The following is a 115,343-nucleotide window of genomic DNA, read 5'->3' on the forward strand; positions in this document are numbered from 1 at the left end:
CCATGAGGCAGAAAACTCTTCTTCAAAGGATTGGAAATTCAGCCAGTCCACATAAAATTGATGCGGTCCTAACATCAGCAAAGGATCTCTCATAGACGCCCTCTCCTTGATTGTATCATTACTCTGTCCCGCCATGCAGCGCATTAGCGCGTGCCCGTTGCAAAGCATGGGCAACCGCACGACCAGTGGCCATGGGTTCACGCGCCCCATTAACATGCACTGTGACATTTTGATTGTGTGTGATGGGGGAACGGTCTTTGTCTCTTTGTTCTCTCACAGAGTAATTGGCATGCCCCGCCCCCGCAAATTGTGCAATCGGTTGAATGGCTGTTTTGCCACCAATATAAGAAACAGCGAATATAGTGGATCCGCTAGCTTTAATATCGCCTTGTAAAAGGTCTTTCCCTCTACTCTTTTTGCTATCAAATCCTGATTTTACAATTCCTTGCTCTCTTTTTTATACTCAAAATTGCCTCTAAAACAGGATAGATTAATCGTAAAAAATATATAAAAGAAGCAAATTATAACATTTTTTCTTATCCTTCTTAATACAAAATAACTGTTAAGCTACAATACGCTAACATTTATCAGTCATAAGTCCAAAACATCATATAATGACGAAACAAATTCATAGAGTGAAGATTTTTCACTATCAACCGTTGTATTAATCTTTCCATAATGCATAAAAATGATGAAGCGGCCCTCGCCCTTTCCCTACTTTTAAAGCATCTGAGGCAGTTAAAGCGCCATGCAAATAATCTTTTGCTTGTTTAACAGCGCAATCCAAAGGTTGGGTAGGTAACAGAGCTGCAATGGCAGCAGAAATGGTACACCCTGTCCCATGATCATGAGTAGTTGAAAGACGAGAGGCTTCAAGTATAACAAGGTTTTCACAATCACAATAAAGATCTGGACTAGAACAATCGTAATTTTCTGTACTATTTTTGGTCAGCGTATTCAAATGTCCCCCTTTTAACAAAACTGCATGACACCCTAGCGCCAAGAGTCGTGGAGCATATTGATACATAGTCTCTAAAGACCATTGCACTTCACGCCCCAATAACAGTGCAGCTTCAGGCAAATTTGGCGTGATCAAAGTTGACATCGGCACAAGAACATCACGCATAATTTCAATTGCATCAGACTTTAAAAGAACATCACCACTTTTTGCAACCATAACCGGATCAAAAACAATGAAACGCGCTTTATGATAAGCAAGACGTTCTGCAATAACCTGTGCAATCTGAGCATTTGCAACCATACCAATTTTAACGGCATCAACATGGATATCCTCAAAAACAGAATCAATTTGATCTGCAACAAAAGAAGCATCTAATGCCTGAAAAGAACGCACACCCTGAGTATTTTGTGCAACAACAGCTGTAACCACACTCATACCATAAGTTTTCATAGCTGAAAAAACCTTCAAATCCGCCTGCATTCCAGCGCCACCAGAAGGATCTGTTCCCGCAATAGATAAAATCCGTGGAATAAAAAGTTTATCTTTTTGTAATTCCATTAACCTCTTTCCTTCTGTTTTTAAATATCGGAAAATGAGTTACCGAAAAAATAGATGCTTGAAAAAACATAAAGAAGATGTTTTCTCATGTGAATTATATTATATATGAAGTCTTCTTATAGATATAAAATGGAAAATGTAGTGCTTATCCTTCGTTCTATTCTTTTTACGTTCGCTTTTTATACAACAACTTTCATACAAATGATTCTTTACGCTCCCGTTTATTTTTTAATGCCCCGCAAAAAGGCATGGATTGTCCCTAAAACATGGGCGCGCGTTACACTCTTTTTGCAAAAATACATCGCAGGCACAAGTTATGAGATTGAAGGTTTAGAAAATCTTCCCAAAGGACCCTATATCATTGCTCCAAAGCATCAATCGGCTTGGGAAACTTTCAGTCTTGTTCCTTATTTTGATGATCCCACTCTCATTTTAAAACGTGAATTGATGTGGATTCCATTGTTTGGCTGGTATATGGCAAAAACGCAAATTATCCCCATTAACCGCACAACACCCATCAAAGCCTTAAAAATGATTATACAAAAAGCAAAAGAGAAAGTAAAACAAGGGCGCCAAATCTTGATTTTTCCCGAAGGAACACGCCGACAACCCGGTCAAGAACCAGATTATAAGTCGGGAATTGTCGCGCTCTATAATGAATTAGGACTTCAAGTTGTTCCTATTGCACATAATGCGGGTTTATATTGGCCACGCAATAATTTTCGCCGCTATCCCGGAACAATTCGTGTCCGTATTCTTCCCCCGATAGAGGCTGGTTTAAGCAAACGTGATTTTCTAGATCAACTTGTCCAAAAAACTGAAAAAGCGTGTGATGAACTGCTTCTCTTAGCAGCTCAAGATCCCACCCCTCCTCCTATGCCACCATACGCTGTTCAGAAACTTCAAAAACTAAATCATCATGAAACAATGCACTGATTGATAAGAATAATGCATAACTTTGTATATTGAGCGGAGTATAGGGAACAAAAATATAAGAAAGATACTTCAAACTTTCTAATTTAAAATTGTAAAACACTTGTACATGATAAGAAATGATCAATGTGTAAATTTTTTTGAAAAAGAATTCTTCCTCTCTTTAAAATCATTTAAATAACATACATCTCATTGATTTATAAGGATATTTTAGCGTTATTCAACTTGAATGAGAACCCTGAATACCGTAAGATTTTCTCATTTCAAATCTACTCTAGGTTGAATCAATTAGAATTATTTTCTTGCACATTACAAGTGGGGATACCTCGTGTGAATAAAACGATACAAGAAAAGATTAAAATACTTTTTACGAACCGTCTCAAGTGCCAAGGGCTATCCTAACAGGAGAGCAAGAAAAATGCATGATTATGCAGATTCATTCCTTTCTGAGAAATTCAATCCCTCCAAGAGCCTGAAATCTTGTACAATCTTCATTATTTAAAAAGTATTTCTTGAGATACTTAAGTCATCAAACCAAATTCAAGGGGAAAATAAAAATGAGAATTGGTTTTTATCCCACAGACACAACGGATACAGCAATTAACCATCTTTCCTTCCTATCCTAGACTTAAATGCTTTGTGTGCTACATTAAAACAATTCTAAATAACGAATAAGAGGGAACTAGATTTAAATTAATGCGACGTCTCTTCTATAATTTATTTTTTTCTGTGATTTTGAGTTTATCCAGCGCTGTTGCTCTAGCGCAGCCTTTTATTTCTGTTGATGTTACAACGAGGCGTATCTTAAAACATAATCAAGCTTTTGAGCGTTGGTATCCTGCTTCCTTGACAAAATTAATGACCGCTTATGTTATTTTTCGTGCCATGAGCCGAGGGGAAGTTTCACCAAACAAACATATCACCATCAGCGAATACGCCGCAAAAGCTCCCTCATATCGTTCAGGCTATAAAGCTGGTTCTGTACTCACACTTGATACAGCCTTAAGTATCACCATGGTTAAATCTACCAATGATTTAGCCATTGCCATGAGTGAAGCTGTTGCGGGTTCACAGAAAGATTTTGTACGTAAAATGAATAGCGAAGCTAAACGTTTAGGCATGTTTGGCACCCATTTTGCGAACGCAAGTGGTTTACCAGATCCTCAAAACTACTCCACGGCACGCGATATTGCTCTTTTAGCCGTTCAAATACGTCGAGAATTTCCACAATATGCTCATTATTTTTCTATTCCAGCCATTGATTTTGGTAATAATCGAAAAATCCAACATAACTCAAACAACCTCATTGGCCGTTTTTATGGGATAGACGGTATGAAAACAGGCTTTATTTGTGCCTCTGGTTTTAATCTTGTTGCCTCAGCCACCCGCAATAAACGTACAATTATTGCTGTCATTCTAGGTGCTAACAACATAAGTGAAAGAGAAGAAAAAGCTGCACAACTTCTTGAAATAGGATTTTTGCACCAAGGAAGCCCCCAATTAACACTAGCAACATTAAAACCTTATGGGAGCAACATAACACAAGCCAACAATATGAGACAACAAACATGCACACCTGAAGCCATAAAAATGCATGCAAATTCATATGATGATCAAGGAAATATTATTCTCACCTCACCTTTTATCACTGCTCCACCTTCTTTTTCTCATCCTTTATCAGTACACCTCATTCGTACGCCACAAACACCTAAAATGACAGTAAAACCACTAAGAAAACCCTATATTCCGTATAAAAGGCACGCAAACCATTCTATAAAAAGCCATAAATCATAATCTACAATTAATTATAATACTTTGATTTATAATCATAATTAATTATTTTGTACCTTATGTCAAAACCACAAGTATTGTAAGATTCTCTCATTTCAAATCTGTATTTGTTGAATCAATAAAACCAGTCTCTTGCGCGCCACAAGGTGGATGAACATGTAGATAAAATAATTAAAACAAGGAATAAAAATCCTTCCTATAAGTCCTTTCAAGAACCAAGAATTATCATAACATTGACGCTAAAAGTGTATAATATACCCACGTGCACCTACCTTTATAAGCGTAAAGATAGTGGTACAATGGATTTCATGGGGGATTAACCATTATATCCCTCACGGACATCATTATAAATTGCTTAGACATACTGAGATATATTTTTTAAAAACAAAACTATGATTGATGATTAACATGAAAATAAAGCGCATCCCTCTCACGCTTATTACGGGTTTTTTAGGCTCTGGCAAAACAACTTTGCTCAACCGTATGCTACAAGACCCTCTTCTAACAGAATGTGCTGTTATCATCAATGAATTCGGCGAAATCAGTATTGACCACCTTCTGGTTGAAAAAACGACAGAAGGAATTATTGAGCTTGCCAATGGTTGCTTATGCTGTAATTTACGCAGTGATCTCATCGACACATTAATTGATTTAATAAATCGCGTTCAGACAGGACAGATCAAACAACTCCATCATATTATCATTGAAACCACAGGGATGGCTGATCCCGCCCCTATTTTACAAATACTTTTAAGCCACCCATTGTTTATTCAAACATTGTCCATAAATGCTGTTCTTGCAACATTTGATACATTAAGTCCACTTTCCATATGTAAGCGCTATCCTGAAATATATAAACAATTAATATTTGCTGATAAAATCATTCTCACCAAAACAGATCTTAGAGACCCACAAACGCTTTCAGATGCACTCCTTAGCACACTTAAAACAATGAATCCTACAGCACAAATCATTGACGGCCATTCTAAAGATTTCTGTTCAAATCTATTAATAAATAACACATTATGGGATGAAAAAGTAGAAAATACAAAACTTAAACAAAATCTTACGACTACCCCACATGATCATACCCCCCATAAAACCATTCGTACCTTTTCACTAAACTGTGAGGGTCCTGTTGATTACGCCACAATTGAAGCTTTTTTAGATCTCCTACAAGAGCGTTATGGTACAAAATTATTACGTATTAAAGCAATTATCGCATTGCGTGATGACCCTTATCGCCCACTTGTATTACATGGCGTACAAACATTTTTTCATCCTCCCATAAGATTGCCGGCATGGCCAAAAGGAATAAAACAAACACGTTTTGTCATCATTGCCAATGGTGTTGAAAAAGACGCAATACAAAAGCTCCTCAATGCTTTTTTTAATAAACCAGCAATAGATACTGCAGACAAAACAGCTCTCTTAGAAAATCCTCTGGTCATTCCAGGAATAAAATTTTAATTTTTTCTCCCCTTCAATGATATAACATTAAATTCATTAGCACCACCATCTTTATGCTTTTAAAGGAGCAAACCGGCACCATTACACACTTTGCTAATTCCCAATGTTGAAACCAAGCCCTTGGTACTTGAGACGGTTTGTAAAAAGCATTTTAGTCTTTCTTGCACAGTTTCACCCACGCGGTTATCCCCGCTTGTAACGTGCAAGAAAATGGTTTTAATTTATTCAACATGGAACGGCTTTGAAATGAGAGAATCTTACGGTATTCAGGGTTCTAATTTAACTTGAATAACACTAAATTATCATTATAAATCAAATTGTTATGATAAAAAATTTAATACCCATCAATCTGCAAACAGATTGTTTTCTCTCTAAATGCGCTTCATCTGCAAACCACTTCATGTGATTCATTTCACAGACCGATTGGCCAAATTCTTGGTTCTAAAATATTCTGCTCAACTCTATATTTATTCAAGCTAATTGAAATCAAAATCCCTGTTAAGAAAAAAAACAAAATCAGACAGAGGCAATATCGCATTTTAAAATATGTGAATGTATCTTATATAACAGCACGACAAGACAATATTTCACAGCATAAAAGAATAAAACTCTTTGAAAGAAATAAAAAGAGAGGTACATTTCATGTTAACTTACTCTTCACTAAAAACGAAGATTGATACCAGTAACAATGTGCAAACAATCCAACTTCTTTGAGAAAATTCCTCTTGGCTTCCCACTTCATATGATTTACTTACATAAAGCTCTATGAAAAAACTCTGCGCTTTAAAATATTGACTACTCACTTAAACACCTTATGTGCAAAGTTTTTGCGTATCCTGTATCACCATTATTAAGTGATAGTGTTTACGGTGCAGTAGGATACAATAACACTCACTGCATTAGAGAAACTGAATTTTTATCAATATCGCGATTAAAAACGTAACGTTTTCCATAAACCTCAACAGTTGGAGGTTGACGATTTTTTTCAAAAAAATCATAACCTTTCTTAAGCATAACCCAGAATTGATAATGAGGATTCTTGCTATGACGTGACATATTATCCTCGGTCATGCGGAAAGGAAAAGCCTGCAACTGAAACTCTCTTTGTCCTCCTTTAAAAGCATCCCGTGCAAACGCATAAATCTGAGCCATGTTCTTATCACTCATAGAATAACACCCTGCGGAAAAGCAAGAACCATGCACCATAAGATTGCTTCCTGTGCGACCATTTTCCTGATCATAAAGGTTAGGAAATCCTATATTAAAAGAGAGATAATATTTTGAATAAGGATTCATTTGGTTTGCGCTAATAGTATAAAAACCCTCTGGTGTCTGAAGATCCCCTTCTTTATATTTAGGTCCAAGCTTACCAGACCATTTGCAAATGCCATAGCGAGCAACCAAGATAAAAGGTCCTGAACGAGATTGCTTCCAAACTTCAGCAAGATTTTCTTCCTTAAAAAACCGCATCATAATCGGTGCATAGGGATCTATATCATACAGAACCATTCTATTTTTGATTTCTTGCGGCAACGGCTGCTCAACTTTAGCGCGAATAGAGGCTGGTAATCTTCCTTCACATGCTGTCAATAGTCCCATTACAAACAACACACACACAGCAAGGAATCTGCTAAATGTCATCGAATAAAACTCCAATCCAACACCCCTCACAAAAAATAACCTATGTTAGAGATCGACCAATTTGAAGGTATTTTTCCCTTCGCTCTTGTTTAAGCACTTGACCATCTTTTCCAGCCATAGCTTTTAAAGCTTCTGAAATAACATCACCCGTTGCATCAATGACAATCTCTTTGCCACGATGCGCTCCCCCTAAAGGTTCCGAAATAATGCCATCAATAATCTTTAAGCGATACAAATCTTGAGCGGTAATACGCATATTCATTGCAGCATCTTTTGCACGAGCTGGATCACGCCATAAGATAGAAGCTGCTCCTTCTGGTGAAATAACAGAGTAAATTGCGTGCTCCAACATATAAACTTTGTTGGCAGCCGCGATTGCTATCGCCCCTCCAGAACCGCCTTCTCCAATAACAACGGAAACCACAGGAACTTTCAAACGCAAAGTTGTAGCTGTTGATTGAGCAATTGCTTCCGCTTGCCCACGTTCTTCAGCGCTTACCCCAGGATAAGCACCTGCTGTATCAATAAAAGTAAGGAGGGGCAAACCAAAGCGGTCAGCCATTTCCATAATACGTACAGCTTTACGATAGCCTTCTGGACGCGCAGAACCAAAATTATAGCGCAAACGTGTTTGCGTATCATGACCTTTCTCTTGACCAATATAAGCAACGGCCTCACCTTTAAAGCGTGCAAACCCCGCTTGAATAGCCTCATCTTCAGCAAACTTGCGATCTCCGGCCAAAGGCGTAACGTCACTCAATAGGCGTTTAGAATAGTCCATAAAATGGGGACGATCCGGATGACGAGCAACTTGTGTTTTTTGCCACGGCGATAATTTTTTATAAATATCGCGCAACGCTGTTTGGGAACGCGTTTCAAGACGAGCAATCTCGTCACTCATATCAAGACTGCCTTTTTCCTGAGAAATTTTTTTTAATTCAAGAATTTTCCCATCAAGATCAGCAACTGGTTTTTCAAAATCAAGATAATTATACATTTGTGTCAACTCATTCAGTGTCACTTATACACTTATAATTTGCTTTATAAAGTCTTTTTCAAAAACATCACCTTTTCTTTAACGAGCCTTTTGCTCATCGGCAAGTGGATGATGCTCATTGACTAAACGATAAAGTCCCTCTTCCAACACATGGGTATAAATCTGAGTGGTAGCAATATCAGAATGACCTAACAAATGTTGAACGGCACGCAAATCAGCACCATTTTGCAAAAGATGACTAGCAAAAGCATGACGCAACACATGGGGAGAAAAGCTATCACTTCCTATCCCTGCTCTTCTAGCGAGATTTTTCAACTCTCGTGCAACGACTTGACGAGCAATATATCCTGTCTCGGAATGCGCAGGAAAAAGATAAGAACTCGTAGCGTCCTTTCCCTGATCACGCAAATTTAACCACTGTGAAAGAACTTGGCATGCTTTTTTTGATAACAGCACCATTCGTTCTTTTTTGCCCTTACCACGAACCAAAACGCTGTATTCCTTCCTTCGAACAGACTGAACCGGCAGACTCACCAACTCACTAATACGTAACCCTGTTGCATAAAGCATTTCAATCAATAGCTGAAGACGCAGTGCACGGAAATAACCTTTGGACCCATAGTCTGCTTGATTGACTTCTAACTCCGCAAAATCAAGCAATTTTATCACTGCATCTTCACTCATGATTTTGGGTAAAGGACGCCCCTGACGAGGTGCATCAATATCATGAGAGGGATCATCTGCTCTCAACCCTTCAGCATAAAGGAATTGATAAAACTGACGCAAAGTCGATAAACGGCGCGCTTGCGACGATGCCGCAAAACCAAAAGTATGCATAAGTGACAAAAGAGTAATTAAATCTTCTTTTTGTGCTGAAAAAAGCGAAACAGAGTGTGAAGACAATTCGTCTTGTGCCCACTGCAAATCATGCTGATAAGCCGCAAGCGTATGAGACGAAGCCCCTCTCTCCGCACTCATCATCTCAAGAAAATGATCTATCACAGCACCACTTTTCATTTCATTGATTCGCTTCCGTAGAAAGATTCCATGAATCCAAGGGAACATCAATGTACATATCCACAGTTACTGGTTCAACCCAAACCACAAGAGCACCCATTATAATGAAAAGAACAGAAAGCAAAATGAAAAGAATCATCAAAAATCTAGTCAATGTTGGCATAAGACAATAACCTACCCAAAAATATTCTATCTCGTATTATGCCTCACAAAGATTAACAGGAATTGACTTTAAGATGGATAAATGCCGAAATAAAGTTATGAAAAGCAATCGACAAAAACGCGTCCCCATAACACAAATAAAGAATCAGCTCTTATCGTCCCTTGATAAAAGAGCACTTGTCCTTGTTGGTCTTATGGGGGCAGGCAAATCAGTGATCGGAAAACGCGTCGCCACCATGCTTCGTTTACCTTTTTATGATTCTGACCAAGAAATTGAAAAAGCTGCACAAATGACAATCACGGAACTCTTTGAAATTTATGGTGAATCCGAATTTCGTGCTCTTGAACAGCGTGTTATTCTAAACCTCATGAAAAAAAGTCCCCTTGTTTTAGCAACAGGTGGTGGTGCCTACATAAATGAAAATATCCGAAAAGCCATTCACCAAAATGGTATATCCATATGGCTAAAAGTCGATCTTGATATCCTCATGCAACGTGTCTCAAAGCACCCAACACGTCCCCTGCTTCAAACAGCCAATCCTAAAGAAACCATGCAAAAACTCATGGAACAGCGTTATCCTATCTATGCAAAGGCAAACTTAACAATTAACAGTCATAAAGAAAGCCGTCATACCGTAGCACAAAATGTTATACGATCCGTACAGCACTACCTATACACAGAAATTAACAATAGGGATAACCAGCATGCAAACCAAAACCGTCACTGTTAAACTTGACAAACACTGTTACGATATCATCATTGGTCCGGGTCTGATTACACAAGCTGCTTCACAGATTAAACATGCTCTTAATAAAAAAGATCCTCATCAAACGCGCTTGGCACTTGTTACAGATACAAATGTTGCTTCCCTTCATTTGGAGATATTGCAAGCAGAATTAACAAAAAATAAAATTCATACTGTCCCTATTATTGTAGAAGCAGGAGAACAATCAAAATCATTTTCAACCCTGCAAGTTGTCATCGATCAAATTCTTGCTGCGCGTTTAGAAAGAGGCGACTGTGTTATTGCTTTTGGCGGTGGTGTCATTGGTGATCTAGCAGGATTTGCGGCAAGTATAATCCGCCGTGGCATGAACTTCATTCAAATGCCCACAACGCTTCTTGCACAAATTGATTCTTCTGTTGGTGGAAAAACGGGAATCAATAGCCAATATGGCAAAAATCTTATTGGTGCCTTTTATCAACCACAATGCGTTATTGCTGACACGTGTCTTCTTGATACCCTGCCACCGCGCGAATTTCGCGCTGGCTACGCAGAAATAGTAAAATACGGTCTCATTAACCAACCTGACTTTTTTGAGTGGCTTGAAAAAAATGGGCAGAAAATTTTCTCTAATGGCCCTATGCGAACAGAGGCCATTGTTCGCTCATGCCAATTTAAAGCTGCCATTGTAGCACGCGATGAGTACGAAACGGGAGAGCGCGCACTCTTAAATCTTGGCCATACATTTGGACACATGCTTGAAACAGCAACCGCTTATGACTCCAACCGTTTAATCCATGGCGAAAGCGTAGCAATTGGGATGATTCTAGCTCATCAATTCTCTGCTCAATTAAATTTAATAAGCCCCACGCTTATACAACGCATTGAAGCGCACTTCAAATTTATAGGATTGCCTACACAATTAAAGGATATCCCAGGGTGTCTACCAGATGCTGAAACTTTAATGACTCTCATTGCCCAAGATAAAAAAGTTTCGCAAAACAATTTGACTTTCATCTTAACACGCGGACTTGGCCAATCATTTATTGCAAAAAATGTTTCACCAGATGCCGTTTTATCCTTTTTGGAACAAAAATTAACAGAAATTCGTTAATTCATATTGAATATAATTGATTCGTTTTTATACTTCTATTAAAGATTAACATGATGATGTCTGCGTAGCTCAGTAGGATAGAGCACAGGATTCCTAAAGAAATTGGGCACTTTGAGGAGAAATCCTCAAAGTGAATCTGCTCAAATTCGGGGAAAGCTTCATGGGCGACTGTATGCCAATCCCGAGCCAAGTCTCTCTTCAAATGAGAGAAAGGTGTAGAGACTGAACGGGCAGCACCTAAAGAGCAAAAGCTTCAAGGTGAAGAGACAGTCCAGACCACAAACAGCCGATAAGGCTGGCGGTGAAAATCGAAGTGGTATGAATCCTGGGGTCGCAGGTTCGAATCCTGCCGTAGACACCATCGTATCAGTCAAATTATTCTTTGTGCACAATATTAGGAATATAGGGAAGCATCATGAAAAAAACTTTGCACATTTTAGGATTTTTCACCGCTTTAAGTTTATCACTCTTCAGCTCAAACAATAGCTTAGCTGGTTCTTTAATCATTGAAGTACCAGACAATCCAGAGCCCAAAACAGAGACCATTACCTATCAGTGTGAAACTGGAGCAGGTAAAGAGCGCATTGAGGCAGTCTATCTTAATGCTGATAATATTTCGTTGGTTGATTTCAAATGGAACGGTGATCGTGTCATTGCTGCTAATGTCATCGCGGCAACAGGAGCAAAATTTGCAGGAGCTCAGTACATCTGGTGGGAAAAGAACAAAGAAGTCACGCTTTATGACCTTGCTCAGGATCCAGAAGAAAAAAAACCTATCCTCTGTAAAGATGAGTCAACATTATTATTTTAAATAACACGGGAAATATTATGAAAAAAATTTCTTTTACTAAACAATTTTTCATTACTTTAAGTGTGCTCCTCCTCGGTTCAATTAATGCATTAGCAAGTTCTTTAGTCATTGAAGTACCAGATGATCCAGAACCAACAACAGAGACCGTCTCCTATCAATGCGATATGGGAACAAGCAAAGAGTATGTTGAAGCAACTTATTATAATGCTGGCAATATTGCGCTTGTTGATTTAAAATGGAACGGTAAGCGCATCGTTGGTTCTAATGTAATTGCCGCTTCTGGAGGAAAATATGTGGGTGGACAATACATTTGGTGGATAACTAAAAATGAAGCCATATTTTACGATCTTATTAATGATCCAAAAGAAGAAAAGCCCATCCACTGTGTAGAAGAAAAAAGCACAGAATAAGGAAGATTCTTACATTTCAAGAACCGCGCTGGCTCTCATCTCGTGATGTTCCTTCTGATGTGGGTAGCTTTTCCTCCGTTTGGTGTAATAAAAGAGCCAGCGGTTTTTCTGATTGTTTTTCTGAATGATGTCGATAAGCTGCCGTATGTGAAAGCAACATAGAAGCTACCGGTGCTGTTAAAAACAAAAAAAACATCAGCAACACTTCATGAAAAACAAAATAATGGTCCACAAATATTGAATAAAGAAATGAAGAAATAAGAATACTACCAACGCCCCAACTCGTACATACTGAAAGCATATGCAAACGCTTATAAAAATTGGAAAAACGCACCAAACCTATCGTTGCGATCAATGTCAATCCAGACCCTAATATTAAGAAAACTGTGATAGCAATAGCAACCACAAGCGATATATCATCTTTCATTCAATAATCTCCCCCCGCATAAGAAATTTCGCCAAAGCGATGCTTGAGACAGATCCCAACAATCCAATAATGAGAGCTGCGACAAAATAAGTGGTTGTTCCTGAACGAATATCGAATGTAAGAAACAAAAGAATAGTGGTTATATAAAGGGCATCTAAACCAACAATTCTATCCTGCGCCCGTGGACCACGAATCAACCGAAACAGCGCGAAAGTCACCGCTAAACTTAAAAAAAACTGTGAAAAGAAAAGCCCCCAATAAAGAATCACCATACTCATAAAAAAATCTCCAAAAGCAATTGCTCATACCGTTGTTTGATCAACTGTTTGTAATCATATCCATTTTTTAAATTTAAGACATGAAGCAAAAGTTCACCCTTTTTACTATTATAGGCAACCCAAGCAGTTCCAGGGGTTGCCGAAAGGATGCATGCTAAAATAGCCAAAGCAGTGCGATTATGAAGCAGAAGAGGTACTACAATAAAACCAGATTTCTGCACTCGAGACCTTTTTGTTAAAACAAACCAAGCCACCGAAACATTTGAGAATATAGAATCTATAAATACTCGAAAAACGAGACGAAAAACCGCACTCCAGCTTTTAATAACAACCTTCTCCGGCTCCAGAAGCCGTATCATCCAACCACAAAACAAAGCGGTTAAAATCCCTAAAAGCAATTGCCCTAAACTAAAACCATTTAAAATAAGCCACATAAGGACAATGACACCACTGAAAAAAGGGGAAGGACAAAAACGATTCATTTACTTATCTCCCTATTTTCGAGAGAAAAATCCGTTAAAACGCTCCCAATATAGTTTTGAGGTTCATACAAAGTCTTAGCAGTTTCAGACATATAATGACTAACAGGACTGGCTACAATTGTTATAAGAAAACACAAAGCAAGGAGAACGGCAATAGGCGCAAATTCTATCACTTGCACACGAGGAATACGCCCTTCAAGAGAAACCCAAAAAGTTCGGATACCCGTTCGTGTCAATGCAATCAAAGCCGCAAAACCAGAGAGAGTGACAAAAACTACAAAAAGCCAATCTTGGTAAACCGGAAGAGAAGTAGAAAAATCCTCTCTACTGTGGTTTAAAATTGCCATGAACATCATAAATTTAGCAACAAAACCAGAAAAAGGCGGCAATCCAATAATCAAAATGGCACAGATACCAAAACAAGCTCCAAGAATTGCCAAGGTTACTGGAAAATAGATGCCAACTTCATCTTCTTCCTCCTCTTCATCGTCACCATACACCTCCATTGTGACAGCAAGAACATTAGCAGCCACATCTTGACAGCGTTCTACCAACTCTACCAAAAGAAAAAAAGCTCCCAGTGCTAAAGTTGAAGAAACAATATAAAAAAGTGCGCCTGCTGTCAGTGCTGCATTGCCTATCCCGATCGCAGCCAACAATGTGCCAGAAGAGACAAGAACGCTATAAGCTGCCAAACGCACCAAAACTTGGCTCGCCAATACTCCAATAAAACCAATAATCATAGTGGCAAGCCCACCATAAAACAAAACCGTATGACCAAAATGGTTAAAATATTCACTTTCAGAACCAAACCATAGCAACGTTAAACGTAAAATAATATAAATACCAACCTTGCTCAAAAGTGCAAAAGAAGCTCCAACAGGCGCTGCTGCTGCACTGTAAGTTGGCACCAACCAAAAATTAAGCGGCCACATACCCGCTTTAAGCAAAAAAGCAATACCTAAAAGTGCAACACCTATTTCGAACAAAACAATATCTGTAGAAGATATATATTTTATTTTAACAGCCAAATCGGCCATATTAAGAGTACCAACGACTCCATAAATGAGCGCTATACCAACTAAAAAAAATAATGAAGCAACAAGATTAACCACAACATAATGCAACCCTGCACGCACGCGTGTCTGACCAGAACCATGCAAAGCAAGCCCATAGGAAGCCGTTAACATAACTTCAAAAAACACAAATAAATTAAATAAATCGCCAGTCAAAAAAGCACCATTTATCCCCACCATAAAAAATTGCATTAGTGACTGAAAATGAGAACCAGCTTTGTACCAATGAGCCCGCGCAAAAACCAATACGCTAGTCACCAACAAGCTGGAAAGTAAAAGCATCATAGCGCTTAAGCGATCAAGGACTAAAACAATTCCAAAAGAAGACGGCCAATTACCAAGTCGATAAACATCGCAAGCCGGTGCTATTTCAAGAGTACGTATAATCAATAAAATGGCAGTAACGACCAACAGTCCCGCAGAAGAAAGACTGATGAATGATTTAAGTCTTGCACGACGTTCATCATAAAAAAGAAGAAGTGCTCCAGTGATTAACGGCAAAAGAATAGGCAAAATAAGGAGATGATGCACTCCTATTTCCATTATTGCACCTCACGTCCATCAACGTGATCAGAACCCGTTAAACCACGTGAAACCAACAAGATAACTAAAAATAAAGCTGTTGTTGCAAAACCAATCACAATCGCAGTTAAAACCAAGGCTTGTGGAAGAGGATCGACATAATTAGCTGGATTAATAACAGTGGTAGGATCAACAATTGGAGCAGCATTACTACGCGGTCTACTCATTGAAAATATAAAAAGATTAACACCATAGGAGATCAAGGACAAACCAAGAATGACTTGAAAAGTACGTGGACGCAAAACAAGCCAAATACCTGATCCGACAAAAACACCGATACCCAAAGAAAGAACAATTTCCATTAATTTTCCTTCTCTTTTAAAATAGGTTTCTTACCGATTCGGTAACTCCGAATTGACTGGTGTGCAAGTGCAATTAAAATGAGAACAGTTGCTCCTAACACAAGAGAAAGCACACCAAAATCAAACAAAAAAGCAGATGCCATGGGAACTTTCCCAATTAACGGAAGATGAATATATCGAAAAAAGGATGTTAAAAAAGGATATCCAAAAAACCAAGAGCCCATCCCCGTTACGACTGACAATAATAAACCAAAGCCTATCCAACGCAAAGGTAAAACTCTCAAATGCGTTTCCACCCACCGAATATCGCGTGCAAGATATTGTAAAATAAATCCTATAGCCAAAGTAATACCACCGACAAATCCACCTCCTGGCAGATCATGCCCTCGCATTAATAAATAAATAGCAAAAGCGATAATAATTGGAAAGAGCCAACCCATAATAACAGCAGGAACAGCTAAATAATTCAATACTGTATCTCCCACATTTCGATTAGGCTGTGCTATATCAAAGGCTTTCTGGATACGTTGTTGAAAAGGCGCATCAATACTCTCAGGCGCAGGACGAAAACGTCGTAAGAGTGCAAAAACAGTAAGGGAAACAACACCCAAAACCACAATTTCTCCCATGGTATCAAAACCACGGAAATCAACCAATAACACATTCACAACATTGCGACCACCAGCATCTGAGTAAGCATGCGTTAGAAAAAAATCAGAAATCGTTGTACCTTGGGGACGTGTCATCACTGCAAAAGAAAGCCATGCTACACCAGCACCTCCTACAAAGGATATGATGAAATCACGGAAACGACGCAAGCGAACCCAAAAATGAACAGCAGCTGGCCCAGGGTCATGCAAACGTTTAGGCAACCACCGTAAACCAAGCAATAATAAAACGACTGTAACAACCTCAACAACCAATTGTGTTATTGCTAAATCAGGAGCAGAAAGCCATAAAAAGGTTGCACAAGTCATCAAACCAGCTCCCCCTAAAAGCATAAGTGAAGCAAGACGATGAAACTTTGCTCGCCAAGCAACTAAAAGCGCACATAATCCGCCAACCAGCCAAAGAGCGAGAAAAGGAATATCAAGTGGAAAAAGCGGTAATGTCCCCACTGGAATGAAACCATCGCACCAAAGTAAAAGACCAACAAAGGCAAAACAGACCCAAAAAATCCAATGCAATTGGATCTGCAAACGGCGTGTTGACAAAGCAGACTCCACCGCACGGGCCCATTTCCAAGAAATAATTACGAGAATGCGTTCAAAAATACGCGGTCCTTTTAAGTGACGGAAAAAAGGAGCCCCATCATCACAGGATAAAAAATAACGATGCCCAACAGCATAGAGCAATCCGCCCCCTAATAATGCAACAAAGCTCATCACTAATGGAGTGTTAAACCCATGCCAAACAGCCAAACTATAAGGAATTGTCATTGGTCCTAAAACAGACACGACCGCATTATCTAAAATAGGTCCTATTGTTAAATTAGGAAAAATACCAACCGCTAAACAAATAAACACCAAAAGCTCCATTGGTAAACGCATGAAATGCGGTGGTTCATGGGGAGTCTTGGGTAAATTGTCAGGCTTTGGTCCTAAAAAAACGCCATGAATAAAGCGTATAGAATAGGTCACACTAAACAGACTAGCTAGCGTTGCCACATAAGGCGCAATCCAATCGAGCCATGATTCCATATGCGTTTCAACAGCTTCAGCAAAAAACATCTCTTTCGATAAAAAACCATTCAACAAAGGAACCCCAGCCATCGCTGCACTCGCAACTAAAGCAAGAGTTGCTGTGATAGGCATAGAACGATAAAGCCCTGACAGTTTACGCATATCACGTGTTCCCGTCTCGTGATCAATAATGCCAGCAGCCATAAATAAAGAAGCTTTAAAAGTAGCATGATTGGCCATATGAAAGATCGCCGCAACACAAGCAAGTGGACTACCAAGACTTAAAAGTGTTGTAATTAATCCAAGATGACTAATAGTCGAGTAAGCAAGCAGTCCTTTCAAGTCTTGCTGAAACATGGAAAAATAGGCACCTAGAAGAAGAGTTGAGAGTCCTGAAAAGCCAACCAGCCAAAACCAAGATTCTGTTCCAGAGAGCACAGGCCATAAACGAACAAGCAAAAACAATCCCGCTTTTACCATTGTTGCCGAATGCAAATAAGCCGATACGGGAGTTGGAGCAGCCATCGCGTTAGGTAGCCAAAAATGAAAGGGAAATTGCGCGCTTTTTGTTAACCCTCCCAATAAAATACAAATAAGGATAGGACTATAAAGAGAACTTGACCGGATCATATCTCCAGACTGTAGCACCTTATCCAAATCAAAACTGCCAACAGTATACCCAATCAATAAAACTCCAATAAAAAGAGCAAAGCCGCCAAAACCTGTGATCGTTAGAGCCATACGCGCACCCTCACGCGCACTTGCATTATGGTACCAATAGCCGATCAGCAAAAAAGAAAAAATACTGGTGAGTTCCCAGAAAACAACCAAAAAGACGAGATTACCTGATAAAACTATTCCTATCATTGATCCCATAAAGGCCAAAAAAAAGGAAAAAAAACGCGGTACAGAATCCGCTGGATCTATGTAATAACGTGAATAAATGACAACAAGCAGCCCAATCCCTGTAATAAGCAAGCAAAAAAGCCATGACAAACCATCTATGCGGAGAATCAAATCGCTTCCCCATTCTGGAAGCCAAGAAATATCTAAACGCACTATGTGGTTTCCGCGAACTTCCGGATAAAGCATTATTGTAAAAATAAGACAGAAAAGTGCGACGACCCCAGCAAACCACGCTTCATTATTTTTTGCTGTCGAACGAAAAAAGCCAATGACAGCACTTCCACCAAAGGGAAGCAAAACGAGCAATACCAACATTGCTTCCCGTGTTGTCATTCTTTAAACTCCATTTTACCTTAATATTTTGTCATCGACAAAACAAAAACTTATATTCTCACCCCCCATTCCACACTTAATGATAATAAGATTTAATAAAACTTAAAAGCATTTAAATTTTTAAAAAAAACAATGCTTGCATGAAAATACTGCGCACCACACAAGTCTTCTCTTTATTGTAAGAACAATAACGCTCACGACAAGAAGCAATTAAAATTTTATTTAATTTCTATCCTTTAAAAAAGCGTGATAAACACTGCCTACGCCCCCCATGAAAAGGCTGAAAACTATTATCATTTTTATTATAAGAGCGATAACGCGCACGGCAAAATTCAATATGTTGTTTAAGCATCCATGGCTCTTTTTTTTCTAATTTTTCCGAAGAAGACGTTAAAAACACTTTTTTAGCATCTGGTACAACTTTTAATGATGCGCCTTTTGTGCTTAAGTGCGGTGATGTAACAAATGCCACTTCAGGATACCACCAATTATCACTGTATTTACGATAACCACGCCGATAATGACGATAACCTTTGAAACCATTAAGTTCTCTACGCCCCGTAAAAATCAGAGGCACCGAACTATCTTGGACAGAAGTCTGAGTAACCAGTTTGGCTTTAGCGTCACTTCTATTTTGCCCCCAATTAACAAGAGTGGTTGTTATGATGAAAAAACTGCTAACAAATACAAAAGCTAAAGCATAATATAATTTTTTTTTCATACTCATAACAAAAAACTCAACATAATAAACAACAGTAATTACAGAAAGCCTTTCTCTTGCTGGACAGAAACAGATTCTTTTCTTAAGATTCTTTTTTCTTGAGACATTCTGTTACTCTTTGTACTAAACGTTGATCTTGGCAATAAGATCCTACAAAAAAGAATGAATAAATGATGATAAAAACCCCCTACTATCTTATAGACAAATCGAAACTCATCAAAAACATGCAAACAATTTCTCGTTTACGGGAAATGTCCGGAGCTAAAATTTTACTTGCTTTGAAATGTTTTGCCACATGGAGTGTTTTTGATTTAATGTCTGAATTCATGGATGGAACCACATCATCATCCCTGTATGAACTACGTTTAGGAAGAGAAAAATTTGGCAAAGAAACCCATGCTTATTCAGTGGCTTGGGCAGATGATGAAATTGATGAAGCCTGTGGTTATGCAGATAAAATCATCTTTAATTCCATTCAACAGCTTCAACGCTTTTCTGATGCAACAAAAACCATTCAAAGAGGTTTAAGGTTAAACCCAGGAATGAGCGCATCAAATTTTGATCTTGCCAACCCCTCACGCCCTTTTAGCCGCTTAGGAGAAACAAACCAAAGCGCTATCAAAGAAATTCTGCCACTTATCAACGGATTGATGATCCATAACAATTGTGAAAATGCTGACTTTAATCTTTTTAACCAAATGCTTGGGTATATGGAAGAAAAATTTGCAGAACTTTTTTCTGCTGTTGACTGGATAAGCCTTGGCGGTGGAATCCATTTTACGGCTGAAAATTATCCTCTAGAAGCTTTCGCAAAACGCTTAAAACAATTTTCTAAAACTCATGGTGTCACTCTTTTTCTAGAACCAGGAGAAGCTGCTATTACCAAAAGCACCACATTAGAAGTCAGTGTTCTTGACACATTGTATAATGAAAAGAATCTAGCCATCGTTGATAGCTCAATTGAAGCACATATGCTTGATCTTCTCATTTATCGTGAAAATGCTAAATTAGAACCTAATCAAGGACCACACGAAATTATGATTTGTGGAAAATCTTGTCTTGCCGGCGATATTTTTGGAACATTTCAATTTCAAAAACCTCTTAAAATAGGCGATAGACTGTCTTTTCAAGATGCAGCAGGTTATACAATGGTCAAGAAAAACTGGTTTAATGGCGTTACAATGCCTGCTATTGTTCTCAAAGAGTGCGATGGTACATTAACACTTCAACGCCAATTCAGCTATAACGACTATCAGGAAAGCCTTTCATAAAGATAAACCATAAAAAACGTCATACAACAGTATTAAAAAGGAGATGGACCTACAATGAAAAAAAATGTTCTCATTATTGGTGCTGGAGGTGTTGCACAAGTTGTTGCACACAAATGTGCTCAAAACAATGATATTCTTGGTGAAATTCATATTGCGTCACGAACACTCAAAAAATGTGAAGCCATCATTGCTTCTATTAAAGAAAAAAACACAATGAAAGAGCAAAGTGTTCTCAAAAGCCATTCGCTCAATGCCATGAATGTAGAAGAAACTATAAAGCTCATCCAAAAGACCAAATGCGAAATTGTCATTAATGTTGGTTCTGCCTTTCTTAATATGTCTGTTCTTTCAGCTTGTATTGAAACCAAATGCGCTTATATCGATACCGCAATTCATGAAGACCCATTGAAAATTTGTGAAACACCTCCTTGGTATGGCAATTATGAATGGCCTCGACGTCAAGAATGTGAAAAAGCTGGTATAACCGCTATTTTAGGAGCAGGTTTTGACCCAGGTGTAGTGAATGCTTATGCAGCATTAGCGCGCGATGATTATTTTGATAAAATCACAGATATTGATATTATTGATATTAATGCCGGAAATCATGGACGTTGGTTTGCTACAAATTTTGATCCAGAAATTAACTTCCGTGAATTTACAGGACAAGTATGGTCATGGCAAAATAAAAAATGGACTTCCAATAAAATGTTTGAAATCAGCCATGAATGGGATCTTCCCGTTGTGGGAAAACAAAAAGCCTATATGACAGGACATGATGAAATTCATTCACTTTCCAAAAATCTTGATGTAGAGAATGTCCGTTTCTGGATGGGATTTGGTGATCGTTATATCACTGTTTTTACGGTTCTAAAAAATCTTGGTCTCTTATCTGAACAGCCCATTAAGACAGCAGAAGGACAAGAAGTCGTGCCCTTGAAAGTCGTAAAGGCCGTCTTACCCGACCCTTCCTCTCTCGCCCCAGACTACACAGGAAAAACCTGTATTGGAGATCTTATTAAAGGCGAAAAAGATGGAAAACCGAGAGAAATTTTTATCTATAATATAGCCGATCACAAACAAGCTTTTCATGAAACTGGGGCACAAGGCATTTCCTATACGGCTGGCGTACCAGCAGCGGCAACAGCTCTTCTTATTGCCACAGGTGAATGGGATGTTAAAACTATGGTCAATGTGGAAGAATTACCACCCCACCCTTTCCTTAAATATCTTGATCATATGGGGCTTCCCACTTTTATAAGAGAACAACAAGAGGATAAAAAATTACAATTTTAATACCTATAGAAAGCATATGCTTGATTTTTTAAGTTATCACAAAACTGCCCAATGAAAACAAACTTAATATTCTCGTGTAATTATGGTTTTCAAAAAAATTTTAGCTATTCGTTATATTTTGGCAACATTGCGATTTCTTAACAACCCTAAAGAAGAGACATAGCATCTTTTTAAGACATAGCGAGCAATGATCAAGAAAAACAGAGAAGAAAAAACTAATTTAATCACACTGTATAACTTGTCATTATCATCAAAAAGATAGTGTCATAAACAAAAGATATAAAAATACCGCTCTTTTAAAGAAGAGCGGTATTTTGTAGAATATTCAATTCCTCGCCTCTTCATCTTAAATGACAAAGATCCTTAACCTACACCAATCATTAAACAATTCAATTTCTTTGAGTGAATTCCTTTTGACTTCCCTCTTCATATATAACGCTTTGATTTATAACAATAAATCATCATTTTCAACTTGATTCATAACGCTGAATACTGTAAAATTCTCTTAATCACAAACTCTCTCACATTGAAGTAATTAAAATCTTTTGTCTGCACATCACAAACAAAACGAGCGTGTGAGGTAAAATGATAAAAGCACAGAATAAAAATTCTCTTATGAAAACTCTCAAATAATAAAGAGCTTTAGCAATATTGAGAACTGAAAAAGTGTATTATAATGCCAGCGTGTACTTTTACTAAACATAAAGATGATGGTGCACAATAGGTCTTATAACAGTTTGAATGAATTTCATATATTTCAAGAGGAACTTTTACAGCTATACCATTCACGAACACCCTCGCGAAGTAGATTTGGGCACTTTGAGAGATGTTTTCTTAACACAAAGCACGCAGATAGGCTCAGAATCCTATCTTAAATATTTTATAACAGTATAAAAACTACCCCATATATAAAACTTTACATAGACTAAACACCACCGCTCTAAACGATAGTGCACAACAGAATAATCAATCAAAACTGCACAACAGATATCTAAAACAGTAATTATCGAAAAGCATACAACAAATGGAACATTTCAATACAATTGGTTATATTTTTTTAAAGTTTTAAAATGTTGTTGCATGCTTCACTAATATTTTCTGCCTCATGTGCCTTTTAAAATGTACTTTTTAAAAGCTTTTTAAATATGAAGTGGTTTAGCAAATGTTGCCAAAGCTGCCTCACGCACGGCTTCTGATAAGGTAGGATGTGCATGGCAACAACGTCCCAGATCTTCTGATGAACCACCAAATTCCATTAAAACTGCAATTTCATGGATCATTTCACCAGCACCAAATCCAAGAATATGCCCGCCTAATACCCGATCTGTTTTTTTATCAGAAAGGATTTTAACGAACCCATCACTCTTTTGCATTGCACGTGCACGACCATTGGCCATAAAAGGAAATTTGCCAACATTATATTCAATACCAGCAGTTTTTAGCTCTTCTTCTGTCCTTCCTACACTCGCAATTTCCGGCTGTGTATAAACAACACTAGGAATAACATCAAAATTAACATGCCCTTTTTGACCTGCCAAAATTTCTGCCACAGCAACGCCTTCTTCCTCTGCTTTATGTGCTAGCATTGGTCCTTTTACGACATCACCAATCGCATAAATTCCTGGAACATTCGTCTGCCAATGAGCATCAATTGCAATAAATCCGCGTTCATCTAACTGAACACCAGCCTCTTGTAATCCAAGCCCCTCTGTATAAGGAGAACGTCCAGTAGCAATAAGCACAACATCAGCCTCTAAAGTTTCAGATTCACCACCTTTGACAGATTCAAAGCTCACCTGAGCAGTTGAGCCAGATTGTGTAACAGCTGTTACCTTTGCACCCGTTTTATATTCAATCCCCTGTTTTTCCATTAATTTCTGAAATTGCCGTGAAACTTCACCATCCATTGAGCCCAAAACTTTATTAAGATACTCAATAATGGTCACCTTAGCACCTAAACGGCTCCAAACTGATCCAAGTTCTGAGCCAATGACACCAGCACCTACTACAATCATATGCGTTGGTACTTTTTCAAGTGAAAGAGCTCCCGTAGAAGAAACAATAGTCTTTTCATCAATTTCAACATTCACCCCTGGAATGCCTGAACTCTCTGAACCGGTAGCAATAATAATATTTTTTGTTTCAATTGTTTGTTTATTACCATCTCTGGCAACAACTTCCACATGACCCGCATTCAAAATTTTGGCTGTCCCAAAAAAAGTATCAACTTTATTTTTTTTCATCAAAAAAGAAACACCACTCGTATTGGCTGTCACCACAGCTTTCTTATGAACCATCATTTGTTCAAGATTAAGCTTAGATTTACCAATAGAAATACCAAGCGTTTCAAAACCATGCTGGGTTTCAGAAAACACTTCTGAAGCATGCAACAACGCTTTAGAAGGAATACAACCAACGTTGAGACATGTTCCTCCTAATGTTGTACGCTTTTCAATAATTGCTACTTTAAGTCCCAGTTGCGCCGCTTTTATTGCTGCTACATAACCACCTGGACCCGCTCCGATCACAGCCACATCATAAGACATCCGTTTCTCCTTTCATCCTGAAAACTGTATTTTACAAATCAAGAACAAGGCGTTCCGGATCTTCTAAGCTTTCCTTAACACGCACAAGGAAAGTCACAGCTTCTTGCCCATCCACAATACGGTGATCATAAGAAAGCGCTAAATACATCATGGGGCGGATCACAACTTGACCCTCAACAACCATTGCTCGCTCTTTAATCGCATGCATTCCCAAAATACCAGATTGTGGTGCATTCAAAATCGGTGTTGACATCAACGATCCATACACACCACCATTGGTAATGGTAAAAGTTCCGCCCTGCATATCAGAAACGGCTAATTTTCCATCACGCGCAAGACGCCCCAAACGACCAATCTCTTTTTCAATCTCTGCCAATGACATTTGATCTGCATCTCGCACCACTGGAACAACAAGCCCTTTATCCGTTCCAACAGCAATTCCAACATTGACATAGTTTTTGTAAACAATATCTGTCCCATCAATCTCTGCATTAACAGCAGGAAGTTCTTTTAATGCATGACAAACAGCCTTGGTAAAAAAACCCATAAAACCAAGCTTAACACCATGTTTCTTTTCAAAAAGATCCTTATAACGCTTGCGCAAATCCATCACCGCTGACATATCAACCTCATTAAATGTGGTTAACATTGCTGCTACATTTTGTGCATCTTTAAGACGGCGAGCAATTGTTTGACGCAATTTCGTCATACGAACCCGCTCTTCACGTGTTTCTTGGACAGGAGGTGCCGAAGAACTCGTCGCAGAAGAAGAGGGTGTAGGAGCATTTGTACTTTGTTTTAATCCATCAAGAACATCTTCTTTAAGAATTTGTCCACGTTTTCCAGAACCTGAAATATCGCTTTTTGCAACATTATTTTCAGCCATCAATTTTGCTGCTGAAGGAGAAGGAGGCATTGCACTGCTCAAAGCAGGCTTCTCCGATTCAGATGAAGCCGCTGGAACAAGTGTAGCAGAAGGTGAAAGTGATTGGGAAATACCAGCTTCTCCAGCTTTCACCACTCCTAAAAGAGCATTTACTTCAACCGTATCGCCTTCTTTTGCAATGATTTCAGATAATTTCCCAGCAACAGGAGAAGGAACTTCAACGGTTACCTTATCAGTTTCTAATTCAACCAAAGGCTCATCCATAGCGACAGCTTCGCCAAGTTTTTTAAACCATTTGCCAACCGTTGCTTCGGTAACCGATTCGCCCAAAGTAGGAACACGAATTTCAGTAGTCATAATATTTTTCCATACATCAGAGTAGTAATAAATTAAGAACCTAACGCGTCTTTAAGAAACGCAGCCAGTTGTTCAAGGTGTTTCACCATTAACCCAGAGGCCGGTGACGCACTCGCAGGACGTCCTGCATAACGAGCACGTGAATATTGCGCATTAATATGCGTCAAAACCCATTCCAAATAAGGCTCAATAAATGACCAAGCCCCCATGTTTTTTGGTTCCTCTTGGCACCAAAAAACTTCCGCCTGCAAAAAGCGCGATAATACATTCACCAAAACTTTTGCAGGGAAAGGATAAAGCTGTTCAACACGAAGGAGGTAAACATCATCAATACCCCTTTTTTCACGTTCTTCATAAAGGTCGTAATAAACCTTACCAGTACAAAGAACGACACGGCGAATCTTATTATCTTTTTGCAACTTAATGACAGAATCTTTGAGACATTCTGCATCATCAAGCAACACACGACAAAAACTTGTTTCTGGCCCCATTTCATTGAGAAAAGAAACAGCTCGCTTATGACGTAAAAGTGATTTCGGTGTCATCAAAATCAATGGCTTCCGGAAATCACGCTTAATTTGTCGACGCAAAATATGAAAATAATTTGCAGGGGTTGTACAATTAGCAACCTGCATATTATCTTCCGCACAAAGTTGAAGAAACCGTTCTAAACGTGCAGAAGAATGCTCCGGCCCTTGCCCTTCAAAACCATGAGGCAATAAACACACAAGACCAGACATACGAAGCCACTTACGCTCTGCGGATGAAATAAATTGATCAAAAATGACCTGTGCACCATTAGAGAAATCACCAAATTGTGCTTCCCAAAGTGTTAATCCTCGTGGTTCAGCAAGAGAATATCCATATTCAAAACCAAGAACAGCTTCTTCAGAAAGCATAGAATTAACAACGTCATAAAGCGCTTGCCCCTTTTGTAAATGATTCAAAGGAATATAACGCGCCTCATTTTCTTGGTCATAAAGAACGGAATGACGTTGTGAAAAAGTTCCCCGCTCAACATCTTCACCGGAAAGACGAACCGGTGCACCTTCCAAACAAAGTGAACCAAAAGCTAAAGCTTCAGCGGTTGCCCAGTCAACACCCTCACCGGTTTCAAAAATTTTAGCACGATTATTTAAAAAACGTTGAATGGTTTTGTGAACGTGAAAATTCGCCGGAATTTCAACAATTTTCTGACCAATTTCCTTTAAAGTTTTTAATTCAACACCGGTTGCTCTAGAATGCTGCTCATCAGAACTACTAAAAGCTTTGAGTCCCGTCCAGCTTCCATCAAGCCAATCAGCCTTATTAGGTTTATAAGAAGCACTTGCTTCAAGTTCACCTTCAAGCTTATCGCGCCATAATTTTTTTTGTTGCTCAATTTCTTCTGAAGTAACCATTCCTTCTGCTACCAATCGGTCACTATAAAGTTGAAGTGTTGTTTTATGATTACGTATTGCTTTATACATAAGCGGCTGCGTAAAGGAAGGTTCATCACCTTCATTATGCCCATAACGGCGATAACAAAACATATCAATAACCACTGGTTTATGGAAAATTTGGCGAAACTCTGTTGCTATTTTGGCAACAAAAACAACTGCCTCAGGATCATCACCATTCACATGGAAAATTGGTGCGTCAATCATTTTTGCGACATCTGATGGATAAGGCGAAGAACGTGAAAAACGTGGAGATGTTGTAAAACCAATCTGGTTATTGATAATAACATGAAGTGAGCCTGCAACACGATAACCTTTAAGACCTGAAAGACCAAAAGTTTCTTGGATAACGCCTTGTCCTGCAAAAGCGGCATCACCATGAATAAGCAATGGCATCACTTTTGAACGCTCACTTAATGGGAGTAAATCAGTATGCGCAGGTCCCATAAGTTGATCTTGTTTAGCACGTGCTTTTCCCATAACAACCGGATCAACAATCTCAAGATGAGATGGATTCGCCAACAGTGATAAATGAACTTTTTTACCATCAAAGTCCAGATCAGCGGTAGTTCCCAAATGATATTTGACATCACCGGATCCCTCCACATCATCAGGCTTGTAAGATCCCCCTTTGAATTCATGAAAAATAGCCCTATGCGGTTTGGCAAGAACTTGTGAAAGAACATTTAAACGACCACGATGTGCCATTCCTAAAATAACTTCCCTAACCCCCAAAGCACTACCACATTTGATAATCTGTTCAAGAGCGGGAATCAGCGCCTCACCACCATCGAGTCCAAAACGCTTTGTACCTTTATATTTAGTGTCTAAAAACTGTTCGAATCCCTCTGCCTGAATAAGCTTATTCAGAATAGCTTTCTTGTCTTGTTGTGTGAAAGAATTTTTTTTATCTCGCCCTTCAATGCGTTCTTGAAGCCATACTTTCTGAACCGGATCAGAAACATGCATATACTCCACACCGATTGTTGAACAATAGGTACGATTGAGAATCTCAAGCATTTGCGGAATAGTTGCATATTCCAACCCTAAAACATTATCAATAAAAATGGGACGCTCGTAATCAGCTGGAGTAAAACCATAAGCTTCTGGAGAAAGTTCCTTGTAATCTTCTTGTTTTTCGGCCAATTGAAGAGGGTCAAGTTGCGCATGAAGATGTCCCCGTTCTCGAAACGCACGAATCATCATAATTGCATGAACGGAATCACGTGTTGCACGAATAATATCTTGTTCACTGGAAGTTTTTCCCTTTTGTGCAGCACCTGTTATTGCTTTTTCCTTTAATTTATCGCCAAAATATTTTTCAAGAGAAGACCAATCACCATCAAGAGCAGAAATCAATTCACCCTCTGCTTTTAATGGCCAATGATCACGCTGCCATGTTGCTCCTTCAGCATTTTTAAGAACATCTTCTTTATTATCATGAAGTCCTTCAAAAAAAGCACGCCACTGTGAATCAACACTGGTAGGATCTTTTTCATATTGAGCATAAAGTTGATCTATATAATCCGCATTCCCACCATAAAGAAATGATGTCTGTGCAAAAAGGCTATTTATTTCGTCCTGCCTTGCCATATACTTCTCCGGAACATTTATTCCGTCTCCTTATATCTCTTTTTGACCTTTAAATGCTTACAAACAAGCAGTGATTCGAACATTCAAAAAAGTTTTACCTTTTTATACTCAAGCTTTTTCACCTGAATCTAAGAACCTTTTCTTATTCAGGTGAAACTTTCTTTTAGCCTTTCAAAACTGACATCAAAGTCTTACCTATCTGTGATGGCGAAGAAGATACACGAATCCCTGCTGATTCCATTGCCGCAATTTTATCTTCTGCTCCACCTTTACCACCAGAAATAACAGCACCAGCATGTCCCATTGTACGTCCTGGAGGAGCCGTACGGCCAGCAATAAAGCCAACAACTGGCTTTTTACGACCTTTTCTTGCTTCATCTTGCAAAAACTGTGCTGCTTCTTCTTCAGCAGAACCACCAATCTCACCAATCATAACAATAGACTCGGTTTCATCATCCGCTAAAAACATTTCCAACACATCAATAAATTCAGTGCCCTTAACAGGATCGCCACCAATCCCTATAGCAGTTGTTTGTCCGAGACCTTCCTGACTCGTTTGAAAAACGGCTTCATAAGTTAAAGTTCCCGACCTCGAGACAACCCCAACAGAACCTTTTCTAAAAATAGAACCAGGCATAATACCAATTTTACATTCATTTGGTGTAAGAATACCGGGACAATTAGGACCAATAAGACGAGACTTTGAGTTTTCTAATCGCGCCTTCACTTTAACCATATCCATAACGGGAATACCTTCCGTAATACAGATAATTAAACGAACTTCAGCTTCTATAGCCTCTATAATAGCTGCCGCAGCCCCTGCAGGAGGAACATAAATAACGGAAGCATCTGCACCTGTTTTTTCTTTTGCTTCTGCAACATTAGCGAAAATAGGAAGAGTTTCGCCTTTTGAACCTTCCCATGTTTCTCCACCCTTTTTAGGATTAACGCCACCAACCATTTGCGTACCATGATAAGCAAGCGCCTGCTCTGTATGAAATGTTCCTGTTTTTCCTGTAAGCCCTTGAACGAGAACTTTTGTCTCTTTATTCACAAGAATTGACATAGCTTAAGCTCCCTTCACGGCTGCAACAATTTTTTGGGCAGCATCATCTAAATCATCAGCAGGAATAACATTCAAACCACTCTCATTGATAATTGCTTTACCTTGCTCAACATTAGTACCTTCAAGACGAACAACCAAGGGAACCTTTAAACCAACCTCACGAACAGCAGCAACCACACCCTCAGCAATGACATCACAACGCATAATACCACCAAAAATGTTAACTAAAATGCCCTTAACATTTGGATCGGCCGTAATAATTTTAAAAGCAGCTGTCACCTTTTCTTTTGATGCTCCACCACCAACATCCAAAAAATTCGCTGGCTCTGCTCCATAAAGCTTAATGATATCCATTGTTGCCATAGCAAGCCCAGCACCATTAACCATGCAACCAATCGTACCCTCAAGAGCAACATAAGCAAGATCATGCTTTGATGCTTCTATTTCCTTTGGATCTTCTTCTGAAAGATCGCGCAATTCTAAAATATCTGGATGACGAAACAGAGCATTATTATCAAAAGAAACTTTCGCATCAAGAACACGCAAGTGACCATCTTTCATCACAATAAGCGGATTGATTTCTAAAAGGCTCATATCTTTTTCACAAAATGCCTTATAGAGAATCGGAAAAAGCTTTTCACCATCTTCTCGCGCACTGCTTTGTAGTTTCAACGCATCACAAAGTCTTGCACAATCAGCAGAAGTAACACCCTCTACAGCATCAATGGGAAGCGTGAATATTTTTTCTGGTGTCTCTTCAGCAACCGTTTCAATATCCATTCCACCTTCTGTTGAAACAACAAAAGCAATTCGACCAACGCTACGATCAACCAAAAGTGAAAGATAAAGCTCCCGTTCAATATCGGCACCATCTTCAATATAAAGGCGGTTGACCTGCTTACCCTCTGGACCAGTTTGTTTGGTTACCAAAGTTTTTCCAAGCATTTCTTGAACATTTGCAACAACTTCTTCAACAGATTGTGCAAGCCGAACACCACCCTTTGCATCAGGACCAAGTTCTTTAAACTTACCCTTACCACGACCACCAGCGTGTATCTGACTTTTAACCACATAGAGAGGTCCGGGCAATTTTTCCGCCCATTTTTCAGCTTGCTCTACAGAATAAACAGCGACACCATTTGCAATTGGTGCTCCATATTCATGAAGCAGACGTTTGGCCTGATACTCATGGATATTCATGCATTTGTCCTTTTCTTTTATGGATCTTATTAATCCTAAAGTTTTAACATTCTAAATACTTATTTTAATGAATTAAATCTTGTTCAATTTACTTGAGACTAGGTACAAGAGCAATACAAGCTTCACAAAGCTTTTTAACCGCATTTACTGAATGATCAAAAGCACCTCTTTCTTCTTTATCAAGATCAATTTCAATGACTCGTTCAACACCACCTGCACCAAGTACAACAGGTACCCCAACATAGGTATCATTAACCCCATATTCTCCTGAAAGATAAGCTGCAACAGGCACAACACGCTTAGTATCCTTTAGGTAGGCCTCAGCCATAGAAACAGCAGAAGCTGCTGGTGCATAATAAGCAGAACCTGTTTTTAACAAACCAACAATTTCTGCACCGCCATCACGGGTACGCTGGATAATTTGATCAATTCTTCCCTGTGTTGTCCAGCCCATCTTTATAAGATCAGGCAAAGAAATACCACCAACCGTTGAATAACGCACGAGAGGAACCATTGTATCACCGTGGCCCCCTAAAACAAACGCTGTCACATCTTTAATAGAGACCTTAAATTCCTCAGATAAGAAATGACGAAAACGCGCTGAATCAAGAACACCAGCCATACCAACCACTTTATGTGTAGGGAGACCTGAAAATTTCTGCAATGCCCACACCATCGCATCAAGGGGATTGGTAATACAAATAACAAACGCTGAAGAAGCGTATTTTTTAATTCCAGCTCCAACTTGTTCCATAACCTTTAAATTAATGCCCAAAAGTTCATCACGACTCATACCAGGTTTTCGCGCAACGCCTGCTGTTACAATAACAACATCAGCACCTTCAATTGCTTCATAAGCATTAGCACCTTTTAGACTGATATCAAAACCATCAACAGGAGAAGATTCGGCTATATCTAGAGCCTTACCTTGTGGCACACCTTCTGTAATATCAAATAAGACCACATCAGCAAGCTCTTTAAGCCCAATAATATGTGCTAAAGTACCACCAATCATACCTGAACCAATGAGAGCTATTTTTTTCCGTGCCATTTTATTTTTCCTAACTTTTAGATAATTCAGCGCACACCCAATCAACGTCCGTATACTGAATATTTTTGACTTCAACCATATTCAAACAATATCATAAAAAGGAGTAAAGAAATGAAATTTACAAATTTATCTCCTTACAGAAACAACAACCCTCCGCTGAAACAACTATTAGAAAATTATCACGATGTATCGATAAAGTGAATTTTAAAAAAATACAACAGAATTATTATATTTCTTTAATTTCAAAAAGTTATTGTTTTGACAGTTTACGTAAAGGTAAAAGTATAATCAATGCTTCTTCTTCAAAAGAAAACGTTCTTCCCAAAGTTTTAAATAATCGTAGCTTTGCATTTCGAAAAGACGTGATTGTGTTCTTTTAAATTCAAATGTTTCCGTAATCTGCGCATGCCCTTTATACAAATCCCCTATCCCTGCGGCTGCCGACATAAACAACCGTATATGCCGCTCATAAAGAATATCAATAAGCAAAATAAACCGTTTTGTTTCATTGCGACATGTATCATCCATGACCGGTACATTATCAATAAAAATCGTATGATAACGCTCCCCTAATAACAAATATTCAGCCGCGGCCAAAGGCTTTTCACATAAATCCCCATAATCAAAACGAGCACATCCTGCACCAAAGCGCGGAATAGGAATAATGCGCCCTTTTATAGAAAGCTCATCAGATGTCTCCTTATGTCCTTGCAATACAAGTGTCCATGCTTGATCCATATATTCATTTGCCGGGACCCCCAACGGCGACACATACACCTGTTGTAGATTTGATTTTTCAAGGCGATAATCTGTTTTTGCATCAAGATTAACAACACGAACATATGCTTTCAAAACTTGAATAAAAGGCAAAAAGAGCTCACGATTCAAACCGTTACAATAAAGGTTATCCGGCGCCACATTTGAGGTTGCAATAAAGAAAATTCCTTTATCAAACAGAGCAGAAATAAGCCGCCCCAATACCATAGCATCAGCAATATCCGTTACACTAAACTCATCAAAACAAAGTACTTTTGCTTCTCGTACAAGATCCTCAGCAACAGCTAAAATAGGATTATCTTGTTTAAATTTTGCACACCCAGATGCTTGACGATAAAAATTAATACGCTCATGCACATCAGCCATAAAATCATTAAAATGGGCACGCTTTTTATGACCTTTAGGCAAACAAGAAAAGAACAAATCCATCAGCATGGTTTTGCCCCGTCCTACTTCACCATAAATATACAGTCCCTGAAAAAAAACTGTTTCATCTCCTTGTTTTACAACACAAGAAATATTTTGTTTTTTCCTTTTAAATATTCTGTTAAAGAAAGAGCAAAATATCCAAGGCAAAGGATGAGAGATATTTTGTTCCGCAATTTTTTTTAATAAATGATCAAAATATTCTGTTATAGCTAATTGAGCGGGATCAAAACAAATCTCTCCTTTAGCGACAAGCTCCTTATAACGTGTTGAAACGAGAATCATCCAAAAAACCTTTTTCAAACCGATCTCAATGAAAAATACAAATACTTTTCAAGAATCTGTCCGTCTAGTTTAGTTTGTCATAAACGATCAAAAATGATTTAACGACTTAAAATAACGGGATGATCATCAAGTGTACGTCCCTCAAAACGATCAACATTTGAAGAATAAAGAACGAGGATAACACGTCCAGAGTTATTATAAAAATATAATCTTTTTCCTTTAACAGCCCACGATCTCACTTGGGAAGCAATTCCTGGACAGTGTAAAGGACCAGCACGGTACCCTTGTCCAAACTTTGTTTGTGGAGTTGCAATCCGGCAAACTTTTCCTCCCATAGAAAGATTCCACACCCCAGCAACACTTGCAGGAAATAAATCAGTGGCATTACTTGGCAATTCGAGACTAGCCATTCGTCCATCGCTCTGAGAATCTCCTTTTTCATACATCGGAGCGTTTGCATCTTCAGATATCGACGAAGAAGTAGACGACAGATCAGACGCTTCTAATATTGTCATTTGTTGAGATGGATAAAAAACTTCTAATGCGTTACCATCGTCATTACCATCAAACCGTGTTGTTGAACATCCCCCTAAAAACATTACAGTTGATAGTGCAACGAAAAACGAAACTTTTGAAAACGCCATGTCTGTACTCTCTCCCACGACAATAAATAAGTTCACAAAAAAATTAAGCGAATATTTGTTATAGTTACAAAGATAAATTAACAAATTAAAAAAAACAGGTTAAAATCACTTATTTTAAAAGAAATAATTTATGTGCCCAATTTTATATTTATTAAACACTAGAAATTTATAATATTTTCAGTCATATATCTTTTTATAAGTAATCATTAGAAATAGAGAAGTTTCATGAAAACGCCATTTAGCAAAATGGACGGTCTTGGAAATCAAATTATTGTTGTTGATATGCGTGAAAGCACATACGCTCTTACACCACAAGCAATCCTTGCTTTGTCGGCAGATCCTGAAATGCATTTTGATCAAATCATGGCTATCCACACACCAACCCAGAAAAAAACCGACTTCCGCATAGAAATATGGAATGCCGACGGATCAATGGCTAAAGCTTGTGGCAATGGTACCCGCTGTGTCATCGCATGGCTTAAAGATCACAATTTTGGTGAAAAATTTCATTTAGAAACTCCCGCTGGAATTATTGAAGGAAAATACCAAACCGATAATCTCATTTCTGTTGATATGGGATGCCCAAATTTCAATGCAAAAGAGATGCCTGTTTCACGTGAAATAGTTGATACCAATCACGTAGAAATTATCGCTGGTCCCCTAAAAGACGCTTGTCTCATATCCATTGGCAATCTCCATGCTATCTTTTTTGTTGAAAATGATATTCAACATATTCCATTAGAAAAATATGGGCCAAAACTTGAACATGATCCCCTGTTTCCCGAACGGTGCAATATTTCCATTGCTTGCATAACGTCAAAGAAAAGTCTAAATTTACGTACATGGGAGCGAGGGGCAGGATTAACACAAGCATGTGGGAGTGCTGCTTGTGCAAGTGCAGTGGCTGCTTATCGTCGTGGACTTACAGAGCGCCACGTTGATGTAAATTTACCAAAGGGAAAACTTAATATTTTTTACCGAGAAGACGATCATATTATCATGACAGGACCAATTAAATATCACTTTAGTGGTTTTTTAAGCCCTTTAACAGGGTGTTACAAAAAGGATCACTCCTGATGGCAATAGAAATTGTAACTTTTGGTTGTCGACTTAATAGCTACGAATCGGAAATCATTCGCAAAGAAAGTACTTCTTCAGGGCTAGATCAACTTAAAGATGGTGCTATTATCTTTAATACCTGTGCTGTCACTGCCGAAGCCGTACGACAAGCAAAACAAGCTATCCGCAAAGCAAGACGTGAAAATCCTCATGCGCGTATCATTGTAACAGGGTGTGCAGCCCAAACAGAAGCACAAAATTTTGCCTCAATGACAGAAGTAGATCTTGTTTTAGGAAACGAAGATAAACTTCACGCTCATTCTTATCGTCAACTTCCTGATTTTGGTATTAATCATTCTGAAAAGGTGCATATCAATGACATTATGGAAGTACAAAAAATTGCTCCACATATGGTCAGTGCAATGCAAGAGCGCACCCGCGCTTTTGTACAGGTACAAAACGGATGCGATCACCGCTGTACATTTTGCATTATTCCTTATGGACGAGGACCATCTCGTTCAGTTCCCATGGGTGCTGTCATAGAACAAATTAAAAAGCTGATAGGTGGGGGTATCCAAGAAGTGGTCCTTACAGGTGTTGACCTTACAAGTTATGGCCACGATCTTCCTGGAAAAGCTACTCTAGGAAAATTAACTTCAGCTATTTTGCATCATGTCCCTGACTTAGCCCGATTACGCCTCTCATCTATTGACTCTATTGAAGCAGACGAAGAACTCATAAATCTTTTAGCTTATGAAACAAGAATCATGCCCCATTTGCATTTATCTTTGCAAGCAGGTGATAATATGATTTTAAAACGGATGAAACGGCGTCATCTGCGCGAACATGCCATTCAATTTTGCCAAGAATTGCGTGCCAAACGTTCTACAATGGTTTATGGTGCCGACTTAATTGCTGGTTTTCCTACAGAAACAGAAGAGATGTTTCAAAATAGTCTTGCCTTAATCAAAGATTGTAATTTAACCCATCTCCATGTCTTCCCCTTTAGTCCAAGAGAAGGAACACCTGCCGCACGTATGCCACAAATCAACCGTAAAATAGTTAAGCTGCGTGCTGAAAAATTGCGTAAAGCAGGTGATATGGCTTACCAAAAGCATCTTGCTCATTTACAAAACAGTCTACAAACAATTCTCGTTGAAAAAGATGAAATCGGACGAACAGAAGATTATACTCTTGTACAAGTTAAAGGTGCAAAAGCAGGAACAATTGTTCAAGCCCTTATCGTTGATCATGATGGCGATAAATTGATTGCTGTCCCTCCAAAATTAAACGCTGCTTGAGCAGGAGAATTCTTATGACTAAATCTTTTATAAAAAAAATATTCTCTTTTAACAAATCTCAAGAGCAAGAAATTGAACAACAGATTTCTATTCCTGATAAAAGCGATATAATAGAAGAAAATAAAGACAAAAATGAAAAGACAAAAAATAATCAAATCTCTATAAACACAGAAAAAGAAGAACAAACAAAAAATCCAGAGTCAATACTTACAAAATATGATGAAAAATCTCCATTTCTAGAATCCCATTCTGATAAAATTCCCTTTTCTGGTAAAATTATTGTCACAGACAACATCCGTGAAAAAAAGAATGAAGAAATTTTATCTGAACCTTCTGTTGAACAAAAAAAGACAGCGTGGTTTGGGCGCCTTAAAAAAGGCCTATCCCTTTCTTCACAACGCCTAAGCGGATCAATTGGCGATCTCTTTGTTAAAAGAAAACTTGATGAAGATACACTGCAAGAGCTCGAAGATATTCTTATCCAAGCTGACATAGGTGTAGAGACAGCAACACGCATCACAAATACTTTAGCTTCCAGTCGTTACGGAAAAAACCTCTCCCCAGATGATATTCATACTATTGTAGCTGATGAGGTCAAAAAAGTTCTGGAACCTGTTGCAATACCATTAGAACTTGATCTCAGCCATAAACCTCATGTTATTTTGCTGGTAGGTGTAAATGGCACTGGAAAAACGACAACTATTGGAAAACTTTCAGCCAAATTAACAGAAGGGGGATTAAAAGTTATGCTGGCAGCAGGTGATACTTTCCGAGCCGCTGCTATTGAGCAACTACACATTTGGGGTGAACGTACCAATTCTCCTGTTATTTCGACAAAATTGGGTGCAGATGCCGCCAGCTTAGCATTTGATGCTTATGAAAAAGCAAAAAAAACAAACAGTGATGTATTAATTATTGATACAGCAGGGCGTTTACAAAATAAATCTGAATTAATGGATGAGTTGGCAAAAATTATTCGTGTTTTAAAAAAACACACCCCCCAAGCACCCCACACAATCCTTCAAACTCTTGATGCAACAACCGGACAAAATGCACTCAACCAAGTGGACATTTTCCGTGATATTGCTGGTGTTAATGGTTTAGTTATGACAAAGCTAGATGGGACTGCACGAGGAGGAATTCTTGTCGCTATCGCAGCAAAATATAAATTACCCGTTTATTTTATCGGTATAGGAGAAGATATTGAAGACCTTCAACCCTTTTCTGCTTCTGACTTTGCCGAAACTATTGCAGGAAAACACGCATGAAACAGCCTTTATCTAATCTTAATTTACACAATAATTCTGAAAAAAAGATGAATAACAATAAAAAAATTTCTCTCTCACCAACACTTAAGTTTCTTTTGGAAATGGGTCCATTGGTTGCCTTCTTTTTTGCCAATTATAAGGGAGAATGGCTGATAAAAAACATTGGATTTTTTCAAAATTTTAGTAAGCCTATTTTCCCTGCAACAGCTATTTTTATGGTGGCTATTATTATTTCCCTAAGCTTATCATGGATCCTTGCAAAACAAATTCCTATTATGCCTCTTATTTCAGGAATATTTGTTTTAGTTTTTGGCTTTCTAACTCTCTGGCTTCATAATGAAACTTTCATAAAAATGAAACCAACAATCATTAATAGCTTATTTGCTTTTATACTTTTTGGAGGGATGTTTTTTAAAAAACCACTTTTACGTTATGCTCTTGATTCTACCTTAAAACTTGATGATTTAGGTTGGCAAAAACTTACCTATCGTTGGGCGTTTTTTTTCATTTTTCTTGCCATTTTGAATGAAATAATTTGGCGTAATTTTAGCGATAATTTCTGGACAAGTTTCAAAGTATTTGGCGTCATGCCTATAACAGTCCTTTTCATGCTTACCCAAATGCCTATAATTATAAAACATTCAAAAGGACTTTTTACAGAAGAGGACAAATCTGATTCTTAAAAAAATCATCACTACCGATTATTTTATAGATTCATCGCCAAACACTGTTCGGGAGAAAAAATATGTTGATTGAACAGTTTATTTGTCGAGAAGACAATTTCGGTGTACTCCTTCATGATGAAAAAAGTGGTATGACAGCTGCAATAGATGCTCCTGAAGGCAAAGCGATTCACAATGCCTTAAAGCGCCACAATTGGACACTTAACACTATTTTTGTAACTCATCATCATCACGACCATGTAGAAGCCCTATCAGAATTAAAACAAGTTTACAACGCTACGGTTATCGGACCAGAAGCAGAAAAAGAAAAGATCAATCATCTTGATAAAACACTTCAACCTGATGAAAGTTTTTCTTTTGGCTCACACCTTCTTTTAGCTCTTTCAACACCTGGTCATACTCTAGGCGCATTATCTTACTATTTTCCTGAAAAGAATTTACTCTTTGCTGGAGATACACTTTTTTCATTGGGCTGTGGACGTCTTTTCGAAGGAAAACCAGCACAAATGCTGAATTCTTTAAAAAAACTTCGTAAACTTCCTGATGAAACACTTCTCTATTGTGGACACGAATATACAAAAAATAACGCTCTTTTCGCACTAACAATTGACCCACATAATAAAAAACTCCACCAAAGAATAGAGGAAGTTTTTTTGCTACGTGCAAAAAACGCTATGACTTTACCAGTAACCTTAGGGCAAGAAAAAGCCACCAATCCCTTTCTCCGCTGGGATGATAGTGTATTGCGAAAGAACCTTGTAATGGAAGAAAAAACAGATGAAGAAGTTTTTGCTGAAGTTCGAAGAAGAAAGGACAATTTTTAACCATGCGTAAGTTCGTATTACGTTTGTTCCTGCTTTTTCTTTTCGTGATACATATTCAACAAACAATGGCAGAGGAAAAGGAAACAGATAATTCTTCTCTTATAGCACCTCTCATTGCAAATTATCCCTTAACAGAAGATTTTCTTTTAAAGCTGGAAAAAATTGAAAAAGAATGTAAAAACTTACTTCCAGAAACAAAAAATAATCTTATAACTTATGATTCTAGTATCCACTCTAGTATTGAAAACTACACTACCTATATTTCTAGTAAACAAAAACTTGTGAATATTTTAAAAGAAAATAATATAACACCGAAAGATTTTGCTGCGGGAACCTTAGCACTTAAAGAAATATCAGCGCTTCTCATATTTGTACCTGAAAAGGAATATTCTACTGAGAAAAATACTATATTTCTAAACAATCTTGAATTTGTTAAAAAACATTTTTACAAAGCAACAATTCTTTTAAATAGCTGTGAAAAACTCATTTTGAGCAACTAATCAGCTATGAGACATTAAAAAATATCATCCCATTAATCTAATAAAAAAGTATGTGCATTAAAAAAACACCGTGTTTTTACCATTCCTAATAATTGTTTTTATTTCGATTATATTTACAAATGTTTTTCTAAAAATAAAGAATAACAGACGGAAAAATATTTATTGAAATTCAAAAAAGAAAGGATAATTTTTCGTCATGTTTAAACTTCTATTGTGTTTTTTCTTCATTTTTCCTTTTGTATCATACGCTCAAGAAAAAAAACAAGAAATAGATGATCCTTCTTTTATACCGCCTTTCATTGCAAATTATCCCTTAACAGAAGATATTCTTTTAAAGCTGGAAAAAATCAAAGCAGAATGTAGAAATTTATCTTCAGAACCAGAACAAACAAATACAAAAAGTGATCTCAGTACTTATGATGATAATATTGAAAAAGACGCTTCCTATATTTTTAATAATCCAAAACTTGTAAATATTTTAAAAGAAAATAATATAACACCGAAAGATTTTGTTGTTGCTCACCTAGCACTTCAAGCGACATTGTATGTACTTACTGATGAAGAAAATTCTACTTATGAAAAAAACTCTTTACCTGCAAGAAATATAGAATTTGCTAAAGAGCATATGTATAGAATAATAAAAATTTTAAAAGATACCTGTTAAAAAAATCTTTTTAGAACAATTGATTAACTTTGTAAACGCCGACAAATTTCATCTAATTGTTCTAATGAAGAGTAATGTATTTTTAAATCTCCACCTTTTTTACCATGTCGAATAATAACTTTCATTCCTATCACATCTGCAAGTAATTTTTCTAAAGATTTTGTTTCAGCATCTTTCTCCGTATTGGTACGCTTTTTAGTTTTAGGATTAGCTTGCTCATATGCAAGTATTTCTGTTTGACGTACTGAAAGCCCTTCACGAATAATTTTCTCAGCTAAATTTTGTGGATCATCAACGGTTATAAGACAACGTGCATGACCTGCAGAAAGTTGTCCATCAGTTAAGAATTGTTGTACTTTTTCTGGAAGTTTTAACAAACGAAGCGTATTTGCAACATGACTACGACTTTTTCCTATAACTTGCGCTAAATCTACTTGCGTATAATCATGTTCATTTAGAAGCATCTCATATCCCTTTGCTTCTTCGATAGGATTAAGATCTGCACGTTGAACATTTTCAATAATTGCCAATTCCAAAGCCGTTTTATCGTCCACATCACGAATAATAACGGGTAATTGACTTAAATTTGCACGTTGTGCTGCACGCCAGCGCCGTTCACCCGCAATCAATTCAAACCGATGAGGATGATCTCTTAAAGGCCTCACAATAACCGGTTGAACCACACCGTGTTGACGAATTGATTGTGTCAAATTATCAAGCTCTGTTTCAGTAAAATGACGCCGAGGATTGTGAGGATTACATGAAATAGATTCAATAGAAATAAATCGCTCAGAAAGACTACCGGATTCATTTAATTTATCAAAGCTTGATGAACGTGCAATATTGTTGTTTAAATTGATATCTCCAATCAATGCCGCTAATCCACGTCCTAGTCTTTTTTTTGATAGATCATCGTTCATAATTTTTCTCTTTGAGTTTTCTTACAAAAAATTTTACATTTTTAAGCAGCAGCACGTGCTTGTTTTTCACGTTGAATCATTTCTGATGCTAGACGCAAATAAGCTTGGCTCCCAGCACATTTAAGATCATAAAGCAATACAGGTTTGCCAAAAGAAGGCGCTTCTGATACTCTTACATTTCGTGGAATAACAGTACGATAAACTTTATCTCCCATAAAAGAGCGTACATCTTCAACAACTTGATTTGAAAGGTTATTACGTCCATCATACATTGTTAAAACAATACCTTGGATCTCTAAAGATGGATTAAGTACGGATCGCACTTGTTTTACTGTTTCAAGTAATTGACTTAAACCTTCAAGTGCTAAAAATTCACACTGCATAGGCACTAAAACAGAATCCGCAGCCCCCATAGCATTAAGTGTTAAAAGATTAAGGGAGGGAGGACAATCAATTAAAATATAATTGAATTTTTTTTCCATTTCCGGATCATCATAGAGAGCTTTACGTAAGCGTTGTATGCGATCTTTTGATGAAGAAATTTCCATTTCCACACCTAAGAGATCAAGTGTAGAGGGAACTATATAAAGATTGGGTACGGCTGTTTTTAAAGCCGCCTGTGTAATTGAAACGCCCGAAACCAAAACATCATAAGAAGATAAAGGACGGCTATTACGATCAATCCCTAAACCTGTACTAGCATTACCTTGTGGATCAACATCCATAATAAGGACATTTTCACCAATAGCCGCTAAAGCTGTAGCAAGATTAATTGCTGTGGTTGTTTTTCCGACTCCACCCTTTTGGTTTGCAATAGCGATAATTCGTGTTTCGCTCATTTTGCTCTACCCTCTATATGATCGAATATGAGAAATTTCCAAAATAACAGAATTTTCATCAACTTTACTTTTATGTTTTAACAGATCAAAGTGCCAATTGGCAGAGGCATTTTTTATTTCTGTAGCGTAATCCCGACCTTTTTGCAAAAGAGCTATTGTTTTTTCTGTTAATAAAGGAAAAATGAGTTGTAAAAGAGTATCAAGCGGCGCTAATCCCCGTGCCGTTATAATATCAGATATGGGAATTTTTTGATATATATCTTCAATTCTCGCGTGATAAACCGTTGCTGGAAGATTAAGTTGAGCAATAACTGTTCGCAAAAAAGCAACTTTTTTCCCATTACTTTCAACAAGATTAATATGTCCTGCTTTTTTTTCTTTCAAAAAGATAGCAATAACAATTGCAGGAAAACCTCCTCCTGATCCTAAATCACACCAATGTAAAGAATGAGCATACAAAGGAAAAATTTGTGCTGAATCTAGAATATGTCGTGTCCATAGATCTGGTATAGTTGTAGCAGATATCAAATTAATATGTGCATTCCACTGAAGTATTAAAGACTCAAACTGAATTAAATTTTCCATCGTTTCACGTGAAACAGAAGGAACAATATTTAATAATTGTTGATATTTTTTTTCTGTAGAAAAATTCATTAAGCTGTTTTAGCCTTTTCACGTCGTTGACGTTGAATATGTGTAATAATAAGCGATAACGCGGCAGGTGTCATGCCATCAATTTTTTGTGCATCAGCAATTGAACGCGGCGACACTTCTTGAATTTTTGATTTAAGTTCATTTGAAAGACCTGAAATTGCCTGAACATCGAGAGAAGAAGGAATTTCTAAACGCTCATCTCTCTGAAGAGAGGCAATATCTTGTGCTTGTTTATCTAAATAAACCGCATATTGTGCTTCAATTTCTAAAGATTCTGCTGTTTTAGAATCAATTGTTTTTAATTGTGGCCAAAAATCTGAAAGACGCTCTAAGGTCATATGAGGATAAGCAAGAAAATCATAAGCCGAACGCCGAATTCCATCATGATTAACATGTAATCCATGAGCAGAAGCTTCATTGGGTGTTAAAAAAAGATTTTGACATATTGATCGTGCTTGATCAAGCCGTTGTTGTTTTTTCTGATAACATTCCCAACGTATTTTACTCACAATACCCCATTTTTGTGCCAAAGGTGTTAAACGCGTATCAGCATTATCAGATCGTAAAGATAAACGAAATTCAGCACGTGATGTAAACATCCTATAAGGTTCACAAACACCACGTGAAACCAAATCATCAATCATAACACCAATATAAGCAGTAGAACGACTTATAAGTATTTCATCTAATTTACCTACTTTACGTGCAGCATTTAATCCAGCTAAAAGTCCTTGTGCTGCTGCTTCTTCATATCCTGTTGTACCATTAATTTGGCCTGCTAAGAACAAACCCGGTAAAGAACGTAATTCTAAGTTTCTCGTTAATTGTTGTGGATTAACAAAATCATATTCAATAGCATAACCAGGTTGCAAAACTATAGCATTTTCCAATCCTTCAATGGTCTTCAATAGAGAAATTTGTACATCTTCAGGAAGAGAAGTAGAAAGACCATTTGGATAAACAGTATCATCATTTAATCCTTCTGGTTCCAGAAAGATCTGATGTCCATCACGTTCTCCAAATTTAACAATTTTATCTTCAACAGAAGGACAATAACGTGGTCCTAACCCTTCAATATTTCCAGAATATAAAGCAGAGCGATAAATATTCTCGCGAATAATTTGATGTGTTTTCTCATTTGTACGTGTTATTGCACATTCAATTTGTGGTTGTTCAATTTTCTCTGTTAAAAGAGAAAAGGGTATGGGATTTTCATCTGCTTGTTGTTTTTGGAGAGCTTCCCAAGCAATTGTTTTTTTACTCAAACGAGCAGGGGTTCCTGTTTTTAATCGTCCAAGTTTTATATGATATTTTTTCAAATGTTCAGCAAGTTTTACACTTGACTGATCTCCCATACGACCAGCAGCCCATGTTTTATTACCAATATGAATAAAGCCATTTAAAAACGTACCTGTTGTTAAAACAACAGCACCAGAAAAAATTGTTCCTTGTTTTTTTAAAATAACACCTGATACACAATTATCTTTAACAACCAGATCAATAACTTCATCCTCAATAAGAGTAAGATTTTCTTGTTCTTTTAATAATTTTTGAATTGCTTTTTTATAAAGTTGTCTATCTGCCTGTGTCCGTGGTCCTCTTACTGCCGGTCCTTTACGTCTATTAAGTAGTCTAAACTGAATTCCAGCAGCATCTGCTGCTCTTCCCATAAGACCATCTAACGCATCTATTTCACGAACTAGATGCCCTTTTCCAAGTCCACCAATAGCAGGATTACACGACATTGTTCCCAGTGCTGATATTTTATGTGTAACAAGCGCTGTTTTGGCTCCTACACGTGCTGAAGCTGAAGCCGCTTCACAGCCAGCATGACCACCACCAACAATAACAACATCATATGATTGCATTTAATTCATTCCGTAGAAAATATTCTAAGGTTTCACGTGAAACAGGATATAAATTACATAATCTTTATAATCTGTCTATGAAATAATCAATGTTTCACGTGAATCATTATTTACCAACACAAAATTCTGAAAAAATAATATCAAGCAAATCTTCAACATCAATATCTCCTGTAATTTTCCCAAGAAAATCACTTGCACAACGGAGATGTTCTGCACGTAAACTGAGATCAAGAGAATGATAATTAAGAGAAAATTCAATCTCTTTAACAGCCTGCTTTAATAATTGAAGTTGCCTTTTACGTGCTGGAACAATATTTCCAATTTCAGAAGCACGATGATGACAAAATAATTCAAGTTCTTTTATAAAATAATCAAAATTTAAACCAGTTAATGCGGAAAATTGTATAGACCAACGCTGATCATTTTTTTCATAAAGATCAAGTTTATTGCCAACACACCATATTTCAGCCGATGTTTCTGGTAAATCAACTTGCTTAGGATTTCCTATATCATAAACCAAAATAACCAAATCAGCTTCCCTAACATGCTGTTTAGCAATTTCTATTCCCATCTGTTCTATTTTATTTTCTGTTTTTCTAAAACCAGCAGTATCGGTTAAAAAAATAGGTAAACCACCAAGAATAATTCTCATTTCTAAAGCATCACGGGTTGTTCCTGCTTCTTCCGTTACAATAGCAACAGATCTTCCTGAAAGACGATTCATAATGCTTGATTTTCCAGAATTTGGAGCACCAGCAATAACAATTTTTAATCCATCACGTAAAATACTCGCACGTTCTCCTTCAGTAATATATTCCCGAATAGAAGTACAAAGATCCTCAACATCTTTCCAAACTTTATCAGATATTGCGTTGGGAATATCTGCTTCATCAACAAAATCAAGTTCTGCCTCAATAAAAGCACGCGCCTTCATAAGCTTATGACGCCAATCACGATAAAGCGTCGTTAAATGTCCACTTGTACCCATAACAGCTAAACGCCTTTGGCTTTCCGTTTCTGCTTCTATTAAATCAGCAAGACCTTCTGCTTGAACAAGATCTAATTTTCCTTCCATAAAAGCACGACGTGAAAATTCACCTGCTTCTGCAATACGGCATCCAGAAAATGTCGACAATTCATCGAGAAAACGATTAACGACTGCTTTTCCTCCATGTAAATGGAATTCTGCACAATCTTCCCCCGTAAAACTATGAGGAGCAGGAAAAAAAACAGTTAAACCAGAATCTAAAAAACTACCATCACGAGCAGTAAGATTTCCATAATGCATAAAACGTGCTTTAGGTAAACGACCACAAAGCGTTTTAACTATATCCACAACATGAGGACCAGAAAGCCGAATGACTGCAACCCCTGAAGGTAACAATCCACTCGAAACAGCAAAGATTGTATCCACAGGTTTTATCCTAATAAAAACTTTAATGGCTCTACGTATTCATTGAATCAAAAAATTCACTATTGTTTTTTGTTTGCTTTAATTTATCAATCAAAAATTCAATTGCATCTGTTACATTCATAGATGCTAAAATACGACGAAGAACAAAAATTTTGTGTAAATCTTGTCGTTCTACCAGAAGTTCTTCCTTACGCGTTCCTGACTTTAAAATATCCATAGCAGGGAAAATACGCTTATCAGCAACTTTTCGATCAAGAACAATTTCCGAATTACCTGTTCCTTTAAATTCTTCAAAAATAACCTCATCCATACGACTTCCTGTATCAATCAAAGCCGTTGCAATAATGGTTAAAGATCCGCCTTCTTCAATATTACGTGCTGCACCAAAAAAACGTTTTGGACGCTGGAGAGCATTTGCATCCACACCACCTGTTAAAACTTTACCCGAAGAAGGAACAACTGTATTATATGCACGCCCAAGACGTGTAATAGAATCGAGAAGAATAACAACATCACGCCCATATTCAACGAGACGTTTGGCTTTTTCAATGACCATTTCTGCCACTTGTACGTGACGTATTGCTGGTTCATCAAAAGTAGAAGAAACCACTTCTCCTTTCACTGAACGCTGCATATCAGTAACTTCTTCTGGTCGTTCATCTATTAAAAGAACAATGAGATAACATTCAGGATGATTAGTGGTAATAGAATGAGCAATATTTTGAAGTAAAACTGTTTTTCCCGTCCGAGGAGGAGCTACAATTAACCCTCTTTGTCCTTTTCCCAATGGAGATATCAAATCAATCACGCGTGATGACATATCTTTCTCTGTAGGATCTTGTATTTCCATTTGGAAACGTTCATTTGAATAAAGAGGAGTAAGATTATCAAAGTGGATTTTATAACGAATCTTTTCAGGTTTTTCGAAATTAATTGTATTAATTTTAAGGAGAGCAAAATAACGTTCTCCCTCTTTTGGACTGCGTATGGGACCTTCAATTGTATCGCCTGTTTTTAAAGAAAACGACTGTATTTGTGCAGGTGAAAGATAAATATCATCAGGACCAGGAAGATAATTAGCATCAGCAGATCTCAAAAATCCAAATCCGTCTTGTAAAACTTCAACAACACCTTCTCCTATAATTTCAACGTCTTGTAGAGCAAGTTTTTTCAAGATAGCAAACATTAATTCTTGTTTGCGCATAAGGGAGGCATTTTCAACTTCTAATGTTTCAGCAAAAGAAACAAGCTCAACGGGATTTTTGCTTTTAAGTTCTTGTAGTTTCATTTTTTGCATGAAATATGCTCTTTGTAATTAAGGAGAAGATTGTTCTAAATAATTTATGGAAATTTATGAGTGAAATATTATTAAGAAAAAATATCCTACACTCAATTTTTTTAATCTGCAAGTACCATTTATATGAAATTTGTTCCTGTAATATTAAGTAATTATATGAAAAACTTGAAAAAATATAAAATCCAAATAGTATTTAATTATTTTAATAACAAAAATGTGAGTTAGGATTATAGCATTAATGAAATGCTATTCAAAAGTATTTTTTACAGAAATTTATATTAATAAATTTATATTAAAGAAAGGATTATTCTTATTTATAACTGTGTTTAGTGTGGATTATTATTTATCCTCAATTTTATCCACAAAAGGAACTGAAAAAAGAATAAAAATATCACTATCTTAAAGATATTATCCCCTCTTTTTTTATAAGAGGGATTAAATTATCACAAGCATTTAATTTGTGCATAAAAAAGGAGAATTTTTCATAAATTTTAGTTTTATAAAAAACGGTGAGTATATATACACATGTCTTAACAAGGAGTTAAAATTTTTGTGACAAAAGAAAAAAAATTCTTTCATTTACACATGCTTTCTGATGCAACAGGAGAAACATTAATTTCTGTTGGAAGAGCTGTAGCATCGCAATATGCAATGATTCAGGCAACAGAGCATATCTATCCTATGATTCGTAATAGAATACAGTTACAGAAAGCTCTTGATGAAATACAACAAGAGCCAGGTATTGTTCTTTACACAATGATTGATGAAGAACTTAAACTACTCCTTCAAAAAAAATGCAAAAAAATAGAAGTTCCCTGTATTGATATATTGCATCCTGTTTTAAATGCTTTTCAGTCTTACCTTGGAATGCCAACACATTTACGTGCGAGCGCACAACATGATCTTAATGCAGATTATTTTCGCCGTATTGAGGCACTGGATTTTACAATAGAGCATGATGATGGACAGTCTTCCAGTAGCTTATCCGAAGCAGATGTGATCCTTGTGGGAATTTCAAGAACCTCTAAAACACCAACAAGCATCTATTTAGCAAATCGCGGAATCAAAACGGCTAATGTTCCTCTTATTCCAGGAATTGATTTGCCAGAATCTCTTTTAGAGGTAAAAAATTCTTTAATTATTGGTTTAATTGCTTCAGCTGAAAGAATCTCACATATTCGTCAAAATAGAGATTTAGGAGAAGGTTTTGCTCTTGATAATTATACTAATCGTATCAACATAGCTGAAGAATTAATCCATGCAAAACGCATTTGCGAACGTTTTGGTTGGCCTATTATTGATGTCACAAGACGTTCTATTGAAGAAACTGCTGCTGCAATATTTGAACTGTTATCACGATTTCGTGAAGGAAATGAGAGAAAATTCTCATGAACGCAGATACTTTAATATTAGCATCTCTTAGTTTTTATCGTGCAAAATTATTAAAAAAAGCAGGCTTAAATTTTTCCATTGAAGGAGCTTCTTTTGATGAAAGAGAAGTAGAAAAAAAAGCAAAAGAAAAAACACCTAAAGAACTCAGCTGTTTTCTTGCGAGCGCAAAAGCAAAAAATGTTTCAGATCGTTTTCCTGATGCTTTCGTTATTGGTTGTGATCAAGTTCTTGATTTTGAAGGTCAAGTTTTTCACAAAGCAACAAATATTAAAGAAGCACATCAACGTTTATGTGAATTATCAGGAAAAACCCATTCTCTTCATAGTGCGGTAGCTTTATTTAAAAATGGTCAAAAAATTTGGGTTGAAGCTTTTAGTGCACATATGTCCGTCCGTTTACTCTCATCAGAATTTATTGAACGTTATTTAGCACGCGTAGGAAAAGATGTTTTAAACAGCGTGGGAGTATATCAAATTGAAGGAGAAGGAATTCATCTCTTTGAAAAAATTGAAGGAGATTTTTTTACCATTGTTGGTTTACCTTTGCTGCCTCTACTCATAAAACTGCGCCACTTAGGAATTATTGATGGTTGACTTAACAATAAAAAAAACAAATTATCCGCGTGCTTTTGTTGTTGGTTCTCCAATTCATCATTCAAAATCGCCAAGAATTCACAATTTTTGGCTTAAACAATATGGTTTACAAGGAGAATATCTTGCACAAGAAGTAACATCTGAAGAGTTCAGTCATTTTATTGCGTCTTTACAAAAAATAGGCTTTTGTGGAGGAAATGTTACTTTGCCTTATAAACAGGAAGCTTTTCGTTTAGCAGATTATAAAGATGAGAGAGCAACAATGATTGGTGCTGTTAATACACTTTGGTATGAAGGAGATAAGCTTTGTGCCACGAATAGTGATGCCTATGGTTTTAGCGCTAATCTTGATGATTTTGTATCTGATTGGGGAGGGGAAACAGCTCTTGTTTTTGGAGCAGGTGGTGCCGCACGCGCTATCATATATGCCTTAAAAAGACGCGGATTTGAACAGATTTATTTAATTAACCGTACAAAACAACGTGCTGATAATTTAGCTCAGCATTTTGGAAAAATCATTAAAGTTTACGATTGGCATAAAATCCATGAAATACTTCATCAAGCTGATTTGATTGTTAATACAACCTCTATTGGCATAAAAAGTCCAGAAGAAAAAAGTGATTCTTTTTTTTGCGATTTTCATAAAGCAAAAAAAACGGCATTAGTAACAGATATTATTTATACACCATTGATAACTCCTTTTTTACAACAGGCAAAGGCTTGTGATCTCAAGACGGTTGATGGACTTGGGATGCTTCTACATCAGGCTGTTATAGGGTTTGAACAGTGGTTCGGAATAAGACCACAGGTAACAAAAGCGTTACGGACAGCTATTTTAGAGGATATGAGTGAAAAAAGAGAATGAAGATCATAGGATTAACGGGATCAATTGCTATGGGAAAATCAACAGTTGCTGATTTTTTCAAGCAAGCGGGTATTTCTGTTTTTAGTGCTGATGAAGCAGTACAACAGCTTTATAAAAGTGAGCCAGCTTTGTCATTCATAGAGCGTATTTTTCCAGGTGTTGTTGAAAACGGAGAAGTTAACCGTTTGAAACTTTCTGAAATTTTGATTGATGATAAAGAAAAATTACAAACATTAGAAAAAATAATTCATCCTTTGGTGCAAGAAAAAGAAAGGGAATTTATTGATATAGCGCGTGAACAAGGGAAAAAATTAGTTATTCTTGATATTCCACTTCTGTTTGAAAAAAATGGTGAAAGTCGTGTGGATAGCGTTATTGTTGTTTCTGCTCCACCAGAAATACAAAAAGAACGTGTAATGATTCGCCAAGGTATGAATGAGAAAAAATTTGCCTTTATCAACGCTCAACAAATGCCAGATGAAAAAAAACGAGAACGCGCTGATTTTATTATTGATACAGGGAAAGATTTAGAGAATACACGTCAACAGGTTTTTGATGTGATAAAAAAATTGCTAAAGAATTAAAATTATGCGTGAAATTATTTTTGATACAGAAACAACAGGTTTAGATAAAGAGAAAGATCGCATAATCGAAATTGGTTGTGTAGAAATGGTTGATCGTTATCTCACAGGACGCCAATTTCATGTTTATTTAAACCCTGAAGGCGTTATTATTCCTGATGAAGTTGTAGCAATTCACGGATTAACCAATGAACGCTTGAAAAACGAGAAAAGTTTTAGTGATATTGTTGATGAATTTTTGGAATTTATCAAAGACGCGACAATGATTGCGCATAATGCGAGTTTTGATATTGGTTTTATTAATGCAGAATTAAAACGCGTCAACAAACCGCTTATCAGTGTTGATAATATTCTTGATACATTGGCTATGGCGCGGCGTAAATTTCCTATGGGTCCTAATTCTCTTGATATTTTATGCAAACGTTTTGGAATTGATAACAGCCATCGTGTTCTTCATGGTGCTTTGCTTGATGCAGAGATTCTAGCCGATGTTTATATTGAGCTCATCGGTGGAAAGCAAGGTGTATTGGGTTTTGATAACAGAAGGGGTATTGATGAACATATCCAGAACGATAAAGATACATCTTATGCCGTTAAAATTCGCCCGCAGGCTTTACCTTCAAGATTGAGTATGCAAGAAAAAAAGTTACACGCTGATTTTATCTACAAAATGGGTGAAAAAGCTCTGTGGAATAACTTCAAAATTCATGAATAACATCATCTTTTATCTAAAAGAGTCACGATTGAAATTAAAGAATATCGATGTCAAAAAAAAACGGTCGTTGTGGGGAGGGGAACACCACAACGACCCTGTCGCTACATCGTACCTCAGCTATCATAGGAGGAGCAAAATGAAAGCTATTAATCCTGTAACAGCAAAGAAAAGCTCTAGGTACTTAATATAAAGTGCAACGACTTCACGTCTTATGAAGAGAAAAAATGGCTTTTTAGAGGCAAAGTGAAAAAATATATAAGGGTAATTTGTTTTTTTAGCTGAAATGGAGAAAAAATTGTCATGAAAGCAACAGATCATCTTTTTTTGGTTGACGGATCAGGCTATATTTTTCGTGCTTATTATGCTTTGCCGCCTTTAAAACGTAAAAAGGATGGACTTCCTGTAGGAGCAGTAGCTGGTTTTTGCAATATGTTATGGAAATTACTTTGTGATGCTCGTAATACAGCTACGGGTGTTGTTCCAACACATTTTGCTGTTATTTTTGATTATTCATCTGATACTTTTCGGAAACAAATTTATCCTGAATATAAAGCGAATCGCGTTGAACCTCCTGAAGATCTAATTCCTCAATTCGCGCTAATACGCCAAGCAACGAAGGCTTTTAATTTGCCTTGTATTGAAAAGGAAGGCTTTGAAGCGGATGATTTAATTGCTACCTATGCAAAGTTGGCAACAAAGGTTGGGGCAAAAACAACCATTATTTCTTCTGATAAGGATCTTATGCAACTCGTAAATACGCATGTATCTTTGTATGATGGAATGAAAGATAAGCATATAGGTATCTCAGAAGTTATAGAAAAATGGGGTGTTGCGCCTGAAAAAATGATTGATTTACAAGCATTAATTGGAGATTCAACGGATAATGTACCGGGTATTCCAGGCATTGGTCCAAAAACTGCAGCTCAGTTGTTAAATGAATTTGGTTCTCTTGATCTTTTATTGCAAAACGTAACAGAAATTAAACAAACAAAACGACGTGAAAACATTCAAGCTTATAGAGAACAAGTTAAAATATCTCGTGAACTTGTCAGGCTTAAAACAGATGTTCCTATAGATAATGATTTAGATGATTTTATTTTGGAGCCACAAGATGGTCCACGTTTAATTGCTTTTTTGAAAGCGATGGAGTTTTCAACATTAACGCGTCGCGTGGCAGAGGCAACAACATGCGATGCAGCTGTTATTGACGCACTTGATATAAATGTTGAATGGGAAAAACTAAGCCCCAGGAATGATTCTGATATCAGGCATGATTCTGATATCAAGAATACTGAGCGCGCATCCCTTCATAATTTTTCTGAAAATTCTCCACAAGTTTTTGCACAAGAACGTAAAGATCAAGCGCTGACTCAAAAAATTACAAGAGATGCTTATACAACAATTCTTGATGAGGAAATTTTAAAAGACTGGTTATCACAAGCACAAGAGCAGGGTTTTTTCGCTTTTGATACTAAAACAACATCTCTTGATCCGATGCAAGCAAAGCTTGTTGGTTTTTCACTCGCATTACAGCCGGAAAAAGCAGCTTATATACCTCTTGAACATTTTGATGAAGGAGAAGAGGACCTTTTGAGGGGCGGGCGCATTGCTTCACAGATTGGGGCTCGAAAAGCTTTAGCACTTTTAAAACCGATATTAGAAGATTCAGCGGTGTTAAAAATTGGTCATAATATAAAATATGATTGGTTGGTGATGAAGCAATACGACATTATGATAAGCTCTTTTGACGACACCATGCTTTTATCATATGCTTTTGATGCTGGAATGTTAACCCATAATATGGATGATTTGTCTGAACGTTGGCTTGAGCATAAACCAATTGCCTATAAAGATTTAACGCATAACGGGAAAAAAATTACTTCTTTTGCACAAGTAGATTTAAAACAAGCAACCCTTTATGCGGCGGAAGATGCTGATATAAAGCTACGTCTTTGGCAAGTATTGAAACCGCAACTTGTTGCTCGTGGAATGACAAAAATTTATGAGCGTCTTGATCTACCTCTTGTAGAAGTTCTTGCAAGAATGGAAGAACGGGGGATTCTTATTGATAGGCAGATTTTATTGCGTCTTTCAGGAGAGTTGGCACAAGCTGCTTTGATTCTAGAAGAGGAAATTTACAAACAAGCTGATGAAAAGTTTAATCTTGCTTCGCCAAAGCAATTAGGGGATATCCTTTTTGGCAAAATGGGATTGCCTGGAGGCGCTAAAACAAAGGGTGGACAATGGTCAACTTCTGCACAGACCTTAGAAGAGTTGGCTGCTGAAGGTCATATTTTACCGCGTAAAATTATTGAGTGGCGTCAACTTTCAAAGCTAAAATCTACCTATACAGATGCCTTGCCTTCTTATATTTTTTCAAAAACAGGGCGAGTTCACACGAATTATTCTTTGGCAATAACATCAACAGGTCGGTTATCATCATCAGAGCCAAATTTGCAAAATATTCCAGTGCGAACTGCTGAAGGACGTAAAATTCGAACAGCTTTTATTGCTCCCAAAGGACATGTGTTACTTTCTGCTGATTATAGTCAGATTGAGTTGCGCATTCTTGCACATATTGCGGATATAAAAGCATTAAAAGAAGCTTTTGCTAAAGGGCATGATATTCACGCTATAACGGCATCACAAATGTTTGGTGTTGCGATAGAAGGAATGCATTCAGATATACGACGGCGTGCAAAAGCGATTAATTTTGGTATTATTTATGGTATTTCAGCTTTTGGATTAGCCAATCAATTGGGAATTTCACGCCAAGAAGCGGGTCGTTATATTCAACTGTATTTTGAAAGATTTCCAGGAATTAAAGATTATATGGAGAAGACCAAAATCTTTGCACGTGAAAATGGTTATGTAGAAACAATTTTTGGACGTCGTATCCATTATCCAGAAATAAAAGCAAAGAATGTAAAAATTCGTTCTCTTAATGAGCGGGCAGCTATCAATGCTCCAATTCAAGGTTCTGCGGCCGATATTATTCGCCGCGCTATGATACATATGGAAGATGCTTTAAAAGCAGAAAAACTATCAGCAAAAATGTTGCTGCAAGTTCATGATGAACTGATTTTTGAAGTACCAGAAGAAGAAAGTAAAAAAACCATGACTGTTGTTAAAAATGTTATGGAAAATGCTACAATACCGGTTCTATCTTTATCTGTACCGCTTGAAGTAAAAGTTATGACGGCTCAAAATTGGGATGAGGCACATTAATTTTTTTATTTATTTTTAAGAATATTGATTGCGTTGGAAAGATTAAGATAGGCTTTGATAGGCAAATGATCTGAAGCAATGCGTGCAAGTGGTGAATAATGATTTTCAATACTTGTTACCAATTGGTGGGGAAAAGAAAAAACTCTATCAAGGGCTAACAAAGGAAAACGAGAGGGAAAGCTTGGTACAACTTCAAAAGTGCTATCAAAATAGGGAGAAAAATGATTTAAAGATGAGCCTTTTCCCATTCGCCATTCATTAAAATCTCCTATGAGGAGTGTAGGCATAAGGGGGCGTTTTTGGAAAATTTCAAGGAGCATTTTTGTTTGTTGTTTACGAGAGTAACGTAATAAGCCAAAATGAGCCGCAATAATACGAATAGGGCCTGCTGCCATTTCCAACTCTACAATTACAGCCCCACGTGGTTCAATACTAGGAAGAGTGACTTGTAAAGTATCACGTACATATCCCTTTCGCAAAAAAAGAGCATTCCCATGCCAACCATGGCCATGAGGTGACATAGTATTAAGAGGTACAGGAATCAAACCGGTTTCAGCTTTTAATAGCTGAAGATTAATCAAACCGATGCGTTCCCCAAAACGTTTATCTGCTTCTTGAAGAGCAAGGATATCAACTTGTAATTCAGTAATAACACGGACAATTCTTGTAGGATTAAAAACTTTATCAACACCTACACATTTATGCACATTATAGGAAGCAACGGTCAGATCATAATTACTATTTTGATTGACGATGTTTGATTGATGATGAGAGCGGCTGTGAATTGTATTTAAAAAGGAGCTATGGAGTTTTTGTTGGATAAAACCGGTAAACCAAGGGAATTTTTGCTTATAAGGGATTTTTGTCATTTTGCGAAAAGAATAGTTTCTAAGAAGCAGAGGGTAAAGATTTACACTAAAAACAAAAGAACCTTGTTTCTTTTAGAAACAAGGTTCTTTAATTAAGTAATGATTTTTGCAATCAATCACGGTTTGAGCCAAGAAACTGTAGCAAGAAGACAAACATATTGATGAAATCAAGATAAAGATTCAGCGCGCCCATAATAACTTTACGTCCTCTGGTATCGCTTTCATCTCCTTCATAATACATCAACTTAATGCTCTGGGTATCGTAGGCTGTTAAACCAGCAAAGATAAAAACACCAATCACAGAAATAGCAAACTGCAAAGCGCTTGATCCAAGAAAAATGTTCACAATCATGGAAAGCAACAAGCCGATCAATCCAATGAATAAGAATGAACCGATTGCTGTGAGATCACGCTTTGTTGTGTATCCATAAAGTGAAAGAGCTCCAAAAGTTGCGGCGGAAATGACAAAGGTTTGCACAACACTTTCTGTCGTATAGCGCAAAACGATTGAAGACAGTGAAAGACCAACCAGAGCAGCATAACCAAAAAAGAGACTACGAGCAGCATTTGTGCTCAATGTATTAATTTTAAAACTGAGAAATAAGACTGCTATGAGTGGTGCAAACATAACAATATAAGAGAATGGCGATGTATAAAATGTTACTCCAAATGGTGTTAGATAAACACTGCTATTGATTTGAGCTGCTGCTTGGCTCATATCTGTTGTCGTTGCTAATGATACAATTGCATAAGCGGCAGCAGCTGTAATAAGCAAACCAATGGCCATTGCATTGTAGACACCCAACATATAGTCGCGTAATCCCTGATCAATTGATGCATCGGCATGAGAAGCAGGTGCCGAACGTAAATCTTTAAAATTAGCCATAATATAAAATCCTTTAGCATATGTTCTGTCAGGTATAGGGCTTTAAAGGTGTCTCTGTCATTACACAGATAAGCTTGGTATAAGCCTTAATTGGGCAAATACAAAAACCCTTAAGAATCACTGACAGAATTCCAGCATATATGCTCTTATTATGGAGATTTATTTAAAAATTACAAGAGATTTATATGAAGAAGGAACCTTACAAATTGGTAAGGAAATAGTTCATTTTAATAAAAAATATTTCCATTTTTTGCCATATTTTTGCAAGATAAAAAGACTATACTTAAAAACTTTTCTATTTTCACAGAAACTATGTAATACAATCCCTTATAAATATTCACTATTTTTGCGTTTATGAGAAGAGCGGCAAGTATCATCACACTATTTTCAACCTCCAATATTGCATCTGTTTTGCACGGTTATAAGAGCTATTGAATTGGATTTTTATATAATATATTGATGTATAATGATAAATTGTCTTTTTGAATGCTAAATGATACTCCGAATATCGCAAGATTCTCTGGTTGAAAATCTGTTCATATTAAATCAATCAAGATTATTGACTTGTGTCTTGCAAGAGATATTGTTTTAATGGATTCAACATGAACAGATTCCAAATAAAAGAGATTTAGGATAGTAAGGGCTTTTATTCAATATGAAAAACGGTAATTTATATTTATAATCAATATGTTGCTTTAACAAGACACCATTGAAAATAGTTGAAAAAATGTTTTTTATTAAACAATATATAAAATAAAAAAGGAGAGTTTTTAAACGAAGCACTTAAGAAAGGCTCTGTAAAATCGATATCTGTAAAAACTAAAAAACGTACGAAAATCAATTGTTCAAATCAAATAAACAGAACTTCAAATGCTGTGAAATGTCTCCTCAAAAATTGTGATGTAGGACACATGGATAAAAAATATTGATTCTATTTGAGTTCATTTCTTTTGCACTAACTAAGTGTAGAAATGTAAAGTTGAAAAGAAAGTAAGATCTTATAGTCCCATGAAGAGAAACACGTGAAATGACGAGCAACAAGAATTGATTAAGAGAAATCAATGCGTAATCAGACTTGTGACGGTCAATAATCTCTGTTTTCTAAGGCACTGAACATATCAATGAGAAGATGTACTATTGGAATGACGCCTTGCTTTCATCCAAGTACGCAATTCTTCAATAAGGATGGCAATAACACCGAGAGTGATAAAACTATCTGCAAGGTTGAAAATAGCAAAATAAAAAATATCATCAATATGAAAAAGTATATAATCAGTGACATGATGAAAGCGAATACGATCAATGAGATTGCCGATGGCTCCCCCAATAATAAGAATAAGGCCAAAGCACATTAAAGACTTATTATATTCAGTATTTTTCCATAACCATAGAAGAAAGATAATCACAATGATCGTGATGGCGATGATTCCCCACTGAGAAAAGGAAGAAAAAAACGAAAATGCAATGCCAGAATTGCGCACATGATAAAGGGAAAGAAAAGGAATAAGCGAAATTTCTGTTCCTAAAGGCATATTGTGCATAACCCAGTATTTGACAGCTTGATCAAGTACTACTGTAAAAGCCAAGCCCAAGAGAAGAAAAGGGAGTGATTTACGAATCATGTTTTTCCTCACATGGTTCCAGTATTAAATAGGGGCGACGGATTTCATAAAGCATAACAGCTGTTGCTACAGCTAGATTAAGCGAGTCTGCTCGTCCGCTTTGTGGAATACGCGTAAGTTTATCACACCGATTCGTAAGAAGATCTGATAATCCCTGTTTTTCATTCCCCATTAAAAGGATAATAGGGCCATTTTTGAAGTCAAGTGTGCGATAATCCAGAGAACCTTTGAGGTGTGTTCCAACAATCATACCTTTAAAGTGAGAAGACCAGTTTAAAAAGCCGTTTTCATCAAAACGATAAAGTGGTACAGAGAAAATAGATCCCATGGTTGCGCGGACTGTTTCAGGCGAGAAAGGGTCTGTTGTCTCGCCAATTAAAATAACACCTTTAGCACCTACAGCATCAGCGGTTCGAATAATGGTACCAAGGTTTCCAGGATCACGTACACGATCAAGCGCGATGTAAACATCTTTAATCTGCCCTTTTATCATTTCAAAAGAGTGCCATTTTTGCTTGAAAATACCAATAACTGTTTGTGGATTATCGCGTCGGGTAAGTGATTCCATAACCTTTTGTGAGGCTTTAATAACAAAACCACCGTTGGCTACAGCACGTGCGGCAGTATTTTCGATAGTAGCATTACCGATTTCACTTTTAGAAAAAATAAGCGTCTGTATTGTCCAGCCAAGATTGAGAGCATCAATGACCAATTTCAATCCTTCTGCCATGAAAAGACCTTCTCTATTACGGTTTTTCTTTTGGCTAAGTGCTTTAAGATTTTTTATGATGGGGTTGCTAAGAGAGGTAATTTCTTTCACTCTACCAGTTTTGGGTCTACACATATTCAAGCAATCCAACGGCTAAAAAGAGAAGTAGAAAGAGCACGTCCTGCAACTTCTTCACGCAAAATGAGTTCTCCTGATTCGACCGTACCACCAAGATTTACAAATGCATCACGCATTAAAGCATGAAGTGCAAAGAAGGAAGCACGAATAGAATAAGCCGTAAGGACAACAGAGAGCGGTTTATCAGAGAGAAGTTTACGACAATTTGTGATCATAGCGGGTAAATGATCAAACAGTTGCCAAATTTCACCATGGGGTCCACGCCCATAAGCAGGGGGATCAAGAAGAATCATATCATAGCTTTTCTTACGACGCAGTTCACGCTCGACAAATTTCATAGCATCATCGCAAATCCAGCGAATAGAATGATCTGGTAATCCTGCTCTTTCTTGATTAGCTTTTGCCCACGCAATGGCTTTTTTAGAAGCATCAACATGGGTAACATTCGCACCCGCTCGTGCTCCAATCAAAGAGGCAATACCTGTATAGCCAAAAAGATTCAACAATTTTATAGGGCGTTCGGCTTTAACAATTTGTTCTTCCATAGAGCGCCAATGGGCATCTTGTTCAGGAAAAACCCCCACATGACGAAAGGAAGTAAAACGGCCTAGAAAAGACAATCCATTCCAAGCAAGAGCCCATGTTTCATCAAGTGGCTTTTTAGGAAAATGCCAACGCCCAACCCCTTCTTCATCAAGGTTTCCTGTGAAAATAGCATCAACATCAGCCCATTGTTTTTGTGGTAAAGCGGGTTTCCATAGTGCTTGACCTTCTGGTCGAATAATGCGGTAAGCTCCATAACGTTCTAATTTTTGTCCATGACCAGAATCAATGAGAGCATAGTTTTCGCTTATACCCGTTTCTAAAATAAGGGGCAGCTTTTCCTGCGGATATCTATTGTTATGGGAGAATTGAAAGCATTGTGCGGGCATGTTTTGTATCACGGTATATGAGGTATAAAAATATATTATAAAGCTCTTAAATGTTTCGTAAAAGTGCAAAAAAGCTAAAGTCAATTAAAACATGTATAAAAAAGAAAAAGAGCACTTTTAACTCTGTACTGAATATAAAATACTAAAGAGAAAAGATTTCATTTAAATACCATTACACCAGATTTGTAATAGATGTTTTCAATTTTTCAATCTCGGCTTTACTTTTTTTGAGAGCTTTTTTGTATTTGTGATAGGAAAACCAACTGATCAGATTTCCTAATAAAATACCAAAACCAAAGAAAATAAAGAGCCATATAAAGAGGGGAGCATGATAAGTAAAACTTTCAGGATTTGCTCGAAAAGGATCAAGGGTTAACGGAACCATTTGACGATTAGCCACGATAAAAACAATCAAAACCGCTGCGAGAATCACACCGATACTTGTTAGAAGAATACGTTTAATTATCATAAGTTTCTCACTGATTAAGACGGTCACGTAAATCCTTGCCAGTTTTAAAAAAAGGAATCCACTTTTCTTCAACAGAAACGGCTTCACCTGTTCGTGGATTACGTCCATTACGGGCTGAACGGCTTTTTACAGAAAAAGCTCCAAATCCACGAAGTTCAACGCGATTGCCATTTGCAAGTGCTGTTGCAATTTCCTCAAAAATAGCGTTTACAATATTCTCCACATCCCGTTGAAAAAGATGCGGGTTATGACGAGCGATAATTTGTACAAGCTCTGATTTTACCACAATAGCCTCACTTTCACACAAAAAAATTTTGTAATTGTGCACTTCATGCATATTACAATATATAAACGGATAAAAGCAAAATAAAATCAAGAAAAAACAAATTGCAAGAAACAAAATTTGAAAATACCTTCTATAAAGGGTATACAGATTAAAAATGCGGAGGATTTAAGAGATCAGGAGAGTATGTCCGTACACAATCATTATAAAGCCTTTTCAACGCAATCATCTTTTGGAGATGTTTTAAAAAAAGCATCCCGTCATTCGCGTCGCATTAGCATATTAAAAATTTTTTTACCTCTCGTAGCGTTGATTTCAGCGCTGGTTTTTTGCTGGTTTACGTTTTTCTTGGTTCCTGTTACTTCTGATTCTATGCCTTTGAATAATGGAGAAAGTGGCGTGATGAATTTGACGATGCTCAATCCAAAATTAGAAGGGTATACGCGTGCTCATGAACCTTATTGGCTTAAAGCAGAAAAGGCATTTCAAGACCATACACACGCTGGAATGATTGGGTTGCAAAACATTACAGCTAGAGCATTTATGGGCCAACAACGACAGGTTTTTCTCGTCGCACAAGGGGGGGTTTACGATAACATTAATGGTTTTTTACAGTTGGATAAGCCATTCACGATTACGACGAATGATGGGATGATGGTACGATTTATGTCAGCTAGTATTAACTTATCCGAGGGACAGTTAAAAACAGATCAACGTGTTAATATTCAGCAAGCCGGTTTGAATCTTGCCGCAAACGCCTTACAAATTCGAGAAAAAGGAAAAAACATATATTTCCATGGTGGTGTGCATTTAGTGCTTCAAAAGCAATAACGCAATATCAATACAAATCTTTAAAGGATATTTATAAAGAGAAGTATGTGTATATACAAACAGAAGAATTGAAATAATGAAATCGTACAAAAGATGGATAGGTGTGATGTTAGCTTTTAGCATGGGAATGTTAGGAGAAGGAGCAGTTTTAGGATATGCTGAAGTGGCTCATTTTGGAATAAGTCTATCAAGCGATAAAGAACCGGTAGAACTTCATGCAGATTCTTTGGAAATACGTGATAAAGAAGGGATAGCGCTTTTTAAGGGTGATGTTTCAGTGGTACAAGGTGAACGTCTTTTAAAAACGGCAGAATTAGTTGTTTACTACGATAAAGCATATAAAGAAATTGATAAAAACAAGGAAGATACAAAGGCATCATCTGTTTCTTTATTTGGTTCGTCGAGTATACAAAAAATGGAAGCTTTAGGAAAAGTTTATATAAAAATTGCTACGCAAGTTGCTACGGGTGATAAAGGTGTTTTTGATGGAAAGTCAAAAATGATGAGTTTGACAGGGAATCATGTTGTGTTAACTGATGGTGACAATGTGGCAACGGGGTGCAAACTAACGGCAAATATGGAAAGCGGAAAGGCTTTTTTAGAAGGTTGTGAGACGCCTAAGAAAAAAGGTCGTGTTTCTATTATTTTAAAACAAAATCAAAAGAATGGCCATTAAGATTTCATGTTTGGAATCAAAAGAAAAAAACAGACCGATAGGTATAATCTTGAAAGTGAAGCTTCAAAAAATCCCTTAAAAGGGACCTTGATTGCCAGTAATTTGATTAAAGTTTATCGAGGAAGACGAACTGTTAATGGTGTTTCTTTTGGCATTCGTACGGGAGAAGCCGTTGGCATTTTAGGGCCCAATGGGGCAGGTAAAACAACTTGTTTTTATATGGTGACAGGGCTTATAAAATCTGATGGAGGATCCATTAAAATTGATGGATTTGATATTACGCATCTTCCGATGTATCGACGTGCGCGTTTAGGTATTGGATATCTTCCACAGGAAGCGTCTATTTTTCGTGGTCTTTCAGTAGAAAATAACATTAAAGCTGTTTTAGAGGTCGTTGAAAAAGATCGCCTTAAACAACGTGAAGAGTTAGATAGCCTTTTACATGAATTTAAAATTGATCATTTACGTAAAATGTCTGCACTTTCGTTATCTGGAGGTGAACGTCGGCGACTTGAAATTGCGCGCGCTTTAGCTTCTCGTCCCCATTTTATGTTACTTGATGAACCATTTGCAGGAATTGATCCTATCGCTATTTTCGATATTCAACAACTTATTCGTCATTTAACGAGGCGTGGCATTGGTGTTTTAATAACGGATCATAATGTGCGTGAGACATTAGGGCTTGTCGATCGCGCTTATATTATTCATACAGGGCGGGTGTTAGTTCACGGTTGTCCTAACGATATTATCAACAACGTTGATGTACGCAGAATTTATTTGGGAAATCAGTTTTCTCTTTGATTTTACAGCTTTCACGAGTTTCCATTTAAGTTTAACCAAACATTATTACTGAAAATTTCCTTATTTATGCCAAAACTTCTTTTATGACTATAACCTTAATGTTGTTATTGAGTGGTGAAAAAGGCTTCATCATTAGAGGTTAGTTTGTTGTTTTATAAGTTTAGCTTACTCATAATTGTATCATAGAAAAGATATCACTAGATTAACGTGATAATGAGTGATAAACGAAGCTCTCAATAAATGCGTGTGTTATTGAAAGGTAAGAGATATTTATCATATTTTTCTCTGTCGAATCAAAAAATATATCGATGATGCTGTTTTAGGTATTTTGATGGGAGCACCGGTTTATATATTGCGGTTATTCAATAGGAGTTGTCGTATTTTATTGGTTTATATCGCCTATTTGAAAATAGGAACTTGGCTACAGATATCAGGCTAAATCTATAAATCTTTTAAAATAATCATTAAATTTCTAAAAATCTTTATATTCTTGTTATAAGTCGATGTTCAAGCTATACAGTAATTTTCAAAGTAAAGGTCCATTTTGCTCAGTATGCTTTTCATCTTAATTTAAGGGCTCATTGTTTAAAGAAAGAAAAACTCTGATGGCGGATTATACATCAACTCTTATGACAAGTTTAATAAGTTTATGAATAATGGCCTTTTCTAGAGTCGTAAGGAAATTAACTTTATGAACAACTTCATTTGTTTGGTTTCTCATGCCGTTAATGATGATCCGAATACTATTTATTATTGTTTTAGAAGTGATATGAGATGTATTGAGCCATCACCCATTATAAATTGAAAAGTAAAAACACATGCGATGTTGCGAAAAGTGAAAGAACATTAAGTATCTATAGCGTTTATAGGTTTATTGATGAGCATTTTAGCGTGTAAGAGGAAAATTAAAGTATGAATTTGAGTGAGTTAATAGCACCGGAAGCGATCATTCCGGCTCTTAAGGCTAATTCGAAAAAACAGGTTCTGCAAATTTTAGCCGAAAAAGCTTCCAAGCTAACAGGTCTTAGTGAACATGTGATTTTTGATGTTGTTTTACAACGCGAGAAGCTTGGTTCAACGGGTTTGGGTGGAGGTATTGCGATTCCTCATGGAAAATTACCTGATATTAATCGGATCATTGGTATATTTGCACGTCTTGAAAGTCCTGTTGATTTTGAAGCTCTTGACGACGAACCTATAGATCTCGTTTTTCTCCTTTTAGCACCTGAAAATGCTGGTGCAGATCACTTAAAAGCTTTATCACAGATCGCACGTGTTTTGCGTCACACTGATGTTGTACAAAAGTTGCGCAGTACGCATAATGCCAATGCGCTTTATGCTTTATTGATTCAAACTTCAGAATCAAATGCAGCTTAAAAGTTATTATGAGCGTATAAATTGCGAGGTATGCACTACAGAGCGTAGGAAATAATATAATTTGCATCTTAAGACTAATAACAAAAGGTTATGTCATGAGATTTAAGAAAATTACTTCTAATTGAACCTTCTTTTTAAAGAGTAACCAACAAAAACGAAGGGCTTTTCCTTTCTTGTTCTCGTATATTAAAGCATCTAATTATTATGTTCGTGGATTCTTTTATCCTGTTATACTGTAAAAACACTATCATTTGAGATATGGTGAGATAAATTCTGTAAGTCTTCTTAATATATTAAGTGCTTTTAGAGTGCGTGGTAAATATTTTTAAACAGGACTTGTCTGTAGAGCCTTTAGTTAAGTGAATCACATGAGTGGGAAGAAAAGAGGAGATCGCTCGACAAGAATCCAAACTTTTTCAGTCCAGATTGGATTAAGAATCTTCGTCCTTTGAAAGCGGGAAAGAAATCAACAGAAAAGTTTATTTGTGCATTGAATTTTTTTGTAAGTTGAGTTTGAGTGTTTAGGGATAATATTTTAATGCTCAAGAAGAAATAAGAGATATATTGTATCTTCAGTATAGCAAGATATTGATTTTAAATATAATTCACTATTTCGCATGTTAGATGAGAGATCCGAATATTGTAAAATTCTCTCATTCCAAACTTGTTTATGTTGAATCAATCAAAACCATTTCCTTGCACGTTGTAAACGGAATTAGCGTGTGGATAAAAACTGTACAAGAAAGGGGTAAAAATGCTTCTTATGAATCGTCTCAAGTATTGAGGGTTGCAGCAAAACATTGGGGGCTGGAAAATAGTGTTATGATGCCAGCTTTCTTCTTCACAAGTGGAGAGATCAACTATTTTATAGATATGATTTAGATGTCTGCTGTTGTATAGAGCTCATGCTAAAGAACAATTTTGTACGGTAAGAATGAAAATTATACCTTTAGGTTGGGTGAAAGAGTTTTTATGCATAGGAAGATTTATTTAAGTGTCTTTAATTGATTAAAATATTGTTTAAAAAATGGTAATGTTAGAACTGCTATAGAAAAAAGTTTTATATTTCTTTTTATAAATTACTTAGAAATAAGATAAGGAGACTTTCCCAAAGAATTCTTAAGAAGTTTTTTATAACAGAAAGAAAAATATCGTCTAATACATTAAAATAATACGATTAAGCTATTATAAGTTACTAAAATCATTTTAGAAATTAATAATTGGAGATGAAATATATAGGGAAATAAGATCAAAAGAAACAAAATTGTATGTGATTATTGAGATAGAATCTAAATTCTTTATGTTTTATTATTAATATCTTGATAATATTTTATTATTTTTACAAGGTCTTTTGAAGATTGAGAAAAAGTGTTATCGGGACGATATTGAATACGAAATATGAATGCACTATAATGAGTAAAAGATGGAGTATTCTGCGAACATAAATGTATTGAATGCATAAAGTCGAGAAGTGATATTCGTAAGGCGATTAAGCTTTTTTGCGGGGAGTCTGGGGTGTATTTTCAAAATTTTGCATCAGATTGCTTGTGATATAAAGAGTAAGGTTTATTTCTTAACAGAGTGGTGGTATATTTTCATCTCGTTTTGAAGTTCTATAGCTTAAAGAAATCGTTTTTTATACAAAAACGAAATAAGTAGCGTAAAATGAAGATATTATTTTTTAATGTGGTTATTGAATAAGAAGTTTATGTTTTGGTAACGATTAAAAGGTCACAATGAAACGTAGAAATCTATTTTGATTAGTGTGAAAATATTTCGCTTATTGAAGGAATTAGGACAATAACACATGAATATCGAGGAGTTTTTGTTAAATTTTTCCAATGAAGAAAATCTTGTTAGAGACTAAAGAAGTGAGCTAAATGAAGATGTTTGAAAAGACTGTTATTGCTGCATCTGTAATGGTTCTTGTTACAGCGGGAGTGGCATATGCACAAACGCCAAGCCGTTTAAATCAATTTGAAGCGTGGGGAGCCTATTCTTATAAATCGCCCAAAAATACGATTTGCTATGTGTTATCGGTACCTTTGAAGGCTCTTCCAACGACAGTTAATCATGGCGATAATTTTTTCTTGGTTACCAAGCGTTCTCATTCACCTATTTCGTTTGAACCGCAGTTTATGGCTGGTTATACCCTTCAAGAAGGGTCGAGAGTGACAGTGACCATTGGAGGTAAGGACTTTGATTTTTTCACGAAAGATTCCTCAGCTTGGCTGGCGTCATCAGAGCTAGAAAAGCAGCTTGTTTCTGCTATGCGTGCTGGAAGCAATATGACAGTGCAAGCGATATCAAAACGAGGAACGCATACCACTTATACTTATTCCTTAAAAGGGGTCACTGCTGCATTAAATGCAGCTCAAAAGTGCCATTAAGGTTTCGATAACTCTAAAATAGTGATGTGAATTGGAAAGCAATGGCCATTTCTTATGACCTTAGACCAGTTGGTTCATGTTTTGCACGAAAAACAGATAATGTGGTCGTGAAGGAGAGTTCTAAGCTCTCTTTAATTGGTTTGTCGCAAGATGAAATGATGCAAGCTTTAAAGACAGTTGGTGTACCAGAGCATCAAACGCGTATGCGTGTGCGTCAGCTTTGGCATTGGCTTTATGTGCGTGGTGTTTCAAATTTTGATGAGATGCTGAATATTTCTAAAGCAATGCAAGAAACACTTAAGTGTCATTTCTCCATTGCGCGCCCAGAAATTGTTGGAGAACAAATATCAAAAGATGGTACGCGTAAATGGCTCTTACGTTTTCCTGCACGTGGAGCTGGAAGGCCTGTTGAAATTGAAACGGTTTATATCCCTGAAGAAGGACGTGGTACTTTATGTCTTTCATCGCAAGTAGGGTGTACGTTAACCTGCTCTTTTTGCCATACGGGAACGCAGATGCTTGTTCGTAATCTGACCGCAGAAGAAATTTTGGCACAATTATTGGTTGCACGTGATTGTTTGGGTGATTTTCCTGATAAGAATACCCCTGATGGAGCAATTGTTCCCATTGAAGGACGAAAAATTACCAATATTGTTATGATGGGAATGGGAGAACCTCTTTATAATTTTGAAGCTGTTAAAAAAGCTTTATTGATTGCCTCTGATGGCGATGGACTTTCTTTATCAAAACGTCGAATTACGCTTTCAACTAGTGGAGTTGTTCCTGGAATTATCCGAACTGGAGAAGAAATTGGTGTTATGTTAGCAATTTCACTCCACGCAGTACACGATACACTAAGGGATATGCTTGTTCCCATTAATAAAAAATATCCGCTTGCTTTACTAATGGAGGCTTGCCGTAATTATCCTGGTCTTTCCAATGCAAAACGAATCACATTTGAATATGTTATGCTGAAAGATATCAATGATAGTTTAGATGATGCTAAGCGATTGATTCAGTTATTGAAAGGGATTCCTGCTAAGATTAATTTAATCCCTTTTAATCCGTGGCCAGGGAGTAATTATCAATGTTCTGATTGGGAGCAAATCGAGCGTTTTGCTGATGTCGTTAATCAAGCGGGCTATGCTTCTCCTATTCGGATACCGCGTGGACGCGATATTTTAGCTGCATGTGGACAGCTTAAATCAGCTTCAGAGCGCTTACGTAAATCTGAACGTTTACGACTTGAAAATGCCATTGGTCATTAGGTAACGCAATTTTCAGCGATATCGAGGCCTATACTTTTTTGTTTGTAAATTAATATCCAAACCTCATGCGATGGCATATGTGAGACAGAGATTAAGATGGATAAGTGCTAGACGAACAGTTTCAGCGTTTATATGCTAAATGGGGTAAGATATTGTCTATAGTCTTGTTTGCATAATCTCTGAAATTAAGAAGGAAGCCTAATTTAGAGGGAATATGAGGTCTTAAGGATTATAACTAATTTCTACCTTATTATCGTACTCATTAATTAGGTTTTGTGTCTTTTAAAAGCATCTACGGTAATATCTTTTAAAAAGTGGAGATTGTGCACTGCCTCATGCTTTTGTTTATTATTTTCTTAAATAAGATCACGCATCACAAGCAAAACAGAGGATCTAAAATATAAATACCATTAAGTTATCCATTGATATGTTTTTTAAGTATCTCTTAGTACACTCTTCATATCACGATAATGCTTGTGAGGAGTGTAACAAAAAGCTTCTGTGAATGTATTGTACTCCTACACCTTTATGTTTAATAAAGGTGTAAATTGGTACCACCATTCTATTTTTCAGCTCCCAATGTTGTAACAGCTTTTAGTACTTGAGATGGTTTATAAGAGGTGTTTTTATTCTTTTCTTAGATAGTTTTTATCCATACGAAAACTCCAGCTTCTCTTGTGATGTACAAAGGAAAGGTATTGTTTTATTCAAAACAAACAGGTTTGAAATGAAAAAATCTTATAATATTTGTTTTTTTATTTAAATTAAAAGCGATACATTACACGTATAAATCAATGTTTTGTAACCACAAGGAGATGGAGGGCAAAGCTGGTAAAAGTACCAGCAATAAGCCAGTCGAGAAAGCGAATATAAAGAGGGTTCTTTTTGAGAGTTTTGGTAAGTTTATGCGCTGTAAAAACGATTGCAATTGTAATGGGGAAAGAAATAGGAATATAAGAGAGTCCTAAAAAGAGCAATTTTTGTGTTGCCATAGGATCATTCGCATTGATAAATTGTGGTAAGAATGTCGCGTTAAAGAGTATAACTTTAGGATTGAGAAGATTAATTCCAATACCAGCAAGATAGTTACGTTTAGCGCTTTGAGATTTAGAAGATGTCTGTTCAAAGGAAAAAGTGGGGTTTCTCCGTAAAGCTTGAAAGGAAAACCATAAAAGATAAAAGGCGCCAACAATTTTCAGAAGAACAAAAGTATGTGGTGCAGCAAAAATAAGCGCTGATAAGCCAAGTGCTACAGCGGTAACCTGAATGGCAAACCCTGTTGCACTACCCAAGGCGCACATAATTCCAGCTTTTTTGCTTTGTGTAATGGTTCGTCCTACAGAAAGCATCATATCTGGTCCTGGAATAAGTGCTAAAATCAACGATGCTAAAGCAAATTGTACAACAATAGACCACTCCGGTAGAAATGACACGTAAATCTCCTTTTATTTTTAAGCAGTGTTCACTATTTATACTTTGAGGCACCTTTATTTACGCTTTTTGCGTCTTTTTAATGTTGCTTAAAAAGAATTTATTTTTATATTTCTTGCATCGTTTTGATTTTTGGGTAGAAATAAAAAAGTAGCTCATATAGAACTTTAAAATGAAAAAGTGGCAAAATATTAGAAAAGTTGTTTTGGCTTATTCAGGTGGATTGGATACGTCAATTATTCTTAAATGGTTGCAAAGTGCGCTAGGTGTTGAAGTTGTAACTTTTACAGCAGATTTGGGGCAGGGGGAAGAGCTAGAACTTGCTCGTCGTAAAGCTGAAATGCTAGGTGTTAAAGAGATCTACATTGAAGATTTGCGCGAAGAATTTGTGCGTGATTTTGTGTTTCCGATGTTTCGAGCCAATACCGTTTATGAGGGGACTTATCTTTTAGGAACATCAATTGCACGTCCACTTATTTCAAAACGCCTTATTGAAATTGCTGAGGAAACAGGGGCAGATGCCATTGCTCATGGAGCAACAGGAAAAGGCAATGATCAGGTACGCTTTGAGCTTTCCGCTTATGCGCTTAATCCTGATATAAAGATTATTGCTCCATGGCGTGATTGGGATTTTAAGAGTCGGACAGATCTCTTTGAATTTGCTCGTATTCATCAAATTCCTGTAGAAAAGGATAAGCAAGGTGAAGCGCCTTTTTCAGTGGATGTAAATTTATTGCATTCTTCATCAGAAGGAAAGATTTTAGAAGATCCAGCACTTCCTGCTCCTGAATATGTCCATATGCGTACTCTTTCGCCGGAAGATGCTCCAGATCAAGCAACCAGAATTACTCTTGGCTTTAAAAAAGGCGATGCTGTTTCAATCAATGGAAAAAATTTATCTCCTGCAACTTTACTTGCAGAATTAAATCATTATGGGCGCGATAATGGTATTGGTCGGTTAGATTTGGTAGAAAATCGCTTTGTGGGTATGAAATCGCGGGGTATTTATGAAACACCAGGTGGAACCATTCTTTTGACGGCTCACAGAGCTATAGAATCTTTAACGTTAGATCGTGGCGCAGCTCATTTAAAAGATGAATTGATGCCACGTTATGCAGAACTCATTTATTATGGATTTTGGTTTTCGCCGGAACGTAAGATGTTGCAGGCAGCTATTGATTTATCTCAAGAACATGTTGAAGGTGAAGTCACGTTAAAGCTTTATAAGGGGAATGTAATTATTGAAGGGCGCCAAAGTAAGAAATCACTTTATTCCAGTGAGTTAGTAACTTTCGAGGATGATCAAGGTGTTTATGATCAAAGAGATGCAACTGGTTTTATTAAATTAAATGCTCTACGTTTGCGTACATTAGCAATGCGTCATCAAGGTGATAAAGAAAAGAAATAGAAAATTACGGTGACAAGTGTAATATGGATTAGTGCTTTTGTATGAAATGCCTAGTTTAAGCATTTTTCTGTTGGTTTTTACCGTTCTTTCGTTCAATACTAGAAGCTTATCTTCTGCGCTAATAAATATAATAAGCAAAACCCATGATAATAATAGCAATGAAGGCTTCGATAATCAAAACAGGTCAATTTTGCTTTATAATATTGAATGTTTTTGATTTTTATCAGAACAAAATATGTTTATAACGAGGGCGGTTTTTGTATAGTGACTTAAGAGTATAAAGAAATTTTCATCTTTTTGCTTGCTATTATTGACGAATAAATTCAAGAACCATACACCCTATTTTGAAAGAGTGTAATTTTTAGGATAAATAATGATGCGTGATCAGTGTGATACCCTCAACCTTACGCCTGAATTAAAAGATGCAGCTTCTCAATCGAGAACTTGGCCATTTGAAGAAGCACGTAAGATTATCAAACGGTATGAAAAAACGGGTTATCCAGACAGTGTGATATTTGAAACAGGTTATGGCCCTTCTGGTTTACCGCATATTGGAACTTTTGGGGAAGTTGCACGTACAACCATGGTGCGTCATGCATTTCATATTCTCACGGAGAATAAAGTAAAAACAAAATTACTTTGTTTTTCTGATGATATGGATGGTTTGCGCAAGGTTCCTGAGAATGTGCCTGATCGCGAGAGGATGGAACATTATCTTGGTCAACCGTTGAGCCGTGTACCCGACCCTTTTGGAGATGATTATCCTTCTTTTGGAGCGGCAAATAATGCGCGGTTACGGGCTTTCCTTGATCGTTTTGGTTTTGATTATGAATTTGCAAGTGCTACGGATTATTACAATTCCGGTCGTTTTGATGAAACACTTTTGAAAATCCTTGCCTGTTATGACAAGGTTATGGCAATTATTTTACCAACATTAGGTGAAGAACGGCAAGCGACCTATTCACTCTTTCTACCGATTTCTCCCTTTTCTGGAAAAGTATTACAGGTACCGATGATTGCGCGTAATGTTGAAAAAGGGACTGTCACTTATATTGAACCTGAAACAGGAGAAACCATAGAAACAGAGGTTACGGGGGGCAAAGTTAAGTGTCAGTGGAAGGTAGATTGGGCAATGCGTTGGACAGCACTTAGCATTGATTATGAAATGGCCGGAAAAGACCTTATCGATTCCACAAATCTTTCTTCTAAAATTTGTAAAGTATTAGGTGGAAAGCCCCCAGAAGGATTCAACTATGAGCTCTTTTTAGATGAGAAAGGGCAGAAAATTTCCAAATCCAAGGGAAATGGCTTAACCATTGATGAATGGCTTACATATGCCCCAACAGAGAGTTTAGGGCTTTATATGTTTTCAAAACCTAAAACAGCAAAAAGGCTTTATTTTGATGTTATTCCTAAAGCTGTAGATGAATATTATGCTCATCTTTCTGCTTATGGTCGTCAAAGTTGGCAAGAACGGCTTAGTAATCCTGTATGGCATATTCATAATGGTTGTCCACCGCAGGTTGATTTGCCTGTATCCTTTGCGATGCTTTTAAATTTGGTAAGTGCTTCAAATGCGGAGAATGCAGAAGTTCTTTGGGGTTTTATTTCTCGTTACGCTAAAGAAGCAAATGCACAAACTTATCCAGAACTTGATCAATTGGTGAAGTTTGCCATTAAATATTTTGATGTTTTTGTTAAACCAAACAAGAAATTTCGTATACCAGATGATAGCGAACGAGCAACATTAGCACAAATTGATGAAAAATTAGCTCATTTACCTGAAACTGTTGATGGCAACATATTACAAAATATGCTTCTTGATGTTGCAAGGTTAACGGAACGCTATCAAGATCATAGCAAAAAAAGCCCTGAAGGTGGGCCTGGTGTTTCTAATGTTTTTTTTCAAATGTTGTATGAAGTCCTTCTTGGACAAGAGCGAGGTCCACGATGGGGATCATTTATAGCGCTTTATGGGATTAATGAAATGCGTGCACTGATTGCTGAAACACTTGCACGTCCTGTGGAGGAATAATGGAACGAAGAGTGCAGGAAGTAAAGCGACGCCGTACATTTGCAATTATTGCTCACCCAGATGCGGGGAAAACAACATTAACAGAAAAGCTTTTATTGTTTGGTGGTGCTATTCAACTTGCAGGAGAAGTAAAAGCCAAAAAAGATCGTATTCAAACCCGTTCTGATTGGATGAATATTGAGCGTGATCGTGGTATTTCCGTTGTGACTTCGGTGATGACGTTTGAATATGAAAATCATATTTTTAATCTCCTAGATACTCCAGGACATGAGGACTTTGCGGATGATACGTATCGCACTCTCACAGCTGTTGATAGTGCTATCATGGTATTGGATGGGGCACGCGGAATTGAGCCAAGAACACTGAAATTGTTTGAAGTATGTCGGATGCGGGATATTCCTATTGTTACGTTTATCAATAAAATGGATCGTGAGGCACGTGATCCTATAGAGCTTTTAGATGAAATTGAAGAAAAGCTTGCTCTTGATACCGCGCCTATAACATGGCCAATTGGTACGGGTAAAGATTTTGTTGGTACCTATGACCTTCATCATAATCGTTTTCGTCAAAAAGATGATGAGATAACACAGCAAATAGTTTCAAATCCCAGAGAGGTTGTCCATTTACTCCCTGAATATCAACGTTCCACTTTTATTGAAGGGGTAGAACTTGCTCAAAGTGTTTGCAAGAATTTTGATCTTCAAGCTTTCCGTGAAGGTCATATGACTCCGGTTTATTTTGGTTCAGCTTTACGAAATTTTGGTGTTCGTGATTTGATCAATGCACTTATTGATTTTGGTCAAAGTCCTCGTGATCAAAGTGCAGATCAGCGCAATATCATAGCAACTGAACCTAAAATGACGGGATTTGTTTTTAAAATTCAAGCGAATATGGATCCTAATCATCGTGATCGTATTGCATTTTTTCGGGTATGCTCGGGAACACTTGAACGTGGTATGAAAACAAAGTTGGTCCGAACAGGAAAACCGATGACACTTTCGGCTCCACAATTTTTCTTTGCGCGTTCGCGCCAAATTGCTGATCAAGCCTATGCTGGTGATATCGTAGGAATCCCTAATCATGGAACATTGCGTATCGGCGATACTTTGACTGAAGGAGAAGATATCCTCTTTAAGGGAGTACCAAATTTTGCACCAGAGATTTTGCGTCGTGTTTGTTTGGGCGATCCAATGAAAGCAAAAAAGCTCAAAGAAGCTTTGCAACAAATGGCTGAAGAAGGGGTTGTACAATTGTTTATTCCTGATGATGGGTCGCCTTCTCTCATTGGTGTTATTGGTGCTTTGCAAATTGATGTCTTAAAAGAACGATTAAAAATAGAATATTCTTTGCCAGTGAATTTTGAGTCTGCGCGCTTTAATTTATGCCGTTGGATTTCAGCGCAGAGCAAAGATGAGTTGCAAAAGTTTCTCAGCAATCACCGCTCTGCTATTGCGTATGATTTAGAAGGTGATCCAGTTTTTTTAGCGGAGAACCATTTTTCATTAAATTATGAAGCAGAAAGAGCTCCTAAGATAAAATTTTCTACTTTTAAAGATTATCAAGTAAGCTTTTAATGTAAAGAAGAATTTTTTATGTAACAATTTGGTTGATAATGATTTTTCATATTGAGTTGGGGATCTGAATATTGTTATTTTTTCTGAAAACAAAAGGAGTATGTAAAGAACACTTTCAGATTGCACTGTATAAAGAATACGGTAAATTTATTTTATAATATTCAATAAGTTATAATATATTTGTAATTGTAACGTCTTTTAAAATTTTGATATATTTTTTCACAATAGCTTAAGACAAGGTCATATATTTCAGTATTTTGAATGTCAGCTAAAAATCTCCTGTATAAATAGAGCTTTTCAGTTTTTTCTTGTATGAAAATTGTATACAGTCAAAATAAAGCAAATAATCAATAAGATGAAATTTGTTATTCCCAATATGAGATCATATGACTTATAAACCACGTGTCTTTTCTATATCTTCTGGAATGGCTTTTTTGCCTCACTTTGTTGAGGCACTGCTCTCCGGTACCCTTATTGATAATTTCGCTCCCAATGGAGACATTCAAACTGCCCTTGCCGATAGCCTTATTTATGTTCCGACACGTCGTGCTGCTCGCGCTTTACGTTTAGCCTTTGTTGAAAGAAGCGATACACAATCAACTTTCTTACCAACCATTCGTGCTCTAGGAGATGTCGATGAAGACAGTTTCCTTTTTGTTGAAAATCATACCAGCACTCTGAATCCACCCATTGGAAAAAGTGAACGCTTACTGCTTTTAGCGCGCCTTATTCGCCCATGGCGTGAAAATTTACCTGCGCATCTGCGTGCCATGTTTGGTACAGAAGATGTACTTATTCCGGCTCATAGTGCTGATGCAATTTGGCTTGCTCAGGATTTAGCGCATTTGATGGACGAAATTGAAACAGAAGGAGCAGATTGGTCGAAACTTAAAGATATTGCACCTGATATGGTCGCTGAATGGTGGCAAATAACGCTCGACTTTCTGACTATTGTTACGCAAAATTGGCCACAAATCTTGACCGAAAGGCAACGAAGCAATCCCGCGGAATGGCGTAATCAAGCACTCACAATGCATGCAGAGACTTTGCGATGCACGCAGCCTGATAAACCTATCATTGCTGCTGGTGTGTCAGGTTCTATGCCCGCAGTTTCTCATCTTTTAAAGGTTATAGCTTCTCTGCCCAAAGGGGCTGTTGTTCTTCCTGGCCTTGATCTTCATATGGATGAAGAACAATGGAATGCACTAAGCACAAGCAATAAAGAAAAAACAGCTTGTGATTTTTTTGATCCTGCAGAAAATGTTTTTAGCCATCCTCAATATCATTTAAAAAAACTTCTAACTCTCATGGAGTGTCAACGTCATCATGTTTGCGAAATTGGCCAACAAAGTATAACAAAGAAAAAACGAATGGCTCTTTTATCAGAAGCACTCCGACCTGCTTCTACAACAGATAAATGGATACAAATTGTCCGTGATGATTATGAAAATCTTTGTGCAGATTGGTCATTTATTGAAGCTATAAATGAACGTGAAGAAGCTCTCGCTATAGCTGTTACCTTACGCAAAGCTATTGAAGAACCTCAAAAAACTGCGGCTCTTATTACAAATGACCGTAATTTAGCACGCCGTGTTGCCGTGGAATTACAGCGATTTGGAATTGAAGCAAATGATTCAGGCGGAATACCACTTGCACAAACATTGCCTGTAACTCTCTTACGACTTATCTTAGAAAATGTATTGCAACCTGATGATCCCATTGCTTTTCTTTCTCTTCTTAAACATCCCCTTACAACACTCCAACAAAATCGTCATCGTTTACGGGAAATGGCAGAAAATTTTGAACTTTTTGTTCTTCGAGGGAATACAGGGCGTATTAAGCTTTGCGAGTGTGATCAATTTCTTGAAAAATGGATTGAAACATACTTTCATAATAATTCTGAAATCAACGCTCTTGATCAGCAGAAATGTGAAGAAGCACGTTTCCTTTGTCATCTTTTGAGGACAGCTATTGAACCTTTAACATCTCTTATGAAACAAGAGAAAGAATGCACCATCAATGAGGCTGCAATAGCAACTGTTGAGATTTTTGAAAATTTTGGTCGCAATGAGGATAATTCTCTTGCACATCTTTATCAACATGAAGCAGGACAAGCCTTATCAAATTTTCTACGTGAATTGGTCAGTGATCAATCCGGATTAACATTTCATCTTTGCGAATGGCCTGCTATGTTTTCTGCCATAATAGCAACTCGTTCCGTCGCACCTTCGCCTGGGGGACATCCACGTTTATTCATCTGGGGTACTTTGGAATCGCGTTTGCAAACGGTTGATACAGTGGTCATCGGCGGTCTTAATGAAGGGTCATGGCCAATATCAACCCGAAATGATGCTTTTTTATCGCGACCGATGAAAATGATGTTAACTCTGGAACCACCAGAGCAGCGTATTGGTCTTTCTGCGCATGATTTTCAATGGGCGATGGGAATGGATAAAGTGGTGATGAGTCGCGCATTGCGCGTTAATCATACGCCTTCCATTCCATCACGCTGGCTACAACGCATGGAAACAGTTGTAGGAAAACAGGTTTGGGAACAAATCCGTGAACGAGGTGAAATACTACGCCATTGGGCAAAGATGCTTGATCATACAAGCATAACTTCTGAGGTGGAACGTCCTTGCCCTTCTCCACCTCTTGATATACGCCCGCGCCATTTTTCAGTCACTGAAATAGAAACATTGCGATATGATCCCTATGCTATTTATGCCAAAAAAATCTTAAGGCTCAAACCACTTAAAGAACTTATTCATGATCCTAGCGCTTCAGAACGAGGAACACTTTATCACGCTATTCTTGCAGCTTTTTGCACACAAATGAAAAATCCAAATGCTGCAAATGCACTCAATGTACTGCTTGCTATTGGGCGTAAAGAGTTTGATAAGTTCAATTTTCCACCCGATATTGAAGTAATTTGGTGGAATAGTTTTGAAAACCTTGCTCCACGCTTTATTCAATGGGAACAAAGTTTAGGGCTGCGAGAGCGATATTCGGAAGTGGTATCACAAAAAATTCCTATAGGAACAACAGGAGTAACCCTTTCAGGACGCGCTGATCGTCTTGATGTTTTGCCAGATAAAACGGTTGAAATTCTAGATTTCAAAACCGGAACCCCTCCTTCATCAAAACAAGTTCGTGAATTATTATTTCCGCAATTGGCTTTAGAAACAGCTTTACTCATACAAGGGGGCTTCCCAGATTTTCAAGATTTTACACCCTCAAATTTATTTTACATTCCCCTTAACAAAAAAGGTGAAATTAAATCCCAATCAATTCTTTTAAAGAAAAAAGACGGAAAAACTTATCTAAGTGCTGTTGATCTTGCTGAAAATGCATGGGAAAATCTTATCGCACTCATAACTTATTATCAAAATCCACAACAAGGCTATCTCTCACATGCTGTCCCCATGTCAAAACGATATGAAGGTGACTACGACCATTTGGCTCGGTTGTGGGAATGGTCAAGTGGTTTTCATAAAGAAGAGTAATCATGACGTTTTTTTCTATTCCTGAAGCCGCTCTTGATGCACAAGCAACAGCAACACATCCCCAAAAAAACGTGTGGGTTTCTGCAAATGCTGGATCTGGAAAAACCCACGTTTTAAGTGAACGTGTTATCCGTTTGCTTTTAAACGGTACGCCTCCAGCACGTATTTTATGCCTTACTTATACAAGAGCTGCTGCTGCTGTTATGCAATCACGAATTTTTCGCACGCTTTCTAGTTGGAATGAGCTCGATGATGCACAGCTGCAAGAAACCTTAACACGGTTTGAAAAAAAACCTGTTAATGCGCAAAAACTAACTTATGCACGGCAACTCTTTGCGCGTGCCCTCGAAACGCCTGGTGGCTTAAAAATTCAAACGATTCATGCTTTTTGTGAAGCTCTCTTACATCAATTTATGTTAGAAGCCAATATTGCAGGGCATTTTGAACTTCCCGATGATATCGGTCGAAAAAAATTACAACAAGAATCCCGTCGCGAACTTTTAGCCCGTCGTGATGTACAACCTGCTTTGCAGCTGTTACTTCAAGTTATTAGCGAACATACTTTTAATCAATTGCTCTATGAGGCAGTTGAAAAGCAACATAAATTGTCTGATTTTTTATCTTCTCTTTTATCTGAAAATGGAGAAGAAAAATTGCGCGCGCTTTTTAACTTAGCGCCCAATGAAACAAATCAATATCTTCTGGAACAAATTAAACAAACAGCGCGCCTTCCTCTTTATGCTCTTAAGCATTGTGAAACCAATGGTAATCAAAGCTTTAAGGATATGGTGGCAAAACTTTCCCAATTAGAAAAGGTGCATGATGAGACAAATATTCTCAATATTATTTCTGATGTTTATTTTACAACAAAAGGTGAGCCGCGTAATTTTTCACATTTATTTCATAAAAAATCAGACGAAATTTGGCCTTTTATTCAACAAATGCTTGAAGATAAACAAAACAAGCTTTCTGTTCTTTTAGAAAAATATCAATGCGCAAAGGTTGCCACCCTCAATATGGCTGCTTTTCAGCTCTGTACTATTTATCTCAAAATTTATAAGAATCTAAAAAAGTCCAATGGCTTCTTAGACTTTGATGACCTTATTGAGCGTACACTTCATTTGTTACAGCGCAAAGGTGCAAGCCAATGGGTGCACTATAAACTTGATCAGGGACTTGATCATATTCTACTTGATGAAGCACAAGACACCAACCCTGAGCAATGGCAAATTATTCAACTGTTGGCACAGGAATTTTTTTCAGGGTATAGCCAACGAACAAACATACGGACTCTTTTTGCTGTTGGAGATGAAAAGCAATCTATTTATTCTTTTCAAGGCGCTGCTCCAGAAAATTTTGCTGCAAATGGACGAATTATTCAAAAAAAAGTGCAGCAAACAAATCAGCAATTTGAAAAAATACAACTGCATTATTCTTTTCGCTCTACAGCAGATGTTCTTAAAAGCGTTGATCTTGTTTTTGAAACACCAAAAAACTATAAAGGACTTTCGGCAGACAATACAAAAACGGTGCATGAAGCTATCCGTGTTCACAGTCCCGGTGAAGTTGTTATATGGGATGCCATTTCAAAAGAAACGAGTGAGTTTCCTCAAGATTGGCATGCAACTGTTAATCATTTAGATACACCTGAAGTCCGTTTAGCAGAAAAAATTGCTGAAACGATTGCTGACTGGTTACAAAAAGGCGAAATGCTTCCAGCAAAAGGACGCTTAATACGTGCAAGTGATATTATGATCTTGGTCCGTAAACGTGATCAATTTGTCTCAGCTCTTTCTCGTGCTCTTAAACACCGTAATATTCCCGTAGCAGGGGCTGATCGTTTACAGCTTACCAAACATATTAGTATCCGTGATTTAATGGCGCTTGCGCGTTTTGTTTTACAGCCACAAGATGATCTTTCTCTTGCTTGTGTTTTAAAAAGCCCACTTTTTGCTCTTAGTGAAGAGGAACTCTATCAGCTTGCCGCACACCGCACCGGCTCTCTTTGGCAAAGTCTGTGTGCGCATACATCATCGCAGGTATCTTTTAAAGATGCTTTTGAGAAGCTAAACCATTATCGTGCTTTAGTGGATCAAATACCGGTTTTTGAATTCTATAGCTATATTCTGAACAATGATAAGGGACGGCAAAAAATTCTATCCCGTTTAGGATCTGAAGCAAATGATGTGCTCGATGCTTTTATGGATTATACGCTCACTATTCAAAAAACAGGATTACCAGGATTACAAGCTTTTTTAGAAACATTAAGTGCAAGCGAACCAGAAATTAAACGTGAATTTGAACAAAGTAATGAAGAAATTCGCATTATGACTGTTCATGCTGCAAAAGGACTAGAGGCTGCTGTTGTGTTTTTAGTCGATCCTGGCAGTGCGATTTGGCATCCTCAGCATGCGCCTCACTTGCTTAAAGTTCCTTTAAACAATGCACAATGGAACGGAAAACAAGCCTTTATTTGGCATCCCAATGAAAAGTTTAATACAAAACTCTCTAAACAAGCAATTTCATATTTAAAAGAGCGTGCAGAAGAAGAATATAGGCGTCTTCTTTATGTAGGAATGACACGCGCTGAAGATCGCTTGTTTATTTGTGGGTATAAAGGTCCGAAAACGCCATCTCATACATGGTTACAACTCGTAAAAAAAGCCCTCGAACCGCATGCCCTTGCTATAAAAGATTCTTCGGAAGATATTGCAGCTTGGCGTTATTGCATTACACCTGCTTCTTCTGCTTCTATAAACTCAAAAGTTCCTTCCGCTGAATGCCAAACCTTACCACCTTTGCCTGCTTTTTTCTCTCATAAAGTACCAGCAGAACCAGTGTTACCAAAACCGTTAAAACCGTCAGTGGCGAGCCTTTCCATTGAAGCTGATACAGAGCTGTCCTCAAGTCCAAAACAGCTTACCACTTCACCTGTTTTAGGAGCCATGAACACAAACAGAGCTTTTTCCATTGAATATGGTAATCTCGTTCACCGATTGTTACAGTATTTGCCCGATTGTCCCCCACAAAAACGTCGAGATTATGCTCGAAACTATCTCAATATCAAAGCCTCTCATTGGCATGAGAGCCAAAGAGAAGATGCTCTTTGCCATATTTGGAAAATATTAGATCATGTTTATCTCAAACCCCTTTTCTCTGAGCATTCACGTGCTGAGGTCTCCTTAATGGGTATTGTGAAAATTCGTGGAAAAGAACAAGCAATCTCTGGTCAAATTGACCGTCTCTACATCACGCAAAACAGTGTTATCTTTGCAGATTTTAAAACAGGAACCCCGCCAGAAAATGAAGCTGCTATTGCTTCCCATCATTGGTTGCAAATGGCTCTTTATCGAAAATTATTGCAAGCTATTCATCCCGATAAAGATATACAGGCTCTGCTTATCTACAGTAAAGAAGCCAAAATTTTTAAACTTCCTCCAGAAAAACTTGAGGCATTTCTTAGTGAAGTTGCCTTATAAGTTACTCTTTTCCTTGCAAAGCATTTTTACATTTTATTTACTTTCATAAAATCGCTCAAACAAACACAACGCACAATCCCTGGTGTAAAAAAGTCCTTTAATAATTTATCTTTGCAATAACTTGATATGAATTGTTATTATACCAATCTATAAAAGATGAATATAAAGGATAAATCAATGACGTGTATAAAAGTTGATAAGGACAATTTCGAAAGTGAAGTTCTAACCTCTTCCACCCCTGTTGTGGTTGATTTTTGGGCAGAATGGTGTGGCCCTTGCAAAGTGATTGCTCCAATTTTGGATGAAATTTCAATAGAAATGCAAAATCAAGTTAAAATTGCTAAGGTAAATATTGATGAAAATCCGGAACTGGCTACCCAATACGGAGTACGTTCTATCCCTACATTACTAATGTTTAAAAATGGAAATATTTCATCGAATATGGTTGGCGCTACCTCTAAAGGACGTCTTTCTGAATGGATAAAAGATGGGCTTAGTTAATTCCACATATAATCACTATAAAGGAGAGAAGTTTTGTCTCTCCTTTTGACTTTTTTAAAATATTCTTTTTTGCATTATATTATAATGAAAAGACAATAAAAATCAAAATTGTAAATGAATTTAAGAATTCGTGCTTTTATGCATGATTCAATTGACCATTTTTATAAAAAATTGCTTTGTATGAAGAATATAGGCAATTCTTTCCTTATAGGCGCGTTAAAAATATTGGGTGAATGATAATTTCATTAAAGGTATTTCTTCTTAGATAAGACTATTGAGATAGATAGTGTTTTCAACACATAAAGGGAGATTTTAAGCAAAAACTTTGCAAATTACTTTTCTGAAGCTCACAATTTTTAAGCAGAAAGAGACAAGCAATTCACTACAGGTTATATAATGCTCTTCTAAAGGGTTATCACTTCAATTTAAAATTCTCTTATACTATTCTCTAAAATCAAAATTGTAGGTATCAGATTCTCTAAAATAAATTGATGAATTTCTATAAATTAACGGCTGTTCTTTGCAATTTATGTCATTGTTATATAAAAGAGTCAGCATTTCGTTTCATCTTCCATGGTTGGTGCCTCCATGAAGCCTTCTTTATGTTGTCCATCATCTCAGATTTCATAGGTAGTACTGAGGTATTATCAAATTAAAAAATGATGATGTTCATGTTTTTTTAAAATGTACGAATTGTAAAAGACTGTTGCAAACATTCAATGGAATGTTGCGCTGATCTAACTGTTATATGACGCCCATGTTCTTTATAGTGTAAGGTGAGTGCAAAAGTGGCGAGTTCTAAAAGAGCTGTATTTCTTTCTGGCCATTCAACAAGTAAAATATTTTTCTCACGAGTTTCATGAAGCCCTAATTCATCAATTTCTTCTGCCATAGAAAGGCGATAAAGATCAGCATGAATAATTTCAAACTTTGGAAGTTGATAGCTTTGCACAAGAGTAAAAGTAGGGCTTGGAACATCCATAGTGTTATCGTTCGCAAGTGTTTGAATGATTGTACGTGCAATGGTTGATTTTCCAGTTCCAAGATCTCCTTGCAGCGTTACAAGATCTCCTGGCTTTAAAGAAAGAGCTAAATTTTGTGCAAAAAGCTTTGTTGCCTCTTCATTTTCAAGAAAAAAACTAAAATTCATTAAAAGTTCCATGAAATGGATGAAAAATTTTTGTTATCATAAAGGTTAAAATTAAAAAATCGTATCTCCTTTGGAGAGTGGGAAAAAACATTTAACTGTTGTTCCTTTTCCAGAACCGGTAAGAATTTCAACATGTCCACCGTGTAGTTCAACGAAACTTTTTACAAGGGAAAGGCCAAGACCCGCTCCCGCACGCCCACCATGGTGTGAATGGGAAGAAAAACGTTTAAAAATACGATCAAGGACGTCCTCTGGGATATCAGAGCCCTGATTGTGAACGCTAAAGACAATGTTATCATCTTGTTCATCGACGCAAAATTCAATAGTACTCGCCTCCGTTGCAAAATTAATAGCATTACTCAGTACATTCACAAAAATTTGATGCAAGCGCTTTTCATCAGCAGAAATAGAATTTAAGGAAGGAGAAATTTGTTGTAAAAGCGTAATATGCCGTCCATTAAGGCGATCTTCTACACGTGCTACTGCTTGTATCATAGCATCGGCAATGTTAACCGATTTTATGTCCAACTCCATAATGCCTGCATCAAGGGTAGCAAGATCAAGAATATCGTTAACAATATTTAAAAGAGTTCCTGATTCTGAATGAATGTGTTCAAGATATTCTTGTTGACGTTCATTGATAGAGCCGAAAATTTGATCACGTAAAATATCGGAAAATCCAATAATATTGGTGAGAGGTGTGCGTAATTCATAAGAAACATGTTGGACAAATTCATTACGCAAACGATCAGCACTTTCTAATGCTTCATTTTTTTCTTGAAGAGCACGCGCAACATGGACAGTGTCCGTAACATTCACAAAAGTAAGCATCGTTTGTCCATTAGGAAGAGGGACCAGAGTATAGTCAATAATCATATCATTTTTAAGATCTATACGACCTGAAAATGTTTCACGTTTTTCAGCAAAACCGGTAATGAACTTGGTAAATTGATCCCATTCTTGCCCCAAGGTTAAGGCTGAACAATGGCTTTGTAACTGTGTAATATGGGTTCCTTCTACCAGTAAATTATAAGGAAGAGACCACAATTTCGACAAGGCAGGATTCGATAAGCGAAGGCGTCCATCAGTACCAAAAACGACCACACCTTCAGAAAGTTTATCAAGTGTTTCACCTTGTATTTTAATAAGTGTATTATAACGGCGCTCAAGATCAATTTTTTCTGTAAGGTTTTCGTAAAGCCAAGTGACACCTCCTTGTGGATGAGGGTTCGAGACAACACGCACCGTACGTCCATCTGGAAGATTCCAAATTTGTTGGTTCGATTCTGTTTGCCAATAGGCTTTTAAAAGTTCTTCTTTCCATGCGCGCCAATCAGGGTGTTCAGCAATGAGCCCCTTTTCACGTAAACGTTCAAGAAACAATGTATGGCTTGGTTCACTTTCTAAAAAAGAACTCTCCAACGGCCATAAAATTTTGAAAGCATGATTACAGAATTTTAATTTTTGGTTTGTATCAAAAATGGCTACAGCTGTTGAAATTTGGTCAAGTGTTTCACAATGGCTTTGAAGAACATATCTTAATTCATGAGCAAGATTTTCATATGCGCTGTCATCACGTGCAAAAGCTGCCATCCCTTCAGCTGTTGTAATACGTGTGAGATGAAAACGGTGCCGTTCTCCACCAATAACCGTATGAACATGTTCTTGAAAAATTGTTTCTGTTTCATCTGTTTTGCGTTGTGTATTTTCATTGAAAAGATCCCCCACGTCATCACTGTCTTCACGAAAGTCTGTCATTTCTCTAAAGGCGCGATTGATAAAACAAACTTTTCCTTCACAATCTTTTATCCATACGGGCTCTTGAATAAGATCAAGAAGATTACGCTGCATTCTCAGTTCAGTAAGAAGGCGGGCGATATCTTTCTGTAAACGAGAATTTTCACTCTGTTGTTTTGAGATATCTTGAAAACGAGCAATGGCGACTGTTCCTGCGATGACTCCTGTAACTTGTAGCAGTACATTGTTTGTGGTGGTGATAGAAAGATCAAAAGGGTGACATTTACAACGTAGTTGAGTCAATGCATAATCAAGTTCTCGCAGAGAATTTTCTTCAACCCAGAGCTCAAAACGCTGAAAATCTTTCTGATCGATTCCTATTTTTTGCAATGCAGAAAGAGCACCAACAACACGGGGTAAGGTTGTTGGATTTTCCCAAATAAGAAGGAATTGCTCGGTTTCTTCCAGAAGCCATTCATAATATTTAAGTTTTTCAGAAAAATTTGCCTGAATTATCTTAAAAGGCTTCTGTGCAGTTTTTTTTGCACGCACGGTAACAGCTATACACGAGAGAAGTGAAGCACAAGAAATTCCTCCACACAGCGCTAAAAGCAGCCATGGACCATTCGGCAAAGTGAAGAAAAATGGTAAATAACCTTCCAATGACTGAGCAAAAGCGCATGTTGGAGAAAAAAAGAAAAAAAGGCAAAATATATACGTATAGATTCGGATCTCTTTTTGAGCTTTTTCTTTGGGGTTATAGTCACCAAAGCTGAGCACGGCATCTTTCCCTTTTTTAACCCAAGGAAACGTATTAGTAACGATAATGGTTTGGTTTATAAGGTCCTTGTGGTGAGACTCCAATATAAGCGGCTTGTTCTTCTGATAAAACACTTAATTTTATTCCTAACCGATCCAGATGTAGACGTGCAACCTTTTCATCAAGATGTTTAGGCAAAACAGTGACTTCATTTGTATAGTGTTCTGAACGGGTAAAAAGTTCAATTTGCGCTAAAACTTGATTAGTAAACGAGGCTGACATGACAAAAGAAGGATGCCCAGTCGCATTCCCGAGGTTTAACAAACGCCCTTCAGAGAGCAAAATGATGCGTTTTCCATCGGGAAAGGTGATCATATCAACTTGTGGTTTAATATTTGTCCATGGCAAATTTCTAAGGGCAGCGACTTGGATTTCGTTATCAAAATGACCAATATTTCCAAGAATACACATATCCTTTACTTGTCGCATATGATCTAAACGAACAACATCTTTATTGCCTGTTGTCGTGATGATAATATCAGCACTGGAAGCAGCATCATCCAAACTAACAACTTCATAGCCATCCATAGCGGCTTGAAGAGCGCAGATAGGATCAATTTCTGTTACTTTAACACGAGCCCCAGCACCAGAAAGAGATGCTGCTGAACCTTTTCCTACATCACCATAACCACAGACAATGGCAGTTTTACCAGCGATCATCACATCTGTTCCACGTCGAATACCATCGACCAATGATTCTTTACATCCATATTTATTATCAAACTTTGATTTAGTGACGCTATCATTAACATTAATAGCAGGAAAAGGTAGAAGTCCTTCTTTTTGTAACTGATAAAGACGGTTTACACCTGTTGTGGTTTCTTCGCTTACACCTTTAATTGCCGCGCGCTGTCGTGTAAAAAAACCTGGCGTTGCATCCATACGCTTTTGTATTTGTTTGAAAAAAATTTCTTCTTCTTCTGTTTTGGGATGCGATAAAATATCTTTATTTTGTTCTGCACGACTTCCCATTAAAATATAGTTTGTGGCGTCAGCTCCATCATCTAAAATAAGATTGGAAGGATTACCATCTGGCCATTGGAAGATTGCATCTATATAAGTCCAATATTCTTCCAATGTTTCACCTTTAATGGCAAATACAGGAATGCCAGTTGCGGCGATAGCTGCTGCTGCATGGTCTTGCGTAGAAAAAATATTGCTAGAGCTCCATCGTATATCGGCGCCAATCGCTTTTAATGTTTCAATTAAAACAGCTGTCTGAATTGTCATGTGCAATGAGCCAGAAATACGCGCTCCGCGCAAAGGTTGACTGGAAGAAAACTCCTTACGACAAGCCATCAAACCAGGCATTTCTGTTTCAGCAATATCAAGTTCTTTACGACCATAAGCGGCAAGTGCAATATCTTTGACAACAAAATCTTGAGCTGCCATTCTTCATTCCTTTAAAATAAGTTTTTCCAAGACGGTAGGAGAAATTAAAAAAAAATGCAAGACAAGAAGAGGACTTCTTTATGTGAAAAAGCTCTTTTAAAATCTCCATAAATTTGTGCAACAAATATGCATTTATGGATCTGAGTAGTGATGTTGCTGACGGAGTAGGAGATCTTCATGATAAGTTTTATTATATAAACAAAATTCTATCCTTTTCACGTAACTTTAAAGCTTTTAAAAGTCTCCAGAGGGAATACCTTTTAAATAATAAAAATGGTGCATTGCTTTACAGTTTTTATATTGATTTTTATGGGATAATATCGAAAGTAGTATACTCGTATTCTACTCACTTATGCGGTTGTTGAAAAAGGAAGAATTACTTTAATCTCATTATTAAGCTTTTTAGCAAAATAATATAAATGCAAAGCCATAGATTATCATGTTTATGGATAGGCAGTTCAGAATCGGTTCTTTAGGATTCCAATGTTGCACCTGCTCTTGGATAAAGACAGTTTATAAGAAGTGCTTTTCTCCTGTTTTCAACGATTTTTATCAAAAGACTATAGATATACGATTAAACATTTTTTGTGATACTGAATAGAGTATTTAAAATGTAAAAACATCACTCTATTGAACACTCTGATTTTAAAACCGCTAACAACGCGCTATGAATTATAAATCAAATAATTAACTCAGTTTTGGAAGAATTTATTCTAGACGAGTAGGTTTTGGGAAAATTGACCATGTGGACGAAATCGCCAGAGATAACTTGGCAAGAATGCTGCCATTGCTCTGGGGGTAATACCCACACCTTCTAGAGTATATCCATTCTCTATAGCTTCTTTAGAAACAATGTTATCCATTTGCAAAAAACGTATCTGATTGGCTGTTACGAGTGTTGGTACAAAAGGCAATTTACCGATTGTTCCCAAAATTCCTCCAATCAATAGACCAGCAGAAAGGGGCATGGATAGGATTGTTTTTTTACGGTGAATAATTTTGAGTATATTTTCAAGAGTATTTTGGAAGGTGATAATCTGGGGACCACCAAGATCATAATTTTTTCCCCAAGCAACCTGTCCATCTAAAGCGCGCACGATAAACTCAGCAACGTCACCAACATACACGGGTTGCAATTTGCTTTGTCCACCTCCAAAAAGAGGCATAATTGGTAAAAAACGTGACAAATCTGCTAAGGTGTTAAAGAAACAATCCTCTGGTCCAAAGATAACGGATGGACGGATAATAATTGCTTGAAGATGCTTGTTGTGAATGATTTGTTCACCCATAAACTTAACACGTGCATAAAGACATGAAGCATTCTCGTTAGCCACAAGTGTTGACATATAGATGAGCGGAATACCAGTTTCTGCTGTTAATTCAGCAACATTGTAAACACCATCAATTTGTGTGTTTTTAAAATTCGATTGACTTGCTTGTTTTAAGCTACCGGGTAAAAACACTGCCGCATCAGCTCCAAGCAATGCGCGTGCAACAGAGGCACGATGCTTGATATCTGTTTTAAGCATTTGGGTTTGTCCTACTTCTCCTATTTGGAGCATATAATAAGCTTTTTGTGGACAACGAACAGCGATGCGAACGCGATATCCCCGCTTAGTCAAAGTTTCAACGACATGTCGTCCTACAAAACCGGATCCGCCAAAAACAGTAATGAGTTTAGGATGTTGATAAAGTGCACAATCAAGTTGCATGATTAAAAAGTCTATCTTTCAAAGCTTTAAAAATAGCTAATTATCTAGCACGGTGGTGTTTTATTGTCACGCAAAATATCACCCGCAAGATAAAGAGAACCACTAATAAGAACAATAGCCTCTTTATATTCCATTTTAATTTTATGCAAAGCATCTTGTAGGTGCGCTTTTGGGGCAGCAGGGATTCCTACTTTTTGGGCTGATTTAGCTAAGTCTGTTGGAGAGATACTGGCATTATTGTCAAGCAGCGGTATCGTATATACTTTATCGACAAGGTTAGCTAAAGGACGAAAATAACCGACAGCATCTTTGGTATTAAGCATGCCAGCAATCATAATAATGGGGCGATCTGTTTTTTTTCTCCATTGTGTAAGTTCTGCCGCAATAACTTTTCCTGCAGCAGGATTGTGACCACCATCTAACCATAAATCAATATCAGGAGATAGTTGATCAACCAAAAGTCCTTGGGTAAGATGCTGCATTCGTGCGGGCCAATAAATATTTTTCAAAGCGTCATTTATGGTTTGTTCTGAAAGTTGAAAACCCGCTTGATAAACTGCTTCAAGAGATGCACCAGCATTGGCAACTTGGTGGTCTCCAATAAGGTTAGGAAGGGGAAGATCCATGAGACCTTGATTGTTTTGAAAAACCATACGTCCATGTTCTTTATAACTTTGATAATCTTGATCAAAGAGAACATAAAATGCTTTATTTTTATTAGCAAGGGGTATTAAAGTAGCAAGAGTTTCTTCATAATTTTGCTTCCCAATGACTACAGGAACGTTTGGTTTGATAATCCCTCCTTTTTGAAAAGCGATTTGAGCAATTGTATTTCCAAGAAAGCTCTCATGATCATAATCAATGGGCATAATAAGCGATACAGCTGGTTTGTTAACGACATTGGTAGCATCAAAACGTCCTCCCAATCCAACTTCTAAAATGACAACATCAGCTGGATGTATACTAAACAACATAAAGGCAGCGGCTGTAAAAATTTCAAAAATAGTAATCGGCTCTTGACGATTTACTTTTATAATTTCACGGATTGTCTCAGCCAATTGGTTTTCTGTAACAAGTTGACCACCTCCTTTTTGACCTAACCGGCAGCGTTCATTCCAGTTGACGAGATGAGGTGAGCTATAAACATGAACGCGGTATCCTGCACTTTCCAAAAGAGCACGGCAAATTGCTGAAGCAGATCCTTTGCCATTTGTTCCAGCGATGTGAATAACAGGGGCAAGTTTTAAATGTGGGTTACCAAGACGCTCTAAAAGGTGAACAATACGCTCTAAAGAAAGATCAAATTTTTTCGGATAATTTCTTAGTAAATCATCCACCACCCTTTGTATTTGACTTTGTTGCATAAACTTAAGCTGCTTTTGTCCTAGAAAGCGATGTTTGAGAGTCTGTTGGGGATGGATCGGAAGGGTTAAAAACAGCAGGGCGTTTCATCATCAAGCGTAAAATACGCGCAATTGTTGTTTTCATTTCTAAACGCGATACAACCATATCAATCATACCATGTTCAAGCAGATATTCACTACTTTGAAAACCTTCTGGTAGGGTTTCACGTATAGTTTGTTGAATCACACGTGGACCAGCAAAACCAATCATAGCGCCAGGCTCGGCAATGTGAATATCACCAAGCATGGCGTAAGAAGCAGTAACACCACCGGTGGTTGGATTAGTCAGCACAACAATATAGGGAAGCTTTGCTTCTTTCAACATTTCAATCGCTACAGTTGTACGGGGCATTTGCATCAACGAGAGTGTTCCTTCTTGCATGCGTGCACCACCAGAAGCAGCAAAAAGAACCAGCGGACGCCTTTCAGCAATGGCAGTATCAAAAGCTTTGATAATAGCTTCTCCTGAAGCCATACCAAGTGATCCACCCATAAAGGCGAAATCTTGAACAGTTGCAATAATTGGTAAGCCTTCAATCGTACCACGTGCACTTAAAATATTGTCATCAACCCCAAGTTTAGAACGATAATCTTTTAACCGGTCAATATAGCGTTTTTCGTCACGAAATTTTAAAGGATCTGTTACAACTTTTGGATTTTCAAGAGCTGTATAAACACCATCATCAAAAAAATGCATGAGACGATTTTTAGCACTGATACGCATATGATGACCAGAATTGGGAGCTACAAATTGATTAGCTTCCAGATCTTTATGGAAGACCATTTCACCACTGGTAGGATCTTTAATCCATAGATTTTCTGGAATTTCACGGCGCCCCAATATAGAGTTAATTTTAGGACGAACATAATTTGTAATCCAGTTCATCTTTATAACCTTCCTTTAAATATTGTGCATCTTTTGCATGATTTGAAAGAATATAGAACTTAAGCAGTCACATTTGCTTTACCGGTTGAACAAAGGAGTCTATTTAATACTTTTATCAGTGTACGTATAGCTTGTTTTTTAATTTTTAATTTTTCCCATATCATAACAATCATATGCATCATGAAGAGTATTCCCTATAATAAATTTCTCATAAGTTCTAAGAACTTACATGTTTGTATTTTTTACTTTGGTGTTAAAATTTACTCCTTGCGATGGTTAACAAACGCCTTATTTTTTAATAACAATGAATATCCAATTAATCATTCGTATCAACAGTTTTGAAGAAAAGAAACCTTATAGTATAAGGCGCTAACAAGGCTAAAATAATCCATTAAAGATAATGAATACAATAACGCTATATTAGCGAAACGCTAACATCAGAGCAAGATTTTTTTCAAAAGGTTTCTTTAAAGCGCACGCTTTTTACAATTAAAATAGAATACGCTCAAAATACCATTATATTACTCATTTACGTGCTTGTTTTACACAGATATCTTTCAATAATTTCCAAAACTCTCTTATGAAGAGTATACACTCTCCATGAATGGTATAAAAGACATTATGCTATCCGTTTTTACTGAAATAGAAGGTACAAAGCGGCACCATCATATTCTTTTTCAGTTTTCAATACGACGATAATGTTTGCATTAAGAGGATTCATATAAAGATATTTCACGCCTTTTTGAAAGTACTTTTATCCGCACACCACCTCCATTTATGAGATATTAACAAACGATTTCAATTGATCCAATATGAATAGGATTAAAATGAGAAACCCTCATAATATTTAGGTTTTTCACTCATGTTGTGAAACGATAAGTTATCATTATAAATCAATATATTGCTTTAATAAAAGATAAAGCATAAAATTTTATATTATGCTTTCTTTGGCTGGCAAGTTTTATTAACCTTAAAGTCAAGGAACACTATTTTTGTGTAATGCGTGCTATGGTCTTTTGGGAAAGCATTTTGTGTAAATGTGTCATAAAGGCGGCGGCAAAAAGCGGTGTTGCTAGATTAATAATAGGAATCGAAACAAAAATCGCTATCAATAATCCTGCGCCAAAAACTGTTGTGTAATGAGTATGTAAAAAAGCACGCGCATTTTGCTCTGTTCGAAAACGGTAAGCAGCAAACAAGAAATATTCATGACCGAGCAAATAACCATTAATAAGATAAAAAGCAATTAAATTAATACCTGGTATGAAGAATAAAATAAAAGCAATTCCATTACCAAGAAGGCTTAAAATAACAAATTTAAAGGAAATGATAAGAGAACGCTGAAACGGCAAAGCTTGTCCAATAGGCTCGTTTGGATAATCCTCCTTTTCAATGATTTCAGCAGCAGAGTCAATGAAAAAACCACCAATCATAGCTGTGATGGGTGCAATCAAAAAAGCCAACAAAAGAGCCAACCCAAGATTAAAGATGATAAGCATGCTAAAACCAATCCATCCCGCCCAACTAGGGAGTCCAGGAAGAAATTGAGCAATCCAGGGCCAAAAGTAAGACACAAAAAGTTGGTGCACACATAACCATAAAATGGTGAGAATGAAAAAAGTAACCCCCAATGCTTTCAGTATCATAATACGATATTGCGAGGTCAGAAGACGTTGTAAAGCACGATAAGCAGCAGTAAAAATCATAGATTAATAAACTAAGGAAAGAAGCAAAAAAAACAAGAAATATATTTAAAGTATGTACAGTGTAATTTTTTCTTTCTTTGAATTACAAGATTTTTTTCAAGAACATTATAAAAAACGGTTAAGGTTTCTTTGTTAAAAATAAAGTTTGAATAAATAGAAATTTTGATTTTTAAAAACAAAGAAGAATTTAAAAAGTAGCTGTTGTAGAAGAAATTTTTAGTATTTTTGTACATAGTGTAGATTATTGCGTTTATATGATATATGTAAAAAATTAAGGAATAAGAACTATTTGGGAGAAAAGTTGTTTACTTCTATTTATTCAGTAGAGTTATCTAACTTCGTTTATCTAAGTGCTTAATTGTTTTGCACAATTCCTAAAATTCTGTACTTTTCTACTATTTGGCGGCATGCTCTTGCCCCTCGCTTTCAAAAAAATATTGAGTTCAATGGAATAGGGGTAACGTAGTCGCTCCGTAGATATTCTAATTTTGGGCAACAGAATGATTAATATGATAGAAGTGGAAAAAATAAGCTTAGGCGATTGACTGTCAGATCCCATAGAAGAGCAGTTTTTTGAGAAGAAGCAAAGAAAGGGAGAAACCACGGATGCTTAAAAATGATGAGATTTTGAATTTTAAAAGCCATAAGTGCAATGAAGTAAGCATTCATTGAAGCACTTTTCATACAAGTGGTGCACTGTATCAAATAATTTTTAGATAATAACACCACTAATTTATCGAAGAGAATTGATCATTTTCAACTTGAATAAAATCCCAAATATAGAAATATTCTTTAATTTCAAAGACTCTATTCAACATCAAAAAATTATTTACGTACACATTATAGGCGAGACCAATGTATGGATACAAAGCTTTCGATAAAGGAATAAAAATGCTTCTCATGAAACATCACAATGTGAAGATATCATGGATAAAATTCTAGTCTTTGTGGTCTTGGTATTCTGGAGAGAGGACACAGACATTTAATCTTAAAGACCGATCACTGAGGAAAATAATAAAGGTTTCAGTTTCATAAACTTATAGACAGTGGTACAATGAATTTTGTCTACATTCTTTATGAGCGTCAGCATGAAGTATGCTTAAAATTGCATTGAGATGTTATAATATTATTGATTTATACATTATTTTTCATAGCGAATAAGAGCTCAAAATAAAGTTGTCATATTTTCTCATTAGCTGCTCTCATCATGAAACAATCAAAATCATTTATTTGCATATCATAAATATGACCAATATGTGGATAAAAACATTGAAGAAAGAAAATGCTTTTTATAAATTTTATCCATTACAAGAGCTTTGTCAAAATTGATGGTAGCCAAAGTGAATGATAGCTTGTTTTTTTATAAGCTGGCGAGACAGTGGTGCAATAGATCCTGCTTTTATGAAGGCTAGGGTGAGATAGGATTTTTTAAAAAAACATTTCCCAACGCTCATCACACCCATTTCGCAACAGCGTTTGTGAATGGTATATGGGTAAAGCTCTCGTGAATAATATAAAACTTATAGGGCATCACTAACTTTACGCTTAATAAAAAGAGCACGCTGGCACCATCATCCTCAGTGTTGTCCGAGACAAGCCCTTGGTTCTTGAGACGGTCCATTATAAGCGCTTTTAGTTCTTTCTGAAACGTTTTGTATTCATACAGTTATCCTTGTTTACAATGTGCAAGAAAATGATTTTTATTGATTCAACATGAGAGAGATGAGGAATGAGAGAATCTTATGATATCTGGGATTCTAATTTAATATGAACAATGCGATATTATCATTATAAACCAGAAATATTATATACTAATTGAGATGGATAGACACATATTGTCAGTTCTATTTTATAAGGTGTTTTAATATCAACGCGTTTGAAGAGTTCTTATTTGCAAAGGGGTATATTTTCCTCATGAGGAGTAGGTGTTTTGGGGGCAAAAAATGATACAATCACGTTTGCTAATTTTTGCGCTACGTGTTGTTTACTCATATGGGGCCATTGTTCAACTTTTTTTCTACTTACGAGATAAACTTGATTTGTATCAGCACCCATGACACTTGTACCATCTAGTTGAAGAGAAATATCATTAGCAAGAATGAAATCAGCTCCTTTTTCAACACATTTTTTTTGCGCATTGGCAATGATATCACATGTTTCAGCAGCAAAACCAATGACCAATGAGGGGCGGTTTGGAGCGTGTCCAATCGTTGCTAAAATGTCAGGATTTTCAACCATATGAAGGGATGGTGGTATTTTATGAGCATTCTTTTTAATTTTGTGTAAAGACTGCGTTTGACTGCGCCAGTCACAAACAGCGGCAACAAAGATAGCACCATCAGCAGGCAATGCGGTTTGAACGGCTTGTAACATCTGTTGTGCTGTTTCAACATGAATGGTTTTTACTTCTTGTGGGTCTGCAAGATTAACAGGTCCACAAATAAGTGTTACTTTTGCACCCAAATGCGCAAGAGCGGTTGCGATGGCATGGCCTTGTTTACCTGAAGACCGATTAGCAATATAACGCACTGGATCAATTGGTTCATGGGTAGGGCCAGAGGTAACGATGAAATGGCGGTCAGAGAGAGGTTTTTCATGCACATTCAAAATAGTCTCTATGGTAGCGACAATAGTTAAAGGTTCGCTCATGCGTCCATATCCTATCTCGTCACGTTCAGCCATATTTCCGATTTCTGGTCCGATGATATGAACGCCATCTGCGCGCAGTTGTGCAACATTGCGAATAGTGGCAGGATGCGCCCACATGGACGGATTCATGGCGGGTGCAATTAAGAGTGGACAGCGTGCCGCTAAAAGAATGCAATCAGCCAGATCATCTCCTATGCCATTGGCTATTTTTGCAATGCGATTGGCTGTAGCAGGGGCTAAAATAATAAGGTCAGCATTACGTGCTAAACGGATATGTCCGATATCGTGTTCTTCTTCGCGTGAAAATAAATCAGTATATACAGTACCACCGCTTAAAGCTTCAGCGGCTAAAGGCGTAATAAACTTTTGCGCTGCTTTTGTCATTACAACTTTTAAATGTGCTCCACGTTCTTGTAAACGGCGAATCAAATCAAGTGCTTTATAGGATGCAATACTTCCACCAATAATAAGAAGGAGAGATTTTGATTTCAATGATTGCATTTCAACAGCGCTAGTATGAAGGGGTTGTGTGGTGAGAGGAGTGGGATTGCTTAAAAGGCGTCGGACTTCTTCTTCCATAGAAATACCATTTTGCGCGGCGCGTATGCGTAAAGCTTCTTTGGTTTCAGGAGACAGGTTACGAATGGTAATACTGGCCATAAAATACCTCCAAGAAATAAAATGATTGCAATGATTTCATTGTTGATATTTTTAGCATATTAAGGAGATTAGAAAAGGTGAAAAAAGTAAAAAGTAAGACAAGCGCAACAAAGTGCAATGATGAAAAGACTATAACGACCATAACGGTTTCTGTGACTTTGTTCTACAGCAAGTTGTTTGAGGGTAGCAGGAGAAAGATTAAAACCTGTTTTTCTCATTTGATTGAAATCTTCTTCTATTTGTTGGAAATTTTGAACCAATTGTGGTGTTTTGCGTGCCAGCGAAAGGAGAGCTTGTGCTCCTTCACTAAAGTCTTTTACAACGCCTACGGGTCCTAAATTTTTACTAATCCATTCTTTGACAATGGGTTCAGAAGCTTTCCACATATTAAAAGTGGGGTCTAATGTGCGGGCAACACCTTCCACGACAACCATCGTTTTTTGCAGCAATAAAAGTTCAGGTCGCGTTTGCATGTCAAATAATTCAGTGACTTCAAACAATAAAGTGAGCAATTTAGCCATGGAAATGCTTTGTGCTGATTGTCCGTGAATTGGTTCGCCAATAGCGCGGTTGGCTTGCGCAAAGCTTTCGATATTATGGTGTGAAGGAACATAGCCTGCCTCAAAATGGGCACGTGCAACTCGATGGTAATCGCGGGTAATAAAGCCGTAAAGAATTTCAGCAAGGAAATGCTTTTCTTTTTTGCCAAGCCTTCCTGTAATGCCTAGATCAACAGCAACAATACATCCTTTTTCATCTACAAATAAATTACCAGGATGCATATCGGCGTGAAAAAAACCATCACGCAGTGTATGACGAAGAAAAGATTGAATAAGCGTAATAGCAAGCGCCTTCAAATCAAATCCTGCTTCTTTGAGTTTGGAAGTTTCGGATATTCTTATACCATCAATCCATTCCATTGTAAGGACATTACGTCCTGTCCGTTCCCAGTCAATACGTGGAACCCGAAAGCCTGTATCATGTTGAATATTTTCAGCCATTTCAGATATAGCTGCTGCTTCTAAGCGTAAATCCATTTCAAGTCGTGTTGTTTGTGCTAAAGTATCCACCACACAAACAGGACGAAGCCTTCGAGAGGCAGGGATATAGCGCTCTTGTAAATGAGCAATGAGATAGAATCCTCTAAGATCTTTAGAAAAACGTGCTCTGATATTGGGACGAATAACTTTTACAGCACATTTTTTCTTATGGCCAGTTTTATCACTGTATTCAGCTGGATGAACTTGAGCAATAGAAGCGGCGGCAATGGGGGGATAAAAATTTACGAATAAATCATCAATAGAGCGACCAAGAGAACTTTCAATTTGAGCAATAGCGGCAGTGCAAGAAAATGTTTGGACACGATCTTGTAGCTGTGACAAATCTTCCGCAATATCACGCCCAACAATATCAGGTCTTGTGGCAAGAAATTGACCAAGTTTTATGTAAGAGGGTCCAAGCTTATTAATGGCATATGAAATATTTTCAGATCGCTGTTTCTTTTTTGTTTTGCGTCGTGCTAATGCACTCGCTATACGATGACATAGCGCTGGAAATCCTTGAAGATCATCATGAGGAAGAGCACTTAAAACACCTTCACGTGTTAAAACCCATCCTGCACGCATCAATTGAAAGTAAGGGGAAATTTGCACCATTTTTAAATTTTCCAACCTGAATGCAGCGCTGCAATCGCACCGGTGAGATTGCGGTACGATACCCGCGAAAACCCCGCATGCTTGATCATATGGGAAAAATCATCTTGCTTAGGAAATTTGCGGATAGATTCAACCAAATAACGATAAGCATCGCCATCATTTGCGATAAATTGACCCAGCTTAGGGATAGCATGGAAAGACCAAAGATCATAAATTTTATCGAGCCAAGGCATCTCGACATTTGAAAATTCTAAACATAAGAAACGTCCACCGAGCTTTAAAACACGAAAAGCTTCTCTAAGAGCTTGATCAATATGAGGAACATTGCGAATTCCAAAAGCAATCGTGTAAGCGTCAAAGCTTTGATCTTCAAAAGGTAGATTTTCTGCATTGGCTTCAACAAAATCAATCAGAGGGGCAAGACCATTTTTTTGTGCGCGTTTTTTGCCAACGCTGAGCATTGAGCCATTAATATCAAGCACTGTAGCATGGGCTTTTTGGCGTGAAGCATTAAGAATACGAAAAGCAATATCACCTGTACCGCCAGCGACATCAAGAACTTTCCAATGAGAAAGTGCTGGTGGGGAAAGCCAAGCAATCATGGAATTTTTCCACACACGGTGTAGCCCTAAGGATAAGATATCATTCATCTTGTCATAATTTTCAGCAACAGAATGAAACACACCATCCACCATGGATTGTTTTTGTGTTTCATCTACTATTGTAAAACCAAAAGAGTGCTCCATGCCACCCTTGGTTCCTACACGTTCTGTTTCAATTGCCATGTATATGATCTTCCTTATTTTTCTTTTATCGTAAATGAAATAGAGAGGGAATGTTCAACTACGAAAAAACAACGTATAAAACTACGACGTTTACACAGCCAAAAACAGAAGAGTACCTTTAGATATCAAGATTGGCAACGCTTAAGGCATTGTCTTGAATAAAAATACGTCTAGGTTCAACTTCATCACCCATGAGACGAGAAAAGAGTGAATCTGCATCGGTTGCATCATTAATTTTTACTTGTAAAAGAGAACGTGCATTGGGATCAAGCGTTGTTTCCCAAAGTTGTTCAGCATTCATTTCCCCAAGACCTTTATAACGTTGAAGAGTAACACCTTTTTTACCGTTTGTAAAAATGCTCTCTAAAAGGCTCATAGGACCAAAAATACGCTCTGTTTTATCTTTGCGACGTAAAAGAACAGGAGGATGATATATGTCGATAAAATTTTGAGAAATGCGATCAATTTGGCGTGCGTCAGTTGAATTTATAAGTCCCACATCAAGCGTAACAACATCTTTAACACCACGCAAAATACGCTCAAAACATAAACTTCCATCTTCTGTATATCGTCCACTCCAACCTTGTTCCATATCATCAGCAATCAGATTAAGGCGGTGTGCTGTAGTATCTGCTATTTTTTGCGCTTTTTCTTGTGTTGCAAAGACTTCAAGATTAAAAGCGCCAGCAATTGCTGCTTGTTCAACAATATTACGGTCATAACGGGTATGAAGACCATTTAAAAGTTGACGTAATATACGAGCATCTTTAGCGAGTTGATACAAATCAGCCCCTGCACGAACTTCTCCCGTTGAAAGCTCAAGCGTTGTTTCTTCTAATCCAGTATCGATCAAGAATTCTTCAAACGCTGCTTCATTTTTAATATATTGGGAAGATTTTCCACGCGATACTTTATAAAGAGGAGGCTGAGCAATATAAAGATGTCCACGTTCAATCAACTCGGGCATTTGTCTAAAAAAGAAAGTGAGCAGCAGAGTACGAATATGGGCTCCATCAACGTCCGCATCCGTCATGATAATAATCTTATGATAACGTAATTTATCTGGTGAAAATTCATCCTTACCGATAGACGTTCCAAGAGCTGTAATAAGTGTTCCAATCATATCAGATGAGAGCATGCGGTCGAAACGTGCTCGTTCAACATTGAGGATTTTACCACGAAGGGGTAAAATTGCTTGATTTTGACGTGAGCGCCCACTTTTTGCTGAACCGCCAGCCGAATCCCCCTCGACAATAAAGATTTCTGATTTTGCGGGATCTCGTTCTTGGCAATCGGCAAGCTTTCCTGGTAGAGAAGTGATATCAAGTGCCCCTTTTCGTCTTGTGAGTTCACGTGCTTTGCGTGCTGCTTCACGTGCTGTTGCAGCTTCTACCACTTTACTAATGAGAAGTTTTGCTTCATGAGGATGTTCTTCCAGCCATATTGAAAGACCTTCATTGACCAAACTTTCAACAATAGGGCGCACTTCAGAAGAGACTAACTTATCCTTTGTTTGTGAAGAAAATTTTGGATCAGGAACTTTGACAGAAAGAATAGCTGTTAATCCTTCACGGCAGTCATCACCGGTTAAGTTCACTTTTTCTTTTTTAGCAATACCTGAAGATTCAGCATAGCCATTAATTTGGCGTGTAAGGGCACTTCTGAAACCTATCAAATGCGTTCCACCGTCACGCTGAGGGATATTATTGGTAAAACACAAGACCTTCTCATGATAGGAATCATTCCACCACAGGGCAACATCAACGCTCATACCATCCTTTTCACTTGCAATATAAATAGGAGTATCAAGCAGAGCTTTTTTTGATTGATCAATATATTTCACAAACTCTATTAATCCACCTTCATAATGCAATTCAACGGATTTAATATCAGCATGACGCTCGTCAACAAGAAGAATATAAACCCCAGAATTTAGAAAAGCTAATTCCCGTAAACGACGCTCTAAAGTTTCAAAATCAAACTCAACCATAGTAAAGGTTTCAGAGCTTGGTAAAAATCTAATTTCTGTTCCACTTTCTTGATCGCAATCGCCAACAACTTTTAATGGAGCATCAGCTACCCCGTGGGTAAATGATATTTCATGAATTTTACCATTGCGTTTGATTTGCAATTTAAGCCAAACGGATAATGCATTCACAACAGAGACGCCAACACCGTGTAATCCGCCTGAAACTTTATAAGAGTTTTGATCAAACTTTCCACCGGCATGAAGCTGTGTCATAATAACTTCAGCGGCAGAAATACCTTCTGTTGGATGGATATCTGTCGGAATTCCACGTCCATTATCACGAACAGAACAAGAACCATCAGCATGGAGTGTGACGTTTACAAGAGTTGCATGACCGGCTAAAGCTTCATCGATAGCATTGTCTACAACTTCATAGACCATATGGTGTAACCCCGATCCATCATCAGTGTCACCGATATACATACCAGGACGTTTGCGTACAGCATCAAGACCTTTGAGAACTTTGATAGAAGCGGCATCATAGTTATTGCTTTGTGCTGGTGAGGTTATTTCATCACTCATAAGTTAGTCCATTCCTGTGTTCAATTTACAATATTTTATCCGCTTTCTTTAAAGCTCAATGTTCTGATCAGTTATTTATGGAATAACCACATTAAATATTTACCGTATATCAGATCTAGATTCAATATCTGTCGATATATAATGGAGAGAATGATAAAATGATAGTGTACTGTTATGCTGTAAAACACTAGGGCGGTGATATAAGGCGAATAAACACTTATGACTTATACAAAAAGCTGTTTCATAAACGATGCTATTTACTTTGTTTATTTTTGCATATGCGTAATGTTTCAGAATTAGTTATGCATTTTTGTGTTACACTAATAAAGGTCTCACTTGTTTTATCCATAAATCAATTTTTCAATCCTAATTCTACCATATATTTAAAACAAAGGTTGCGAGCTCTCTAAGCAGTTCAAACTTTTGTATGTTAGATTGAGGCGAAAATATTGTGTATATTGGTTTGTGTCATCTTTAAAATGTGAAAAAAGCTTCATTTGAGGAAAATATAAATGCGTAAATGTAAAAACACGTTTCCACGATCATCTTTTATATTCAACTTTACAATTTAAAAAAACGTCTACGGTGATGTTTTTGAATAATGAGGGTAATGACGAATTATCTTACGCTTTTGTTTCTTGCATTCTCGTGAGGTTGCATCGCTCATTCAAAACAAAACGCCATTGTACTGTTTATTCACGCGCTTTTTTAAGGAGCATCTCTCAATGTTCCCAAACTCATTTTACAACGATGTTTGAATAGTATAACGCAAAATACCCTGTGAATACTACAAGATTTATGTCCCCCATCTTTCCCATCGTGACAATAAAGTGCAAATCAGAATCATCATTTTATTTTTCAGCTCTTAAATGTTGATGCAACCTTAATGTTGAGAAAACCCTCGGCATTTGAGGGGTATTTTTACTCTTTTCTTCAATATATCTATATACTTCCCAGGTTGTGATACGCAAGGAAATGGTCTTAATATTTTAAGATACGCAATAAAGTATATACAGCTTATTTCTTATATTAAAAAATTAAATCGCTTTTCTCTAAAATTACTTTTTATATATTCATTTTGGAAAATTAACATCAGAAATCTAAGCATTTTCAATGGTTTCAAAAATAGCAAGAATTTTATTTATTAAACGCCAGATATTTTGGTGAAGTGCGTTAGATAATAGTTAAGAAGTGTTGCATCTTAGTTTTGAAAAATGGGGGAGAGATTTTGAAAATAAAAAAATCTATATATGTGAAACATCTTCAATTGCGTTTACAGTACTTTTTATTCAATAATCCATACAATATTTTTATTCGTATTTTATTTGTAGCGGGGGGGGTTCTATTTTCCTCTTACGCAGAAGCTGAAAGGTTGCCTTCTTTTTTTGATTCGCATGAACATTTGGTACAACCTGATACAACGGATATCTTTCGTTTGCGTTTTGTAACAACTTTTGATTTTCCTCCTTTTAATTTTATTGATCAATCGGGGTATCTTGCAGGTTATAATATCGATTTATTGCGCGCTATTTGCTCAAAATTAAAATTAGAGAAGCTTTGTGAAATAGAAGTGATTCCTTGGAAAGAGCTTGTAGAACATGTTAAAAATGGTGGTGCAGAAGTCATTATTGCGGGTTTAAAAGAAACAAGTAAAACCCAGCAAGATCTTGTTTTTACAAAGTCATATTTGCGCTTTCCAGCGCGATTTGTTGCTTCTCGACGTTTAAATCTCGATGAGCCAATAAGCGATCAATTGATACATTTAACCAGTGGTGTTTTGTCTAAAAGTGTTCACGAAAAACTCTTTCAATATTATTTTCCTAAAGCCAAATGGCAAAGGTTTAAAAAGAGAGAAGAGCTCTATAAAGCATTACAAGAGCGTAAAATTGACCTTATTTTTGATGATGGATTTGCTTTATCATTATGGTTCAAAAAACAAAAATCTGTTGATTGCTGCCATTTTGTTGGGGGGGCATATATGGCGCCACAGTTATTGGGGCAAGGAATGCAGCTTGCTGTTGCAAAAAAGAATGAAAAATTGGTTGATGTACTCAATTATGCGCTGAAATCTCTAGAAGAGGATGGTAAACTTACAGAACTTTATTTGCGTTATTTTCCAATAAGTTTTTATTGATGAGTAGTTTTTTAATTAAGGGCTGTTAATCTTTCTGCGCCTAGTCGATAGGAAATAGCTTCTGCGAGATGATAGCGTGAAAGAGTATCTGATCCGTCAAGATCAGCAATTGTGCGTGCAACTTTGAGAATGCGATGATAAGCGCGTGCGGAGAGGTGCATTTTTTCACTCACATCTCGTAAGAGTATGGTCGCACTTTTATCAGGAATGGCAATCTGTTCTATAATTTTGGCAGGGCAATCGCCATTGGTACGAATATGATCAAACCCCATTGTTGAAAAACGTTTAGCTTGAATGGTACGGCACCGTGCGACGCGTTTGGCAACGTCGCAGCTTTTTTCTGATTGTTCTGGTTGCATAAGGTCCATAGCCGTCAAAGCAGGGACATCAATCCGTAAATCAATTCGGTCAAGCAGAGGACCAGAAATACGGGACTGATAATCGATTTGACAGCGTATCCCTTTAGGGCAAACATGGTCTTTTTCGCCTGCCATACCACAACGGCAAGGATTCATTGCGGCAATAAGTTGGAAGCGAGCAGGATAGCTAATATGGTGATTAGCGCGGGCGATAACTGACTCCCCACTTTCTAAAGGTTGACGAAGAGAATCAAGAACCCGTGGAGAAAATTCAGGCAATTCATCAAGGAATAACACACCATTATGAGCAAGGGAGACCTCTCCCGGTCGTCCTTTAAGCCCTCCACCAATCATTGCGGCCATGGAAGCAGAATGATGTGGGGAACGAAAGGGGCAATGAAGTGAAATGGTATTATGAACCGTTTCTCCTGTAATAGAAGCAATCAGAGAGACATCTAAAAGCTCACGGCTATCAAGAGGTGGCAAAATGGAAGGTAAGCGTTGCGCTAGCATAGATTTTCCAGCACCAGGGGGACCTACAAACAAAAGGTTATGGCGTCCAGCAGCACAAACTTCTAAGGCACGTTTGGCTGTTTTTTGTCCTTTGATTTCGCAAAGATCTGGAAGTTCAGTTTCGATAGTATATTGGCGCGGTTGTGGACGTTTTTGAATTTGGGTTCCTTTGAAATGGTTGACTATAGTGAGCAGAGTCTCTGGAGCAAGAATATTTATTTCTGCATTTGCCCATGCTGCTTCAGGTCCACATTGGAAGGGACAAATCAGTCCTTTATCGAGTGATAAAGCTGTCATGGCAGCTGGTAAAACACCATTAACAGCGGTAAGTGAACCATCCAGTGATAATTCTCCTAAAATGATATAGTCTTGAGCTACTTCGGGAGGGAGGATTCCCATAGCAAGCATTAAGCCTACGGCGATTGGCAAATCATAATGCGATCCCTCTTTAGGCAAATCAGCTGGTGCAAGATTAATCGTAATTCGTTTAGTAGGCATAGAAAGTCCACAAGCGTGGAGGGCTGCTTGTACACGTTCACGGCTTTCTGCAACTGCTTTATCAGCTAATCCAACAATAGCCATTCCTATTTTACCAGACGAAATCATAACCTGTACATCGACAGGGACTGCCTCTAGACCGCGAAAAGCAACAGTTGTAATACGTGCGATCATTTATTTATTTTCCCCCTTTAGACTTGGTAGAGACAATCATATCTATTTATAAAAATCAAGAAGCATCTCTATAGCTTTTTTTATAGAGAGAACTATATACGTGGGCAGTTTTTTAGCATTCCCATGGAAAGTCATTTGTACAAATTTAACCATGATGATATGGGACGCAATAAAACATTTATAATAAGCTAAATAAATATGTTAAGAAAAAAAGAATGAGGCTGTTCGTGTTATACAACAGTGCAAAATTTTATGAAAATATAAGGGGAGGATAACGTTATGTATCGCAGAGTGTTATTTGATGTGATAAAACGTGTAAAATGTGCAAAGTAATTATATTTACCTTTCTTATTTTTATATTATTTAAAGCGTAGTAGATGCAAAGTGTATTATAAGGTATCTGATTTTATGGTATACCAGACAAGAATTTTGTTAAAATCAGGGACTGTGCGCTGTGTATTTATAGGCTTGTGTTTTACTTTTTCTTTTCCACAGCCACTTGCTGCATTTGATTTTTTCGGCATCCCTCTTTTTGGTCAAAAGAAAACAAATTCTTCTTCACATTATGCCAAAAGTACAGAGAAATTTTATAAAGTTGATGTTGTTGCACCGCCAGGTGCACCATTAGAAGGTATAAAAATAGTTAAATCTGTTTCTTCTCTTGTTGCTGATAAAGAGAAAGCATCCGCCAGTTCTTCTGGTTTGCTCGCCAAGGCGCGTTCAGATTATCGAGCAATTCTTTCTGCTCTTTATGCTGATGGACGCTATGGTGGTGTTATTAGCATTAAAATTAATGGCTTAGAAGTCGCTGATTTAAGTCCGGTAACTCAACTTCCAGCACAATCGAATATCGTTATTACAATTAATGCTGGTCCACAATATGTTTTTAGTATTGCCAATATTGATAAAGTAGCTCCGTTTGAAAAACGTAAAGCGCATAAAATGCCCACAATTGAAGAATTGGGCTATAAAGTTGGGGCTATTGCTAAATCTGAAACCATTTTGAAAGCAGAAAAATGGGCGATAGAAGGATGGCGGCAACAAGGTTATGCTAAAGCTAAAATTATGAAGAGTGAAGTCGTGGCTGATCATGCTACATTGCGTGTTGAAGGACGGATTGTTGTTGGTCCTGGACAAAAGGCTTATTATGGTCCTTTAAGTGTGCGTAATATAAGTAAGAAACCACGTGTAGATTCAGCTTATATCGCGTGGATGACCGGATTGAAACCAGGGCAGATATACGATTCTGATGCGTTAGCTAAGGCAAATGAACGTCTTGCGCGCCTTGGTGTTTTTCGTGCTATCAATATACGTGAGGCTGATACTATTAATCTAGATGGTAGTTTACCGCTTGCACTTGTTGTACAAGAACGTAAACCGCGTCGTTTTGGTGTAGGCGGTAGCTATTCAACTTTAGACGGTGCTGGTTTTGAGACTTATTGGATGCATAATAATCTTTTGGGTCATGCAGAGACTCTTAAAATTGAAACAAAAATAAGTGGTGTTGGTAGCAATAAAAAGCAATCATATAATTTTAAAAATTTTGATTATCTTTTCGGTGGTACATTTGTAAAGCCCGGTGTACTCACGCCAGATACAGATTTCAGATCAGAATTAAAAATACAACAAGATGTTTTAGAAAATTATACGACAAAAGCCATCAAAGGAAAATTAGGTATTACGCATATTTTTAATGGTAATCTATCGGGACAGGCTGCTGTAGAAGTTTCAAATGGTTATTCACGTGATATCTATTTTGGGAGCCGTAATTTTACAACAATCGGTTTCCCTAGCGGCTTGATTTACGATAGTCGTAATAATAAGTTTAATGCAACAAAAGGTTTATATGGTGAAGTTTTCATTGAGCCTTTTTATGAGATGCGTTTTAGCAACTTTGTTGCAAAAGTAACAGCAGAAGGTCGTTCTTATTGGGCGTTGGATGAAGGGGATCGTTTTGTTGTTGCTGCGCGGGCAAAGCTTGGTACAATTCTTGGGAATGATACAGCACAAGTACCCGCAAATACGCTTTTTTTTGCTGGTGGTGGGGGCTCTGTTCGTGGTTATGCTTACCGTAATATTGGTATCAAAACAGAAAATGATGGGGTTGTTGGTGGACGGGCGCTTATTGAGGGGTCAGCAGAATTGCGTGTTTCTGTAAATGATAAAATAGGGTTTGTCAGTTTTCTTGATGGAGGTTTAGTAGGGAAAAAGGCGAATTTTGATTTTTCTCAAAAAATTAAATGGGGAGCCGGTATAGGAGGTCGTTATATGACGGGTCTTGGTCCTTTACGCGTTGATTTAGCCTTTCCTTTAAAGAGAGAGAAGGGTGACCCTCGCATTGGTTTTTATGTGGGTATAGGGCAAGCATTTTAATGAAAAAAGGTGTACGTTTATCAGCTTTCTTCTTTGTATTTTTGTTTTTTGGGGTGGGTGGTTTTGTTTTTGCGCAAAGAGGAGACATTCTTCCCTCTAGCGAAATGAAAACAGATGATCGCTCATGGTTTGTTTCTTTAATTGAACGAAAGCTTTCAGCGCCTAATCGTCAAGTTCGTTTACACAATATGCAAGGGACACTGTCTTCTCAAACATCAATTGATACTATTACTGTCAGTGATAAAAAAGGAGTTTGGCTTAAAATTACCAATGCTAAAATGGATTGGAATCGTCTAGCGTTGCTGAGAGGGCGGATGGATATTAACCAGCTTTCGGCAGAACAGGTTACATTTTTACGCAAACCGCAAGGCAATTCTTCTTTTGTTTCTTCCCTTGAGACTGGTAAATTCTCTTTACCAAAATTGCCGCTTGCTCTTTCTATCAATACGCTTACAGCTCAACATGTGACATTTGAACAGAATCTTTTTGGTTTTTCTGCTGATATGTCCTTAAAAGGCAATTTCACCTTGGCTGGTGGTAATTTTGATGTCGATATAGCGGCGCATCGTTTAGATGCACCGGGTTCTTTTTCTGTTCTCACCAAGATATCTGATAGTAATCGTACAGCTCAAATTGATATTTCTGCTAACGAACCACAAAATGGTATTTTGGCGAATATTTTTAACATTGAACAACGTCCAGCATTAAGTCTCGTCGTGAAAGGTGATGGTACTTTTGATGATTTGGTTATCAAACTTTCTTTAGAGTCCGATCATCATTCTATTTTAGATGGTAATGTTATTCTTGCAAGTGTTCCAGAAGGACAGAGTTTTTCTACGAAATTAGAGGGAACACTGAGCCCTTTAATACCTGTTCAATATCGTAGTCTCTTCGAATCTGATATAACATTAAAAGCAAAGGCAAGAAGAACAAAAGAAGGTGTGACACACCTTGATCAGATGGTTATTCAGAACAAAGCAATGAATGTTATAGCCAATGCTGAAATAACCGCCGATGGATTCTTGCGACGGCTTTTTGTTGATGGCAAAATGGCTCTTGATAACGAAAAGGAGTCTATTCATTTACCTATATCAGAAGTGCCAAAACCTGCGAATACTCTTGCTTTGAACATTGACTATGGTCGCGAAGGTCAACAATCTTGGAATGGGCGGTTGGTTGTAAATCATTTAAGCAATAAAAATATTTATATTCGCGATGCAATTTTTGATATGGGAGGAGTAAGCGAAAATCTTGATAATGCAGCTTCTCGTCATGTTGGTGTTCAGGTTAAAGGGACGCTTCAAGGGGTTAAAAAGATTAAGGGAGCGTTAGTAGAAAATTTAAGCCAAGCGGTTCATGTGCATTTAGATACGGATATTGTTTCGAACAAACCAATTTTGATTCATGATCTGAGTGTTACGGCTCAGGGTTTTTCTTCTTGGTTAAAAGGGACAATGGAGAATTTTGTTTTTAAAGGCGATCTCGGTTTAAAAGCTCAAACATTAACTCCTTTGGAAGTGTTCAGTAAACAATCACTTTCTGGTAGTGCAGATATTAAAGCCAAAGGAACGATCAGTTTATTGAGTGGTATTTTTGATCTCCAATTATCAGGAATGGCTGACGATATAAAAATAGGCATGCAGTCTTTTGATCGTTTATTCAAAGGAAATACTACTCTTTCAGGTGGCGCTGCTCGAAATACAATGGGCTTCACTTTACGTCATTTTAATTTGAAAAATCAATATACAAACATAGAGGCTAATGGTTATTTTTCAGATGAAAGCGCTAAAATGGATCTATCTGCTCAAATATCTGATTTGTCCAAATTAGATCCAAAGATAAGCGGTGCGCTTACAATTCAAAGTACGGCGAGAGGGCGCAATAGCCATATAAAACTAAATACACGTGCCCATATTGATGAAGCATTAATTGTAGGGAAGAAACTTCAAAACACAACACTTAATATAGATGCATTTGTAGATAATACAGCACCAGTTACTTCTTTAACGGGGGCGGTAAAAGGTGAAGGGGTTTTTGCTAAAAAAACTTTGCATTTATCGGCCTCTTTTGAAGATTCTCATAAAATTCGAAAACTTGAAAATATCGATATTAGAGGGGGAAGTGCAAAAATAACGGGTGATCTTTCTCAACAACTTGGCGGTTTTTTGAAAGGAGCGCTGCATATTGATGCCGATGATATTTCCGTACTTTCAGCGTTATTTTTGCAGGATGGTAGTGGAAAAGTAAAAGGAGATTTTATTTTTGATGAACAAAATGGCAGACAAAAAACCAATGTGAAGGCGCATGTTAACCATTTGAATTTTTCCAAGAATAAAATAAAAAAATTGGCAATAGATGCTGACATATTCGATCCTTTTGGCATGACTCAGTTTGAAGGAGTTATCAATGCAGAACATATTCAAACACCTTTGGTAATGGTCAATCGTTTAAATGCTCACGCTGATAGGAATAATGGACAAACGGTTTTTACTGTCCAGGCGATGTTGCATGATACTCTCAATGCAAGGCTTTCTGGTCGTTTAATGGTTGAGGAACTTCCAGAAAGTATAAAACGAGAAGTGCAAATCGAAGCTGTGGACTTAAAACAACATACTTTTCATGCAACATTGCCGAAGCCATCTATAATTTCTTTTGATAAAGATGGAATGACAATCAATGAATTAGGAATTGCAATAAATGGAGGCAACATCATTTTAGCAGGAAATATTCAAGATACCCTGAATTTACAACTTACAATGAATGCGCTTCCTGCTGCTTTAGTCAATCTGTGGAAATCCGATCTTGGAGCAGCAGGGAGTGTAACAGGGCAGGTTATGATTCGTGGTCATTTAAAAAAACCTGATATAACTTACGATATAAAAGGTGAGGGACTGACAACCGTTGCTTTTCAAGATAAAAAAATTATGCCTTTTTCTCTTTCTGCTACGGGAAATACTGTAGATCAAAATCTTACTTTGAATGCAAATTTAACAGGAGAAGGAGTACAAGCACAAGCTCAGGGGCGTGTATCTCTAGAGAAAAATGCGCTTGATCTTCATATTAATTTGCAAAATTTATCTGCACGTTTGGCGAATGGTTTTATTGCAGGACAAGCGCTTGATGGGACAGTGATAGGTAAAGTTGATATTGGTGGAACAATGAAGGATCCATCTGCTCATTTTGAGCTTTCTAGTCAAAATTTAACCGCTATGACGCATAAAGGACCGATGTCAATCAATATAAATGCTCGTGGTTCTTATAAAAAATCGACATTTCATATTGAAAATATGATAGCTACTGGAGATAAAGGATTAGATCTTTCCATCCATGGGCCTGTATCTCTTAATGGTTCAGAGGCAAAATTAAACGTTAAAGGGATAATGCCTCTTGATTTTGTTAATCTCTTATTAGCTAAGCGTGGTGCACATATAACGGGTACAGCAAGAATTGATACAGCTCTTAATGGGTCATTATCAAAGCCACAATTGATAGGAAATATTTCTATAGGCGACGGTAGCTTTTTTGATTCACAAACAAATGTAGGATTAAATAATATAACAATTGAAGGCAAATTGAAAGGTGATCATATCCTTATAGAAAAAGCTTCAGCTTCTTCGTTTGAGGGGGGAGGAATTTCTGCTTCAGGTCGTATCTCTAATGGTCTAGAGACAGATTTGATATTTCATCTTGATAATGCCAATTATAATGATGGTTCTATGATTCTGGCAACATTATCAGGTGAGATGACAATGACAGGTCATTTTTTAAATAGTCTTGTTCTTGGTGGTGATATCATCGTTGAAAAAGCTGAAGTTTTTGTTCCTGATCATTTTAAAAGTGCCAAGTTTCTTGATGTTAGAAATAAGAATTTAACTAAATCGATTCAAACAACACTTGAACGTGCTGATGTTAAGAACACGAACAAAAGCAAAAGCCGTATAGTTACACAAGAATCTTCATCTGTCGTGCTATCAAACATGCGTATTACAGCACGCAATCAATTTTTTGTACGCGGAAAAGGCTTAGATGCTGAACTGGGAGGACGCATTAATCTAGCAGGTCCATTGAATGATGTGCATCCAGTTGGTGAATTTAGAATGATTCGTGGACGTTTTGATATCCTGTCACAACGTCTTAATTTTGATCAAGGACAAGCGAGTTTTAGTGGTAATCTTAATCCTACGGTTTATTTTGTAACCAACAATAACAGTGGTGATATTCGTGTCACTGTAACTGTAAGTGGGACGGTTGATAATCTTGATATTAATTTTTCATCACAACCAAATTTGCCTCAGGATGAGATTTTGGCGCGTTTGATTTTTAATCGCTCTCTTAATGAATTATCACCATTTCAGATTGCTCAACTTGCAGCAGCAGCGGCTGATCTTGCAGGTAGTTCTAATACATCTTTGTTGAATACTTTACGAACTAAAATTGGACTTGATGATCTTGATGTTATCGTTAATGAGAAGGGGAATACAGGCTTACGTATTGGACGCTACATACACAATAATATTTATTTGGGTTTTGAAGCAGGGTCTGATGGAACGACGAAAGGGACAATTAATTTAGATATTTCGCGTCATCTCAAAGCTAAAGGTGCCATAGGAAATGAACAAAATTCTAGTATAGGTCTCTTTTATGAAAGAGATTATTAAAGATTGAATTTTAAAAAAACAATTTCTTCGTTTTGTCTCTCATTTCTAAATCTGAGGAAGGAGGCATAGACTAGAAATCCTATAAAAGAAGAAGCTTTTTGTTGAGGCGTGAAGAGATATATCTGAAATATTCGATTTTTGTTATGCTATTCTCTAAAGGGACAAAATCTTCACGAAAGATAGTATGTTATTTTGCTGCTATATATTTATTTTAGAGAAGTACCTTACCTTGTTTTCAAGCCCATATCGTGCTGTTGCCTAAAGAATGGAGTCTGTGCAATATATTGATTTATAAAGATAATTTATTGTTATTCAACTTGAATTAGAACTTTGCATATCGTACGAATCTCTTTCGTATTGAATCAATCAAAACCATTCGGTTTGTATACTACAAGCGGAGAATCCTGTGTGGATAAAACTATTAAGAAATGACTAAAAATGCCTCTTATGAATCATCTCGAGAGCTAAGAGCTGTCGCAACATTAGGAGTTGGCAGAATAGTGTGAATGGTGCCGGCTTGTTACTCCATAAGCGTAAAGATAGGGCAGCTTAATGGATTTATCATTATACAATTCACGGACGTTATCGCGAAATGGGCTTGGGGAAGACTTTGAGAGAGATTTCTTTAAAACAAGCAGGTGAATTTGCAACACAATGGCATTCTGTTTTTATGTGAAGGACATGATTCCATTAAAGACCGTCAAAAACGTGAGGCAAGCAGAGAATTCATAAGATATCGATTTTATTGTCAAACGCATTTAAAGCAATATTTTTTAATAATAAAAATTACCTATTATTTTAGATTTTGTTTATTGTGTCTGGAATAAGATCACTTTTCTTATAACGAATAGCTCCCCAAACAGAATACTCCAAAATATAACATTATTGTGTTGCAAGTTTATGTACTTGTTTTAAAGGAACATTTCTCAGTGTGCGCTTGAGTCTATTTCATAAGATTGCTTGTGAAATGGTATAAAGTACCTCTTATGAATGGTATAAAATCCACACTACCATTATTAATAAAGGTATAAGTATTTACTAAAGCTATAAGCCGGCATTATCATTCTATTTTCCAGCTTCTCATGTTGCTGACAATCTTTTCACTTGAAAGTGTAGAGGTATTTTTATTGCTTATCTTAAGAGTTTTTATGCATATACCAATATCTCTTATGACGTACAACAAGCGCTTTTGATTGATTCATCATAAATATAAAGAAAATTTGCAATAAGCAAATTACATCTTATCTTTTGCATTCAACAAAATAGCGAGTAAAGTTTTCATCTAAATCCAAGAAGTTTATTTTCAATAAACCATAAATTCTTTGCCAACTTTGATTAAAGTAATGCTTTTTCGTGGTAACAAGTCTTTTTTATAAATGGAGCATTACCTTCTATCCATTTTTTATTTCAAATTTTATTTAAGGATCTAGAAATTAGGAGGTATGTTTTTTGAACTGGATATTATGAAGTTTTTTATAAAACCCATGTTCTTTTGCTAGCAATTCTTTTTGGGTACCTTGTTCAATCAGTTGTCCATTTTGTATGACCACAATTTTATGAGCACGAGCAATCGTTGAAAGGCGATGAGCAATAATGATCGTTGTGCGTCCTTTAGTAAGGTGATGAATAGCTTCATTAATTTGTGCTTCGGTGTGTGAATCGAGCGCACTTGTTGCTTCATCAAGAATCAGAATTTCACTATCGTGAATCATTGCTCTAGCGATAGCGAGTCGTTGTTTTTGCCCCCCTGAAAGATTACAGCCATTATCACCTATCTGTGTATCATAACCATTTGGCAAACTCATAATAAAGTCATGAGCATTTGCTGCTTTTGCTGCTTCGATAATTTCGTCATCACTAGCTCCTTCTTTTCCTAGCCCGATATTATATTTAACAGTTCCTTGAAAGAGAAAAGTATCCTGTCCTACATAGGCCATCAGGTTTCTCAGAGAGCGAAATGTTGTGTAGCGAATGTCTTGATCATTAATCAATATGCGTCCTTTTGTGGGGTCATAGAGGCGCATAATAAGGTTGATAAGGGTTGATTTTCCCGAACCGGATGGTCCCACCAATGCTGTCATTTTTCCGGCTTCTATTTCTAGATTGATGTCTTTCAATATCATTTTGTTATTAGTGTATGCAAAAGAAATATGTTCGAAACGAATAGTTCCTTGCGTTTTATTCAGATCTTTAGCTTCTTTATGTTCTATAACTGTAAGGGGACAATCGAGTATTTCAAACATCGTACGGATATTGACCAAGCCAGATTCAATTTTAACACGTACATTTGCTAGTCTTTTTGCGGGTTCATAAGCTAAAAGTAAAGCAACAATAAAGGACATAAATTCACCTTGAACACCTGCGCGTTGGGTTGCAAGATAACCGGAAAAACAAATAATACCTGCAATGGCAACACCCGTGAGTGTTTCCATAATTGGATTGGTAATAGCTTCGAGTGTTGCAATACTGTTTGTTTGTTTTTCAACATCACAAATGGCTTTGTCCATCCGTTTTTTCATGACTTCTTCTAGTGAAAAGGCCTTGATGATTCGAATACCAACAGCCGTTTCCTGTACGATTTTGATAATTTCACCAAGTGAAAGGAGCTCTTTTTCCATCAAGCTGCGAACGCGTTTTAAAGCCATTCGAACGCCTAAAAAAGCTAGTGGTCCTACGATTAAAGTAATGGAGATTAACACAAAGTTTTGAATGAACATGACAAGCAACAGACCACTAACGGAAAGCAAATCACGTACAAAAGTTGTGATAATAGTATCAATTATATTACGTACGGCTGTCGCGTTATGAGTTACACGAACAAGAAGATCAGATGAAGTGTTATTATGATAAAAAGAGACTCCTTGTTCCATAAGTCGTGCAAAAATTTTACGCTGTTGTTCAGCAATGATACTATTGCCTGCTTTGTTTAGAAAGTAAGTTTGGAAAAAAGTTGCAACTCCTTTGAGAATAAAGATAAAAGCAATGAAGCTAGAAATCAAAACAATCATAGGAAAATTTTGTGCATCAATAATCTGATTAACAACATCCCGCATAATCCATGCACTGGTTGCTGTGGTACAAGAAATGATGATCATTGAGAAGATAGCCGCACTGTACCAACGCATATGTTTACGAAAATTTTCTCGCAAAAGGCGGATAATAAGATGTTTGTCAAAAGAGGAAATTTGTTTTTTAGCCATGAAGAGCTTCTATATTCTCTCATTATTTTATGCAAGATTGAAACACTCTTAATTAAAAAGCCCCTTAATCTTTTTTACAAAAATAGCTTTTTCTTTCAAGGTTCATCACATCAATTTCACGACGGTGAGAGTGAAGAATGTAGTGCAAAGTTTCTGTGAAAGGTATAACGAAAATTCGTTGTTCATCATTATTTTTAGTTTTCAATAAAAGGTACCGGCGAGTTTCTCTATTGTATTTACCAATTTCCATATTGTGATAGTCTTT

General features: G+C 37.1%; 86 protein-coding genes and 2 pseudogenes. 39 read left to right on the forward strand and 49 right to left on the reverse strand.

What is annotated here, in order from left to right:
• From ACFINR_RS01555 to thiD, 3 genes and pseudogenes are all read right to left on the reverse strand, one after another.
• Positions 1-93: pseudogene (locus tag ACFINR_RS01555) on the reverse strand (phage tail protein); the annotation flags it as partial.
• Between the two features lie 25 nt (positions 94-118).
• Positions 119-277 carry a hypothetical protein gene (locus ACFINR_RS01560; RefSeq protein WP_375652364.1) on the reverse strand — a complete coding sequence of 53 codons (159 nt, stop codon included), beginning with the start codon at positions 275-277 and terminating at the stop codon, positions 119-121.
• Between the two features lie 387 nt (positions 278-664).
• On the reverse strand, positions 665-1,519 hold the full coding sequence (thiD, locus tag ACFINR_RS01565) for a bifunctional hydroxymethylpyrimidine kinase/phosphomethylpyrimidine kinase (RefSeq protein ID WP_375612742.1): 855 nt from the start codon (positions 1,517-1,519) through the stop codon (positions 665-667).
• 129 nt (positions 1,520-1,648) lie between these two features.
• Between thiD and ACFINR_RS01570 the strand changes: the two genes are divergently transcribed.
• The 3 genes from ACFINR_RS01570 to ACFINR_RS01580 all read left to right on the forward strand — a co-directional run bounded on the left by ACFINR_RS01570 (position 1,649) and on the right by ACFINR_RS01580 (position 5,713).
• Positions 1,649-2,455: a 1-acyl-sn-glycerol-3-phosphate acyltransferase gene (locus ACFINR_RS01570; RefSeq protein ID WP_273790137.1), complete on the forward strand. Its 807-nt coding sequence runs from the start codon at positions 1,649-1,651 to the stop codon at positions 2,453-2,455.
• 693 nt (positions 2,456-3,148) lie between these two features.
• A complete protein-coding gene (locus tag ACFINR_RS01575) occupies positions 3,149-4,246 on the forward strand; it encodes a D-alanyl-D-alanine carboxypeptidase family protein (RefSeq protein ID WP_375611309.1) in 1,098 nt (365 codons plus the stop codon).
• A gap of 405 nt (positions 4,247-4,651) precedes the next feature.
• Complete coding sequence (locus ACFINR_RS01580) at positions 4,652-5,713, forward strand: CobW family GTP-binding protein (protein ID WP_375652365.1); 1,062 nt, start codon at positions 4,652-4,654, stop codon at positions 5,711-5,713.
• A gap of 891 nt (positions 5,714-6,604) precedes the next feature.
• On the opposite strand, the gene ACFINR_RS01585 is transcribed toward ACFINR_RS01580, so the two are convergent.
• The 3 genes from ACFINR_RS01585 to ACFINR_RS01595 form a co-directional block, all read right to left on the reverse strand.
• Positions 6,605-7,354, reverse strand: a complete 750-nt coding sequence (locus tag ACFINR_RS01585; RefSeq protein ID WP_375612743.1) for a L,D-transpeptidase family protein — start codon at positions 7,352-7,354, stop codon at positions 6,605-6,607.
• A 40-nt stretch (positions 7,355-7,394) separates the two neighbouring features.
• On the reverse strand, positions 7,395-8,351 hold the full coding sequence (locus ACFINR_RS01590; RefSeq protein ID WP_375611312.1) for an acetyl-CoA carboxylase carboxyltransferase subunit alpha: 957 nt from the start codon (positions 8,349-8,351) through the stop codon (positions 7,395-7,397).
• A gap of 78 nt (positions 8,352-8,429) precedes the next feature.
• A complete protein-coding gene (locus ACFINR_RS01595; protein ID WP_375628561.1) occupies positions 8,430-9,368 on the reverse strand; it encodes a site-specific tyrosine recombinase XerD in 939 nt (312 codons plus the stop codon).
• Between the two features lie 260 nt (positions 9,369-9,628).
• Here ACFINR_RS01595 and ACFINR_RS01600 point away from each other — a divergent pair, with 260 nt between their 5' ends.
• From ACFINR_RS01600 to ACFINR_RS01615, 4 genes are all read left to right on the forward strand, one after another.
• Positions 9,629-10,261 (forward strand): shikimate kinase, encoded by a 633-nt coding sequence (locus ACFINR_RS01600; RefSeq protein ID WP_375606223.1) that lies wholly within the window; start codon positions 9,629-9,631, stop codon positions 10,259-10,261.
• Entirely contained in the window at positions 10,236-11,369 is a 1,134-nt protein-coding gene (aroB, locus tag ACFINR_RS01605) for a 3-dehydroquinate synthase (protein WP_375612745.1), read from the forward strand. Before ACFINR_RS01600 ends, aroB begins: the two co-directional genes overlap by 26 nt.
• Positions 11,370-11,784: 415 nt before the next feature.
• Complete coding sequence (locus tag ACFINR_RS01610; protein WP_375611315.1) at positions 11,785-12,180, forward strand: MliC family protein; 396 nt, start codon at positions 11,785-11,787, stop codon at positions 12,178-12,180.
• A gap of 17 nt (positions 12,181-12,197) precedes the next feature.
• A complete protein-coding gene (locus tag ACFINR_RS01615; RefSeq protein ID WP_375611316.1) occupies positions 12,198-12,590 on the forward strand; it encodes an MliC family protein in 393 nt (130 codons plus the stop codon).
• A 16-nt stretch (positions 12,591-12,606) separates the two neighbouring features.
• Here the strand turns inward: ACFINR_RS01615 and mnhG are convergent, their stop codons facing one another.
• The 7 genes from mnhG to ACFINR_RS01650 form a co-directional block, all read right to left on the reverse strand.
• On the reverse strand, positions 12,607-13,017 hold the full coding sequence (mnhG, locus tag ACFINR_RS01620; protein ID WP_375611317.1) for a monovalent cation/H(+) antiporter subunit G: 411 nt from the start codon (positions 13,015-13,017) through the stop codon (positions 12,607-12,609).
• Positions 13,014-13,295, reverse strand: a complete 282-nt coding sequence (locus ACFINR_RS01625; RefSeq protein WP_375632098.1) for a K+/H+ antiporter subunit F — start codon at positions 13,293-13,295, stop codon at positions 13,014-13,016. Before ACFINR_RS01625 ends, mnhG begins: the two co-directional genes overlap by 4 nt.
• Positions 13,292-13,777: a Na+/H+ antiporter subunit E gene (locus ACFINR_RS01630; protein WP_375652366.1), complete on the reverse strand. Its 486-nt coding sequence runs from the start codon at positions 13,775-13,777 to the stop codon at positions 13,292-13,294. The genes ACFINR_RS01625 and ACFINR_RS01630 overlap by 4 nt, the downstream gene beginning before the upstream one ends.
• Positions 13,774-15,396 (reverse strand): monovalent cation/H+ antiporter subunit D, encoded by a 1,623-nt coding sequence (locus tag ACFINR_RS01635; RefSeq protein ID WP_375632099.1) that lies wholly within the window; start codon positions 15,394-15,396, stop codon positions 13,774-13,776. Before ACFINR_RS01635 ends, ACFINR_RS01630 begins: the two co-directional genes overlap by 4 nt.
• Positions 15,396-15,737, reverse strand: a complete 342-nt coding sequence (locus tag ACFINR_RS01640) for a Na+/H+ antiporter subunit C (protein ID WP_273790150.1) — start codon at positions 15,735-15,737, stop codon at positions 15,396-15,398. Before ACFINR_RS01640 ends, ACFINR_RS01635 begins: the two co-directional genes overlap by 1 nt.
• The gene (locus ACFINR_RS01645; protein WP_375652367.1) at positions 15,737-18,658 is read right to left on the reverse strand and encodes a monovalent cation/H+ antiporter subunit A; all 2,922 of its coding nucleotides are present in this window, start codon (positions 18,656-18,658) and stop codon (positions 15,737-15,739) included. Before ACFINR_RS01645 ends, ACFINR_RS01640 begins: the two co-directional genes overlap by 1 nt.
• 229 nt (positions 18,659-18,887) lie before the next feature.
• Complete coding sequence (locus ACFINR_RS01650; RefSeq protein ID WP_375652368.1) at positions 18,888-19,385, reverse strand: BA14K family protein; 498 nt, start codon at positions 19,383-19,385, stop codon at positions 18,888-18,890.
• Between the two features lie 167 nt (positions 19,386-19,552).
• On the opposite strand from ACFINR_RS01650, the gene ACFINR_RS01655 reads away from it, so the two are divergent.
• Both ACFINR_RS01655 and ACFINR_RS01660 read left to right on the forward strand, forming a co-directional pair.
• Positions 19,553-20,650 (forward strand): carboxynorspermidine decarboxylase, encoded by a 1,098-nt coding sequence (locus ACFINR_RS01655; protein WP_375628629.1) that lies wholly within the window; start codon positions 19,553-19,555, stop codon positions 20,648-20,650.
• A gap of 54 nt (positions 20,651-20,704) precedes the next feature.
• A complete protein-coding gene (locus ACFINR_RS01660; protein ID WP_375652369.1) occupies positions 20,705-21,943 on the forward strand; it encodes a saccharopine dehydrogenase NADP-binding domain-containing protein in 1,239 nt (412 codons plus the stop codon).
• A 1,139-nt stretch (positions 21,944-23,082) separates the two neighbouring features.
• Here the strand turns inward: ACFINR_RS01660 and lpdA are convergent.
• From lpdA to ACFINR_RS01700, 8 genes are all read right to left on the reverse strand, one after another.
• Positions 23,083-24,489 (reverse strand): dihydrolipoyl dehydrogenase, encoded by a 1,407-nt coding sequence (gene lpdA, locus ACFINR_RS01665; protein ID WP_375652370.1) that lies wholly within the window; start codon positions 24,487-24,489, stop codon positions 23,083-23,085.
• A gap of 31 nt (positions 24,490-24,520) precedes the next feature.
• Complete coding sequence (gene odhB, locus ACFINR_RS01670; RefSeq protein ID WP_375632104.1) at positions 24,521-25,732, reverse strand: 2-oxoglutarate dehydrogenase complex dihydrolipoyllysine-residue succinyltransferase; 1,212 nt, start codon at positions 25,730-25,732, stop codon at positions 24,521-24,523.
• Between the two features lie 32 nt (positions 25,733-25,764).
• Positions 25,765-28,764, reverse strand: a complete 3,000-nt coding sequence (locus ACFINR_RS01675; protein WP_375632105.1) for a 2-oxoglutarate dehydrogenase E1 component — start codon at positions 28,762-28,764, stop codon at positions 25,765-25,767.
• A gap of 163 nt (positions 28,765-28,927) precedes the next feature.
• Complete coding sequence (gene sucD / locus ACFINR_RS01680) at positions 28,928-29,830, reverse strand: succinate--CoA ligase subunit alpha (protein WP_375612754.1); 903 nt, start codon at positions 29,828-29,830, stop codon at positions 28,928-28,930.
• Between the two features lie 3 nt (positions 29,831-29,833).
• Positions 29,834-31,030: an ADP-forming succinate--CoA ligase subunit beta gene (sucC, locus tag ACFINR_RS01685; protein WP_375612755.1), complete on the reverse strand. Its 1,197-nt coding sequence runs from the start codon at positions 31,028-31,030 to the stop codon at positions 29,834-29,836.
• An 88-nt stretch (positions 31,031-31,118) separates the two neighbouring features.
• Entirely contained in the window at positions 31,119-32,081 is a 963-nt protein-coding gene (mdh, locus tag ACFINR_RS01690) for a malate dehydrogenase (RefSeq protein ID WP_375628541.1), read from the reverse strand.
• Positions 32,082-32,369: 288 nt separating this feature from the next.
• Positions 32,370-33,569 (reverse strand): cell division protein ZapE, encoded by a 1,200-nt coding sequence (gene zapE, locus ACFINR_RS01695; RefSeq protein ID WP_375652371.1) that lies wholly within the window; start codon positions 33,567-33,569, stop codon positions 32,370-32,372.
• A 98-nt stretch (positions 33,570-33,667) separates the two neighbouring features.
• Complete coding sequence (locus ACFINR_RS01700; RefSeq protein WP_375620904.1) at positions 33,668-34,213, reverse strand: AprI/Inh family metalloprotease inhibitor; 546 nt, start codon at positions 34,211-34,213, stop codon at positions 33,668-33,670.
• Positions 34,214-34,438: 225 nt separating this feature from the next.
• Here ACFINR_RS01700 and dapF point away from each other — a divergent pair, with 225 nt between their 5' ends.
• The 7 genes from dapF (at position 34,439) to ACFINR_RS01735 (ending at position 40,512) form a co-directional block, all read left to right on the forward strand.
• Entirely contained in the window at positions 34,439-35,290 is an 852-nt protein-coding gene (gene dapF, locus ACFINR_RS01705) for a diaminopimelate epimerase (RefSeq protein WP_375628539.1), read from the forward strand.
• Positions 35,290-36,573, forward strand: coding sequence for a tRNA (N(6)-L-threonylcarbamoyladenosine(37)-C(2))-methylthiotransferase MtaB (gene mtaB / locus ACFINR_RS01710; protein ID WP_375612759.1), 1,284 nt, complete (start codon positions 35,290-35,292; stop codon positions 36,571-36,573). Before dapF ends, mtaB begins: the two co-directional genes overlap by 1 nt.
• A gap of 14 nt (positions 36,574-36,587) precedes the next feature.
• Positions 36,588-37,841 (forward strand): signal recognition particle-docking protein FtsY, encoded by a 1,254-nt coding sequence (gene ftsY / locus ACFINR_RS01715; RefSeq protein WP_375611333.1) that lies wholly within the window; start codon positions 36,588-36,590, stop codon positions 37,839-37,841.
• On the forward strand, positions 37,838-38,524 hold the full coding sequence (locus tag ACFINR_RS01720) for a septation protein A (protein WP_375632110.1): 687 nt from the start codon (positions 37,838-37,840) through the stop codon (positions 38,522-38,524). Before ftsY ends, ACFINR_RS01720 begins: the two co-directional genes overlap by 4 nt.
• Positions 38,525-38,586: 62 nt before the next feature.
• Positions 38,587-39,348, forward strand: a complete 762-nt coding sequence (gene gloB / locus ACFINR_RS01725; protein WP_375632111.1) for a hydroxyacylglutathione hydrolase — start codon at positions 38,587-38,589, stop codon at positions 39,346-39,348.
• 2 nt (positions 39,349-39,350) lie between these two features.
• Positions 39,351-39,848, forward strand: a complete 498-nt coding sequence (locus ACFINR_RS01730) for a hypothetical protein (protein ID WP_375652372.1) — start codon at positions 39,351-39,353, stop codon at positions 39,846-39,848.
• Positions 39,849-40,044: 196 nt separating this feature from the next.
• The gene (locus tag ACFINR_RS01735; RefSeq protein ID WP_375652373.1) at positions 40,045-40,512 is read left to right on the forward strand and encodes a hypothetical protein; all 468 of its coding nucleotides are present in this window, start codon (positions 40,045-40,047) and stop codon (positions 40,510-40,512) included.
• Positions 40,513-40,535: 23 nt separating this feature from the next.
• On the opposite strand, the gene ACFINR_RS01740 is transcribed toward ACFINR_RS01735, so the two are convergent.
• The 6 genes from ACFINR_RS01740 to rho all read right to left on the reverse strand — a co-directional run bounded on the left by ACFINR_RS01740 (position 40,536) and on the right by rho (position 47,504).
• Entirely contained in the window at positions 40,536-41,432 is an 897-nt protein-coding gene (locus ACFINR_RS01740) for a ParB/RepB/Spo0J family partition protein (RefSeq protein WP_375612765.1), read from the reverse strand.
• A gap of 41 nt (positions 41,433-41,473) precedes the next feature.
• Positions 41,474-42,271 (reverse strand): ParA family protein, encoded by a 798-nt coding sequence (locus tag ACFINR_RS01745; RefSeq protein ID WP_273790170.1) that lies wholly within the window; start codon positions 42,269-42,271, stop codon positions 41,474-41,476.
• A gap of 6 nt (positions 42,272-42,277) precedes the next feature.
• Positions 42,278-42,925 carry a 16S rRNA (guanine(527)-N(7))-methyltransferase RsmG gene (gene rsmG, locus ACFINR_RS01750; protein WP_375611339.1) on the reverse strand — a complete coding sequence of 216 codons (648 nt, stop codon included), beginning with the start codon at positions 42,923-42,925 and terminating at the stop codon, positions 42,278-42,280.
• The gene (gene mnmG / locus ACFINR_RS01755) at positions 42,925-44,793 is read right to left on the reverse strand and encodes a tRNA uridine-5-carboxymethylaminomethyl(34) synthesis enzyme MnmG (RefSeq protein WP_375639846.1); all 1,869 of its coding nucleotides are present in this window, start codon (positions 44,791-44,793) and stop codon (positions 42,925-42,927) included. The genes rsmG and mnmG overlap by 1 nt, the downstream gene beginning before the upstream one ends.
• Positions 44,794-44,899: 106 nt before the next feature.
• Positions 44,900-46,207 (reverse strand): tRNA uridine-5-carboxymethylaminomethyl(34) synthesis GTPase MnmE, encoded by a 1,308-nt coding sequence (gene mnmE, locus ACFINR_RS01760; protein WP_375620894.1) that lies wholly within the window; start codon positions 46,205-46,207, stop codon positions 44,900-44,902.
• Between the two features lie 31 nt (positions 46,208-46,238).
• Positions 46,239-47,504 (reverse strand): transcription termination factor Rho, encoded by a 1,266-nt coding sequence (gene rho, locus ACFINR_RS01765; RefSeq protein WP_015857121.1) that lies wholly within the window; start codon positions 47,502-47,504, stop codon positions 46,239-46,241.
• A gap of 552 nt (positions 47,505-48,056) precedes the next feature.
• Between rho and ACFINR_RS01770 the strand changes: the two genes are divergently transcribed.
• From ACFINR_RS01770 to polA, 6 genes are all read left to right on the forward strand, one after another.
• The gene (locus tag ACFINR_RS01770; protein WP_375612767.1) at positions 48,057-48,896 is read left to right on the forward strand and encodes a pyruvate, water dikinase regulatory protein; all 840 of its coding nucleotides are present in this window, start codon (positions 48,057-48,059) and stop codon (positions 48,894-48,896) included.
• Entirely contained in the window at positions 48,893-49,489 is a 597-nt protein-coding gene (locus ACFINR_RS01775; protein WP_375611343.1) for a Maf family nucleotide pyrophosphatase, read from the forward strand. The genes ACFINR_RS01770 and ACFINR_RS01775 overlap by 4 nt, the downstream gene beginning before the upstream one ends.
• Positions 49,482-50,354 (forward strand): shikimate dehydrogenase, encoded by an 873-nt coding sequence (locus tag ACFINR_RS01780; RefSeq protein ID WP_375629126.1) that lies wholly within the window; start codon positions 49,482-49,484, stop codon positions 50,352-50,354. Before ACFINR_RS01775 ends, ACFINR_RS01780 begins: the two co-directional genes overlap by 8 nt.
• Positions 50,351-50,938 carry a dephospho-CoA kinase gene (gene coaE / locus ACFINR_RS01785; protein ID WP_375612770.1) on the forward strand — a complete coding sequence of 196 codons (588 nt, stop codon included), beginning with the start codon at positions 50,351-50,353 and terminating at the stop codon, positions 50,936-50,938. Before ACFINR_RS01780 ends, coaE begins: the two co-directional genes overlap by 4 nt.
• Positions 50,939-50,942: 4 nt before the next feature.
• Positions 50,943-51,650 (forward strand): DNA polymerase III subunit epsilon, encoded by a 708-nt coding sequence (dnaQ, locus tag ACFINR_RS01790; protein ID WP_375629128.1) that lies wholly within the window; start codon positions 50,943-50,945, stop codon positions 51,648-51,650.
• Positions 51,651-51,950: 300 nt separating this feature from the next.
• Positions 51,951-54,878, forward strand: a complete 2,928-nt coding sequence (gene polA / locus ACFINR_RS01795) for a DNA polymerase I (protein ID WP_375652374.1) — start codon at positions 51,951-51,953, stop codon at positions 54,876-54,878.
• Between the two features lie 5 nt (positions 54,879-54,883).
• Here polA and ACFINR_RS01800 read toward each other — a convergent pair whose 3' ends face one another.
• The 7 genes from ACFINR_RS01800 to ihfB all read right to left on the reverse strand — a co-directional run bounded on the left by ACFINR_RS01800 (position 54,884) and on the right by ihfB (position 60,789).
• Positions 54,884-55,747, reverse strand: coding sequence for an endonuclease/exonuclease/phosphatase family protein (locus ACFINR_RS01800; protein WP_375612773.1), 864 nt, complete (start codon positions 55,745-55,747; stop codon positions 54,884-54,886).
• 112 nt (positions 55,748-55,859) lie between these two features.
• Positions 55,860-56,633 (reverse strand): Bax inhibitor-1/YccA family protein, encoded by a 774-nt coding sequence (locus ACFINR_RS01805; RefSeq protein WP_375611347.1) that lies wholly within the window; start codon positions 56,631-56,633, stop codon positions 55,860-55,862.
• 1,118 nt (positions 56,634-57,751) lie between these two features.
• Entirely contained in the window at positions 57,752-58,255 is a 504-nt protein-coding gene (gene lspA, locus ACFINR_RS01810; protein WP_375612774.1) for a signal peptidase II, read from the reverse strand.
• Positions 58,245-59,099: a TrmH family RNA methyltransferase gene (locus ACFINR_RS01815; RefSeq protein WP_375611349.1), complete on the reverse strand. Its 855-nt coding sequence runs from the start codon at positions 59,097-59,099 to the stop codon at positions 58,245-58,247. Before ACFINR_RS01815 ends, lspA begins: the two co-directional genes overlap by 11 nt.
• 2 nt (positions 59,100-59,101) lie before the next feature.
• On the reverse strand, positions 59,102-60,034 hold the full coding sequence (locus tag ACFINR_RS01820; RefSeq protein ID WP_375620886.1) for a class I SAM-dependent methyltransferase: 933 nt from the start codon (positions 60,032-60,034) through the stop codon (positions 59,102-59,104).
• Between the two features lie 172 nt (positions 60,035-60,206).
• On the reverse strand, positions 60,207-60,503 hold the full coding sequence (locus ACFINR_RS01825) for a lipopolysaccharide assembly protein LapA domain-containing protein (RefSeq protein ID WP_273790185.1): 297 nt from the start codon (positions 60,501-60,503) through the stop codon (positions 60,207-60,209).
• Positions 60,504-60,510: 7 nt separating this feature from the next.
• Positions 60,511-60,789, reverse strand: coding sequence for an integration host factor subunit beta (ihfB, locus tag ACFINR_RS01830; RefSeq protein ID WP_273790186.1), 279 nt, complete (start codon positions 60,787-60,789; stop codon positions 60,511-60,513).
• Between the two features lie 183 nt (positions 60,790-60,972).
• On the opposite strand from ihfB, the gene lptC reads away from it, so the two are divergent.
• From lptC to rlmN, 7 genes are all read left to right on the forward strand, one after another.
• The gene (gene lptC, locus ACFINR_RS01835; protein ID WP_375652375.1) at positions 60,973-61,617 is read left to right on the forward strand and encodes an LPS export ABC transporter periplasmic protein LptC; all 645 of its coding nucleotides are present in this window, start codon (positions 60,973-60,975) and stop codon (positions 61,615-61,617) included.
• A 76-nt stretch (positions 61,618-61,693) separates the two neighbouring features.
• Positions 61,694-62,293, forward strand: coding sequence for an LptA/OstA family protein (locus ACFINR_RS01840; RefSeq protein ID WP_375612778.1), 600 nt, complete (start codon positions 61,694-61,696; stop codon positions 62,291-62,293).
• Between the two features lie 6 nt (positions 62,294-62,299).
• Positions 62,300-63,094: an LPS export ABC transporter ATP-binding protein gene (gene lptB / locus ACFINR_RS01845; RefSeq protein ID WP_012754448.1), complete on the forward strand. Its 795-nt coding sequence runs from the start codon at positions 62,300-62,302 to the stop codon at positions 63,092-63,094.
• Between the two features lie 912 nt (positions 63,095-64,006).
• Complete coding sequence (gene ptsN, locus ACFINR_RS01850; protein WP_375611353.1) at positions 64,007-64,471, forward strand: PTS IIA-like nitrogen regulatory protein PtsN; 465 nt, start codon at positions 64,007-64,009, stop codon at positions 64,469-64,471.
• Between the two features lie 624 nt (positions 64,472-65,095).
• On the forward strand, positions 65,096-65,353 hold the full coding sequence (locus tag ACFINR_RS01855; protein WP_375652376.1) for a hypothetical protein: 258 nt from the start codon (positions 65,096-65,098) through the stop codon (positions 65,351-65,353).
• Positions 65,354-66,357: 1,004 nt separating this feature from the next.
• The gene (locus ACFINR_RS01860) at positions 66,358-66,861 is read left to right on the forward strand and encodes an invasion associated locus B family protein (RefSeq protein ID WP_375611465.1); all 504 of its coding nucleotides are present in this window, start codon (positions 66,358-66,360) and stop codon (positions 66,859-66,861) included.
• A 41-nt stretch (positions 66,862-66,902) separates the two neighbouring features.
• Entirely contained in the window at positions 66,903-68,129 is a 1,227-nt protein-coding gene (rlmN, locus tag ACFINR_RS01865) for a 23S rRNA (adenine(2503)-C(2))-methyltransferase RlmN (protein ID WP_375612780.1), read from the forward strand.
• A gap of 791 nt (positions 68,130-68,920) precedes the next feature.
• On the opposite strand, the gene ACFINR_RS01870 is transcribed toward rlmN, so the two are convergent.
• Complete coding sequence (locus ACFINR_RS01870; protein WP_375612781.1) at positions 68,921-69,562, reverse strand: LysE family translocator; 642 nt, start codon at positions 69,560-69,562, stop codon at positions 68,921-68,923.
• A gap of 170 nt (positions 69,563-69,732) precedes the next feature.
• Between ACFINR_RS01870 and ACFINR_RS01875 the strand changes: the two genes are divergently transcribed.
• The 6 genes from ACFINR_RS01875 (at position 69,733) to trxA (ending at position 82,063) form a co-directional block, all read left to right on the forward strand.
• The gene (locus tag ACFINR_RS01875; protein WP_375632121.1) at positions 69,733-70,968 is read left to right on the forward strand and encodes an argininosuccinate synthase; all 1,236 of its coding nucleotides are present in this window, start codon (positions 69,733-69,735) and stop codon (positions 70,966-70,968) included.
• A gap of 373 nt (positions 70,969-71,341) precedes the next feature.
• Entirely contained in the window at positions 71,342-73,003 is a 1,662-nt protein-coding gene (locus ACFINR_RS01880) for a lysine--tRNA ligase (protein ID WP_375652377.1), read from the forward strand.
• Positions 73,003-74,577, forward strand: coding sequence for a peptide chain release factor 3 (locus ACFINR_RS01885; RefSeq protein WP_375652378.1), 1,575 nt, complete (start codon positions 73,003-73,005; stop codon positions 74,575-74,577). The genes ACFINR_RS01880 and ACFINR_RS01885 overlap by 1 nt, the downstream gene beginning before the upstream one ends.
• 386 nt (positions 74,578-74,963) lie before the next feature.
• Positions 74,964-78,083: a double-strand break repair protein AddB gene (gene addB, locus ACFINR_RS01890; RefSeq protein ID WP_375652379.1), complete on the forward strand. Its 3,120-nt coding sequence runs from the start codon at positions 74,964-74,966 to the stop codon at positions 78,081-78,083.
• Positions 78,084-78,085: 2 nt separating this feature from the next.
• On the forward strand, positions 78,086-81,562 hold the full coding sequence (addA, locus tag ACFINR_RS01895; protein WP_375652380.1) for a double-strand break repair helicase AddA: 3,477 nt from the start codon (positions 78,086-78,088) through the stop codon (positions 81,560-81,562).
• A 177-nt stretch (positions 81,563-81,739) separates the two neighbouring features.
• Positions 81,740-82,063, forward strand: coding sequence for a thioredoxin (trxA, locus tag ACFINR_RS01900; RefSeq protein ID WP_375611361.1), 324 nt, complete (start codon positions 81,740-81,742; stop codon positions 82,061-82,063).
• Positions 82,064-82,742: 679 nt separating this feature from the next.
• Here the strand turns inward: trxA and tsaE are convergent.
• From tsaE to gyrB, 12 genes are all read right to left on the reverse strand, one after another.
• On the reverse strand, positions 82,743-83,213 hold the full coding sequence (gene tsaE / locus ACFINR_RS01905) for a tRNA (adenosine(37)-N6)-threonylcarbamoyltransferase complex ATPase subunit type 1 TsaE (protein WP_375652381.1): 471 nt from the start codon (positions 83,211-83,213) through the stop codon (positions 82,743-82,745).
• 51 nt (positions 83,214-83,264) lie between these two features.
• Positions 83,265-85,730 carry an ATP-binding protein gene (locus ACFINR_RS01910; protein ID WP_375652382.1) on the reverse strand — a complete coding sequence of 822 codons (2,466 nt, stop codon included), beginning with the start codon at positions 85,728-85,730 and terminating at the stop codon, positions 83,265-83,267.
• 34 nt (positions 85,731-85,764) lie between these two features.
• A complete protein-coding gene (gene ahcY / locus ACFINR_RS01915) occupies positions 85,765-87,162 on the reverse strand; it encodes an adenosylhomocysteinase (RefSeq protein ID WP_375632128.1) in 1,398 nt (465 codons plus the stop codon).
• A 713-nt stretch (positions 87,163-87,875) separates the two neighbouring features.
• The gene (locus ACFINR_RS01920) at positions 87,876-88,874 is read right to left on the reverse strand and encodes a complex I NDUFA9 subunit family protein (RefSeq protein ID WP_375620876.1); all 999 of its coding nucleotides are present in this window, start codon (positions 88,872-88,874) and stop codon (positions 87,876-87,878) included.
• 44 nt (positions 88,875-88,918) lie between these two features.
• Positions 88,919-90,238: a bifunctional folylpolyglutamate synthase/dihydrofolate synthase gene (locus ACFINR_RS01925; RefSeq protein WP_375652383.1), complete on the reverse strand. Its 1,320-nt coding sequence runs from the start codon at positions 90,236-90,238 to the stop codon at positions 88,919-88,921.
• Positions 90,239-90,242: 4 nt separating this feature from the next.
• Positions 90,243-91,163: an acetyl-CoA carboxylase, carboxyltransferase subunit beta gene (gene accD / locus ACFINR_RS01930; RefSeq protein ID WP_375611366.1), complete on the reverse strand. Its 921-nt coding sequence runs from the start codon at positions 91,161-91,163 to the stop codon at positions 90,243-90,245.
• Positions 91,164-91,222: 59 nt separating this feature from the next.
• Positions 91,223-91,345, reverse strand: a complete 123-nt coding sequence (locus ACFINR_RS01935) for a hypothetical protein (protein WP_375612792.1) — start codon at positions 91,343-91,345, stop codon at positions 91,223-91,225.
• 804 nt (positions 91,346-92,149) lie between these two features.
• Positions 92,150-92,869, reverse strand: a complete 720-nt coding sequence (locus ACFINR_RS01940; RefSeq protein ID WP_375612793.1) for a sulfate transporter family protein — start codon at positions 92,867-92,869, stop codon at positions 92,150-92,152.
• Between the two features lie 1,887 nt (positions 92,870-94,756).
• Complete coding sequence (gene coaBC / locus ACFINR_RS01945; protein ID WP_375652384.1) at positions 94,757-96,178, reverse strand: bifunctional phosphopantothenoylcysteine decarboxylase/phosphopantothenate--cysteine ligase CoaBC; 1,422 nt, start codon at positions 96,176-96,178, stop codon at positions 94,757-94,759.
• A 68-nt stretch (positions 96,179-96,246) separates the two neighbouring features.
• Positions 96,247-97,833, reverse strand: coding sequence for a 2-polyprenylphenol 6-hydroxylase (gene ubiB / locus ACFINR_RS01950; RefSeq protein WP_375652385.1), 1,587 nt, complete (start codon positions 97,831-97,833; stop codon positions 96,247-96,249).
• Positions 97,834-97,835: 2 nt separating this feature from the next.
• On the reverse strand, positions 97,836-98,618 hold the full coding sequence (gene ubiE / locus ACFINR_RS01955; RefSeq protein WP_375612796.1) for a bifunctional demethylmenaquinone methyltransferase/2-methoxy-6-polyprenyl-1,4-benzoquinol methylase UbiE: 783 nt from the start codon (positions 98,616-98,618) through the stop codon (positions 97,836-97,838).
• A 118-nt stretch (positions 98,619-98,736) separates the two neighbouring features.
• Positions 98,737-101,169, reverse strand: a complete 2,433-nt coding sequence (gyrB, locus tag ACFINR_RS01960) for a DNA topoisomerase (ATP-hydrolyzing) subunit B (RefSeq protein ID WP_375652386.1) — start codon at positions 101,167-101,169, stop codon at positions 98,737-98,739.
• 1,228 nt (positions 101,170-102,397) lie between these two features.
• On the opposite strand from gyrB, the gene ACFINR_RS01965 reads away from it, so the two are divergent.
• The gene (locus ACFINR_RS01965; RefSeq protein ID WP_375612797.1) at positions 102,398-103,303 is read left to right on the forward strand and encodes a transporter substrate-binding domain-containing protein; all 906 of its coding nucleotides are present in this window, start codon (positions 102,398-102,400) and stop codon (positions 103,301-103,303) included.
• Between the two features lie 11 nt (positions 103,304-103,314).
• Here the strand turns inward: ACFINR_RS01965 and ACFINR_RS01970 are convergent, their stop codons facing one another.
• On the reverse strand, positions 103,315-104,847 hold the full coding sequence (locus ACFINR_RS01970) for a YifB family Mg chelatase-like AAA ATPase (RefSeq protein ID WP_375652387.1): 1,533 nt from the start codon (positions 104,845-104,847) through the stop codon (positions 103,315-103,317).
• Between the two features lie 408 nt (positions 104,848-105,255).
• Between ACFINR_RS01970 and ACFINR_RS01975 the strand changes: the two genes are divergently transcribed.
• From ACFINR_RS01975 to ACFINR_RS01985, 3 genes and pseudogenes are all read left to right on the forward strand, one after another.
• Complete coding sequence (locus ACFINR_RS01975) at positions 105,256-107,220, forward strand: autotransporter assembly complex family protein (RefSeq protein ID WP_375652388.1); 1,965 nt, start codon at positions 105,256-105,258, stop codon at positions 107,218-107,220.
• Positions 107,220-111,878: a translocation/assembly module TamB domain-containing protein gene (locus tag ACFINR_RS01980; RefSeq protein ID WP_375652389.1), complete on the forward strand. Its 4,659-nt coding sequence runs from the start codon at positions 107,220-107,222 to the stop codon at positions 111,876-111,878. The genes ACFINR_RS01975 and ACFINR_RS01980 overlap by 1 nt, the downstream gene beginning before the upstream one ends.
• Positions 111,879-112,316: 438 nt before the next feature.
• Positions 112,317-112,594, forward strand: a pseudogene (locus ACFINR_RS01985) (integrase arm-type DNA-binding domain-containing protein); the annotation flags it as partial.
• Between the two features lie 717 nt (positions 112,595-113,311).
• On the opposite strand, the gene ACFINR_RS01990 reads toward ACFINR_RS01985, so the two are convergent.
• Positions 113,312-115,078, reverse strand: a complete 1,767-nt coding sequence (locus tag ACFINR_RS01990; protein ID WP_375652390.1) for an ABC transporter ATP-binding protein — start codon at positions 115,076-115,078, stop codon at positions 113,312-113,314.
• Positions 115,079-115,343 lie beyond the last annotated feature (265 nt).

The sequence above is a fragment of the Bartonella sp. AP19HLJMH genome, from assembly GCF_042196245.1.
GTDB lineage: Bacteria > Pseudomonadota > Alphaproteobacteria > Rhizobiales > Rhizobiaceae > Bartonella.

Excerpts from the sequence above, each read along its gene's own strand:
- mdh (WP_375628541.1), bottom strand. The coding sequence starts at position 32,081 with ATGGCACGGAAAAAAATAGCTCTCATTGGTTCAGGTATGATTGGTGGT.
- ACFINR_RS01875 (WP_375632121.1), top strand. The coding sequence starts at position 69,733 with ATGAAAAAGTGGCAAAATATTAGAAAAGTTGTTTTGGCTTATTCAGGT.
- ACFINR_RS01775 (WP_375611343.1), top strand. The coding sequence starts at position 48,893 with ATGAACGCAGATACTTTAATATTAGCATCTCTTAGTTTTTATCGTGCA.
- ACFINR_RS01655 (WP_375628629.1), top strand. The coding sequence starts at position 19,553 with ATGATAAAAACCCCCTACTATCTTATAGACAAATCGAAACTCATCAAA.
- ACFINR_RS01935 (WP_375612792.1), bottom strand. The coding sequence starts at position 91,345 with ATGATGCATATGATTGTTATGATATGGGAAAAATTAAAAATTAAAAAA.
- rsmG (WP_375611339.1), bottom strand. The coding sequence starts at position 42,925 with ATGAATTTTTCTACAGAAAAAAAATATCAACAATTATTAAATATTGTT.
- ACFINR_RS01990 (WP_375652390.1), bottom strand. The coding sequence starts at position 115,078 with ATGGCTAAAAAACAAATTTCCTCTTTTGACAAACATCTTATTATCCGC.
- ACFINR_RS01585 (WP_375612743.1), bottom strand. The coding sequence starts at position 7,354 with ATGACATTTAGCAGATTCCTTGCTGTGTGTGTGTTGTTTGTAATGGGA.
- ACFINR_RS01735 (WP_375652373.1), top strand. The coding sequence starts at position 40,045 with ATGTTTAAACTTCTATTGTGTTTTTTCTTCATTTTTCCTTTTGTATCA.
- mtaB (WP_375612759.1), top strand. The coding sequence starts at position 35,290 with ATGGCAATAGAAATTGTAACTTTTGGTTGTCGACTTAATAGCTACGAA.
- ACFINR_RS01820 (WP_375620886.1), bottom strand. The coding sequence starts at position 60,034 with ATGCCCGCACAATGCTTTCAATTCTCCCATAACAATAGATATCCGCAG.
- addB (WP_375652379.1), top strand. The coding sequence starts at position 74,964 with ATGACTTATAAACCACGTGTCTTTTCTATATCTTCTGGAATGGCTTTT.
- coaE (WP_375612770.1), top strand. The coding sequence starts at position 50,351 with ATGAAGATCATAGGATTAACGGGATCAATTGCTATGGGAAAATCAACA.
- ACFINR_RS01800 (WP_375612773.1), bottom strand. The coding sequence starts at position 55,747 with ATGACAAAAATCCCTTATAAGCAAAAATTCCCTTGGTTTACCGGTTTT.
- ACFINR_RS01970 (WP_375652387.1), bottom strand. The coding sequence starts at position 104,847 with ATGATCGCACGTATTACAACTGTTGCTTTTCGCGGTCTAGAGGCAGTC.
- ACFINR_RS01855 (WP_375652376.1), top strand. The coding sequence starts at position 65,096 with ATGAGAGATCCGAATATTGTAAAATTCTCTCATTCCAAACTTGTTTAT.
- ACFINR_RS01630 (WP_375652366.1), bottom strand. The coding sequence starts at position 13,777 with ATGAATCGTTTTTGTCCTTCCCCTTTTTTCAGTGGTGTCATTGTCCTT.
- polA (WP_375652374.1), top strand. The coding sequence starts at position 51,951 with ATGAAAGCAACAGATCATCTTTTTTTGGTTGACGGATCAGGCTATATT.
- ACFINR_RS01825 (WP_273790185.1), bottom strand. The coding sequence starts at position 60,503 with ATGATAATTAAACGTATTCTTCTAACAAGTATCGGTGTGATTCTCGCA.
- coaBC (WP_375652384.1), bottom strand. The coding sequence starts at position 96,178 with ATGGCCAGTATTACCATTCGTAACCTGTCTCCTGAAACCAAAGAAGCT.
- trxA (WP_375611361.1), top strand. The coding sequence starts at position 81,740 with ATGACGTGTATAAAAGTTGATAAGGACAATTTCGAAAGTGAAGTTCTA.
- lptC (WP_375652375.1), top strand. The coding sequence starts at position 60,973 with ATGTCCGTACACAATCATTATAAAGCCTTTTCAACGCAATCATCTTTT.
- lpdA (WP_375652370.1), bottom strand. The coding sequence starts at position 24,489 with ATGTCTTATGATGTGGCTGTGATCGGAGCGGGTCCAGGTGGTTATGTA.
- ACFINR_RS01625 (WP_375632098.1), bottom strand. The coding sequence starts at position 13,295 with ATGAGTATGGTGATTCTTTATTGGGGGCTTTTCTTTTCACAGTTTTTT.
- ACFINR_RS01590 (WP_375611312.1), bottom strand. The coding sequence starts at position 8,351 with ATGTATAATTATCTTGATTTTGAAAAACCAGTTGCTGATCTTGATGGG.
- ACFINR_RS01940 (WP_375612793.1), bottom strand. The coding sequence starts at position 92,869 with ATGATTTTTACTGCTGCTTATCGTGCTTTACAACGTCTTCTGACCTCG.
- ACFINR_RS01660 (WP_375652369.1), top strand. The coding sequence starts at position 20,705 with ATGAAAAAAAATGTTCTCATTATTGGTGCTGGAGGTGTTGCACAAGTT.
- ACFINR_RS01610 (WP_375611315.1), top strand. The coding sequence starts at position 11,785 with ATGAAAAAAACTTTGCACATTTTAGGATTTTTCACCGCTTTAAGTTTA.
- mnhG (WP_375611317.1), bottom strand. The coding sequence starts at position 13,017 with ATGAAAGATGATATATCGCTTGTGGTTGCTATTGCTATCACAGTTTTC.
- ACFINR_RS01730 (WP_375652372.1), top strand. The coding sequence starts at position 39,351 with ATGCGTAAGTTCGTATTACGTTTGTTCCTGCTTTTTCTTTTCGTGATA.
- sucC (WP_375612755.1), bottom strand. The coding sequence starts at position 31,030 with ATGAATATCCATGAGTATCAGGCCAAACGTCTGCTTCATGAATATGGA.
- ACFINR_RS01580 (WP_375652365.1), top strand. The coding sequence starts at position 4,652 with ATGAAAATAAAGCGCATCCCTCTCACGCTTATTACGGGTTTTTTAGGC.
- ACFINR_RS01745 (WP_273790170.1), bottom strand. The coding sequence starts at position 42,271 with ATGAGCGAAACACGAATTATCGCTATTGCAAACCAAAAGGGTGGAGTC.
- ACFINR_RS01975 (WP_375652388.1), top strand. The coding sequence starts at position 105,256 with ATGGTATACCAGACAAGAATTTTGTTAAAATCAGGGACTGTGCGCTGT.
- thiD (WP_375612742.1), bottom strand. The coding sequence starts at position 1,519 with ATGGAATTACAAAAAGATAAACTTTTTATTCCACGGATTTTATCTATT.
- sucD (WP_375612754.1), bottom strand. The coding sequence starts at position 29,830 with ATGTCAATTCTTGTGAATAAAGAGACAAAAGTTCTCGTTCAAGGGCTT.
- odhB (WP_375632104.1), bottom strand. The coding sequence starts at position 25,732 with ATGACTACTGAAATTCGTGTTCCTACTTTGGGCGAATCGGTTACCGAA.
- ACFINR_RS01885 (WP_375652378.1), top strand. The coding sequence starts at position 73,003 with ATGGAACGAAGAGTGCAGGAAGTAAAGCGACGCCGTACATTTGCAATT.
- ACFINR_RS01675 (WP_375632105.1), bottom strand. The coding sequence starts at position 28,764 with ATGGCAAGGCAGGACGAAATAAATAGCCTTTTTGCACAGACATCATTT.
- ACFINR_RS01635 (WP_375632099.1), bottom strand. The coding sequence starts at position 15,396 with ATGGAAATAGGAGTGCATCATCTCCTTATTTTGCCTATTCTTTTGCCG.
- lspA (WP_375612774.1), bottom strand. The coding sequence starts at position 58,255 with ATGATTCGTAAATCACTCCCTTTTCTTCTCTTGGGCTTGGCTTTTACA.
- ACFINR_RS01740 (WP_375612765.1), bottom strand. The coding sequence starts at position 41,432 with ATGAACGATGATCTATCAAAAAAAAGACTAGGACGTGGATTAGCGGCA.
- ACFINR_RS01570 (WP_273790137.1), top strand. The coding sequence starts at position 1,649 with ATGGAAAATGTAGTGCTTATCCTTCGTTCTATTCTTTTTACGTTCGCT.
- rho (WP_015857121.1), bottom strand. The coding sequence starts at position 47,504 with ATGCAAAAAATGAAACTACAAGAACTTAAAAGCAAAAATCCCGTTGAG.
- zapE (WP_375652371.1), bottom strand. The coding sequence starts at position 33,569 with ATGATTCTCGTTTCAACACGTTATAAGGAGCTTGTCGCTAAAGGAGAG.
- aroB (WP_375612745.1), top strand. The coding sequence starts at position 10,236 with ATGCAAACCAAAACCGTCACTGTTAAACTTGACAAACACTGTTACGAT.
- mnmG (WP_375639846.1), bottom strand. The coding sequence starts at position 44,793 with ATGCAATCATATGATGTTGTTATTGTTGGTGGTGGTCATGCTGGCTGT.
- gloB (WP_375632111.1), top strand. The coding sequence starts at position 38,587 with ATGTTGATTGAACAGTTTATTTGTCGAGAAGACAATTTCGGTGTACTC.
- ACFINR_RS01860 (WP_375611465.1), top strand. The coding sequence starts at position 66,358 with ATGTTTGAAAAGACTGTTATTGCTGCATCTGTAATGGTTCTTGTTACA.
- ACFINR_RS01880 (WP_375652377.1), top strand. The coding sequence starts at position 71,342 with ATGATGCGTGATCAGTGTGATACCCTCAACCTTACGCCTGAATTAAAA.
- lptB (WP_012754448.1), top strand. The coding sequence starts at position 62,300 with ATGTTTGGAATCAAAAGAAAAAAACAGACCGATAGGTATAATCTTGAA.
- dnaQ (WP_375629128.1), top strand. The coding sequence starts at position 50,943 with ATGCGTGAAATTATTTTTGATACAGAAACAACAGGTTTAGATAAAGAG.
- ACFINR_RS01925 (WP_375652383.1), bottom strand. The coding sequence starts at position 90,238 with ATGCAACAAAGTCAAATACAAAGGGTGGTGGATGATTTACTAAGAAAT.
- ACFINR_RS01805 (WP_375611347.1), bottom strand. The coding sequence starts at position 56,633 with ATGGCTAATTTTAAAGATTTACGTTCGGCACCTGCTTCTCATGCCGAT.
- ptsN (WP_375611353.1), top strand. The coding sequence starts at position 64,007 with ATGAATTTGAGTGAGTTAATAGCACCGGAAGCGATCATTCCGGCTCTT.
- accD (WP_375611366.1), bottom strand. The coding sequence starts at position 91,163 with ATGAACTGGATTACAAATTATGTTCGTCCTAAAATTAACTCTATATTG.
- tsaE (WP_375652381.1), bottom strand. The coding sequence starts at position 83,213 with ATGAATTTTAGTTTTTTTCTTGAAAATGAAGAGGCAACAAAGCTTTTT.
- ACFINR_RS01615 (WP_375611316.1), top strand. The coding sequence starts at position 12,198 with ATGAAAAAAATTTCTTTTACTAAACAATTTTTCATTACTTTAAGTGTG.
- addA (WP_375652380.1), top strand. The coding sequence starts at position 78,086 with ATGACGTTTTTTTCTATTCCTGAAGCCGCTCTTGATGCACAAGCAACA.
- ahcY (WP_375632128.1), bottom strand. The coding sequence starts at position 87,162 with ATGGCAGCTCAAGATTTTGTTGTCAAAGATATTGCACTTGCCGCTTAT.
- ACFINR_RS01650 (WP_375652368.1), bottom strand. The coding sequence starts at position 19,385 with ATGAGTATGAAAAAAAAATTATATTATGCTTTAGCTTTTGTATTTGTT.
- ACFINR_RS01815 (WP_375611349.1), bottom strand. The coding sequence starts at position 59,099 with ATGTGTAGACCCAAAACTGGTAGAGTGAAAGAAATTACCTCTCTTAGC.
- ACFINR_RS01720 (WP_375632110.1), top strand. The coding sequence starts at position 37,838 with ATGAAACAGCCTTTATCTAATCTTAATTTACACAATAATTCTGAAAAA.
- ACFINR_RS01840 (WP_375612778.1), top strand. The coding sequence starts at position 61,694 with ATGAAATCGTACAAAAGATGGATAGGTGTGATGTTAGCTTTTAGCATG.
- ACFINR_RS01575 (WP_375611309.1), top strand. The coding sequence starts at position 3,149 with ATGCGACGTCTCTTCTATAATTTATTTTTTTCTGTGATTTTGAGTTTA.
- ubiE (WP_375612796.1), bottom strand. The coding sequence starts at position 98,618 with ATGGCAATTGAAACAGAACGTGTAGGAACCAAGGGTGGCATGGAGCAC.
- ACFINR_RS01600 (WP_375606223.1), top strand. The coding sequence starts at position 9,629 with ATGAAAAGCAATCGACAAAAACGCGTCCCCATAACACAAATAAAGAAT.
- ACFINR_RS01700 (WP_375620904.1), bottom strand. The coding sequence starts at position 34,213 with ATGGCGTTTTCAAAAGTTTCGTTTTTCGTTGCACTATCAACTGTAATG.
- ubiB (WP_375652385.1), bottom strand. The coding sequence starts at position 97,833 with ATGGTGCAAATTTCCCCTTACTTTCAATTGATGCGTGCAGGATGGGTT.
- ACFINR_RS01595 (WP_375628561.1), bottom strand. The coding sequence starts at position 9,368 with ATGAAAAGTGGTGCTGTGATAGATCATTTTCTTGAGATGATGAGTGCG.
- gyrB (WP_375652386.1), bottom strand. The coding sequence starts at position 101,169 with ATGAGTGATGAAATAACCTCACCAGCACAAAGCAATAACTATGATGCC.
- rlmN (WP_375612780.1), top strand. The coding sequence starts at position 66,903 with ATGGCCATTTCTTATGACCTTAGACCAGTTGGTTCATGTTTTGCACGA.
- ACFINR_RS01980 (WP_375652389.1), top strand. The coding sequence starts at position 107,220 with ATGAAAAAAGGTGTACGTTTATCAGCTTTCTTCTTTGTATTTTTGTTT.
- ACFINR_RS01640 (WP_273790150.1), bottom strand. The coding sequence starts at position 15,737 with ATGGAAATTGTTCTTTCTTTGGGTATCGGTGTTTTTGTCGGATCAGGT.
- ACFINR_RS01780 (WP_375629126.1), top strand. The coding sequence starts at position 49,482 with ATGGTTGACTTAACAATAAAAAAAACAAATTATCCGCGTGCTTTTGTT.
- ACFINR_RS01920 (WP_375620876.1), bottom strand. The coding sequence starts at position 88,874 with ATGCAACTTGATTGTGCACTTTATCAACATCCTAAACTCATTACTGTT.
- dapF (WP_375628539.1), top strand. The coding sequence starts at position 34,439 with ATGAAAACGCCATTTAGCAAAATGGACGGTCTTGGAAATCAAATTATT.
- ACFINR_RS01645 (WP_375652367.1), bottom strand. The coding sequence starts at position 18,658 with ATGACAACACGGGAAGCAATGTTGGTATTGCTCGTTTTGCTTCCCTTT.
- ftsY (WP_375611333.1), top strand. The coding sequence starts at position 36,588 with ATGACTAAATCTTTTATAAAAAAAATATTCTCTTTTAACAAATCTCAA.